This window comes from Rhodocaloribacter litoris (assembly GCF_011682235.2).
In the GTDB taxonomy this organism is placed as follows: Bacteria; Bacteroidota; Rhodothermia; order Rhodothermales; family ISCAR-4553; genus Rhodocaloribacter; species Rhodocaloribacter litoris.
Map to the genome: position 1 here is coordinate 2,215,793 of NZ_CP076718.1, position 114,441 is coordinate 2,330,233.

The 114,441-nt window shown below is 65.7% G+C and carries 95 protein-coding genes, 2 tRNA genes, 3 pseudogenes and 1 other annotated feature (1 of these 101 running past the window's edge); of the genes and pseudogenes, 28 read left to right on the forward strand and 72 right to left on the reverse strand.

The window, feature by feature from the left end; all coding sequences use genetic code 11:
* Window positions 1-111: 111 nt before the first annotated feature.
* Genes GQ464_RS09240 through mraZ form a run of 3 tightly spaced genes read right to left on the reverse strand, consistent with a single transcriptional unit; the run spans window position 112 to window position 1,805 of the window.
* Window positions 112-339 (reverse strand): hypothetical protein, encoded by a 228-nt coding sequence (locus GQ464_RS09240; protein WP_166978431.1) that lies wholly within the window; start codon window positions 337-339, stop codon window positions 112-114.
* A 22-nt stretch (window positions 340-361) separates the two neighbouring features.
* Complete coding sequence (rsmH, locus tag GQ464_RS09245; RefSeq protein WP_166978433.1) at window positions 362-1,360, reverse strand: 16S rRNA (cytosine(1402)-N(4))-methyltransferase RsmH; 999 nt, start codon at window positions 1,358-1,360, stop codon at window positions 362-364.
* A gap of 1 nt (window position 1,361) precedes the next feature.
* Window positions 1,362-1,805, reverse strand: a complete 444-nt coding sequence (gene mraZ, locus GQ464_RS09250; RefSeq protein WP_166978435.1) for a division/cell wall cluster transcriptional repressor MraZ — start codon at window positions 1,803-1,805, stop codon at window positions 1,362-1,364.
* A gap of 335 nt (window positions 1,806-2,140) precedes the next feature.
* Between mraZ and GQ464_RS09255 the strand changes: the two genes are divergently transcribed.
* Window positions 2,141-2,788, forward strand: a complete 648-nt coding sequence (locus tag GQ464_RS09255) for a LexA family protein (RefSeq protein ID WP_166978437.1) — start codon at window positions 2,141-2,143, stop codon at window positions 2,786-2,788.
* Window positions 2,789-2,799: 11 nt separating this feature from the next.
* Here GQ464_RS09255 and GQ464_RS09260 read toward each other — a convergent pair whose 3' ends face one another.
* From GQ464_RS09260 to GQ464_RS09335, 16 genes are all read right to left on the reverse strand, one after another.
* Window positions 2,800-4,500 (reverse strand): CTP synthase, encoded by a 1,701-nt coding sequence (locus GQ464_RS09260; protein WP_166978439.1) that lies wholly within the window; start codon window positions 4,498-4,500, stop codon window positions 2,800-2,802.
* A gap of 189 nt (window positions 4,501-4,689) precedes the next feature.
* Window positions 4,690-5,520: a class I SAM-dependent methyltransferase gene (locus tag GQ464_RS09265; protein WP_166978441.1), complete on the reverse strand. Its 831-nt coding sequence runs from the start codon at window positions 5,518-5,520 to the stop codon at window positions 4,690-4,692.
* Window positions 5,521-5,559: 39 nt separating this feature from the next.
* Entirely contained in the window at window positions 5,560-6,195 is a 636-nt protein-coding gene (locus GQ464_RS09270; protein WP_166978443.1) for a nucleotidyltransferase family protein, read from the reverse strand.
* 93 nt (window positions 6,196-6,288) lie between these two features.
* Window positions 6,289-7,446 carry a glycosyltransferase gene (locus GQ464_RS09275; protein WP_166978445.1) on the reverse strand — a complete coding sequence of 386 codons (1,158 nt, stop codon included), beginning with the start codon at window positions 7,444-7,446 and terminating at the stop codon, window positions 6,289-6,291.
* Entirely contained in the window at window positions 7,446-8,411 is a 966-nt protein-coding gene (locus tag GQ464_RS09280) for a glycosyltransferase family 2 protein (protein WP_166978447.1), read from the reverse strand. The genes GQ464_RS09275 and GQ464_RS09280 overlap by 1 nt, the downstream gene beginning before the upstream one ends.
* Window positions 8,412-8,463: 52 nt before the next feature.
* Window positions 8,464-12,120, reverse strand: a complete 3,657-nt coding sequence (locus GQ464_RS09285; protein WP_166978449.1) for a DNA gyrase subunit B — start codon at window positions 12,118-12,120, stop codon at window positions 8,464-8,466.
* Between the two features lie 144 nt (window positions 12,121-12,264).
* The gene (locus GQ464_RS09290) at window positions 12,265-12,774 is read right to left on the reverse strand and encodes a hypothetical protein (protein ID WP_166978451.1); all 510 of its coding nucleotides are present in this window, start codon (window positions 12,772-12,774) and stop codon (window positions 12,265-12,267) included.
* A 70-nt stretch (window positions 12,775-12,844) separates the two neighbouring features.
* Window positions 12,845-13,513 (reverse strand): CBS domain-containing protein, encoded by a 669-nt coding sequence (locus GQ464_RS09295; RefSeq protein WP_166978453.1) that lies wholly within the window; start codon window positions 13,511-13,513, stop codon window positions 12,845-12,847.
* A 208-nt stretch (window positions 13,514-13,721) separates the two neighbouring features.
* The gene (hflX, locus tag GQ464_RS09300; RefSeq protein WP_228350747.1) at window positions 13,722-15,092 is read right to left on the reverse strand and encodes a GTPase HflX; all 1,371 of its coding nucleotides are present in this window, start codon (window positions 15,090-15,092) and stop codon (window positions 13,722-13,724) included.
* 53 nt (window positions 15,093-15,145) lie between these two features.
* Complete coding sequence (locus tag GQ464_RS09305; protein WP_166978457.1) at window positions 15,146-15,706, reverse strand: hypothetical protein; 561 nt, start codon at window positions 15,704-15,706, stop codon at window positions 15,146-15,148.
* A gap of 73 nt (window positions 15,707-15,779) precedes the next feature.
* A complete protein-coding gene (locus GQ464_RS09310; RefSeq protein ID WP_166978459.1) occupies window positions 15,780-17,927 on the reverse strand; it encodes a BatA domain-containing protein in 2,148 nt (715 codons plus the stop codon).
* A gap of 138 nt (window positions 17,928-18,065) precedes the next feature.
* Window positions 18,066-18,647, reverse strand: a complete 582-nt coding sequence (locus tag GQ464_RS09315; protein WP_166978461.1) for a DUF2179 domain-containing protein — start codon at window positions 18,645-18,647, stop codon at window positions 18,066-18,068.
* A gap of 115 nt (window positions 18,648-18,762) precedes the next feature.
* On the reverse strand, window positions 18,763-20,244 hold the full coding sequence (locus GQ464_RS09320) for a PQQ-dependent sugar dehydrogenase (RefSeq protein ID WP_166978463.1): 1,482 nt from the start codon (window positions 20,242-20,244) through the stop codon (window positions 18,763-18,765).
* A 151-nt stretch (window positions 20,245-20,395) separates the two neighbouring features.
* Complete coding sequence (locus tag GQ464_RS09325; RefSeq protein ID WP_166978465.1) at window positions 20,396-22,174, reverse strand: hypothetical protein; 1,779 nt, start codon at window positions 22,172-22,174, stop codon at window positions 20,396-20,398.
* A gap of 150 nt (window positions 22,175-22,324) precedes the next feature.
* Window positions 22,325-22,978 (reverse strand): hypothetical protein, encoded by a 654-nt coding sequence (locus GQ464_RS09330; protein WP_166978467.1) that lies wholly within the window; start codon window positions 22,976-22,978, stop codon window positions 22,325-22,327.
* 40 nt (window positions 22,979-23,018) lie between these two features.
* Entirely contained in the window at window positions 23,019-24,137 is a 1,119-nt protein-coding gene (locus GQ464_RS09335; RefSeq protein ID WP_166978469.1) for a hypothetical protein, read from the reverse strand.
* 241 nt (window positions 24,138-24,378) lie between these two features.
* Here GQ464_RS09335 and GQ464_RS09340 point away from each other — a divergent pair, with 241 nt between their 5' ends.
* Together GQ464_RS09340 and GQ464_RS09345 are read left to right on the forward strand one after the other, a co-directional pair.
* Entirely contained in the window at window positions 24,379-24,927 is a 549-nt protein-coding gene (locus GQ464_RS09340) for an ECF-type sigma factor (protein WP_166978471.1), read from the forward strand.
* Window positions 24,928-24,944: 17 nt separating this feature from the next.
* Window positions 24,945-27,782: a serine/threonine-protein kinase gene (locus tag GQ464_RS09345; protein WP_166978473.1), complete on the forward strand. Its 2,838-nt coding sequence runs from the start codon at window positions 24,945-24,947 to the stop codon at window positions 27,780-27,782.
* 22 nt (window positions 27,783-27,804) lie between these two features.
* Here GQ464_RS09345 and GQ464_RS09350 read toward each other — a convergent pair whose 3' ends face one another.
* Entirely contained in the window at window positions 27,805-32,118 is a 4,314-nt protein-coding gene (locus GQ464_RS09350; protein ID WP_341481831.1) for a lipase/acyltransferase domain-containing protein, read from the reverse strand.
* Here GQ464_RS09350 and GQ464_RS09355 point away from each other — a divergent pair.
* A complete protein-coding gene (locus tag GQ464_RS09355; protein ID WP_228350749.1) occupies window positions 32,041-32,295 on the forward strand; it encodes a hypothetical protein in 255 nt (84 codons plus the stop codon). The genes GQ464_RS09350 and GQ464_RS09355 overlap by 78 nt on opposite strands.
* Window positions 32,296-32,782: 487 nt before the next feature.
* Window positions 32,783-35,653 (forward strand): excinuclease ABC subunit UvrA, encoded by a 2,871-nt coding sequence (uvrA, locus tag GQ464_RS09360; RefSeq protein ID WP_166978477.1) that lies wholly within the window; start codon window positions 32,783-32,785, stop codon window positions 35,651-35,653.
* Window positions 35,654-35,751: 98 nt separating this feature from the next.
* On the opposite strand, the gene GQ464_RS09365 is transcribed toward uvrA, so the two are convergent.
* Window positions 35,752-36,201 carry a nucleotidyltransferase domain-containing protein gene (locus GQ464_RS09365; protein ID WP_166978479.1) on the reverse strand — a complete coding sequence of 150 codons (450 nt, stop codon included), beginning with the start codon at window positions 36,199-36,201 and terminating at the stop codon, window positions 35,752-35,754.
* Window positions 36,202-36,365: 164 nt separating this feature from the next.
* On the opposite strand from GQ464_RS09365, the gene GQ464_RS09370 reads away from it, so the two are divergent.
* From GQ464_RS09370 to GQ464_RS09385, 4 genes and pseudogenes are all read left to right on the forward strand, one after another.
* Entirely contained in the window at window positions 36,366-36,512 is a 147-nt protein-coding gene (locus GQ464_RS09370) for a hypothetical protein (protein ID WP_166978481.1), read from the forward strand.
* 68 nt (window positions 36,513-36,580) lie between these two features.
* Window positions 36,581-36,796: a hypothetical protein gene (locus tag GQ464_RS09375; RefSeq protein WP_166978483.1), complete on the forward strand. Its 216-nt coding sequence runs from the start codon at window positions 36,581-36,583 to the stop codon at window positions 36,794-36,796.
* A 152-nt stretch (window positions 36,797-36,948) separates the two neighbouring features.
* Window positions 36,949-37,197: pseudogene (locus GQ464_RS09380) on the forward strand (DDE-type integrase/transposase/recombinase); the annotation flags it as partial.
* Window positions 37,198-37,272: 75 nt separating this feature from the next.
* A pseudogene (locus GQ464_RS09385) lies at window positions 37,273-38,028 on the forward strand (IS3 family transposase); the annotation flags it as partial.
* Window positions 37,516-37,632, forward strand: a sequence feature (AL1L pseudoknot). (Overlaps the previous pseudogene by 117 nt.)
* Window positions 38,029-38,164: 136 nt before the next feature.
* Here the strand turns inward: GQ464_RS09385 and GQ464_RS09390 are convergent.
* The 18 genes from GQ464_RS09390 to GQ464_RS09475 all read right to left on the reverse strand — a co-directional run bounded on the left by GQ464_RS09390 (window position 38,165) and on the right by GQ464_RS09475 (window position 51,956).
* Window positions 38,165-39,046, reverse strand: a complete 882-nt coding sequence (locus GQ464_RS09390; protein ID WP_228350157.1) for a class I SAM-dependent methyltransferase — start codon at window positions 39,044-39,046, stop codon at window positions 38,165-38,167.
* A gap of 160 nt (window positions 39,047-39,206) precedes the next feature.
* Entirely contained in the window at window positions 39,207-39,713 is a 507-nt protein-coding gene (locus GQ464_RS09395; protein WP_228350158.1) for a GNAT family N-acetyltransferase, read from the reverse strand.
* The gene (locus GQ464_RS09400) at window positions 39,710-40,567 is read right to left on the reverse strand and encodes a class I SAM-dependent methyltransferase (protein ID WP_166978491.1); all 858 of its coding nucleotides are present in this window, start codon (window positions 40,565-40,567) and stop codon (window positions 39,710-39,712) included. Before GQ464_RS09400 ends, GQ464_RS09395 begins: the two co-directional genes overlap by 4 nt.
* A 1-nt stretch (window position 40,568) precedes the next feature.
* Window positions 40,569-41,366 carry an SDR family NAD(P)-dependent oxidoreductase gene (locus GQ464_RS09405; protein WP_166978493.1) on the reverse strand — a complete coding sequence of 266 codons (798 nt, stop codon included), beginning with the start codon at window positions 41,364-41,366 and terminating at the stop codon, window positions 40,569-40,571.
* A 229-nt stretch (window positions 41,367-41,595) separates the two neighbouring features.
* A complete protein-coding gene (locus GQ464_RS09410) occupies window positions 41,596-41,955 on the reverse strand; it encodes a hypothetical protein (RefSeq protein ID WP_228350159.1) in 360 nt (119 codons plus the stop codon).
* 15 nt (window positions 41,956-41,970) lie between these two features.
* On the reverse strand, window positions 41,971-42,993 hold the full coding sequence (locus tag GQ464_RS19020) for a methyltransferase domain-containing protein (RefSeq protein ID WP_228350160.1): 1,023 nt from the start codon (window positions 42,991-42,993) through the stop codon (window positions 41,971-41,973).
* A 15-nt stretch (window positions 42,994-43,008) separates the two neighbouring features.
* On the reverse strand, window positions 43,009-43,902 hold the full coding sequence (locus tag GQ464_RS09420; RefSeq protein ID WP_228350161.1) for a heavy-metal-associated domain-containing protein: 894 nt from the start codon (window positions 43,900-43,902) through the stop codon (window positions 43,009-43,011).
* A 268-nt stretch (window positions 43,903-44,170) separates the two neighbouring features.
* Window positions 44,171-44,662, reverse strand: a complete 492-nt coding sequence (locus tag GQ464_RS09425; RefSeq protein ID WP_166978497.1) for a helix-turn-helix transcriptional regulator — start codon at window positions 44,660-44,662, stop codon at window positions 44,171-44,173.
* A 467-nt stretch (window positions 44,663-45,129) separates the two neighbouring features.
* Window positions 45,130-46,065 (reverse strand): bifunctional helix-turn-helix transcriptional regulator/GNAT family N-acetyltransferase, encoded by a 936-nt coding sequence (locus tag GQ464_RS09430; RefSeq protein ID WP_228350162.1) that lies wholly within the window; start codon window positions 46,063-46,065, stop codon window positions 45,130-45,132.
* A 455-nt stretch (window positions 46,066-46,520) separates the two neighbouring features.
* Window positions 46,521-47,363 carry a PhzF family phenazine biosynthesis protein gene (locus GQ464_RS09435; RefSeq protein ID WP_166981640.1) on the reverse strand — a complete coding sequence of 281 codons (843 nt, stop codon included), beginning with the start codon at window positions 47,361-47,363 and terminating at the stop codon, window positions 46,521-46,523.
* Window positions 47,364-47,445: 82 nt separating this feature from the next.
* Entirely contained in the window at window positions 47,446-47,604 is a 159-nt protein-coding gene (locus GQ464_RS09440; RefSeq protein WP_166981637.1) for a hypothetical protein, read from the reverse strand.
* A 51-nt stretch (window positions 47,605-47,655) separates the two neighbouring features.
* On the reverse strand, window positions 47,656-47,832 hold the full coding sequence (locus GQ464_RS09445; RefSeq protein WP_166981634.1) for a hypothetical protein: 177 nt from the start codon (window positions 47,830-47,832) through the stop codon (window positions 47,656-47,658).
* Between the two features lie 65 nt (window positions 47,833-47,897).
* Window positions 47,898-48,830 carry a zinc-binding dehydrogenase gene (locus tag GQ464_RS09450; RefSeq protein WP_228350163.1) on the reverse strand — a complete coding sequence of 311 codons (933 nt, stop codon included), beginning with the start codon at window positions 48,828-48,830 and terminating at the stop codon, window positions 47,898-47,900.
* A 97-nt stretch (window positions 48,831-48,927) separates the two neighbouring features.
* Window positions 48,928-49,338 (reverse strand): nuclear transport factor 2 family protein, encoded by a 411-nt coding sequence (locus GQ464_RS09455; protein WP_166981631.1) that lies wholly within the window; start codon window positions 49,336-49,338, stop codon window positions 48,928-48,930.
* On the reverse strand, window positions 49,335-49,934 hold the full coding sequence (locus tag GQ464_RS09460) for a GNAT family N-acetyltransferase (protein WP_166981628.1): 600 nt from the start codon (window positions 49,932-49,934) through the stop codon (window positions 49,335-49,337). Before GQ464_RS09460 ends, GQ464_RS09455 begins: the two co-directional genes overlap by 4 nt.
* Before the next feature lie 38 nt (window positions 49,935-49,972).
* Complete coding sequence (locus GQ464_RS09465) at window positions 49,973-50,317, reverse strand: hypothetical protein (RefSeq protein ID WP_166981625.1); 345 nt, start codon at window positions 50,315-50,317, stop codon at window positions 49,973-49,975.
* Window positions 50,318-50,355: 38 nt separating this feature from the next.
* Window positions 50,356-51,144 (reverse strand): ABC transporter permease, encoded by a 789-nt coding sequence (locus GQ464_RS09470; protein WP_228350164.1) that lies wholly within the window; start codon window positions 51,142-51,144, stop codon window positions 50,356-50,358.
* 20 nt (window positions 51,145-51,164) lie between these two features.
* Window positions 51,165-51,956: a pyridoxal phosphate-dependent decarboxylase family protein gene (locus tag GQ464_RS09475; protein ID WP_166981622.1), complete on the reverse strand. Its 792-nt coding sequence runs from the start codon at window positions 51,954-51,956 to the stop codon at window positions 51,165-51,167.
* Between the two features lie 68 nt (window positions 51,957-52,024).
* Here GQ464_RS09475 and GQ464_RS09480 point away from each other — a divergent pair, with 68 nt between their 5' ends.
* Together GQ464_RS09480 and GQ464_RS09485 are read left to right on the forward strand one after the other, a co-directional pair.
* Window positions 52,025-52,378, forward strand: a complete 354-nt coding sequence (locus tag GQ464_RS09480) for a helix-turn-helix domain-containing protein (protein WP_166982032.1) — start codon at window positions 52,025-52,027, stop codon at window positions 52,376-52,378.
* A gap of 41 nt (window positions 52,379-52,419) precedes the next feature.
* Window positions 52,420-52,977 carry a transposase gene (locus GQ464_RS09485; RefSeq protein ID WP_166982035.1) on the forward strand — a complete coding sequence of 186 codons (558 nt, stop codon included), beginning with the start codon at window positions 52,420-52,422 and terminating at the stop codon, window positions 52,975-52,977.
* 6 nt (window positions 52,978-52,983) lie between these two features.
* On the opposite strand, the gene GQ464_RS09490 is transcribed toward GQ464_RS09485, so the two are convergent.
* The 5 genes and pseudogenes from GQ464_RS09490 to GQ464_RS19205 form a co-directional block, all read right to left on the reverse strand.
* Window positions 52,984-53,667 (reverse strand): pyridoxal phosphate-dependent decarboxylase family protein, encoded by a 684-nt coding sequence (locus GQ464_RS09490; RefSeq protein ID WP_228350165.1) that lies wholly within the window; start codon window positions 53,665-53,667, stop codon window positions 52,984-52,986.
* Between the two features lie 8 nt (window positions 53,668-53,675).
* Window positions 53,676-54,590, reverse strand: a complete 915-nt coding sequence (locus tag GQ464_RS09495) for an ABC transporter ATP-binding protein (RefSeq protein WP_166979453.1) — start codon at window positions 54,588-54,590, stop codon at window positions 53,676-53,678.
* Window positions 54,591-54,776: 186 nt separating this feature from the next.
* Window positions 54,777-55,349 carry a DUF6226 family protein gene (locus GQ464_RS19200; RefSeq protein ID WP_423816149.1) on the reverse strand — a complete coding sequence of 191 codons (573 nt, stop codon included), beginning with the start codon at window positions 55,347-55,349 and terminating at the stop codon, window positions 54,777-54,779.
* A gap of 94 nt (window positions 55,350-55,443) precedes the next feature.
* Window positions 55,444-55,824: a DUF2269 family protein gene (locus tag GQ464_RS09500; RefSeq protein ID WP_166979451.1), complete on the reverse strand. Its 381-nt coding sequence runs from the start codon at window positions 55,822-55,824 to the stop codon at window positions 55,444-55,446.
* A gap of 52 nt (window positions 55,825-55,876) precedes the next feature.
* Window positions 55,877-55,969: pseudogene (locus tag GQ464_RS19205) on the reverse strand (Uma2 family endonuclease); the annotation flags it as partial.
* 344 nt (window positions 55,970-56,313) lie between these two features.
* On the opposite strand from GQ464_RS19205, the gene GQ464_RS09505 reads away from it, so the two are divergent.
* Both GQ464_RS09505 and GQ464_RS09510 read left to right on the forward strand, forming a co-directional pair.
* Window positions 56,314-57,543: a glycosyltransferase family 4 protein gene (locus GQ464_RS09505; RefSeq protein WP_166979449.1), complete on the forward strand. Its 1,230-nt coding sequence runs from the start codon at window positions 56,314-56,316 to the stop codon at window positions 57,541-57,543.
* A gap of 24 nt (window positions 57,544-57,567) precedes the next feature.
* Window positions 57,568-58,767: a glycosyltransferase family 4 protein gene (locus GQ464_RS09510; RefSeq protein WP_166979447.1), complete on the forward strand. Its 1,200-nt coding sequence runs from the start codon at window positions 57,568-57,570 to the stop codon at window positions 58,765-58,767.
* Here the strand turns inward: GQ464_RS09510 and GQ464_RS09515 are convergent, their stop codons facing one another.
* The 3 genes from GQ464_RS09515 to GQ464_RS09525 all read right to left on the reverse strand — a co-directional run bounded on the left by GQ464_RS09515 (window position 58,768) and on the right by GQ464_RS09525 (window position 63,228).
* The gene (locus GQ464_RS09515) at window positions 58,768-61,290 is read right to left on the reverse strand and encodes an efflux RND transporter permease subunit (protein WP_166979445.1); all 2,523 of its coding nucleotides are present in this window, start codon (window positions 61,288-61,290) and stop codon (window positions 58,768-58,770) included.
* 45 nt (window positions 61,291-61,335) lie between these two features.
* Window positions 61,336-62,073, reverse strand: a complete 738-nt coding sequence (locus GQ464_RS09520; protein WP_166979443.1) for a DUF3047 domain-containing protein — start codon at window positions 62,071-62,073, stop codon at window positions 61,336-61,338.
* A 111-nt stretch (window positions 62,074-62,184) separates the two neighbouring features.
* On the reverse strand, window positions 62,185-63,228 hold the full coding sequence (locus GQ464_RS09525; protein ID WP_166979441.1) for a hypothetical protein: 1,044 nt from the start codon (window positions 63,226-63,228) through the stop codon (window positions 62,185-62,187).
* 317 nt (window positions 63,229-63,545) lie between these two features.
* Here GQ464_RS09525 and GQ464_RS09530 point away from each other — a divergent pair, with 317 nt between their 5' ends.
* The 4 genes from GQ464_RS09530 (at window position 63,546) to GQ464_RS09545 (ending at window position 66,612) form a co-directional block, all read left to right on the forward strand.
* Window positions 63,546-63,989, forward strand: a complete 444-nt coding sequence (locus tag GQ464_RS09530) for a hypothetical protein (protein ID WP_228350765.1) — start codon at window positions 63,546-63,548, stop codon at window positions 63,987-63,989.
* A gap of 2 nt (window positions 63,990-63,991) precedes the next feature.
* Window positions 63,992-64,891, forward strand: a complete 900-nt coding sequence (locus tag GQ464_RS09535) for a hypothetical protein (RefSeq protein WP_228350166.1) — start codon at window positions 63,992-63,994, stop codon at window positions 64,889-64,891.
* Between the two features lie 27 nt (window positions 64,892-64,918).
* Window positions 64,919-66,079, forward strand: a complete 1,161-nt coding sequence (locus GQ464_RS09540) for a glycosyltransferase family 4 protein (protein ID WP_166979439.1) — start codon at window positions 64,919-64,921, stop codon at window positions 66,077-66,079.
* Window positions 66,080-66,201: 122 nt separating this feature from the next.
* The gene (locus GQ464_RS09545; RefSeq protein ID WP_166979436.1) at window positions 66,202-66,612 is read left to right on the forward strand and encodes a MaoC family dehydratase; all 411 of its coding nucleotides are present in this window, start codon (window positions 66,202-66,204) and stop codon (window positions 66,610-66,612) included.
* A gap of 82 nt (window positions 66,613-66,694) precedes the next feature.
* On the opposite strand, the gene GQ464_RS09550 is transcribed toward GQ464_RS09545, so the two are convergent.
* From GQ464_RS09550 to GQ464_RS09560, 3 genes are all read right to left on the reverse strand, one after another.
* The gene (locus GQ464_RS09550) at window positions 66,695-68,230 is read right to left on the reverse strand and encodes a M48 family metalloprotease (RefSeq protein ID WP_166979434.1); all 1,536 of its coding nucleotides are present in this window, start codon (window positions 68,228-68,230) and stop codon (window positions 66,695-66,697) included.
* A gap of 169 nt (window positions 68,231-68,399) precedes the next feature.
* On the reverse strand, window positions 68,400-69,545 hold the full coding sequence (recF, locus tag GQ464_RS09555; protein ID WP_166979432.1) for a DNA replication/repair protein RecF: 1,146 nt from the start codon (window positions 69,543-69,545) through the stop codon (window positions 68,400-68,402).
* 248 nt (window positions 69,546-69,793) lie between these two features.
* A complete protein-coding gene (locus tag GQ464_RS09560) occupies window positions 69,794-69,940 on the reverse strand; it encodes a hypothetical protein (protein WP_166979430.1) in 147 nt (48 codons plus the stop codon).
* Between the two features lie 70 nt (window positions 69,941-70,010).
* On the opposite strand from GQ464_RS09560, the gene GQ464_RS09565 reads away from it, so the two are divergent.
* Complete coding sequence (locus tag GQ464_RS09565; protein WP_166979428.1) at window positions 70,011-72,761, forward strand: CHAT domain-containing protein; 2,751 nt, start codon at window positions 70,011-70,013, stop codon at window positions 72,759-72,761.
* Window positions 72,739-73,674 (forward strand): N-acetylmuramic acid 6-phosphate etherase, encoded by a 936-nt coding sequence (murQ, locus tag GQ464_RS09570; RefSeq protein WP_166979426.1) that lies wholly within the window; start codon window positions 72,739-72,741, stop codon window positions 73,672-73,674. Before GQ464_RS09565 ends, murQ begins: the two co-directional genes overlap by 23 nt.
* Before the next feature lie 91 nt (window positions 73,675-73,765).
* Here murQ and GQ464_RS09575 read toward each other — a convergent pair whose 3' ends face one another.
* Window positions 73,766-74,968: an RNA-guided endonuclease InsQ/TnpB family protein gene (locus GQ464_RS09575; protein ID WP_166979424.1), complete on the reverse strand. Its 1,203-nt coding sequence runs from the start codon at window positions 74,966-74,968 to the stop codon at window positions 73,766-73,768.
* Between the two features lie 339 nt (window positions 74,969-75,307).
* Here GQ464_RS09575 and mfd point away from each other — a divergent pair, with 339 nt between their 5' ends.
* On the forward strand, window positions 75,308-78,685 hold the full coding sequence (mfd, locus tag GQ464_RS09580; protein ID WP_166979422.1) for a transcription-repair coupling factor: 3,378 nt from the start codon (window positions 75,308-75,310) through the stop codon (window positions 78,683-78,685).
* A 130-nt stretch (window positions 78,686-78,815) separates the two neighbouring features.
* Here mfd and GQ464_RS09585 read toward each other — a convergent pair whose 3' ends face one another.
* From GQ464_RS09585 to rpmH, 7 genes are all read right to left on the reverse strand, one after another.
* Window positions 78,816-79,814 carry a helix-turn-helix transcriptional regulator gene (locus tag GQ464_RS09585; RefSeq protein WP_166979420.1) on the reverse strand — a complete coding sequence of 333 codons (999 nt, stop codon included), beginning with the start codon at window positions 79,812-79,814 and terminating at the stop codon, window positions 78,816-78,818.
* A gap of 217 nt (window positions 79,815-80,031) precedes the next feature.
* On the reverse strand, window positions 80,032-80,679 hold the full coding sequence (locus tag GQ464_RS09590) for a 16S rRNA (guanine(527)-N(7))-methyltransferase RsmG (RefSeq protein WP_166979418.1): 648 nt from the start codon (window positions 80,677-80,679) through the stop codon (window positions 80,032-80,034).
* Window positions 80,680-81,076: 397 nt separating this feature from the next.
* A complete protein-coding gene (gene mnmG, locus GQ464_RS09595; RefSeq protein WP_166979416.1) occupies window positions 81,077-82,999 on the reverse strand; it encodes a tRNA uridine-5-carboxymethylaminomethyl(34) synthesis enzyme MnmG in 1,923 nt (640 codons plus the stop codon).
* Window positions 83,000-83,152: 153 nt separating this feature from the next.
* Window positions 83,153-84,544: a tRNA uridine-5-carboxymethylaminomethyl(34) synthesis GTPase MnmE gene (gene mnmE, locus GQ464_RS09600; RefSeq protein ID WP_166979414.1), complete on the reverse strand. Its 1,392-nt coding sequence runs from the start codon at window positions 84,542-84,544 to the stop codon at window positions 83,153-83,155.
* Between the two features lie 38 nt (window positions 84,545-84,582).
* Entirely contained in the window at window positions 84,583-86,397 is a 1,815-nt protein-coding gene (gene yidC / locus GQ464_RS09605) for a membrane protein insertase YidC (protein WP_166979412.1), read from the reverse strand.
* A 117-nt stretch (window positions 86,398-86,514) separates the two neighbouring features.
* A complete protein-coding gene (locus GQ464_RS09610; protein WP_166979410.1) occupies window positions 86,515-86,907 on the reverse strand; it encodes a ribonuclease P protein component in 393 nt (130 codons plus the stop codon).
* Window positions 86,908-86,948: 41 nt separating this feature from the next.
* Window positions 86,949-87,104 carry a 50S ribosomal protein L34 gene (gene rpmH / locus GQ464_RS09615; protein WP_166979408.1) on the reverse strand — a complete coding sequence of 52 codons (156 nt, stop codon included), beginning with the start codon at window positions 87,102-87,104 and terminating at the stop codon, window positions 86,949-86,951.
* Between the two features lie 190 nt (window positions 87,105-87,294).
* Here rpmH and GQ464_RS09620 point away from each other — a divergent pair.
* Window positions 87,295-87,370: transfer RNA gene (locus tag GQ464_RS09620), tRNA-Gly, on the forward strand.
* 32 nt (window positions 87,371-87,402) lie between these two features.
* Window positions 87,403-87,476: transfer RNA gene (locus tag GQ464_RS09625), tRNA-Val, on the forward strand.
* Between the two features lie 45 nt (window positions 87,477-87,521).
* Here GQ464_RS09625 and GQ464_RS09630 read toward each other — a convergent pair.
* Together GQ464_RS09630 and GQ464_RS19025 are read right to left on the reverse strand one after the other, a co-directional pair.
* Window positions 87,522-88,031, reverse strand: coding sequence for an aspartate carbamoyltransferase (locus GQ464_RS09630; RefSeq protein WP_166979406.1), 510 nt, complete (start codon window positions 88,029-88,031; stop codon window positions 87,522-87,524).
* Between the two features lie 209 nt (window positions 88,032-88,240).
* Entirely contained in the window at window positions 88,241-89,479 is a 1,239-nt protein-coding gene (locus tag GQ464_RS19025; RefSeq protein WP_228350167.1) for a T9SS type A sorting domain-containing protein, read from the reverse strand.
* A 357-nt stretch (window positions 89,480-89,836) separates the two neighbouring features.
* Here GQ464_RS19025 and GQ464_RS09640 point away from each other — a divergent pair, with 357 nt between their 5' ends.
* Window positions 89,837-91,051, forward strand: coding sequence for a PP2C family protein-serine/threonine phosphatase (locus GQ464_RS09640; RefSeq protein WP_166979404.1), 1,215 nt, complete (start codon window positions 89,837-89,839; stop codon window positions 91,049-91,051).
* On the opposite strand, the gene GQ464_RS09645 is transcribed toward GQ464_RS09640, so the two are convergent.
* From GQ464_RS09645 to GQ464_RS09660, 4 genes are all read right to left on the reverse strand, one after another.
* The gene (locus GQ464_RS09645) at window positions 90,996-93,452 is read right to left on the reverse strand and encodes a S9 family peptidase (RefSeq protein WP_228350168.1); all 2,457 of its coding nucleotides are present in this window, start codon (window positions 93,450-93,452) and stop codon (window positions 90,996-90,998) included. The two genes, GQ464_RS09640 and GQ464_RS09645, sit on opposite strands and share 56 nt — an antisense overlap.
* Window positions 93,453-94,087: 635 nt before the next feature.
* Window positions 94,088-94,363 (reverse strand): hypothetical protein, encoded by a 276-nt coding sequence (locus GQ464_RS09650; RefSeq protein ID WP_166981850.1) that lies wholly within the window; start codon window positions 94,361-94,363, stop codon window positions 94,088-94,090.
* 277 nt (window positions 94,364-94,640) lie between these two features.
* Window positions 94,641-96,353, reverse strand: a complete 1,713-nt coding sequence (locus GQ464_RS09655; RefSeq protein ID WP_166981853.1) for a dipeptidyl-peptidase 3 family protein — start codon at window positions 96,351-96,353, stop codon at window positions 94,641-94,643.
* 148 nt (window positions 96,354-96,501) lie between these two features.
* Window positions 96,502-97,524, reverse strand: a complete 1,023-nt coding sequence (locus GQ464_RS09660) for a hypothetical protein (RefSeq protein ID WP_228350169.1) — start codon at window positions 97,522-97,524, stop codon at window positions 96,502-96,504.
* 239 nt (window positions 97,525-97,763) lie between these two features.
* Between GQ464_RS09660 and GQ464_RS09665 the strand changes: the two genes are divergently transcribed.
* Window positions 97,764-99,791, forward strand: coding sequence for an alkaline phosphatase (locus tag GQ464_RS09665; RefSeq protein ID WP_228350170.1), 2,028 nt, complete (start codon window positions 97,764-97,766; stop codon window positions 99,789-99,791).
* Window positions 99,792-99,883: 92 nt separating this feature from the next.
* Here the strand turns inward: GQ464_RS09665 and GQ464_RS09670 are convergent, their stop codons facing one another.
* From GQ464_RS09670 to GQ464_RS09700, 7 genes are all read right to left on the reverse strand, one after another.
* Entirely contained in the window at window positions 99,884-101,452 is a 1,569-nt protein-coding gene (locus GQ464_RS09670; protein ID WP_166978995.1) for a DEAD/DEAH box helicase, read from the reverse strand.
* A gap of 102 nt (window positions 101,453-101,554) precedes the next feature.
* Window positions 101,555-102,304 carry a 3-oxoacyl-[acyl-carrier-protein] reductase gene (gene fabG, locus GQ464_RS09675; RefSeq protein ID WP_166978998.1) on the reverse strand — a complete coding sequence of 250 codons (750 nt, stop codon included), beginning with the start codon at window positions 102,302-102,304 and terminating at the stop codon, window positions 101,555-101,557.
* Window positions 102,305-102,829: 525 nt separating this feature from the next.
* Window positions 102,830-103,789, reverse strand: coding sequence for an ACP S-malonyltransferase (gene fabD, locus GQ464_RS09680; RefSeq protein WP_166979001.1), 960 nt, complete (start codon window positions 103,787-103,789; stop codon window positions 102,830-102,832).
* Window positions 103,790-103,955: 166 nt separating this feature from the next.
* Window positions 103,956-104,990, reverse strand: coding sequence for a beta-ketoacyl-ACP synthase III (locus GQ464_RS09685; RefSeq protein WP_166979004.1), 1,035 nt, complete (start codon window positions 104,988-104,990; stop codon window positions 103,956-103,958).
* Window positions 104,991-105,063: 73 nt separating this feature from the next.
* Complete coding sequence (gene plsX, locus GQ464_RS09690) at window positions 105,064-106,071, reverse strand: phosphate acyltransferase PlsX (RefSeq protein ID WP_166979007.1); 1,008 nt, start codon at window positions 106,069-106,071, stop codon at window positions 105,064-105,066.
* 188 nt (window positions 106,072-106,259) lie between these two features.
* Complete coding sequence (rpmF, locus tag GQ464_RS09695; RefSeq protein ID WP_166979010.1) at window positions 106,260-106,451, reverse strand: 50S ribosomal protein L32; 192 nt, start codon at window positions 106,449-106,451, stop codon at window positions 106,260-106,262.
* A gap of 50 nt (window positions 106,452-106,501) precedes the next feature.
* Window positions 106,502-106,996 (reverse strand): YceD family protein, encoded by a 495-nt coding sequence (locus GQ464_RS09700; RefSeq protein ID WP_166979013.1) that lies wholly within the window; start codon window positions 106,994-106,996, stop codon window positions 106,502-106,504.
* Window positions 106,997-107,820: 824 nt separating this feature from the next.
* Here GQ464_RS09700 and dnaA point away from each other — a divergent pair.
* Both dnaA and dnaN read left to right on the forward strand, forming a co-directional pair.
* Window positions 107,821-109,353: a chromosomal replication initiator protein DnaA gene (gene dnaA / locus GQ464_RS09705; protein ID WP_166979016.1), complete on the forward strand. Its 1,533-nt coding sequence runs from the start codon at window positions 107,821-107,823 to the stop codon at window positions 109,351-109,353.
* A gap of 83 nt (window positions 109,354-109,436) precedes the next feature.
* Complete coding sequence (gene dnaN, locus GQ464_RS09710; protein WP_166979019.1) at window positions 109,437-110,567, forward strand: DNA polymerase III subunit beta; 1,131 nt, start codon at window positions 109,437-109,439, stop codon at window positions 110,565-110,567.
* Between the two features lie 37 nt (window positions 110,568-110,604).
* Here the strand turns inward: dnaN and GQ464_RS09715 are convergent, their stop codons facing one another.
* Window positions 110,605-113,061 (reverse strand): DNA internalization-related competence protein ComEC/Rec2, encoded by a 2,457-nt coding sequence (locus GQ464_RS09715; protein WP_166979022.1) that lies wholly within the window; start codon window positions 113,059-113,061, stop codon window positions 110,605-110,607.
* 672 nt (window positions 113,062-113,733) lie between these two features.
* Here GQ464_RS09715 and nusB point away from each other — a divergent pair.
* The gene (gene nusB / locus GQ464_RS09720; RefSeq protein WP_166979025.1) at window positions 113,734-114,213 is read left to right on the forward strand and encodes a transcription antitermination factor NusB; all 480 of its coding nucleotides are present in this window, start codon (window positions 113,734-113,736) and stop codon (window positions 114,211-114,213) included.
* Window positions 114,214-114,252: 39 nt separating this feature from the next.
* Window positions 114,253-114,441 carry the 5' end (the start) of a metallophosphoesterase family protein gene (locus tag GQ464_RS09725; RefSeq protein ID WP_166979028.1) on the forward strand. Its footprint extends 465 nt past the window's final position, so only the first 189 of its 654 coding nucleotides appear in the window; its start codon is at window positions 114,253-114,255; its stop codon lies beyond the right edge, outside the window.

Consider the following 114,441-nt stretch of genomic DNA (forward strand, 5'->3'; position numbering starts at 1 on the left):
GGGCGGGGCCGCCGGCTTGCTCGCGGCCGGGCGCGCCCGCGTAAAGCGGGGCTTGCGCCGCCCGGCTCCGGTCTTCTTGGTTCTGGGAGTCGGCATGTTTCAAACGTCAGGTCAGGCGGCCAGGGAGGACCAGACCGGTTCGCCGTGCCGGACGGCCCGGCCGGTCGCGTCGAGCTTCAGCCCTTCGTCCCGGATCAGGGCAGCCAGCACCGGTGGCGGCAGCTCCCACTGCTGCGCTTCCCGCAGGAAGAGGGCTTCCAGGCTCGACCGGGACCGTCCCTCGAGCTCGTAGCCGAGCGAGGCGAGCCAGCGGCAGATGTCCGGGTCGGTGGTGAACATGGCGAAACGGGTTTGGGATGGATCAGGGGAAACCGGTGGGAGGGGCCTCGGGCCGGCGCTCGGCCAGGCGGAGGCGCGCACTCCGCGCCCGGGGGTTGGCGGCCCGCTCGGCGTCGCCGGGCAGAACCGGGTGACGCGTCAACTCCCGCCAGGGGGAAAGCAGGTTGCCGTAGAGGTCCCGGACCGGGCGCCCCTCCAGGTTGCCGTACCGGAGCATCCGCTTCACCCGCCGGTCTTCGAGCGAGTGGTAGCTGATGACGGCGAGGCGACCGCCGGGACGCAGCACCCGGGCCGCACCGGCCAGCAACCGTTCCAGGGCCTCCAGTTCGCCGTTGACGGCGATGCGGATGGCCTGGAAGACCCGGGCCAGGGTCTTCACCTCGTCCCGGGCCGGGGTGACGCGCCGCACGACGTCCGCCAGTGCCGTCGTCGTTGCCAGCGGCCGGGCCGCCACGATGGCCCGGGCGATATGCGCCGCCCGGGGCTCCTCGCCGTAGACCCGCAACACCCGGCGCAGCGCCTGCTCTTCCCAGGCGTTGACGACGTCGCTGGCCGTGTAGCCGGTGTGCGGGTTCATCCGCATGTCGAGCGGCCCCTCGGTCCGAAAGCTGAAGCCCCGTTCCGGCGTGTCGAACTGGTGCGAGGACACCCCCAGGTCCGCCAGCACGCCGTCCACGGGCCCCTGCCCGCCTTCGGCCAGCAGCGCTTCCAGCTCGGCGAAGTTGCCTTCGACGAGGTGCAGGCGCCCCCGCTCGATCTCGGCCGGCAGGCGCGCCCGGACGGCCGCCAGCGCCGCGGGATCCCGGTCGAGACCGATGACCCGCCCCCCGGGCGCAAGCACGTCGAGCAGGGCCGCCGTGTGCCCTCCGCCGCCGAGCGTGGCATCCACATACACCCCGTCCGGATCGGTCACGAGGCCCTCTACTACAGCCTTGCAAAGAACGGGCGCATGGTAGCCGGTGGCGTACCGCATCGGGTCCGCCGGCCCCCGTGCGTCGTCATGGTCTGGTTCAGCATGCATCTCATACCCCCATCACCTGCTCGGCCAGCGTCTCATACCGCTCGGCCTTGCTGTTGATGTAGGCGTCGAACAGCTCCGGATTCCAGATCTCGATATGATCGAGGGCGCCGATGATGAGCGCCTTGTCGGTGATCCGGGCATAGTCCATCAGGGTCTCCGGAATCCGGACGCGCCCCTGCCCGTCCAGCGTGACTTCCTCCGCCCACATGAGGATGATCCGCACGAAGTCACGCGACTCCCGCTGGTACAGGTTCAACTGCTCGAACTCATCCTCGATCGCCTCCCACTTGTCAAGCGGATACAGGAAGATGCACTGCTCGAAGCCACGGGTGATGGTGAAGGTGTTCTTGGCCTCCGGGTTCATGGCACTGCGCATCTTGGCCGGGATCGCGACGCGACCCTTGCTGTCGACCGAGTACGATGCCTGTCCTTTGAAGCGCGCCATGATCCCGCGGCCGGTCTTCCCTGCACCCACCGGCGTGGTTCAGAGCTGGGATTTTTCCCCACAATTCCCCACACCTCCCCCAAGGTACATCATGGATCCGAAAAGTCAAGGTTTTCGAGGCGTAAATAAGGATTTTTTCCCACAGAGACCCCCCGAACCCCTCCCTGCACACATCCCACACCCGCCCGAACATATCCACCAAAACAGAAAGGTGATATTATTTACACCTGTTCAAAATATGTCATACACATGTCTGAAATATGAAGTGAAAAAATATTCACCCCGCCGTATTTTGCCCCTGTCCTCCCCGCTGCACATATATCCGTCCTCCCTGTATGAAAGCCCGGCTCACGGAACGCCAGAACGAAACCTTCGAGTTCATCCGTGCCTACATGCGGCGGCACCGGAAGCCGCCGACCCTCCAGGAAATCGGCACGGCACTGGGCGTTCGCTCGGTCAACGCGGTCTCGAAGCTGGTGCGGGCCCTGGAGCAGAAAGGGTACCTGGAACGGGAGGCCCACGCCGCCCGGGGGCTCCGCCTGGTCGACATGGACGAGGACCCCTTCCGCCTGGACGACCCCGCGCCCAGCCTGCTCGTCGTCAGCCGCACCGCCAGCCATGCACCGGAGCGGTTACGCGAACGCCCGAGCGGCTTCCTCACGGTGGATCCCTACTTCCTGCGCGGCGTCCGGGAACCCGAGCACTGCCTCATCGCCCGCGCCGGGGACGACGGCATGAACGGCGACGGCATCCACAAGGGCGACTTTCTGATCGTCGAAGAGATGCGCTGGAAAGACCTGCGGAACGGCGAGGTGGCGGCCGTCCTCATCGAAGAAGCCCTCCACGCCCGCCGGTTCTTCTTCGCCAACGGACGGCTACACCTCCGCCCGGCCGACCGCAACTACACCGAGGAGACGTTTGCGCCGGACGACCCGCGCTGCCACGTCATCGGCCGCGTCATCGGGGTGATGCGGCGCCTCTGAACCCGGGCCCCTCAAACCTTCACGGAGGCGAGCTGGAGCACCTTCTCCCGGCGCGGGCGGCGGGGCGTCTTCACCATGTCCTTTTCCTTCGCGTACGCCACGCACGCCTCGACGAACGACAGGAAGAGCGGGTGGGGCCGCCCGACGACACTCTTGTACTCCGGGTGAAACTGCACCCCGATGAACCACCGCTTCTCCGGCAGCTCGATGATCTCGACCAGGTCGCGCGTCGGGTTGATCCCGGTGAAGTGCATGCCGTGCTCGAGCAGCTTGTAGCGGAGCACGTTGTTCAGCTCGTAGCGATGGCGGTGGCGCTCCTTTACATCGGCCACACCGTAGATGGCGCGGGCGCGCGAGCCGTCGATCACATAGCAGTCGTAGGCACCGAGCCGCATGGTGCCGCCCTTGTCGGCGATGCGTTTCTGCTCCTCCATCAGGTCGATGACCGGATAGGGCGTCTCCGGGTCGAACTCGGTCGAGTGGGCGTTTTCCCAGCGACAGACGTTGCGCGCAAACTCGATGACGGCGCACTGCATGCCCAGGCAGATGCCGAAGAAGGGCAGGTCGTTCTCCCGGGCGTAGCGGATGGCCCGGATCTTCCCCTCGATGCCGCGCTCGCCGAAGCCGGGTGCCACGAGCACCCCGGCCACGTCGCCCAGCACCTCGGCAACGTTCTCCTCGGTGAGGTCGTCCGAAAGGACGTACTTGACCTCCACCTGCACCTCGTGTTCGGCCCCGGCCAGCGTGAAGCTCTCGCTGATCGACTTGTAGGCATCCTGATGCGCGACGTACTTCCCGACGAGCGCGATGCGGACGGTTCCCTTCGGAGACTTGAGCCGGCGCAGAAACTCGATCCACCCCTCCATCCGGGGCTCGGTCAGCTCCCGGTCCGGTCCCAGGTCTTCGGCGATGCGGAGGCGTTCGATGACGATGTCGTCCAGGCCCTCCTCCTCCATCAGCAGCGGCACCTCGTAGATCGACTCGGCGTCGCGGGCGGTGATGACGGCGCGCGGCTCGACGTTACAGAAGAGCGCGATCTTGCGGCGGAGACCATCGTCGAGGGGACGATCGGCACGGCAGACGAGCACGTCCGGCTGAAGCCCGTAGGAAAGCAGCGTCTTGACCGAGTGCTGGGTGGGCTTGGTCTTCAGCTCGCCGGCGGCTTCGAGGAACGGCACCAGCGTCAGGTGTACGTTGAGCGTGTTGCGCACGCCGAGCTCGTAGCGGAGCTGCCGGATGGCTTCGAGGTAGGGCTGGCTCTCGATGTCACCCACGGTACCGCCGATCTCGGTGATGACCACGTCGTAGCGGCCCGTCTCGCCGAGTTTGAGCATCCAGGCCTTGATCTCGTCGATGATGTGGGGGACGACCTGCACGGTCTTGCCCAGGTAGGCCCCGGCCCGCTCCTTCGTGATGACCTCCAGATAGATCCGCCCGGTGGTGACGTTGTTGGCCTGGCTGGTGGGTTCCCCCAGAAACCGCTCGTAGTGGCCGAGGTCCAGGTCGGTTTCGGCCCCGTCGTCGGTGACGTACACCTCGCCGTGCTCGTACGGGTTCATCGTCCCGGGATCGACGTTGATGTACGGATCGAACTTCTGGATCGTCACCCGCAGGCCCCGGGCCTCGAGCAACCGCCCGAGCGAGGCACAGATGATCCCTTTCCCCAGCGAAGACGTGACGCCGCCGGTCACGAAGATGTACTTGGTCTGCACGGTCCCTACCGGTTTGTGTGAAAGCGAAGACCGCCGGATCCGTCTCGCCGCGACGGGGCGATTCCCACAGGCGGTGGGCACGAAAAACGTTCAGAGGTGCCCGCCTAAAATACGGCATTCCCGGATTGTATGGAAGGAACCGCGTGAAGGTTCACCGGACGGACCGTGAAAGTTTGCCGGAAAGCCCGTCTAGGCGGACGCCGCCGGCTTCCGGGCGAGGACGAGCAGCCCCGTGCCGGCCGCGTGCTCGCCGCGCAGGTCGAGGGCATGCAGGAGCATCCCCAGCGGCAACACGGGCAGGTAATAGAGGGGCAGCACCAGCGCAAAGAGCCAGCTTTTCCCGAGCAACAGCATCGGGTACTTGATCATCAGGCGCCAGGCCAGCGCCCCGGGCGGGCCGTACGTGTAGCGGGCGCGCACCGGCTCCAGCCCGGCTTCGCGCAACTTGGCGGCGAGCTCGTCGCGGTTGTAGCCGTCGCGGACGTGCTCCTCGATGAAGCCTTCTTCGCCGGCCGCGTGGACGTCAGAGCCGCCCAGGTCCGAGGGGGTGTTGATGAGCACGTGCCCGCCCGGCCGGAGTACCCGGGCGAAATGGCGGAAGACGGCGCGGTCGTCCTCGATGTGCTCCATCACATCCACCGAGAGGATGAGGTCGAAGGGCCCCTCGGCCTTCAGATCGGTGAGGTCCTCGCAGGCCAGCGTCACCCGGTCGGCACAGGGCGTTCGCGCGAAGAAGCGCCGGGCGTTTTCGAGGTAGTCGTGCTTGACGTCGACGGCCAGGACGCGGGCGTTGGGAAAGGTGCGGGCGATGAAATAGGCATACTGCCCGAAGCCGGTCCCGGCGTCGAGCACGTCGAGGCGGCGCGACGACGGGTAGGCCCCGAGCAACCGCTTCACCTCACGGCGCACGTACCACGACCGCAGGAAGAAGAGGTCGAGGAGACGGTAGAAGAGCTTCTGAAGCAGCGGCCGGCGGCTGAAGAACGCACCGAGCCGGTCCTTGACGGGATCGTATCGCATGGCCGGAAGATACGCCGGAACCGTCAAAACAACACCGGATCAGCGCGGGTAGGTGTCCAGGAGGGCCGCTGCCTGTGCGGCCTCCTCCGGCCGGTGGAGATCGAAGCAGCGGGCGGCGGGAAAACGACAGCCGTAGAGCCCGCTCCCGACCCGGCGGGACAGCACCCGCTCGACGGAAACCGTCTCGCCCGCCGGCAGGGTATCCAGAAAAGACGGCGCACACACGGCCACACCGGCGTACACCCAGGCCGCCTCCGCCGCCGGCGTGGCGTCGCGGAGTGCCGTCACCACGCCCTTTTCTCCCGTCTCCACGATGAGGAAACGCCCGGGCCGCGACGCCCGGACCAGCGCCAGCGTGACCGGGGCTTTCCGGAGAACATGGAACGCGACGAGCCAGTCCGGATCTCCCGTGAAAAACGTATCGCCCCGCCACACGATGAGCGGGGTACGGCGGGCGACCACCCGGACCGCCGCCCCAAGCGCCGCCGTCCCGTCTTCCGGCACGGCGTGCACCCCGCCGCTGTTCCAGCCGGGATGCCCTTCCGGAACACCGGCCAGCACGATCTCGGCGAACCCCCGTACCTGCAGGTAGTGCACGAGAGCGCCCGTCAGGGGCGTCCCTCCTGCGCACAGGACGACGACCGGCAGCTTCTCGCGCGGACGGGTTTCGTTCATGCCGCCTCGATGCGGGGACCTATCCCCTGTCGTACCAGCAAACCTTTCTCCCAGGCACTACGCACCCCGCCGGACGTTCCGCCTGATCGCCGTTCAACGTCCGGCGCCCGGCGAAATCAGCGCTTCGAGGGCTTCGAGGAGGGGCGTCCAGCCATATCTCTGCTTCTCGGTTCGGACACCCGCGACCAGCCGTTCGGACAGGTTCTCCCGGAAGAAGCGCAGGATCGCGCCGGCGAGGGCCCGCGGGTCGCCGGGCGGCACCACCAGGCCGGCCCGCCCGTGCGGCACCACCTCGGCCAGCCCGCCCACGTCGGTGACCACGACCGGCCGTTCGAAGTGGTAGGCGATCTGCACCACCCCGCTCTGCGTGGCAGAAACGTAGGGCTGCACCACCAGATCGGCCGCGGAGAAATAGGTCGCCACGGCGTCGTCCGGTATGTATTCGGCGTGCATCACCACACGGGTCTCGAGGCCGTGGGCGGCGATCTGCTCGCGGTACGGCGCCTCGTCCTCGTAGAACTCGCCGGCCACGACGAGCCGCACGTCGGGCAGCGTGCGGAGGACGTGGGGCAGGGCGTCGAGGAGAACGTGGAGCCCCTTGTACCGGCGCACGAAGCCGAAGAAGAGCACTACCGGCGCCTCGAGCGGAAGACCCAGCGCGGCCCGCGCCGCCGCCTTCGGCACGGGGGAGCCGAACCGGTCATAGACGGGGTGCACCACCTGCCGCACCGGCCCGCGCACCCCGAGAACGGCCAGGTCGCGCGTCACGGCATCGGAGAGGGTGACGTACCCGGCACAGGCCCGGAGGGCATAGCGGCCCAGCACCCGATCCCCCGGCCGTCGCTCGTGCGGCAGGGCGTTGTGCACGACCGCGACCGAAGGGATACCCCGCCGGCGCAGATACCGGACCACGGTGCCGAAAGCCGGGGCGAAGAACGGCATCCAGTACGCCAGCAGGACGGCGGCGGGACGGCGACGGGCGATGTACCGGGCCGTACGAAGCCAGCTCACCGGGTTGACGCTGTCCAGCAGCCGCACGGCCGGCACCGGGTCGGCCGGCCGTGCGGCCTCATACTGCGTCTTACCCGGAAAGAGCACCCGGGGATACTGGCGGGAGAACGTGACCGCCTCGACCGTGTGCCCGCGCGCCCGCAGCCCCCGGTACATCGCCTCCGTGAAGTGCGCGATGCCCCCCCGGAACGGATACACCGGCCCCAGTAACACGAGTCGTTTCCCGGCGGCCGTCGCCATCAGACCGCTTCCGCCTGTTCGTCCGGCAACAGGGCTTCCCGAATCTGGTAGGCCTCGGTGCGCTCCATGCGCGGGCGAACCAGTATTTCACCGATGAGCCCGGTCGTAAACATCTGCACGCCGACGAGGATGAGCAACACCCCGAGCAGCAACAGCGGCCGGTCGCCGATGTAGTTGCCGAAGATGAGCTTGTCGAGGGTGATCCAGAGGCTGACGAGGAACCCCCCGATGAAGGCCAGCGTGCCGAGCGTGCCGAAGAAATGCATCGGACGGGCGGCAAAGCGCGTCATGAACAGCACCGTGAGCAGGTCCAGAAAGCCCCGGATGAAGCGCTCGAGACCGAACTTCGTCCGCCCGTATTGCCGCGGATGATGGGCAACCGGCTTCTCGGTGATACGGTCGAAGCCCTCCCACTTCGCCAGGACCGGGATGTACCGGTGCAGTTCGCCGTAGATCCGCACGCTCTTGACCACCTCACGGCGGTAGGCCTTCAGCCCGCAGTTGAAGTCGTGGAGCGGGATGCCGGAGATAATGCGGGTGATGAAGTTGAAGAACCGGCTGGGGATGGTCTTGCTGAGCGGATCGCGCCGTTTTTTCTTCCAGCCGCTGACGAGGTCGTGCCCGCTTTCGAGGAGCTCGATCAGGGCCGGGATCTCCTCGGGATCGTCCTGCAGGTCGGCATCCAGCGTGACGACGTAGCGCCCGCGGGCCCGTTCGAAGCCGACGGCCAGCGCGGCCGACTTGCCGTAATTGCGCCGGAAGCGCAGCCCCAGGAAGCGGGGGTCGTCCTCATGCAGGCGTTCGATGACCTCCCACGAGCCGTCGGTCGAGCCGTCGTCGACGAGCCACACTTCGAAACGGTACCCGGCCCGCCCGCACACGTCCCGGAGGCGGCGGGCCAGCTCGGGCAGAGAAGCCGCCTCGTCCAGGACGGGGACGATGATGCTCAGTTCGGGGTTCTCCATGCGGCGGAAGGGCAGGCGGCGGACGATCCGGCGGGGCGCCCCCGCCTGCGGCTCAGGCGTCGATGGTGGCGTACTTGGCGTTGCGCTCGATGAACTTGCGGCGCGGCTCGACGGCGTCCCCCATGAGGGTGGAGAAGATCCGGTCGGCGGCCGCGGCGTCCTCGATCGTCACCTGCTGGAGCACGCGCGTCTCGGGGTCCATCGTCGTCTCCCAGAGCTGCTCCGGATTCATCTCCCCGAGACCCTTGTAGCGCTGGACGACGACCTTGCCGCGCCCCGCCTCGTTCATCTCGCGGACGATGGCCTGCATTTCCTCGTCGGTCCATGCATAGCGCTCGTCCTTGCCCTGCTTGACCTTGTAGAGCGGCGGCAGCGCCACATAGATGTGGCCCTGCTCCACGAGCGGGCGGAGCTGCCGGTAGAAGAACGTCAGCAGAAGCGTGCGAATGTGGGCCCCGTCCACGTCGGCATCCGTGTTGTGGCAGCAGAGGCCGCCGATGCCGGCGACGAAGTTTTCGTCCGCCTCCACGGAGAAGTCGTACACCTGCCCGTTGGTGGCTTCGACTTCGGTGATGGCCCGGATGGGCACCGCGATCAGATCGCCGCCGATCGGCTCGAACGAGCGGTTGACCGAAGGGTGGGGGCTGTCCAGCCGCGCTTCGATGGCGTCGCTGCCCGGCAAGCCGGCCCAGACCGGCTGCAGGCGTTCGAGATCCTCGCGGGCCGTCACCGTCACGGACCAGCACCGATGCCGGGTCTGGCACGGAGCGCCCCGGATCTCACGGACCACCCCGTCGGGATCCCGGCTCGAGAGGGACGCCACGACCCCCAGCGACGAGAGCAGGTACATCAGGCCGCTGGCCAGATCGCGGGAGACCGTGGAGAACGAGAGGCGCCCGCCCGTCACCGTCCCGTCGCCGAGAAGGTAGCCCCGCAGGAACGCCCTGCGCAACGGCTCGGACACGTTGAACACGAGATCGGGAATGGTTTTGGTCGCGGCGGTGGCGCCATCGAACCCGAAGACGTGTTGCCAGACGAGGGCCACCACACGGTTGACCAGCTTCATCTCTCCGGCACGTCCGTTGGGTTCGTACACGCGGGGGGGAAGCCCGAAGACCCGTTCGAGCGCCTGGCGCATCTCCGGCAGCACCTGCCGGTTCCGCTTACCGATGGTCCAGCGCACTCCGCCGCGCTCCGAGCAGGACCCTTCGGCCAGGTAGAAGCCGAGCAGGGTCATGAGGTCGGGCGTAACGGGGAGATAGCGGGGGATACCGTGCGTCTGGTAGTGTACGGGCGTCAGCATCACGTCGTCGCGCCCGTCGAACCAGTCCAGGTCGGAGGCATCGAGGTCGGCGAGGCACACGTAGGGCCGCACCCGGTTGGCCGGCGCGCCCCGGTACTGTTCGTCCCAGGTGCGGTCCAGCCGGCTCGGTCCCACCTCCACCTCCTCCATCACCGTCTCCACGTCGGCGCCGATCGCCGTGAGGTAGGCCTGCCAGTGGTCGAGCTGCGGGCGCGAGGTGCCGCGCTCCCAGGCGTAGAACGTCGCGGGCTGGCGGATGCCGATGGCTTCACAGAGATCCCGGTTCGTCCGCCCGGAAGCGCGCCGCAGGGCGGCCGTCCGGTGGCCCACCGCCTCGGGGACGCTCACCCGCGGGGCCGTCATGGCCGGCCGGTCTTCATACTCGGCCCGTACGCGTGCCCGGTACCATGCCTCAACGCCGGCGCCGCGCACCCATACCTGGCGAGCCGCCTCCGGCACCGCGTGCAGAAGCCGCAACAGGTCGAGGGCCTCCGGGGCCTGTGCCGGGAGCGCCAGCCGGCGCGGAGCCACCACCCGATCCCCGACGCGCAGGGCGTCGCCGCGCTTGAGCCGCACCGCGCCGTCCTCGTAGACGAACACGCTGTGGCTGGCCGTCACCCGCACGGAGCGCCCGTAGGCCGTCTCGACCTGAAAGAGCGGCTCGTCCACCGGGTGCCGGATCACGCTTTTGATGGGCCGGAAGCGCACCTCATGGGTGTCCACGTCGAAGCACAGGACGTCCCCCAGATCCTCGCCGGAGCGCTTGTCGTAACCGTCGCCCGCCGGGCCGGGCAGCGCCTCATCGATGAACGCGCCAATCTTGACCATGCGCACGCCCTGTGGGCCGCGCACGAAGACGTGTTCTTCGGCGTCCACGCTCATCAGGATGATCTTGTGGTAACGCAGGCCGGCGAGGTCGAAGTCTTCGGACGTAGTGGCCAGCCCGGTGCCGAGCGCCGTGACGATGTTTTTGATCTCCTCGTTGGCCAGCACCTTGTCCAGCCGGGCTTTTTCGACGTTGAGGATCTTGCCGCGCAGCGGGAGGATGGCCTGGAAATGCCGGTCGCGGGCCTGTTTGGCCGAGCCCCCGGCGGAATCCCCCTCCACCAGATAAAGCTCGCACACGGCCGGATCCCGGGAGGCGCAGTCGGCCAGCTTGCCGGGCAGGCCGCCGCTGCCGAAGGCACTCTTGCGCTGGACGAGCTCGCGGGCCTTCCGGGCGGCGGCGCGGGCCTGGGCCGCCAGCACCACCTTGTCGATGATCTTCTTCGCCTCCCGGGGATGATCTTCCAGCCAGATCTTCAGCTTCTCGCTCACGAGCGACTCGACGGCACCCTGCACCTCGGAGTTGCCGAGCTTGGTCTTCGTCTGCCCCTCGAACTGCGGCTCGGCCACCTTGACCGAGAGCACGGCCGTGAGCCCCTCGCGAAAGTCGTCGCCGGAGAGCTCGAACTTGACGTTCTTGAGCAGGTTGTTCTGCTCGGCGTACGTCTTGAGCGTGCGGGTGAGGGCCCGCCGGAAGCCCGAGATGTGCGTCCCCCCCTCGTGCGTGTTGATGTTGTTGACGAAGGAAAGCACGTTCTCGGTGTAGCCGGCATTGTACCGCATCGCCAGCTCGACGGGCACCTCGGCCTCCTCGTCGGCGATATAGATGGTTTCTTCGATGATGGGGGTGCGCGTCTCGTCGAGGTAGTCGACGAACTCGACGATACCGCCTTCGAAGTGGTACTCTTCGCGCCGGAGGTTCTCGTCTTCTTCGCGCCGGTCTTCGATGGCGATGTAGACGTTTCGGTTCAGATAGGCGAGCTCGCGCAGGCGTTCGGCCAGGGTGTCGAACCGGAACTCGGTGGTCTGGAAGATGGAGCCGTCGGGCCAGAACTGCACCTCGGTGCCCGTCTCCTCGCCGGGCTCGAGCGGGCGGATCTGCTCGACCTCGGTGATGGGATGCCCTTTCTGATAGCGCTGCCGCCACACGTAGCCGTCCCGCTTCACCGTGGCGATGAGTTCGGTGGAGAGGGCGTTGACGCACGAGACGCCGACACCGTGCAACCCGCCGGAGACCTTGTAGGTGTTCTTGTCGAACTTGCCGCCGGCGTGCAGGGTGGTCATGACGACCTCCAGGGCCGAGCGCCCTTCGGAGGGGTGGATGTCGACCGGGATCCCGCGCCCGTTGTCCCGCACGGTGACCGAGCCGTCCTCGTTGATGATGACCTCGATGCGGTTGCAGTAGCCGGCCAGGGCCTCGTCGATGGCGTTGTCGACGACTTCATAGACGAGGTGGTGCAGGCCCCGGATGCCCACATCGCCGATGTACATGGCCGGGCGTTTTCGCACCGCCTCCAGACCCTCCAACACCTGGATGCTCTGGGCACTATAGCCGTTGGTTCGCGCTTCGGATTGGCTCATAAAACGTTGCGTGATAGACAGGGGAATCGGTTCGACGGCGACGACGCTTTCCGGAGACGCGCCCTGCCGCAAGCCGATCTGGAACGCGCCAGAGGGGCCTCGTGTTCTTGGAAGAAGGGCTTTTTTGCGGGCGGCTCCGCGGCGTCACCCGCGCTCGGCGAGTTCGGCGCGCAACCGGGCCGTAAAGCGGAAGGCTTCGGGCAGGAAACCTGCCAGGGTGTCTTCGAACGGCGTGCCCGCCTCGAGCAGGGCCTCCGCCGACCGCTGCAGCACCCGGGCCCGCTCCACGAGTGTCTCGGACACGGCGGGGTACAGGCTCATCAGGCGCTGGTGCACGAGATGGAGGAGCCGGGCAAGCCGGCGCAGGGCCATCAGGTCCTCGAAACGGCGCACGAGCCCGGGCAGGCGGGGTTCGTCGGGGGCCGGCAGGCAGGCGAGGCGTCCCTGGAGTTGCAGAAGGATCGCATCCACCCCGCGGGCGGCATCCCACAGAAAAGGGCGGACGATCCCCGCCGCTTCCTGGGCCGCCGGATCTCGCCCGGCCCGCCGCTCGATCATGTCTTTCCAGACCTCGGCCGCCGTCGAAAAAGAAGCCAGGAGCACCATCGTTCTCAAGACGGCTGCATCGGCCGGAGACCGGTCTTCGGCGTCCATAGGCATACGGATCGTTCCCGGGGAAAGCGGTTGCCCTGCCGGCCGGATACCGCCGCACGGGCCGGCCATGTCAGACTTCCAGGTAGCGCATGAACTCCTGGATGCGGTAGAGGAAGTCCTCGTCGTCCTCGTCTTCGCCGAAGCTGGCCACGACGTGATAGCCCTGGTGCTCGAGCATGTGCCGGACCCGCGCGGCATCGGTGACGTTGAGCTTGACCGTCACCCGTCGCTTGCCGTCCGGATGGGCATTGGCCGGCTCCGTGGAGATGGACAGCACCCGGACGTCGTTCTGTTCGATCGTGTAGATGAGCTTCGAGAGGGCATAGTCCCGCGGCTCGATCTCGAGCGAGAGGATGGCCCCGGTCTCGTTGGTGGACAGCATCCGGGCGAACTGTTCGAAGAGGTCATGCCGCTGGACGAGCCCGACGTACCGGCCGGTGGCATCGGCCACCGGGAGGGCCGTCATGTCGTGCTCGATCATGAGCTTCGTGGCGTCGAAAATGTGGGTATCCGGGCGGGCCGCGACGGGCTCCGGCCCCATCATGGTGCCCAGCCGGACGTCGGGCCCGGCCGTCTCGAGAAGCTGATCTTCCGAAACCACACCAAGCAGCTTCCGCTCGTCATCGACCACGGGCAGATGACGTACCCGAAACTCCATCAGCAACCCCAGCGCAAACTCGACCGTGTCGGTCGGTTTCAGCGGCGGCGTCGCCTGGCTTATGAGATCAGCAATGTTCATGTTAGCAAGAGCAGGCAGGCATGTCGGCTCGTCAAAGTGGATGCATTGCTTTGCAGCCTCGGACTACCCTTTGTTTCATCAAGCATCGTGCCGTTTCTCGGAAGGGCTTCTGGGAGCGCCCGTCCACGGCATGCGCTCACCGGGATTTACAAAATGCATCGGCCAAGCGCAAGCACTTCTAAATGCCCCTGTCCCGAAAGGGGAAAATTTACAATCGGGAGGCGGCCCGGTGCGTGCCCGCCGGGAGGCCGGCGCCCTGCACGGCCGCTTCGGGCAGCGGGCGCAGGCCGGCGTAGGCCTCCAGCGCCGGCTTCAGATCGAGAAAAACGCGGGGGCTGGCGCGCAAATGGAGCCGGGCGACGGGCAGCACCTCCCTGCCGTCCTGTGCATACAGGTAGGCCTCGGACACCACGTCGGCGACCTGCCGGAGGTGGGCCAGCGTACGGGCTTCGGCCACCGGCACGTAGACCACCCGTTCGACGTAGTCGCGCTCGATCAACGCGAGCAGCTTCTGTTTGAGTTCCCCGAGCCCGATGCCCCGCAGCGCCGACACGAAGGCGCTCTCCGGGTATTCCTCGCGAAGGGCGCCGAGCAGGCCGTGCTCCCGGAGTGCGTCTATCTTATTGAACACCAGCAGCGCCGGTTTCTCATGCGCCCCCAGCTCCTTCAGGGTTGCCTGGACGACGCGGATCTGATCCTCGAAGCGCGGGTGGGTGGCATCGACGAGGTGCAACAGCACATCGCTCTCGCGCACTTCGTCGAGTGTGCTCTTGAAGCTTTCGATGAGCCGGTGGGGGAGTTTGCGGATGAAGCCCACCGTGTCGGAGAGGAGCACCTGTTTGTTCGGCGCCAGGGCCACCAGGCGCGTGGTGGCGTCGAGTGTGGCAAAGAGACGGTTCTCGGCCAGCACGCCGGCATCGGCCAGGGCATTCATCAGCGTGGACTTACCGGCATTGGTATAGCCCACGAGGGAGACGCGGGTGAAGGCCTCGCGGCGCTGGCGCTGGGTGGTCCGCTGCCGGTCGATCTCTTCGAGGCGGCGTCGGAGCGTGGCCATGCGATAGCCGATGAGGCGGCGGTCCGTCTCAATCTGCGTCTCACCCGGCCCCTTCGTGCCGATGCCCCCTTTCTGCCGGGAGAGGTGCGTCCACTGCCGGGTCAGTCGCGTGCGGAGGTAATCGAGCTGGGCCAGCTCCACCTGCGTCTTGGCCACGGCCGTCTGGGCACGGCTGGCAAAGATGTCGAGGATGAGGGCCGTGCGGTCGACGAGCTTGCACTGGAGGGCCCGCTCCAGGTTGCGGATCTGCACGGGCGAGAGGTCGTCGTCGAAGATGACCAGGTCGGTGCCCCGCTCGGCGACGAGGCGCCGCAGGACTTCGACCTTGCCCTTGCCCACATACGTGGCCGCGTTGATGCGGCTGAGCGACTGGGTGACGCGGTCGGTGACGTAGGCCCCGGCCGTATCGGCCAGCAGCTCGAGTTCGTCCAGCGAGTCCTCGGTCTCCCACCGGCTCTCCCCGGGTTTGATCACCCCCACGAGGATGGCGGACTCGCGCGTACGTTGCTGGGTTGAATACAATACTGCACCTGTTTGGTGAAACATCACACATGGCCCGGCCGCGGCTGCCGGGCCTAGCCTTCGAGGGCCTTCTTGCCGTAGGCCTGCTGTACACGGTACTCGATCCGGGCGTCGATCTTGGCCCGAACGATCCGGCGGAAGGCTTCCTGATGCGCATCCGGCACCGGCACCTCGAGCCGGCCGCGGCGCCCCCGTTCATCCACGTACAGGAAGACGAAGCAGCGCTTACCCCGGTCCTCCGCCTCGAAATAGTCGGCAATCTGGACCCAGGCGACGGCCCGGCGCGCCCGGCCAACCCCGCCGATCAGGCCGGCCTCGGTTACGAGAAAAGTCGATGCAAAGAAGACCCCCGTGAACCAGAAGATCCCTCCCACCAGATAGCCCGCAAAGATGCCGGGAGCGATGACGTGCCCCGTCAGGTCCGTATAGACCATGCTGCCGCCGACGAACGCCATGAAGCCGAGCGGCCACAGCGGCAGGCCCCAAAAACGCCCCGTGCGCCAGGCGAGCAGAACATGACGCACCCGGAGCCGGCTCATCACGTTGATGAGCATCAGCATCGACGTCACGCCGATGAAGCCGCAGAGAAGCAAGATGTGGAGGGTGGCAAACACGGCAGGGATTCCGCGTTTTGCGAAAGACGAAGACCCCGGAGGGCCGTCGTGGCACGGGAGAGACCCGTTCGGGTCAGGCCGGCACGGACTCGGGCCGCCATTGCCGCGCCACAAACATCTCGGCGACCAAAAATACCAACGCGAGCAGCAGGAAGACGTTCCAGAGTTCGACGCCGGTCCGCCCGGCCACGAGGGCTTCGGCGACGGCCTCCCGCCCGCCGGGCACGGCCAGTACCTGCACCCGGGTTCCGGTGTGCTCGGACAGCCGGGCGGCGGCCTCGCCGGGCGGCAGCCGTTGCAGGTCGGACTCCCGCGGGTCCAGGTTGAACGCCACGCGGCGCACCAGGGCCTCGCCGGCCCGGATGTCGTAGATACCCGGCTGGCGCACCGTGGCGTCGAGTTGCAGCAGGACGGCCCCGAAAAGGTTGCGTTGCTCGGGTGTGAACTCCTGCCCGTCTGGGCCCACGAGCCGCAACGCCACGTCTTCGGGTGCTCCGGCCAGCCGCAACGTACCCGGCCGGCCGACGGTCAGTTGCCCCGCGCCGGTGGTTTCCCCCGCCGAGAGATAATACATCGAACGGTAGAGCAGGGGAATGAACAGGCCACGCACCGGCAGGTCACTCCAGCGCGGATCCGGCGCGACGCCCAGCAGAAACGCCGCGCCCCGGCCGTGCCGCAGCTCCTGGAGAAACGGTACGCCGCTGGAAAGCCGGATGAGGGTCTGCTCGGTGGCGCTGCCGGGCACATAGTCCATCACGAAGTAAAACTCCGGGCTCTCGACCCGTCGCTCGCGGCGGAGGGCGGCCGGCTCGAAGACGCCCTCGAAAAGCGGATGCTCGAGGTCCACGCGGTCGAAGGTGGCCACGGGACGTCCGGGGCCGAGCTCGCCGCTGAAGCCGGTGAACCGGCCGCCGCCGAGACCGGCCAGCAGGGCGTTGTAGTCTTCGGCCCGGGCGCTGGCCCCCGGGAAGATCATCAGCCCGCCGCCGGCCTCGACGTACCGCACCAGCGCGGCGACCTCACCGCTCGAAAGGGTCCGGGGCCCGACCAGGATGACGGCATCGTAGACCCCGAGGCCGGTGGCGGCCAGAGCGCTCTCCGGAATGACCTCGGTCTGGAACGCCAGGCGTCCCGGTGCCAGCTCCGGTGAAAGCGCCAGCTCGATGTAGTCGGTCCGTTGCTCTTCGCCGCGTACGAGGAGCAGCCGCCGCCGTGCCGGCACGTGCAGCGTGAAGTGGCGGGCGTTGTCGTACTCGAAGGCGTCGTCCTCGATCTGCACGAGCCCGGCCAGCCAGCCGCGTTGCTGGGGGGTTACGGTGAAGGCGACGTCCGTGGCCGCGCCGGGTTCGAGGTCGACGGCCGCCTGCGCCACCCGCTCGCCTTCGAGGAAAACGCTGGCCACGTAGTCTTCGAGGCGCGACGTGCCGTAGTTGACCAGCGTGGCTTCGAGACGCACCGGCTGCCCGGCCTCCACGATACGGCTGACGACACGGACCTCCGTCACGGCGACGTTGGGATAGGCACGGGTGCCGACCGGCAGCAGGGCCACCCGGATCTCGGCCGGCCGCGTGACGCGGCCATCTGGCACCTCCGTCCCGGCCGAGTCGCCCAGCGTCGTCCGCTGTAAATCCGACAGAAGGTAGATCTCCCTGTTGAGCTGGGGCGCTCCGGCGAGGAGCCGGGCCGCGCGGTCCAGGGTGTGTGCCAGCGTGGCCGCGCCCGGATGCACCTCCACGCCGGCCAGTGCATCGAGGGCCGGCCCGGGATGCTGGTAGGCCACCGGGTCGGCCGGCGATGACTCCGCCGTCATCAGCAGCGTCACCTCGTCGCCGGGCGCCATTTGCTCGATGATACCGGCCGCCAGCGCCCGGGCCTGATCGAGGTAGCTGCCCTGCTCATCCCGCAGCGCCATCGAGAGCGAGTTGTCCAGCACGATGACCTGCGCCGTGGCGGCCCGCCCGCCGACCGTCCCCGCCAGGTCGCCCGTCAGCGTGGGACGGGCAAAGGCCAGCACGAGCGACGCAATGGCCAGCGTCCGCAGGGCCAGCAGCAACCACTGTTTGATCCGCACCCGCTGCATCGTCGTCTGCTGCAGCTCCTTCAGAAAGGCGAGTGAGCTGAAATCCACCCGCTTCGGACGGCGAAAGTTGAACAGGTGGATGATCAGCGGGATCGCCGCCGCTACCAGGCCGATCAAGAGCAGCGGGTTGAGGAACGTCATGGCACAGCACGAAGAAAAGGGGACGCCCGGAACCGGGCGGGATGCGGCATCTGCACACCGCGACGTGCTACTTGAGCGGGCCGCCGGCTGTTCCACGACCGTCCCTTGCCCGCATCCGCGTCCGGAACCGGCCCTCCCTCAGACGCGGGCCGGGAACGGCATCTTGCGCCCGCCGGGACGGACGTATCCGCCGATCATGGCGCTGGCATCATCGACACTGATGAAGACCTCCGGGTCGGCCTCCTGCAACCGCTGAATCACGGCGGCCGTCTCCCGGGCAGGCACCATGACGATGAGAATCTCGACGTTGCTGTCCCGTCCCCGCCCGGTCACCTCGGTGACGGCATACCCTGCGGCGCGCAGCCGTTCGGCGGCTTCCCGCCAGGCCGGAGGGCGGCCATCGACGCCCGGCCTGTCCCGAAAGATGGCCCGGATCACTTGCTGGCGCGGCACCAGGTGCTCCGCCAGCCAGACGCCCACGTAGTTCCCGGCCGCAAACCCGGCCGCATAACCGACCAGGTGGACCCACGAGTCGAGGTGTTCCAGCGCCTGGGCCACGGCCACCACCCAGACGAGCACCTCGAAGAACCCGATCAGGGCTGCGAGTCCACGACGCCCCCGTACGGCGACGATCATCCGGAACACCGCCAGGGAAACGTCGATGACCCGGAGGCAGAAGATCAGCAGGGCTCCTATCGGCGCAGCAAAGAGAGCATCCATGACGCGTTGACGGGAACTACGAAGCGATGCCGCTTCGACCCTGGCACGGGGCGCCGGTTCTGGCGACACCGTAGATTTTGCGCGAAGTCGGTCCGGGTCGAAGACGCCGGCGGGGCTATCGCACGAGCACCAGGCGCCGCGTCGCCACCGGGGTTCCGTCCACCACCAGCCGGTAGAGGTAGACGCCGCCGGGCAGCGGGCGTCCCGTCTCGTCGTGCCCGTCCCAGAGCACGGCATGCGGGCCGGGCCCCGGCCGCGACGAGACCAGCGTGCGCACCACCCGCCCGAGCAGATCGTAGACGGCCAGCTGCACCCGCCCCGGGCGATCCAGCGTGAACGGAATGGTCGTCTCCCCCCGAAACGGGTTCGGATAGCCGGCGCCCAGGTGCAGGGTTTGGCCGGGCAACGCCTCCCGCGCGGACGACATCACGGGCACGAAACGGTAGATCCGGCCATCGAAAGCACAGAGGTAGAGTTCTCCCTGCTCGTCCAGGCCGAAGGAGGCAATGCCAAGCGAGGTATCGAGCAGTTGCTCGCTGGTGGCCCGCGTGCCGTCGTAGGTGAGCGCCCATACCCGCCCGGAGATGAAGTCGGCGTAGACGTACTTGCCGGCGAGTTCCGGCACGGCGGCACCGCGGTAGACGTAGCCCCCGGTGATCGAAGCCCCGAGGCTGTGATCGTATTCCCAGACGGGCGGGATCAACCCCGTGTCGTCGCATCCGGAGGGGGGATTGAAGCAATGGGTGCCTTCCATCACGTTCCACCCGTAGTTGCCGCCTTTCTCCACGAGGTCGACCTCTTCCCAGGCGTTCTGCCCGACGTCGGCCAGCCAGAGCCGCCCGGTCGCCGGGTCGAAGCTGAAGCGCCAGGGATTGCGGAAGCCGTAGGCATAGAGCTCCTCCCGGAAGCCGGCCTGCCCCACGAAGGGGTTGTCGTCCGGGATGCCGTAGTTGCGTTCGGGGTCGGGGTGGTCCACATCCAGGCGCAGGAGGGCCCCGAGGAGGGTGGCCGGGTTCTGGCCGTGCCCGAGCGGATCGCCGGCGCTGCCGCCGTCGCCGAGGCCCACGTAGAGGTAGCCGTCCGGGCCGAAGGCGAGCTGGCCCGCGTTGTGGTTCGAAAAAGGCTGCTCCACCTCCAGGATGACCGTCTCGCTGGCCGGGTCGGCCCGGTCCGGGTCGTCCGGATCGACCGAGAAGCGGGCGATGACCGTGCGGCGCGGGTTGGTCGCCGTGTAGTTGACGAAGAAGAAGCCGTTCGTCGCAAAGTCCGGGTGGAAGGCCAGGCCGAGCAACCCTTCCTCGTTGCCGCTGTCGTTGACCCGATCCCGGATGTCGAGAAACGTCGCAGCCGAGGCCACACCGGTGCGGTTCTCGAAGACGCGGATCACCCCGGCCTGTTCGACGACGAAGAGCCGCCCGGAGCCGTCTCCCGCGTGCTGCAGGTCCACCGGCCGGGAGAAGGTCAGGTTCGGAAAGGCCACCTCCAGTTCGAGGTCACCGCCCTGCTCGACGGATTCCTCGGGGGGGGCCTGGCCGCACGCGGTGGCCGCCATCAGACAGCAGACCGGCAGGCTGAAGAGACGGGAGGCGTTTCGCATGGTCGAGCTCCGGAGCAAAGGATCGTACCGGACCACGTTCGCGGCCGGAAGTAGCCTTTTCACGGGACGGAGCGGGCTTCGTTCCGATGGGCCGGATACCCGGAAGACGGGCCCTACGACGGGCCGCGCCGAAGCCGGCTTCGGCGCGATGCTAGCCCCGCCTCAGCCCTCCGAGCAGGCCGTCGAGCAGGGTCGGGCGCCGGAACTGGCACCCGATCTGCCCGAAGATCAGCGTCAGGACGGCGATCAGGAAGCCGACGATCCCCCAGTCGATGACCGTTCCGATCAGGCAGGGCAGGCCGATCTCGAAGATCGACAGGATGCCAAAGATGACGGCGATCACCGTCAGGGCGATCTCGAGGAGGCTCAGCAGTTCGATGAGTTGCTGGAGCAGGCGGCAGCCGCCGGCAGCCGGGGCACAGCACAGGGCCCACAGGATGAGCAGGGCCGCCCCGGCCACGGCCAGCCCGATCCCGATGCCGGCCACGACGACGTTCGAGGCGCACGCTCCGCCAAAGACGAGCACCAGGCCGACGATCAGCAGGATCAGGCCGAGAATACGGATCAGCCCGCACCACGGCGCCGGTTGCGGCGGGGGTGTCTCGATGACTTCGTCTTGCTCGCCGGTGTCCGTCTCGTTCCCGTCGCCGGTGCCCGTCTCGTTCCCGTCACCGGTGTCCGTATCCGTCTCGTCTTCGTCGTCCTCCGCACAGGCCGCCACCGCGAACCCTTCCGTCGCCAGGTCGGTGCAGCCGTCGGGCCACGTGACGACGACGGCCACGGACGCCTGGTGGGTCGCAGCGGCATCCATGACGTGCGTCACCTGGTTTGCTTCGGTCGTGTAGGCGGCCTCGTCGGAGAACTCCCAGGCGAAGGAATCCGGCGCCTCCGGCCCGTCGGTCGTCGCCGTGACGGTCACGGTGCGGCGGCCGTCGACGCAGGGCCCTACCTCCACGCGCAGGCTCTGCACGCGGTAGGCCTCGCATCCGCCGGCGCACGGCGGGACGGACAGGGGCGGATCGAGCGGTACGGGATCGCAGTCGTCGAACGGCGGCGAGAAGACGACGCAGGGCGTATGGGCCACCGGCGGCAGTCCCGCCGCGGGCGCCTCGTACGCATGCGTGATCGGATCGTCGAGGTAGTCGTCGGACGCGACCGTCTCGCCCGGCCCGGCCATCACGGACGGGCTGTAGGTACCATCGCCGTAGTCGATGTAGGCCGCCGTCGTCTCGCTCCCGCCGGTGACGGTGAAGCGGAACGTGACCGCCAACCGGCCGTCGACGCATTCGTCGCCCACCTCGACGACCTCGATCGTAGCCGTGGGACACTCGGGAGGGCATGGATCGAACGGCCCCACGGTGAGGGGCGTCGCACCGGGGCACCCTTCCGGCAGGATGAACGCGAACGTGGAGGTGTACGGGCCGCCCGGCGGATACGACACGGTGCGCGTCATTTCGGCCGTGGTGAGCAGCGCCGCCTCGTCCTCGCCATTGCCGAAGTCCCACGAGTAGACCGTGTTCGGCGGCACCCCGCCGGCGGTCGCCTTCAGCGTCACCTCGATCAGTCCCCCCTTGCATCCCTCCACCGCCACCACCTCCAGCGTCACGGCGGGGCAGGGATCGCTCTCGCCCCGGCAGGGCAGCGGGCCGTTCCACTCGTCTTTCGGGCAGTCGCCCTCGGTGCACTCGGCGTGCACCTTGACGGCGTCGCCGCACCGGAGGCCGTCCACGGGATACGCCACGCCCTCGTGCAGGACGGCCGTCCACGTGCCGTCCGCCTCCACATCAGCCTCCACCGGCCCGAAGCCGTTGACCGTGACGGCCACCTTCGGGCAGTCTTCCGCCGTACCGCTGATCTCGACGCGCAGGGGATGGCTGGTGTCGCTCTCCCCAAGGATACCGGACACCCCGGTGATGATGATCTGGCACATGATCGTACCTCTCGCTGGTTGTGAGTGAAATCCTCATAGAGGCACGATCTGCCGTCACGGCATCCCCGTAGATGTTTTGTTTGTATTGGATCTGAACAGCCTGCCCGGTGCAGGGTACGCCCCGCCGGGAGGATCCGGTCCCGGCCGCCTTCAACGCAGGCTGCGGGTGATTACGGCAAAATAGTCCTCGGCCAGGGCCGCTTCCTCCACATCCTGTTGCAGGATGAGCGCCACCACCGCGTCGTGATGGGGAAACGCATACAGTTCGGTGCGAATCTGCTGCCCTCCCAGCCGGAAGGCCAGGACCCGGCCCCGGCGTGTCGTTCCCCCCACGGTGCGTTCCACGGAACGACCGTTTCCGTTCAAGAACTGCGCCTGGCGTGCCCGGTATTCGTTCTCGAAAGCCTCCAGCAGGTTACCCAGCACCTCCTCGGGCGTGTTGGAAGACGGGTAGATCTGTATCAGCACGAAAGGAGAAGCCGTCCCCTCGAGGGTCAGCGTGGTGATGCCGCCCTCGGTCTCGCGGCCGAGTTGCAGGGCAGCGGGGTAGTCGAAGGCGAGGCCGTCGCCGGCATAGTGGAGTACTTCCTTGCGCCGTAGCACCACCTCGACCTCCTCGCCGCCCGGGGTGACGACCGTGACCGGTTCGTCCAGCCGGATCTCGTAGACCTGCCCGCCCACGTGCAGTTCGAAGGCCTCGGTGGAGGCGAGCGGGTGCGGAGAGGCGGCCGGCCTGCCTTTTGCCCGGGCATACGCCCAGCAAACCAGCAACAAAAGGCCAAGCAGGAGCAGAAGCGTTTTCATCTTCATCGGGCGTTCGAGTCGGGTTGAAAACGAACAGGCGTCATTGCCGGTACCAGAGCTCCCGGGAACCGTCCGACAGGTAGAGCAGCAGCTTGTTGCCTTCGACGTAATACCGGGCGATGGAGACCCACTGGCCGATCTGGGGGGCGAAAATCTGGATGATTCGCCCCTGTGTGCGCCACTGGCCCGTCACCGTGTCGCCGGAAGATCCGGAATCGGCCCCCCAGGAGCCCCAGGGATTGGCCCCGCCGGCCATGACGCGGGCATTGCCTTGAGAGAACGTGCCGTCGGCACGGATCTCCATGAACACCTCGGAAACCAGGGAGGCATCCCCGCTGACCATGGTTTCGCTCTTGCGCCAGGTGCCGACGAGGGCCGGATCGCGCTCGTGGGGACCGGCCGCGCCCTCCGGCACGGAGGCTTCCGCTCCGGCCGTGCGGGTTCCTCGCTGAAACGTGAGGGTGCCCTGCTGGCCGGTCGTGGGGTCCAGCAGGCGGAGCGTGAGGACGTCGCCCTGGAGCGTCGCCTCGAAGTTCACCTGCCCGCCCGTCTGGCTGTCGGTCAGCGTGCCCTGTGCCCGGCTGCCGGCCATCGTTCCGGAGAGGGTATAGCCGTAGCCGCCGGCGTCCGCCTGCCCGGTGAGGCGGGTGCCTTCCTGCCGGAGCTCCAACCGCGTCGGCGTGCCGTTGACGTTCCCGGAGAACGTGCCGGCGAAACCTTCGTTCGCGGGCGGCGCATTTCCGCCGGCAGCGAGCGGGCCGCCGGCTCCAGGCAAGGGCCCCCCGCCGGCCTCCTTCTGGTAGACCGTCTCCTGGGCGGCCGCATAGGCGGGTTGCCCACCGGCGTCCAGCGGGATCAGCGTGACGTAAAGCTGCTGCCCCTCCGCAAAGGCCTCGATCATAGCCCGGCGACTGCCCTGCATCAACAGATAGCCGATGAGCTCCCCCTCGTCCACCCGGCCTTCGACCTGAAACGTGATCCCGTCATCTCCAACCAGCGTGCCCGTATACTGCCCGGAAGCAGCCCGCTGCAACGACAGGGTGATGGCCCCCCGGGAGGTGGGCACCGTGTACCGGCCCGAGAGGTCCTGGGCCCGCGAAGCATCGGCGAAGAACATGATCAGAAAGAGAAAGATCGTTCGGTGACTCAAGCGATACATGGTCCTGGCAGGTCCTGGGTGAGGGCAGCCCCGTGAAAAAAACGGTGTTTCTCCGTAGCTTTCGCCTCGATCACCACCGGCTTTAGCAGGTTCGTGAGGCTGCCGATTTCATCCGTCAAGTAAGTATAGTTCAAGAACATCAAAAATGGATCAGGTTATCTTGTCCTCGACGGATTCCGGGTGCTCCCGGCCGGCGCCGGGTGCGTCTCCTCCATCCATCCCCCGTTTGTCGCACAAGCGTATGGCCGAGTCGGTTACAGCGTTGTTGCAAGCCGCGCGAGAAGGAGATACGCGGGCCTTCGATGCGCTCTATGAAACGATCTATGAGGAGCTGCGTCGCCTGGCGCACCGGGTCCGCAGCGGCCGCGGCGACGTGACGCTGAGCACCACCGGGCTCGTGCATGAGGCCTACCTGCACCTGATCCCGTCGAAGGACCTGAACTGGCAGGACCGCACCCACTTCTTTCGCGTGGCGGCACGGGCCATGCGGCAGGTGCTCGTGCGGGAGGCCCGCCGGCGCAAGGCCCTCAAGCGCGGCGGCGGCGTCCTGACGGTCACCTTCGACGACCGGGTGCACGCCGCCGTCGACGAAGACGACCTGCTGATGCTGGACGAGGCGCTCTCCCGGCTCGAAGCGCTGGATACGCGGCAGGCCCGGGTGGTCGAATGCCGGTTCTTTGGCGGCCTGACCATCGAGGAGACGGCCGAGGCGCTGGGCGTCGGCACGGCGACCGTCAAGCGCGACTGGCGGGTGGCCCGTGCCTACCTCGTGCGGGCCCTCGCCAGCTGAACATACCCTCACATCCCATGACCCCGGAACGCTGGAAACAGGCCCAGGCCCTGTTCCTGGAGCTGGCCGACCTCCCGCCGGAGGAGCGGGCCCGGCGGCTGCACGAGCTGGCCGCGGCGGACCCGGCGCTGCACCGGGAGGTGGAAGCCCTGCTCGACGCGGACCGGCGCACCCTGCCCTGGCTCGACGCGCCGGCCTTCCCGGCGTGGGAACCGCCGCCCCTGCCCGAGCGCATCGGCCCGTACCGCCTCCTCGACGAGGTCGGCCGCGGCGGCATGGGGGTGGTCTACCGCGCCGAGCGGGCGGACGGCACCTACACGCAGGTGGTGGCCCTGAAAGTGGCAGCGACCGGCCTCGGCGACGCCGAGCTGGTCCGGCGCTTCCACCAGGAACGGCAGATCCTGGCCCGGCTCGAGCATCCCGGCATCGCGCGCCTGCTCAATGGCGGCACCCTCCCGGACGGCCGCCCCTACCTGGTCATGGAGTACGTCGACGGCGTCCCGCTGGACCGGTACTGCGACGCACGGCGGCTACCCGTGGCGGACCGCCTGCGCCTGTTCGAGCAGGTGCTCCGGGTCGTGCAGTACGCCCATCGCCACCTGGTCGTCCACCGCGACCTCAAGCCTGCCAACATCCTGGTGACCGAGGCCGGCGGGCAACCGCGGGTCAAGCTGCTCGACTTCGGGATCGCCCGCCTGCTGGAAGACGAGCCCGGCACGGCCATCACGCGCACCGTGCTCCACCGGATGACGCCGGTCTATGCCTCCCCCGAGCAGCTACGCGGCGAGCCGGTGACGACAGCCTCGGACCTCTACACGCTCGGCGTGATCCTCTACGAACTCCTCACCGGGCGCCGGCCGTTCGAGGGCCCGCCCGGGCTGCTCGTCTCCCATGTGCTCACGCAGGATCCCGTCCTGCCCTCGCGCGCCGTCACCCGCCCGGTCGATCCGCCGTCGGATGCGGCATCGGCGACCCTGGCAGACCGGTTCGGTGCCACACCGGCGCAGCTGGCCCGCCGCCTCCGGGGCGATCTGGACGCCATCGTCCTCAAGGCCCTGCAGAAAGACCCGGCCGACCGCTATGCCAGCGCCGACGCCTTCCTGAACGACCTCGAACGGCACCGCGCGCACCTGCCGGTCCTGGCCCGGCGGGCCACCGCCGGCTACCGGCTGCGCCGCTTCCTGCACCGTCACCGCACCGGCGCGGCCATGACGGCCGCCTTCGTCGCCCTCCTGCTCGTGGCCGCCGGTCTCTTCACGTGGCGGCTCGCGCAGGAACGCGACCGCGCCCGCCTGGAGGCCCAGAAAGCCCGGGCCGCGCTGGCCTTCGTGGAAGACCTGTTTGACGGCGCCGACCCGGACGCCACCGCCGGCGACACGCTCAATGCCTTCGACCTGCTGGCGCGCGGCGCCCGCCGGCTCGAACAGCCCGGTGCCCTTCCCCCCGCCGAGGCCGCCCAGACGACCCACACCCTCGGCGCCCTCTACCTGAAGCTGGGCGACTACGACGCGGCCGAGCGCTGGCTCACGGCGGCCCTCGACCGCTGGCACCGGCTCCCACGGGCCGAGGCCGATGCGGAGGCGGCCACGCTCGTGTCGCTCGGCCACCTGGCCACCCACCGCGGCCAGTATGCCCGCGCCGACTCGTTCTTCGCCGCCGCCCTCGCCCTGCCCGCCGGCACACCCGGCGACCGGGCCGGCCGGCTCGTCGAATACGGCGATGCGCTGGCCGAACGGCAGGACTACCGGCGGGCCGACTCGGTCCTCCACCGGGCACTCGCCCTCCTGCCCGGCACCGACCCGGCCAGTGAGGAACGTCGCGCCGACGCCTGGTTCGTCCTCGGCACCATCGCCATGAACGAGGCGGACTATGCCCGCGCCGAGAGCCTGTTCGCCCGCGTGCTGGCCTGGCGCAAGGCCCATCTCGGCCGGATGCACAACCGCACCCTCGACGTGCTCAACAACCTGGGCAACCTCTACGCCGACGAGTACCGCTACGAGGAGGCCGACTCGCTGCTCTCCGAGGTGCTGCGCCTGCGCACGGCGCTCCTCGGCCCCGAGCATCCCCTCACGGGCGAGGCCCTGAACAACCTGGGGCTCGTGGCCTTCGGGCTCGGCGACTACGACCGCGCCGACTCGCTCCTGCGCCGCTCCCTGGCCCTGGCCGAGCGGCACGCCGGCCCCATGCACCGGGACGTGGGCATGACGATGAACAACCTGGGCTGGGTGGCCCTGCGCCGCAACCGACCGCAGGAAGCCGAGGCCCTGTTCCGCCGGGCGCTGGCCATCATGGAAACGGCCTCGGGCCCCGTCAGCGCCGACGCCGCCCTGCTGCTGGGCAACATGGGCTTCGTGCTCCACCAGCAGGGCCGCCCGGCCGACGCCCTGCCCTTCTTCCGGCGCGCCGTCGACGTGCGGCGGCAGGTCCACGGCGACAGCAGCATGCACGTGGCCTGGCGCCTGTTCGCCCTGGGCGAGGCCCTGCGCGACCTCGGCCGCCTCGACGAAGCCGAAGCCGTCCACCGCGAGAGCGTCGCCCTGCGGCGGGCCCTCCGCCCCCCCGACCACTTCGACCTGGCCCGTGGCCTCGACGGCCTGGCCCGCGTCCTGGCCGACCGGGACCGGCACGACGAGGCGATCGACGCCTTCGAAGAGGCCCTGCCGATCTACCGCACCTATTACGAAGGCAACCTCCTGCACCCCACGCTCTGGGCCCTCCTGCGCAACCTGATCGCCAGTCTGAACGCCCGGGGTCAGTACGAACGCGCCGGCCAGCTCCTGGCCGAGCTGCGGGCGGCCCTCCCCCCCGGCGACCCACGCCACGAGGACCTCGCCCGGCTGCAGGTGGCCCGCTGAGCCACGAGGCCCGGCCCGCGCCTCACCGCAGCAGCGTCACAGCCCGCGTCGCACGGAACCGCTCGCCTTCCACACGAATCAGGTACAACCCGCCGGGCAAGCCTGAACCGTCGAAGCGGAACGTGTGTGTCTCGCCCCCCGCGAGGGGTCCCGCATGCAACAACGCCACCCGGCGACCGAGCACGTCGTAGACCGCCACCTGCACCCGCTGCGGGCGTGCCACCGCCAGCCGCAGCGTCGCCGCCTCACGGAACGGGTTCGGATAGGCCGCACTCAACACATAGACCCCCGGCACGCCAACCGTCACCTCAGCCTCGGTGCTGTAGGTAAACGTGCCGTCGACGTCGACCTGCTTGAGGCGGAAGCGATGCGTTCCGGGATCGAGCCCGGCGATGCGGTACGTGTAGGCGTGCGTCCCGGCCGTGGTGCCGTGCCCTTCGACGAAAGCAAGCGTCTGCCAGGTGTCGTGGAAGTGCTGAACTTCGAAGCCGGCGTTGTTCGTCTCGGAGGCAGTCGTCCAGCGGAGAAGGACGTCGGGACCGTCGGCGGTGGCGCTGAGGGCAACGAGTTCGACGGGTAATGCGGTGCCTTCCACCTGCATCCGTACGGGCACCGGCAGCGACGTCGCATAGTCGCCCTGGGTCAGCTGTACCGAGAGCGTCGTCTCGAAGACGCCTTCGCCCAGGCCCTGCGGGTCGAACGTGAGGGTCACCTCGGCCGGGACGGTCCCGCTCGCAGCCGAGAGGTGCAACCAGGGCGCCGCTTCCGAGAGCGCGAACTGCCAGCCGTCGGTGCCGGTGTCGGGCAGGCGCAACGTGCGCACGACCGGATCGCCCTCGAGCGGGACCGGCACGTCGAAGCCCGCGGGCTGGGGGATCGGCAGTGCGGGCACCGCGGCGCTCCCCGCCAGCAGGGCTGCCGGTGCCACCGTGGCCTCGAACGTCCCGTCGCCGTCGGCGTCGACCTGCCAGGGCTCGCCCTCGCCCGTACCGCCGGCCTGCAGGGTGAACACCAGGCGACCGCCCGGGGCCACCGTCTGGTCGGGAAAGAGCCGGTGCGCCACCGCGTCCATCGTCATGGCCTGGCGGTGGAGATAGACCCTGGCCGTAGAATCCGTCACCGTGACGGTGATGGTGTAGGCGCTGTCGGCCGGCAGCGTAAAGCCGGCCCCGAACCGGGAGGCGTTGAAGGCCACGCCGGGAATGCCGTATTCGATGGCGCCGGGCAGGGCCGGATCGCTCACCCCCGTCTTGCGGCCGGCGGCGTCCTCGATGAGCACCTGCACCGGCGCGGTCGCCTGCACATAGAAGGCTTCCCGGAGTGGTTCGGTGCTCGCCCGGGCGACGCGCTTGCCCGCAGCCGGCGGCTCCGGCACCCGGTAGCCGGACTGCAGGATCTGCACGATCCGGTCGAGCGCCTCGGGTCCACTACCATTCTCAGGCATACAGCCGGGCTCCACCAGCTTACCATGCGCGCAGGCGTAGTACTCGAACGCCTCGATCCAGCGGCTCTCATCCACCCCGGAAAAGTCGGTGTCGCCCACGCGAGGGTCATGGCCCAGCGTGGCACTCACCAGGGGCACGGTGCGGTCACCCAGCCCCCAGACCGGCACCAGCCGCTCCCGGTAGGCCCGGTGACGGTCCGTGTCGCCCGGCTCGGAGCGCACGGTCGCCCCGGCCGGGATGAACTCTGGCCCCGGCCCCATGAACCAGCCCGTCTCCGTCTCGCCGATCAGCAGGCCCACCTGTCGGAAAATCTGGGGTGGGCCGTCGTAGGTGCGCCAGTCGTCCACGAGGTCGTGTACAAACTCCTGCTGCTCATCCCAGAGGGCGGCGTTGCGCGCCAGCCCGAAGGGGATGCCGAGGTCGTCGGTCTTGGCGCGGGTCATGAAGTCGAACGTTGCGTCGTAGCCCCCCAGCGGCTCATTGTAGAGGTCGACCGTGCTGTAGCCGTGGGCATGGGAGAGCGACGACGGATCGACCGCCTCGTAGTAGGCCCGGCTAGGCAAGAGCCCGTAGGCCCCCGGGATGTTGCGGACCATCTGCACCATGTCGCCCCAGGCCACCTCCCAGTTCAAGCCAAAGACCAACTCCTCGTCCACCTCGAAGATGTAGCCACGGGTGTGGGCAGCCACGGCCTGCGTCGCGCCCAGGTAGGGCGTCCCGCTGGTGATCAGGCGGTGTACCCGGTTGCGGGCATGGCTGCTGTCGCGGCGCACATAGACGGAGGCGATCAGGCCGCCGTTGGAGTGTGCCACCAGGTCCACCTGGCAGGCACGGGCCCGCCCCTGGCCCGGCCCGGAGTCCGTCGTGATCTGGTCGACGAGCGTCCAGAGATGGTCGGCCAGTTCGTCCACGCTGCGCCGCCAGTCGTTCGGGAAGCGCCACTGGTCCAGCGTGGCCTCGTTCAGGTTCAACGGATGCCCCGGATAGCCGGCCGCCTCCAGGTGGTCGTGGATGGGCCCGTAAACCTTTCGAGCTGTCAGAACCGATTCGATCACCTCGTTGGCCACGAGGGGGTTCAGGCTCGTCCTCCCGTCATTCTGCATGGCGAGGGCCCCCATGCGCAGGTTCTTTTCGTCGCTGGTGGCCCACACAGGGGGCAGCCAGTAGTTTTCGCCATCCATGCGCAGCCAGGTGCCGCCGATGCCGGGTATGAAGATCACCGGCCGCCGCAGCTGGGTGGGCTCCGACGTGTTGCCCTCGGGATCGACCGCCACGAGCGAGACCTCCGTGCCGGGCGCCAGATCGACCGCGATGTGGAAGAGCCCCTCGGCGTCGGCCTCGCCGTGTGCCACCGGCGTGAGAACCCGCGGCCAGTAGCGCGAGAGCCCCGTACCGGTCGAGTCCGCCGTATAGACGATCACCGTGGCGCCCGGGACGGTCATCCCCTCCACCGCACCCTCGGTGAGCGCCAGCACCCGCGGCGACGGCATGGCGTCGTTGGGCCGGCCCGGCTCGGGGCCCGCCCAGTCGAAGCACGAAGGGCCGTCGTTGCCCAGGTCGAGCGGCAGGAACAGGATCTCGTCGTTCATGAAATCGGGGGGAACGTGCAGCCTGTTGCGCAGCACGCGCACCCGGCGGGTCGTCTCCCCTTCGACGTTCAGCCCGTCGTAGATGTGGTTGATGTGCGCCTCCTCCAGGCTCCCGAGGGTCACCTCCTCCGCGCCCCCGGACACGGTGATCCCGCCGAGGCCGTTCGGGCGATACGCCGTGCCGTCGAAGCCCAGGTAGGTGTTTTCGACCAGGTGCCCCCGGCCGCCCTCGAGGCGGATCCCGACGCCGTCGAAGCCGTAGAGGGCCAGCCCGCGGACGACCACGCTGTCGGCCCCGGCGACGACCAGCCCGTCGGCCAGGGTGCCGGCCGTCAGGCCGTCCACGTGCACCCGCCCGTCGCCGGGCTGCGTGGTGCCGTCGATGGTGAGGGAGTCGGTGATGGCCGGCAACGGCGCCGTGAGCGGGATGACCGGCGCCTCGCCGGAAGGCAGGTTGAAGTGGATGCACTGCCGCCCGGGCTGCGTGTTGGCCTCCTCGAGGGCGGCCCGGAGCGTACACTGCAGGCCCTCGGTGGCGAGGTCGGTGTCGCAGAGGCCATCCCCCGGGTCGGCGTCGGGCTCGTCGGAGGACGCGGTCACGGTGAGGACCGGACAGGCAGCAGGGAGCGGCCACGGCTCCAGCACCAGCCGCCGGGCTTCAGAGTACCCGCCGGTCAGAATGAGGCGGTTGTCTGTAAGGGTAAAGTCTCTGACCCCGAAGGCAAAGATGGTACTGAGCCAGTCGCTGAAGCCGTAGTGATGAACGATCAGGCTGTCCAGATCGAGCACGCCGGTCTCGGCGGTCCAGACCAGATTGCGGAAAGCTCCGGATTGGTTCTGTCCCCAGACGATGATGGTGGAGCCGTCCGGTGAGATACCAATACTACCAATACTAGAGGAGGAACCCGGCGTATTCAGCTGCACCATGCCAGTGGCCTCCGTCCAGCGAAAAGCCCGGTAGGTGCCGTCGGCAAGCTGAGACAGGCCGACCACCACGGAACCGTCATCCGACACGTCGGTGGCGACACTCTGATCGCCACCCAGCGTTCCCAGATCCTGCATCCCGGTAGAAGGGGTCCATACGAAGGCGTGTCTAGAAGAACCCGTGCCGCTAGACCCCACGACAACAGCCCCATCCGCCGAAACGGCGGTTGCTTCAGTCCAATATCTGCCCGGCAGGCTTCCCAGATCCTGCATGCCGGTAGCGGAAGACCATCGAAAGGCATGAAAATAATCATCATTTACGGAAGAAACCCCAACAACCCAGGAACCATCTGCGGAGACACCATATCCTCTGCTCATATCTCCATCCTGCGGACCACCCAGGGTGCCAAGGAACTGTACGCCTCCAGCAGCCGTCCAGCGAGCCGCTCGCTGCAAAGTCCATCCATCGATCTCTTCATATCCCCACCCGACGACCACCGACCCATCCGCAGATACACCAAAAACATCTTCGAGCGGATCAAAACCACTTCCTGAACTCAGGGCCTGCATTCCCGAAGCGACGGTCCAGCGAAAAGGAACGAACACCGTGTTGGAATCCCTGGCCGAACCGACCACCGTGGAGCCGTCGTGGGAGATCGCCGTCGGCTGGCTCCAGTCTCCACCGGGCAGGAAACCCAACCACTGGAACTCGTACGACTGGGCGCGGGCAGCCCACGGCAGGGCCAGCCCCAGCACCCAGAGCAGGAGAAGAAGCCGTTTCATGGTTCGCTCTGTCCGTATTGACCGAAGCTTATTGGTACTATAGGTCAAAGCCGGACGGAACGGATCGTCTCAGCGCAGGCGCACCTGCGTGCGGCTGCGGACGTGGTCGCCGGCGTGCAGGCGCGCCACGAGGCCAGCGGCCACGGCACGCCCCGCCGGACCCTCCCGGCATCCCTCGCTTTTTCGCAATCGGGGCGGCACATGCCTCGCACATGATCGTATACGTGCGACGGACTTTCCACAAACGTACCCGCCCGCGATGCCCGACACGCCCGCCGTCGAGACGCCCGCCGCCACCAACGGCGCCGACCTCCGCCAGATCGCCCGCCGCCACATCGTCATCCGGGGCGCCCGGCAGCACAACCTGAAGAACATCGACCTGGACCTGCCCAAGGGCAAACTGATCGTCTTCACCGGCCCGTCCGGCTCGGGCAAGAGCAGCCTGGCCTTCGACACCATCTACGCCGAGGGGCAGCGGCGCTACGTGGAGAGCCTTTCGGCCTACGCCCGGCAGTTCCTCGAACGGATGGACAAGCCGGACGCGGACCTCATCACGGGGCTGGCCCCGGCCATCGCCATCGAGCAGAAGACCACCTCGAAGAACCCGCGCTCAACGGTGGCGACGCAGACGGAGATCTACGACCACCTGCGCCTGCTCTTTGCCCGCATCGGCACGACGTACTCGCCCGTCAGCGGCGAACCCGTCACGAAGGACAGCCCCCGCTCGGTGGCCGAGACGCTCACCGACCGGCTGGACGACCGCACGCGCTTCTACCTGTGCTTCCCCCTGCCTGCCCACGGCAAAAGCCCGGTCCGGCAGGAGCTGGAGGTGCTGCGGCAGCGCGGCTTCTTCCGCCTGGTGGTGCTGCCCACCGAGAAGCAGGCCGAGAAGGGGGAGACGGAGTCGGTGCTGGACCTGAACGAGACGCCCCCGGAGAAGGTGCGCGTGGCCCGCGAGCGGCTGCTCGTGCTGGTGGACCGCCTGGCCGTCAGAAAGGGCGACGAGGCGACGCGCTCGCGCATCGCCGACTCGGTGGAGCAGGCCTTCCGCGAGGGCGGCGGGCGCTGCGTGGCCCTCGTGGCCCGCGGCGGCCCCCGCTTCGACTTCAGCACCTTCTTCGAGCGCGACGGGATGCGCTTCGAGGAGCCAACGCCCCACCTCTTCTCCTTCAACAGCCCCCTCGGCGCCTGCCCCACCTGCCAGGGCTTCGGCCGCGTCCCCGGCCTCGACGAGGACCTCATCATCCCCAACCCGGACCTCTCCATCCGGCAGGGCGCCATCGCCCCGTTCCGCACCGAGCAGTGGAACGCCTACTTCCGCGACCTCATCCGCATCGCCGCCCGCGAGCGCATCGACATCGACGCCCCCTACCACCGGCTCTCCGAGCGCGAAAAGGAGATCGTCTGGCATGGCAAGGACGACTATGCGGGCATCCTCGGCTTCTTCCGCTTCCTGGAGAAGCACAGCTACAAGATGCACTACCGCATCTACCACGCCCGCTTCCGGGGCTACTCGCGGTGCCCGGACTGCGAGGGGTTCCGGCTGCGCAAAGAGGCCCTCTACGTGAAGGTGGGCGGCCTGCACATCGGTGAGGTGTGCGAGCTGACGACGAAGGACGCGTGGGACTTCTTCGAGCACCTGACGCTGACGCCGCATCAGGAGGCCGTCGCCGGGCGGGTGCTCGAGGAGATCCGCAAGCGCCTCCGCTACCTGGTCGAGGTCGGGCTGGACTACCTCACGCTCGACCGCCTCTCGCAGACCCTCTCCGGCGGCGAGAGCCAGCGCATCAACCTGGCCACCTCGCTCGGCTCCTCGCTCGTGGGCTCGCTCTACGTGCTCGACGAGCCGTCGATCGGCCTGCACCCGCGCGACACGGACCGCCTCATCCGCATCCTCGAACACCTGCGCGACATCGGCAACACGGTCCTCGTCGTCGAGCACGAGGCAGCCATGATGCGCCGGGCCGACCAGATCGTGGACCTGGGGCCGGGCGCCGGACGCCTCGGCGGCGAGGTCGTCTTCCAGGGCACGTACGACGAACTCCTCCGCGACGCGCGTTCCCTCACCGGCGCCTACCTCTCCGGCCGCAAGTCCATCCCCGTGCCGGAACGACGCCGGCCGGTGGACCCGGACTACGCCCTCGTCCTCGAAGGCGCCCGCCAGCACAACCTGAAGCGGCTCGACGTGCGCTTCCCGCTGGGCGTGCTCTGCTGCGTCACCGGCGTCAGCGGCTCGGGCAAGTCCACCCTCGTGCACGACACCCTCTACCAGGCCCTGCGCCGCCTCAAGGGCCAGCACGACGGCCAGTCGAAGGTCGGGGCGCACGACGCCCTGCGCGGGCATCAATACGTCGACCAGGTGGAGATGGTGGACCAGAGCCCCATCGGGCAGACCCCGCGCTCCAACCCGGTCACCTACATCAAGGCGTTCGACGCCATCCGCAACCTGATGGCGGACACCCACCTGGCCCGCATCCGCGGCTACAAGCCCGGCTACTTCTCCTTCAACGTGCCCGGCGGCCGGTGCGAGGTGTGCCAGGGCGAGGGCTTCGTCCGCGTCGAGATGCAGTTTCTGGCCGACCTGTACCTGGAGTGCGAGGCGTGCAAGGGCAAACGCTACAAGCAGGATGTGCTCGAGGTCCGGTACCGGGGCAAGAACATCGACGACATCCTGAACATGACCGTCGATGAGGCCGTGGCGTTCTTCGAGGACGTGGGGCCGGTGGTGAACAAGCTGCAGGTGCTCCAGGACATCGGCCTCGGCTACCTGACGCTCGGGCAGCCGTCGAACACCCTCTCCGGCGGCGAGGCCCAGCGCATCAAGCTGGCCGCGCACCTGGGCAAGACGGCCAAAGACCGCACCCTGTTTCTCTTCGACGAGCCCACCACCGGCCTCCACTTCGACGACATCCGCAAGCTGCTGGCCGTCTTCCACCGCCTCGTCGACGCCGGGCACTCGGTGCTCATCGTGGAGCACAACCTGGACGTGATCAAGTGTGCCGACTGGGTGATCGACCTGGGGCCGGAAGGCGGGCGGCGCGGCGGCTTCGTCGTGGCCGAGGGCACCCCCGAGGACCTGGCCGCCCACCCCGAGAGCCACACCGGCCGCTTCCTCCGCGAGGTGCTGTAGCCGCACCGGCTGTGACCAGGCGCGGCTACAGCATCAGGGGGAGGCAACGTACCGTCAGGGTGAGGCAACGTAACGGTAGCGATTCTGCCTTCTCGATATCACGGAAGATGCTCCAGATCGTTCAAATCCTTATGCCGGCCGCTGGCCCGCTTATTCCGCTTCAAACACTCCAGACCGATGATCGAGACGTTAACCTCCCCAAGTTTATCCTCAACACGCTGCGCATAGCACGACCCGAATTCAACACCGCTCGCGCTCGTTAAAATCTCTACCCGCAGCGGTGGATGCCCCATACGTATGATCTGATCCTTTCGCTCGAACAGCTCTGGCTGCAACGCCGGCACATCGAACCCGAATGCTCGTAGTGCCCGGTAGATGCGTTGCGCATTCTCTTCAGAACGCTCGATCCAGATGTCAAGGTCACCTGTGGTTCGAGGGTAGCCGTGATAGGCCACCGCATAGCCCCCGACGATGAGATACTTTACCTCATGAGCGCGAAACAACCTCAACAGTTCGCTGAATTCGGTCGGAAGCTGGATCGTAGGCATAGTTGAGCTGGCGCATCTCTTCGAGCGCGGCGAGGCGTTCCCGGGGGGTCAAAGACAACCAGTAGGCACGGTCCTGTTCTTCAGCCTCCGCAAAAGACGTGACGGAGAAGGCCGATCTATCCAGCCTGGAACGTGCACCTGCCATGGGTCTGAAGGTGTTTGGGATGATTGCACGATGTAACGCCTCACCCACGCTTCCGCTCCCCGGGCAGGCTAACGAAGAACTCAGTCGCCCGCCGGAATACCAGCAGATCGAGCCGGCCGCCCACCCCGAGAGCCACACCGGCCGCTCCCTGCGCGAGGTGCTGTGAGCATCCCACGAACCCGGGAGGAGGCCGGGCGTATTTCCAGATCAGATGCAATCCAGCCTCCCGATTCCATGAAAGTCCGCGTCAACGACGACGGCGTCGTGATCCCGCGTCATCTCCTCGGCGACGCGGCCGAAGTCGAGATTCGCAAAGAGAACGGCATCGTGGTGGTGATCCCGCTGCCTGCCGATGATCCCATCCTGGGCCTGGGCAGCCGACCCGTCTCCTCCGACCTCCCCGACGCGTCTGCGGCGCACGACCGCTATCTATACGACGATGCCGGATGAAGCGACTGTTTCTGGATACGGGGTATCTTCTCGCGTTGGAACTGTCGGATGACCAGCACCATCACGCGGCACAACGTCACTGGCAAACCCTTCGAGACGATGACTTTCACCTCCTCACGACCTCATACGTGTTCGACGAGGTCGTGACCTTCCGTGGTCCCGATGAGCTCTGGGTGGCCGACATCACCTACGTCCCGACGGCTGCCGGCTTCCTGTATCTGTCCGTTGTACTCGATGCCTCCAGTCGCCGCATCGTCGGCTGGGCGATGGCCAGTCCCCTCCGGGTGGAGCTGGTACTGGCGGCCGAGGAGATGGCGCTGACTCAGCGCAAGCCCGAAGGCATCATTTATCCTTCGGGTCAGAGGTGCCAGTACACGTCGATTGAACCGCCCCGGGTTTGCAGGAGACTCCAGCATTTGAGAACCTGGAGTCATGAACAGAAAAAGTACGCCCCTGAGATCCGCGAGCGGGCCATTATGGCGATCGAAAATCGCCGGTATGGTGTTCGAGCACGAGCACCCCTCACAATGGGCGGCCATCGAGTCTATTGCCCGGAAGATCGGCTGCACGGCTGAGACGCTGCGCAAGTGGGTACGCCAGAAAGAGCGGGACGAGGGTCGCAGAGCCGGCATCACCACCGACGAGCGTGCCCGGCTCAAGAAACTCGAACGCGAGAAGCGCGAACTGCGCCGGGCCAACGAGATCCTTCGCAAGGCCTCGGCCTGTTTCGCCCAGGCGGAGCTCGACCGCCGACCGAGGTAATGGTGCGTTTCATTAACGAACACCGGGACGAGTACGGAGTCGAGCCGATCTGCGATGTACGGCCGATCGCTCCGTCGACCTACTACAGTCACAAGGCTCGAGCGGCCGGCCCGTCGCTGCGATCTGCCCGGGCCCAGCGAGACGAAGCGCTGCGCGTGGAGAGTCAGCGCGTGTGGGAGACGAACGCCCGCGTCTATGGCGTGCGCGAGCTCTGGCACCAGCTCAAACGAGCGGGCATCACGGTGGCACGATGTACGGTGGCCCGCCTGATGGACGAGATGGGGCTTCACGGGGTAGTTCGAGGCTGCCGCTTCAAGACGACCGTGTCCGCGGAGGCTACGGATCGGCCCCTGGACCTCGTAGAGCGCGACTTCTCAGCAGCGCGTCCCAATGAGCTCTGGGTCTCGGATCTGACCTATGTTGCCACCTGGCGCGGCTTCGTCTACGTGGCCTTCGTCATCGATGCCTTCTACTGTCCACGTAACCGGGGTAAGTCCAGTATTCCTTTGGCGATCTTGCCACCCAACGGCCTGCGCTTCACCTGCGCCGCGGAGCGCCAGCGCAGCGGCGTCAGATTCAAACGCTGGTTGAAGGGCACATTCACTCTCATTTCGCAGCCCAAAGATAAGCGACTGCACTGCGAGTGATCCCTTGTCCTGCTTCAGCCAGTGGACGCAGATAGGTGACAAAAGTCTCCCTTTCACCGGGCAATAATGCTTCTTGTACGGCCTCTTCAAGAGTGGGAATCTTAGGATTGCCGGCTGTACGTAACATAGTCTCCCAATTCACCTTTTCCTTTGGCTTGATCTCGATCTGCAATTCAAGGTGGACTTCTCGAAAGCCCACCTGCTCTGCAAAAGCGATCAGGTCTCGGTCATCAAAATCGAGCATAGGATCGCTATCGAGCGGTTGCAATTGCTGATATATGCCCTTCACTTTTTGGGCAATCTCTGCCACAGGAGTAACATCGTACCCCCAGAAGATGTGCGGTGGTTCAGGGAGACCAAACCGGTTGATAGGCTCAAATATGGACAATCTACCACCGGCTTTGAGAACACGGTGAAACTCGCAGAAAGCCTGTTGCTTATCTTTAACGTAGATGAGGACCGAGCGCGTCGTTACAACATCAACTGCCTCTCCCTGTATAGGGGATAAATCCTCAGCGGGAGCACATACGAATTGGCAACGGTCAAGAACGCCCATTTTTTGAGCAATGCTCTGGGCATGATCAAGTAGGTCTTGCGAAACATCCGAGAAGATCACGTGTACCGTGCTCGACCTTTTGAGCGCCCCAAAGGCAATCAGCCCGTCGCCACAACCGACATCCAACAGGGTTTCGCCATCTCTCAAGTTCGCGTGCTCGAGAACCTTATCACGCACCCGGTTCAGCTCCTCCATTGTGGCCTTCATACGCTCAGCGTCGCCGCCGAAGCGTCGCTGCAATAGCCACTCACACCATATGTCGCGCTGATCTTTTGTCATCTCCATCACGAACCCTCCGGTATCCATGATTCTGCTACCCAGCTACTGTGCTGTCAATCCTTCCGCATCCTGCACCACGTTCAGAGGATTGCTGGAAAACGGCTCCTCGCCATACATAAAAGACATCAACCAGGTGAAAACGACGATTCACCGGTCGCCTCCGTCCTCATGTTAAACGCATAGTCCGGTTCGGTTTGGACTCACTGCTCGGCAGTACTGCAAATCGCAGCACCGGCAGCATTCGCCCTTCTGGCCTCGACGGCACGCTTCCAACCGGAACGGCTCCCATCCTTCGATAGAATCCTTCGGCATGCGGATCGGCGACGATCTTCAAGGTTGATCCTCCGAGCTGCGCGATTATCCCTACCGCATGCTCAAATAGAACTCTCCCGATTCCCATCCCCATCGACTCCGGTTCCACCCAGATGTGATCCAATTCGTACTCTTCACCTTCACCGATGAGCGCATAAAAACCCACGACTTCGCCTTTGCTCACAGCGCAGTAGACGGGATGTGTCATGATGAATTCCGGCGTGACGGTCAGCTCATCGGCCCATAAACGCATCAACCGTTCATCGTATCCCCACGAGCCTTTGGCCGCAAAGGCAATCTCCGTCAACCGACGGGCTTCGTCCGAACGCGCAGGGCGGATCTCAATTTCCACCATCTTCATCGTTTATCTACCTCCTTCACGTTATTCGTCAGTTGCTGCCTCTTCTTACCAATAAACAGAAAATGATCGCTCTGACTGATCCCTTCGATAGTTCTACCGGTTCGTTCCACCAGATCGAGCCATGCTTCACGCTCATTGTCAGACAGATTGTTCAACTGCGACTGCCATACACTCGTGAACGATTCCACCCCGACCAAAGCGAGTTCTTCAAAGTAACCAGCCAGAAGCTCGCGAAATTCACTCACGGTCGTTAAATGTGCATACCCAAGCGGTGGGGCATGCTCCGGATCGAGCTTCCCATTCCGCAAATATTCCTCGTGAAATGCCTTGCGCCTGATGCTCTCTTCCGGCTTCTCCCGAAAGAGATCGCGCAAATACGCCAGGCGATTGATCCCCGCTGCAAACAGGACGCCTCCCACTTTCAGCACACGATACCCCTCCCTGACTGCTTGCCGCCGTTCGGACAGTTCCCGAAGATGATAGAGCGGTCCGAGCATCAGAACCGCATCGCAGCTTTCATCGCCAAGACAGCTCAGATCGGTCGCTGATGTCTGAACAACGGTTTTGACCTGATGCCCGAGCCCGGCCTGCTCCACGCGTTCACGCGCCGCCTCAAGCAACCGCACACTGACATCTATCAGATGAATGGTGCACCCCCTCTTTGCGAGAAAAGACGCATAGTGTCCGGCGCCGGCTCCAACATCGGCTACCACCGAAGTATTTGGGACATATCGCTCCAGATAGCGACAGGTGATGGCATATTCTACCGGGCAATATTCCTCCAGCCGTTCAAGCTCAAACTGAAATGCCCATCCATCGTAATGTTTAGCTACATTATGCTCTTCGCCTTTCATATTATCGAGCAAACGCAGTCAGTCCTCCATCTACGATGAAAGAGACGCCTGTGATGTAAGAAGCTGCATTGGAACATAGCCAGGTTGCCGCCTCTGCTGCTTCCTCGGGCATTCCCATGCGACCTAACGGGATACGTCCTTGCTCTCCGGCCCGAAGCTGTTCACGCTTTCGAGCATCTCCACCTGCGATACGTTCCAAAATTTGTTGGCGCATCTCCGTATCGAACGCACCGAGCACCAGCGCATTCACTCGAATGCCGTTCGCAGCATACTCAAGCGCTGCCGACTTCGTAAGCCCAAGGACCCCGGCCTTGGTTGCCGCGTAGAGCGCCGCACGCGGTATCCCGCCTAATCCATTTACGGAAGATGTGTTTAAAATCACACCTCCCTGTGGGTTCTGGCGCAGCATCTGGATGATTTCAGCTTTCATGCATAACCATACACCTTTAAGATTCACCGCCACCGCACGGTCGAACTCGACTTCTGTGTATTCGGCTGTGAGGCGTAACGTCTGGTTGGTTTCAGCGGCATTGTTAATCGCCACATCCAATCGACCAAACCGCATAACTGTCTCGGCTACAAGACGCTCGACCTCTTCGCCAATCGCGACATCACAAGGCACAAACATTGCCTTTCCACCCCGGCCTTCAATCTCTCTGACCACTGTTCTTCCCCGTTCCTCTCTGCGAGCAGCAATGGCTACACAGGCACCACGTTGTGCAAAAGCCATTGCCATTGCACGCCCCAGGCCTGAACTCCCGCCTGTAATCAGAACAACTTTGTTCTCGAACTCCAGCATACCAATATCCTTACACAAAAGAACAACTTGATAGCGATAAGTTTGCTGTTCAGCATGTTTTAACTATTTCCTCTTTTTCAGTTGTTCCGAATTTTACACGCATGTATTTTTTTCGCACCTTCTTCGCAGGAGAGCTTCAACCAGATTTGTCCAGTCCTTATTCCAAACATGCTTTATCCTGTCTTCTTGAGGGATAGTCTCTGGCATGCAGGCAAAAGCGGATGTACTATCATATTTTCCCTTTAATAAAATTAAATATACTGTCACACACTTGTTTCAGCTCGACATTTTGTTCCAGGCAAATTGAAATATGTCCTGCCTCAATCTCACTTATCAACTGATAGAAGTGCCCATAAGCCACAATCAAAAATCTGAGTCCGCCACAATCGATATTTCCACGCTGGCGAGCAAGGGTCAATAATGTTGGATTCACCCATAATTCTTCATACTTGTCGCTTTCTGAAGACGAGGCATTGGGTATGCACTGCCTCTGTCTCATGTGCAGCTCGTTTCCCTTATATATTGCCACATAACGAATGTCAGGGAACCGATTGAAAAGCTCATCTATCAGATTATTTGTGGTATTCATGTCCATGTCGTCTCCTTATACATCTACTCCATTGTCATCTCCAGTCGGGATAATAGTCGATGTTTCGACCATCAGGATAATACAACGTTCCGGAGCCCGGGTTCGGTGCACAACACCTTTGGGTACCACAAACCCCTGCCAAGGTCGCAATTCAACCGAATGCGTCTCCAGATCTATGATGAAGCGTCCCTCCAGAACGAAGAAAAATTCATCATCGTTGTCATGCTTGTGCCAGTGATACTCCCCCTGCACGATACCCAGACGCACCACAGAATCGTTCACCTGACACAAAGTCTGGTTATACCATCGGTCTTTGCATGCCTGAATCAGCGCAGGAAGGTCAATGACCGTCAGCGATGGATATTTTATATCCAAATAGGTTGCATAGGGATACGGTGTGGCTGCTTTTCTATCACGTTTCGTTCCTGTGGCGACAAAAACACTGATCGCTACTTCCTCGTATACACAGGGAGATTTCGTGCAGCAGTTTTCGTCTAAAGAATCTACACGTATATCTTCTAATCCTGCCTCAAAAAACCACCGCCGTATATCTTCGCGCCGAAAACCCAGCCAGCGATCGTGCTGTTCGGTGCGGAGAAACTCGTGGGAATGCTCATCGAGGTCGGTGATAACTACTTTTCCGCCAGGCTTCAAGATACGAGACATTTCCAGAATCGCTTTTGCCGGATGGTCCACATGATGCAGATACATGTTGGCAAAGACATAGTCCACGCTGGCGTCTTCAATGGGTAACTGTTCGGCATCGCCCAGTCGATAGTCGATCCCCTGCACCCCGGCAAATTTCTTTTGCATCTCGGAGAGCATGGCTTCGGATTGATCTACAGCTATCACGCGCAAACCATGGTGCACGAGCGCTTCCGTAATGAAACCCGTGCCCGCGCCGAGATCTGCAGCCAATGTGCCTGGCTGCACCTGAGCAATTGCTATGGCTTTTTCCCGGATCGCCTCCGAGAAGAAGCTTTGCCGTAACTTGTCCCATTCTGGAGCTACGTTGTCGAAATAGTTCTTGCTATTCATTGGTCAACTCTCTTGTCATTTACATTTCAAGGCATTTATTTCTTCCTGGAAGACCTTTACACCTGTGCTATCCAAGTATCTTCGGCCTAAGCTGATGAGTTCTTTTTCCGCCTGGCCCATCTCAAGAGATCCTTTCAAACAACGTGTAAAAAGACGGACGACTTCCTTTTTGAAATTCAGAACGTGCTCCTGTGGAAGCACCCGGCGTTTCACCAACTTATCTACAAAACGGCTTGCCAGCACTTCGCCTTCTTCATCTGTCAGGTGATGTACTTCTGCGGTACCATACCAGTCTGCAGGAGAGAAGTTTTTCTGCAATTTCTCACTATCTTCCTTATCCAAAGGAATCAGCGAGATGTTCTGCACCTGGGCTATGGCATCTGATCGCTGTTCGGGCGAAGACTGGTCGCTCCATCTTATTGCCAGGATTGTCCCGGTTCGATTGATCCGAACGTCTGCTACGGCCGGGTGACGAGCAAGTTGCTCAAGGATTGGCTTGGCTCGTGGACCACATCCGATTCCTGGCACTGCCGGACACGCCAACGGTACAGAAAAGAAGCCAGTTTGCTCTGCAAAAGCATTTACATTCATTTTCTCAACATAGTTTTCTACAACACGGTATCCAGCTTTTGCGATCTCATCTTTGATGTTACGTTCGTCAATCAGAGATATATCGTATAAGATCATAACTTTTCTTTCGGCAAAACTCGCCTTTACTGCACGGATGCCAGGCACTTTCTGAAGGGTGTGTTCCAGCGATCGGGCACAGGCATCACACGTCATCCCTTCAACGATAAGTTCCATGTTCTCGCTTTTCTTCGGATTGTCCACTTTCCTCAAAATCCAAATGGTGAATGCAAGCGACATGATAGCAAAACACGATGCGATAATAAGGGCTTTTCTGGGCATAATCATACCTCCTATGTTTTAGCGTTGGGTAATGTCATTGAGGCGCCGATGCCAGGAATAACGTAGTTGCACCCTTACATGGGTGCACTCCGCTACCCGCCAGTATACCCGGGCTGGAGGAACAAAAAGGCCAGGCCGCGTAACACTATGCAGCCAAACGCATCCTTACCCGCAGCTACACGGACAGGTTACCCTTCTCATCAGCGAATGCTATACAGCGCAAATATACAAACAGTGCATCCGAACGACTTTCGAAATATTGCTTTTCTTAGCTTAATCGAGACAACGCTTCCAGGGTTTTAGATTTCAGCTTGCGCGCTTGCGATGGAGTCACCCCGAAGCGCTTGCGGAAAGTTGTGATGAAGTGAGACAGGTTGTTGAAGCCCACATGGAAACAAATCTGGGTCACGGGATCTTTGGTATGTTGAAGCAACAGCAGAGCATGCTGCAATCGTGTTTCAAGGAGGTACCGATAGGGAGTCCACCCTGTTAGTTTGCGAAACACTCTTACAAAATGATATTCACTTAAACAAGCAGCTTTGGAAACATCAGTTAGCGAGATATTTTCTCTGAAATGTAAGTGAATATATTGTTTTGCCCGCTCAATCAATTCCAGAGAATGCACCGCGTCCTTCTGAGAAAGTACGAAGGTATGGCCTGAATTCTCATACAGGTTAGAAAAGAGTAATGATAGTAGCTGCACAAACAATACTTCGATCTTTAGAAGGCTTTCTCCGTTGGGCACAATCAGTTCATTCAAAAGATACTTTATGGTCTCTATGCGAGGATTCGACCTGCTTACAGGAATGGGAAAAAACGCGTCTTCGTTGCTCGAATGGTGGTCATTCGGAAAATAATCTTTGCGCCAGTACTCAGATCGGACGGAATCCAGAAGAGTACGATTCACATACAACATTAGACCATCATCTTTGCCACAAAAAGGATGGGAAGAGGTATAGATTGTTCCTGCATTGAGATGTAAGATCGACTGACTATATACATCCCAACTTGAATTGCCGAGATGATAGACAAAATGTCCATGGCGTACGAAATGAATTAAATATCCACGAACTACCACGGGAGAGGAATTTGTGCCAGCCTCTTCCAGACACTTACAATTGAATATCTCGACTAACGATGAAGAGAAAATTTTGTGTGTCACACATTGCTCCATAACTATCTTCCTATTTCGTGAATCGTACCTATTTAACATTTAATTCAAGGCATTCATTCATCGAACGTCAGCTCCCAGTACTCGCCCACGAGATCCTGGCCAAAGCTGTGGTGGGGTTCTTCTTTAAGCAAGCGGTAGCCTTCTCGTTCGTAGATGTGCCGCGCCGCCGTGAGCACGTTGTTGGTCCACAGCACAATCTTGCTGTAGCCGGCCTGTCGTGCGAATCGTGTGCATTCCTGTACCAGACGCCTGCCGATGCCCAGCCCGCGCGCTTTGGGCTCCACCAGCAGTAGCCGCAACTGGGCCGTCGTATCGGTCTTTTTCACGAGAAAGACCGAGCCTACGTTTTCGCCGTTCATCTCGGCGATCCAGCAGCGTTCGCGCGCCGGATCGAAGTTTTGAACGAATCGGGCGACGATCTCGGCAACCAGTGCTTCGAATTCTTCATTCCACCCGTATTCTTCGCGATAGAGCACGCCGTGGCGATGGACCACCCAACCCAGATCGCCGGAATAAGGAGGGCGCAAAATGTAGGACGCCCGATGCTCCGGAGGAGCACCGAGCAGGGTCTCGACGGTCTCCATGGCCTGCACCAGGCGTCGTTGCTCTTCGTCCGACAGCTTGCTCAACAACCGCTCGATGTCGCTCCGGGAGGCGGCATTCAGCCCGGCGAAGGCCTTTTGCCCTTTCTCGGTCAGGGAAACCAGGTATTGCCGGGCGTCGTGCTCGGATGGTCGTTTTTCGACGAAGCCCTGTCGCTTCAGCCTGCGCAAGATCCGGCTCATGTAGCCCGGGTCCATGCCCAGTTCCTGGCAAAGATGGCTCGCTGTCGTCTCCTCATGCTGGGCCAGTTCGTAGACCACGCGAGCTTCAGGCAGAGAAAAAGGACTCTGCAGAAAACTATCCTGTAGCAGTCCGAGCTGTCGGGTATAGAAACGGTTGAAGCGCCGGACCGTGTTGACACGCGCTGCAAGTGCCTCTGCATTCATGGCGCTCTCCTTGAGTTCGGCGATCTAATTGCTGACATTGTAAATAAACTTGTTGACTTTGTCAAGGAACATGGCTGTGGCCCCCGTGCGGGATGAGGATTAGTACCCGACCGTCCGCCAGCCGCACCCTGGCCCGGGCGATGAGCGCCGCTGACAGGCTGCCGGTCCAAGAGAAGGAACCGGTGGCAGGGTCGTAGATCTCCGCGCTCGAGAGAAACGTCCAGTTCGGTCCCTCGCCCCCGGAGATGAGCACTCGGCCTCCAGGAGGGGAACGGCTATGTGGCTCGCTCGCGCGGCGTTCAGCGGTCCTGTCCGAGCGAACGAGCCCGTCGCCGGGTCGAAGAGTTCTGTGGTTGCCAGGGTCGTGCCGCCCGCGATGAGCACCCTTCCATTTGGTAGCAGCGTGGCGGTGTGGCTATGGCGCCTGGTAACCATCGGCGGAAGCGGCCCGGCGCCTAAAGCAGGTACTCGCCGGCAAAGCACGTGGTCGTCTTGCCGCCGACCCAGACGGTGCCATCGCGATCTTGGTCGATGTAGACGCGACCGGCACGGCCGAGACGCGTGCCCTGGGAGGCGACGTATGGCGCCCTGGCGCGGCCGGAGGCGAGGAGCCACTGCGCGGCCGACGCGTTGAGGCTGCCCGTGACCGGATCCTCCACGATACCGCCCTTGTGGTCGCTGAAAAACGCGCGCAGCTCGAAGGCGACCGGGCTACCCGGCGGGTAGGGGCCGACCACGCCGATATCGACGCGGGTCGGGAACTGCCTGAGGGGCTCGAGTGCCAGCACCGCTTCCGCCGACTCGAGGAGGACGGCGACCCAACCAGGTCCGTTGTCGGCCCACTGGGCATCGACGAAACGTGACCGGTCGAGCTGGAGAACCGTCTCGATCGTTCGAAGCGTGGGCTCATCGACCGGCCCGCTGCGAACGAGCGGCGGCGCGGCGAACGCCAGGAGTCCCTCACGGCGGCGGACACGCACGAGCCCCGATCCGCACTCCTGGACGATCTCGTCGGCACTACGCGGCGTGCCGCCGGCTGCGAGCCAGGCGTGGCAGCTCCCCAGCGTCGGATGGCCGGCGAACGGCAGCTCTCGCTCCAACGTGAAGATGCGGACGCGGTAGTCCGCATCCCTGGTCGTCGGCTGCAAGAGGAAGGCTGTCTCCGAGAGGTTCAGCCAGCGGGCGATCCGCTGCATCTCCTGGGTAGTGAACCCCTCGGCATCGAGAATCACGACGAGCGGGTTACCGGACAATGGCCCATCATGGAAGACATCGATGAGTTGGAAAGGTCGACCCATTGTTCACCTCTTCAGTTCCAAGGATTCCTTGAGTCTCTGGGGCACGTGACGCTCCACGACACAGCACAAGCGAGAACCACAGCTACCCGCGGCGGCGAGCCCGCATCTCCTGCACCAGCTCCCAGCTCACCCCGCCGTCCTTCGACACCTCTCCCAGCCGGAGGAAGGAGTCCGGCGCGATCTCGGTGAACCGCCAGCGCTCGCAGTGGCCGTCGGCTGCAGGGAAGAGAACCTCCTGCACGATGTCGTCGCCGATCGGCCGGCCTGGATCGACGAACTCGCCGCTCGCCGGCTACATCCAGGCGATGTGCCGGGTATCGTCCTCCGGGTCGAAGCAGCGCAGCGTCGTGCCAGGTCGCCTCCACGTCCCAGGGGCCCACGAACTGGGGCCGTAGAGCATGGCTCTCTCGGCATAGCCGGAGAACGGGCCAGGAGCCGCCAGCAGGTCGAGGACCTCGCGAGACCTCATCCAGGAATTGCTTCCTTTACTGCTGATCCTCGTGTCCTGTTGGGGCGTATCCATTTCGATAGTCATTAGTCTTGAGTTTGCACGTCCATCACCGCCTTTCCCCGAATTTGCCGTGCCCGAAGTGCGGCGGTGGCCTCGTGGATCTGATCCCAGCGCCCCCGCCAGCCGATCGGAACCGGCAGGCTCCCTTCCGCCACGAACGCCACAAGGGTTGCCAGATCGGTCGCGACCGGCCCCTCGATGAGGAGCGATACGATCCGCTTGCCCGGTGCGACCGTGGCGTAAGGTTGGAACGTTGCCGGTTGACCCGAAGCCCAGCCGATGCTGACCAGGGTTCCGCCTGGCGCGAGAATATCCCAGGCCCGCACCATCTGAGGCCCACCGACGTTGTCGAGCACGATATCAACGGGCCCTGCCATGTCGCTAAGATCCACCACGATCTCAGAGGCGCCAAGGCTCCGGAGGCCTTCGCCGTGCTCGTCCGATCCGACCGCGGCAACGACCCTCGCGCCCGCTCGGGCGGCGAGAGCGACGGCGAACCTGCCGACACCGCCAGAGGCGCCGGTCACAAGCACCCGCCGCCCAAGGACCGACCCGGCAACCCTGAGCGCTCGCAGCGCAGCGATACCGGCCACGGGCAGAGCCGCCACCGAGGCAAGATCAACTGTGGGTGGCACTTCCGCAATGGCATCAACATCGACAGCCACGAATTCGGCGAAGGCGCCTGCGGCAAGGCCCACGACACGGGCCCGCACCGCAGGTCCCCTGCCATCGGGTGCCGGAGTGACGACGACGCCTGCCAGGTCCGAGCCGAGCACAGCCCCTGGGGCGATGCGTCCCGAGCGTGCATCGTTCAGGTCCCCTCGGTTCAGCGAGACGTGATGCACCTGCACAATGACCCGTCCCGGACTGGCCTCGGGCGCAGGGACCTCGGCGAAGGCAAAGCCATCCTCCGCCCCTGGGTCGACGATAATCGCCCGCATCGTATTCTTTTTCATTCCAGGTTCTCCATTGACATTTTATCCTGTTGAGTTGTATTCATTTCGAATTTCTTTTTACCTTGGTGATTAGTCTTCAAATAAATAGTTCTCATTTTTATATTAGCTTCAGATCTTTCATCCCCTCTTGCTCATCCTGATGGGTGATGAAAAGAATGATCTTTGGGTCAGTATCTGTTCTCTGGACAATGTAGGAAACATCGAATTGCACATACTTTTCCTCTTGTCTCCGAAAGACTGCTTCCCAGCGGACATCAACCAGAGAAAAGGCAACCGTAATGGGCTTTTCCTCCATGGAGACAATTCTCGCTCCGCTGAAGCCAACGCCTTTGTAAAAGGTTGCCATCTGCTCAGCCATCTGCGTGAATTGTGCCTTGCTGCCCGCAATTACTCCACGCGGTCCGGCAGACAGAAAACTATCAGCAAAGAGATCCGCCTGCCGGGCAACATCCAGCGCGGAGAACGCATGCTCATAGGTGATAAAAAGCTGTTGAATATCGCTGTTCATGTTTCATCTCCGTTCTTCTTTTCGGGCAAAGATACATAATTTGATGTTTCCAGAAACCACCGATTCCCTGTTTGTCGAAAACCTGCCTCTCTGAAAAGAGAAGAATGCCCGCGATGGGTGGAAGAGTTCCCTGCCGTGTCGAACGGATAGGCCTCGATGACCTGGGCTCCTTGTGCACGTGCGTACGCGATCGCCCCTTCCAGGAGCCGCTTCGCTACCCCTTTGCTCCGGTAGGTACGCAGAACGAAAAAGCAAAGAATCGTCCAGGTGGGCAGGTCTTGTGGCGTTACACGAGGCATGGTGCGCGAGCGATCCAGCCGTTTGTAGGTTTCGCGCGGGGCTACCGAACACCAGCCGATGGGTCTTTCACCATCGTAAGCAAGAACGCCAACCGGGATACCTTCGTGCACCAGGTTACACATGACTTCTTTCTTCTCAGCATTTGAAAGATGCTTTTGAGCTGACATGCGATAGAGGGTGCACCAGCAAAAGTGCGGTGCTCCGCGTGATTCAAACAGGGCGACAAAATCGCCCAGGTTCTCCGTAGTAACCGGCCGAACTGCAAATTCAGTTGTGCTATGTTGTTGCGTCATCATACGAATGCTTTTCCTCGACCGAAGATAAAACACCAATCTCATGTGTCACAAACAAACTGGCGAAGCTCCGCATGGATGAAATGTTTCACTCCTTCTTTGCCTGTTAGCTTCAACCACACTCTCCCACTTTCTGGTTCTACTTCCAGCACCAACCTGAAAAATGGACAACAGAGCATTTCCCGCGAGATGAACTCCGCTGCTTGCCGGAGTGTCAAAGCATTACTTGGCAACTCAAAGGCAAATCCATCGCTGAGCTCTTTCACTTGCTTAACCGAGTGAAACAATTGCTCTGTCACTGCTGAATGCCTGGATCTGTCTTCTTGAGGGATAGCATCCCACTTACAAGCAAACTCTGATGAATAATTGTTAGTTTGATCGTTCATAGTTTGACTCCTTTGTATTATTTCTTGATTCACATCCATCAAAATGATTGATCCGCCCATTCCCACCATAGGAATGTGCCAATCAAACCCATGCTGCTCACGGCCACCACGATTGCATAACTCACCAACCCAAGATTCGTATAGTCTGGCCCGGCAAGTCCTGCATACAATGCCGGCACGGACCAGGGGAAATAGGCCCCCCATCCCGCTGCGGCCACAAGTTGCGCTATCACGACAGCCAGTATCGTCGCGCCGAGCGGTGGCAAATAACCACGTCCCACACTGGCAACGAACGCAATCGGGGTAACAAGCGCGGTCGTTAACCCGGTAGTGTTGGCCAGGGTAAGTGTACCTTGCCCCAGTACCTCCACCGACCATGCCTCAAGGTCAATTGCAATGCCCACAACAAGCCCGATGAGATAAATGAAAGCTGTCAGGACAACGCACCACAGGACTACCACAATGAACTTAGCCAGCACGATTACAGAACGCGATGTGGGCAGTGCCAGCAGGTCTTTGACCGTCCTATCTGCATATTCTCTACCAAACACCCAGGCCCCTATGAACCCAAACACGATAATACCCCCGACCGCTACCGCCTGGGACAGGAAACCCAAATAAGTCGGCCAATCAGCAGCACCTGCCACGATCTGCGCTTTGGCGCTGATCAGCCCAAGGCGGCGCGCCAGATCGGGATCTTTCATTACCATCATGAAGAAGCCACCCGCAAAAGGGGCCAGGGCAAACCCCAAAGCGGTCAGCAACGGCACTTTCGAGCGACGGGTCTTGAGGAATTCGACCCAGAGAGCTTGAGACACATTTTGCATGATATGGTTTCCTGACCGATTCATATTGTCTCCTGGGCAAACCTATCTACAAGTTCAAACAATTGGTCAATAATTTCCTCCTCGAGGTATGGATTTAACAACACGGCACGCAACCAGTAATGCCCGCGATAGGTTGGCAAGGATAAAAACACATTGCCTTCGCGCAGTAAATATTCCTGTAAGTCGGTGTTCCATTGATCCCATCTAGCCTCGGGAATCCACGGAGGAACACCTCGGAAACATACGATATTCATTTCAGGACTGCTTGCCAGCTCTAAAAAGGGTCGTTTCCTGACCAGGCGGGTAAAGTACTCCGTTAATCGGTAACTCTCTTCGATGAGTTGCGCATACCCGCTCTTCCCGATATGGTACAGCGACAGCCACAATTTCAGGACATCAGCATGTCGTGTGCCCTGTACAGATATTTCTCCCAAATTAATGAAGCCTTCAGTATCACGCATATAAGGCGCCGACACACGGAAAGCGTTGGTGAGTGCTGACATATCCCGAAACAATACCATAGCGCATGTCTTAGCCACATAAAGCCATTTTTGCGGATTAAAGGTAATGGAGTCGGCATGTTCGATTCCTGCCAATCGAGAGCGCTGAGCCTCTGAAAAAATCAGCGCCCCACCATAAGCCGCGTCTACATGAAACCATAGGTCGTATTCGCGAGCGATAGCGTTAATGTCCTGTAGTGGGTCTATATTTCCCGTGGTGGTTGTTCCCGCAGTGGCAACCACACAAAAAGGCAATTTTCCTTGTTGTTGCGCATTTTCAATAGCGCGCTTTATAGCGCTACGCAGTAACATGGTCCGCAACAATTGTGGTTGCTTCAAGTTATTAGTAGCTCGTCTCCGCTCCGCTTGCTCCAGTGCTCATGAAAGCCCTCTCCCCTGATCTCAGAGAACGTATCGTGAAGGCCTACCTCAACGGGGAAGGCTCACAAAAACACATCGCCCAGCGCTTTTCCGTCTCTCAACGCACCGTCAGACGTCTGGTCAAACTCTACCGAAGCACCGGTTCGCTCTTACCCCGTACGCGCTTCAATGGCCGTAGCCCCATCCTCGGCCCACAAGACCGACAATGGCTGCTGCAACTGTTCAAGGAAAACCCGGATCTGACGCAGGAGCAACTGGCCCATCGCCTCACCGAAGCCGGACGTCCGGTCAGCCAACAGACCGTCAGCCGGGCCCTTAAGCGCCTGGGGATCACACGAAAAAAAAGACCTTGAGACCTTCCCAACAAGATCGTCCAGCGGTTCAAGCCGAGCGCATGGCTTTCAGGCAGCGTCTGTCCGAGATCGCCCCTGAGCGGATCAAGGTGGTCGATGAGAGCCGGGTGGAGGTGGGCATGCGGCTCCCCTACGGCTACAGTGTTCGCGGTGCGCGCTGCCATGAGCGCGCGCCGCTGCGCAGTCCGATTCGGCGTAGCTTGATCGGCTGGATGGGATTCGATGGGTCGGGGGTCGTGGCCACGCACGCAGGCACGGTGCGTGGGTGGACCTTTCGCGGGTTTGTGCGCCGGCACCTGGTCCCGTATCTGAGGCAGGGAGACGTCGTCATCTGGGACAATGCCACGATTCATGGTGTCGAGGGGATCAAGGACCTGATCGAGGCGGCCGGGGCGGAGGTATTGCCGCTGCCGCGTTATAGTCCGGATCTGAGCCCGATCGAGTTGGCCTGGAACAAAATCAAGCATGTGGTCAAACGCGCGCGTGCAGAGACGGCGCAGGCGTTGGAGGCGTCCGTGGAGCAGGGGGTGGCCGCGGTTAGGCCCTCCGATGCCGTGGGGTGGTTCAAACACTGTGGTTATTTGGGTCAAAGTCCCTGAGTAGCGCTATAACTCGCCTATCTCCATCTGGGAGTTGATGTTGGTCCTGATCGGAATGACAGCAGAAGTGCCCAGCCCGAGAAGCATGGCGGCTTTCTGAATAGATGTATGGGCTACATCCGAAGTAAACAGTATTGGAACAGATTGTAGCCCGGCCACTCCCTGTTTCAGCGCATTTAACTTCACATTACGGGCGACGGCGAGAGCTTGTAAATTGGCCAGCGTTCCTCCGCTAAGTATTACGCCGCCTGATTGCGAACCCAAACCGAATAAAGCCGCCAATTCTTTGGTGAGATAAGACTCTAAGAGCGACAATGATGGTGACATCTCAAAGCTTAACATGTTGTTATTGATCGCCACGGATATCATCTCGCCAAGGAAAGACATAGTGGTGGGCATGGAGTCCATATGTCCGATGAAGGCAGGATGCGCCGGGTTCATAGAGTAAGCCAAGATAGACTCAAGTTGAGCCAATAACATGTCCTCTGATATGGGCGATTCAGGAATACCCAGCAATTGAGGAAGCTGGGCCCCTTCAGGGAGTGGAGCACGATCACGCGCGTGTTGAAGGTGACACAAGATAAGGTTCAATACGCGTTGAGCTAATTCCTCAACGATCGTGCTGTTAATGCCGCTGGGATCGACAAAAGCTGATGAAGGGAGTTTTGATAGATTCATATCTTCTTCCAATACTTACTCTAATTTGAGACATCTTGACGAATAAGTCGCAGAAAATATTGCTCCAGATCTTCATCTTCGACCTTCAGCATCATCGGTGGATGCTGTGCCCGGACCAGGAGCGTGGCGATGTCGTCCGGCCGATCGATCGCGGATTGGTCGCAAACCGCAATGGTCTGATGGTCTAGCCGTTCTATAGAGAACCCGGCTGCACCCAGTACGGTCTGCGCTGCGAGTCCGTCGCGGGTTTGAACCAGCAGGCGACGTTTTCGCCGGCGCTCCAGCTCGGCAATATCCAATTCCTGGAGCAGGCGACCCTGGTGAATGATGCCAATGCGATCTGCCAGTCGCGAAACTTCGCCCAAGATGTGGCTCGACATAAACACTGTGACTCCTTGATTGCGGACCAGCTCGCGCAACAATTCCCGTATTTCGACAATCCCTGCCGGATCTAACCCATTGAACGGTTCATCCAGGATAAGTACTTCTGGTTGATGGATAAGCGCCTTGGCAAGTCCCACCCGCTGCAAATTCCCCAGCGATAGTGTACCCGCTCGCCTATCGGCGTAGGCGCTCAAACCCAGCTGCTCTATGATGCGATCAACTGCCTGCGGCTCAGTCCCAGGACGAAGGCGCTGCACGACCTCAAGATTTTCGCGTACGGTAAGCTCTGGATATGCCGTCGCTGTTTCCACCAGGTATCCAACCGACGCCCATGGTTTGGGGCCACCAATGCGAACTCTTGTGCCCAAAACCCTCACTTCGCCCGAAGTCGGCTTGACCATACCCAACAACATGCGAATGGTCGTAGTTTTGCCTGCTCCGTTGAGACCCAGAAATGCATAGATTTCCCCTTGCGACACGCGCAACGATACGCCATCAACCGCTGTCACCTTACCGTATCGTTTCACCAGATTCTGTGTTTCGATGACCATATTCTCCGCTTCTTTAGCAAATTCTTTTGCAAATATATCTATTAATTTGTAATACAGTGTTTGGCGCGCTTACGCTCGGGTTCGGCCGCTGAGCGTAGTGACGTCGTCTCCACCGTCGATTTAGCCGGCGGTCTATAGGCCGCTGGGCAGCGCCGGTTTGCTCAGAAGGTGGAGGCTCAGAGAAGTTCATCGTCGTGGCCAGGGCTTCCATTGGTAATCGTTGCGAGAGTTGGCAAGCATCTCGCGTGCCCGCTTCCGAGGGATTCTCACCCGGGCACTCTCTCGCCTTCCCACCTCCGACGCCCCCATTTCGGTCGTCTTCCAAGCGTCACCGCGGAGCAGCGGCACAGATAGCACCTCACGGAAGTGACCACGCGTGACATTCTCAACCAGCCACGAGAGTCGTTCTATCGCGGACTCAGCCGACTCGTCACACGCATCACAGCCGCAGCTGGGGATCGGTTCGGAATACCATTGCCCGGCTCGGACGACGAGTCCTGGGAACGTCGTGAAAGACACCAGGAGCCGAGCTCCATCAGCTGCACGAGGAGTCAGCTCAATGGAAGGCCGAGCCAATTCATGCGCCTTCAGCTCAGGATCGAGCTCGAAGCCTTCCCGGCGGTCTACGTCGAACATCGACTCCAATCGGTCGAGAAGCCTTTCCGCGAACTCGTGGAGTGGTGCGAAACGGCCCGGATTGGTCACTCGGGAATATGCCTCTGTCGGCGGACCCTCGGGACCCCATCGATTTTGGCTCATTGTTCCCCCCTGCTAACTGCTCAACGTTCCGGTTCAGCGGCGCGAAGCAAGCGAAGTCGTCCGCTGGATGCCAGGGTTGGGCGGCCTTGCGAATTCAGTAACGCTTGACTTCACGCCCATCCCATAACTTCGGTTTCACGACCATTAGGAAGACAATGAGTATCACCAGAACGGCCAGGACTACCCCAAGCATTGTCCCGCGACGTGCCAGAGCTTGATAGTTAGGCGAGTGGAACCCTTCGCTGTCCAGAAGCTGGATTTGACGTCGCAGCGTAGGGGTGTATCCCAACAAGCCGACCAACACGACGAGCACGTACAAGACCATGGCCGTAAGTAGCCAGGGTGTGGTCAGTGGCAACCGAACGACGAACACCATCAGGAGCCCAGTGACGAGCGGCAACCCATACGCCGGATTGGCAATGCGATCATCGAGCAGCTTGCCCCGCAGCGTGAAGGTTGCAGCGCACCTATCCAACACGACCCAAGGTAGACGGGGGCGATGCGAGCGGTGTCGAGATCCCCCCGCCGCCGGCGACCGCATAGTGCGGTCGCTTCACGCGGCGGTCAAAGTCCAAGCTCGCATCGGCCACCTCGACGAGCAGCACGTCCTCCGGCCGGGGTCATGGCGATGATCCTTCCGTTCCATGGTGTGCTCACGGTGCTGGTCGGACGAACGGGCGGGAGGCCCCTCCGGCTGTTTCACGCGGCAGGCCCCGGCCGCCTCGCCCCGATGAAGCCACAGCCGGCAGCGGGAACGGGGTTGTTACTTCTCCGCGCTGACCTGCGGCTATGTCAACCTCGACGGGTCTCATTTCCGTACGAACGGATCGGGCGCCCGGTGAATTCCTGCTGAAACCACCATCCGGCAGGGGGTTGCCCGGACCCACCGGGTAAACCTTCGCCGTGCCCTCCCGTTCAGGGGACGTTGCCAAGCAGGCCCGCAGCCATCATCCCCGATGCCACCATGGCCGTGACACCGGAACGTGCTCGCGCCGAAACGCCGCGACGCATCGCCCTCTTCACGGGTGCCTACAACCACATCGCGGACGGCGTCTCGCTGACGCTGAACCGGCTGGTCGCCTATCTCGAAGACCGGGATGTCGAAGTCGAGGTCTTCGCCCCGACGGTGGACCACCCGCCCATCCGGCACAACGGGACGCTCATCCCCGTGCCGTCGTTTGCCCTGCCCGGCCGGAGCGAGTATCGCGTCTCGCTGGGCCTCTCACGGACGGCCCGCCGGGCGTTGCGGCTCTTCAAACCCACCCTCTTCCACGTGGCCACCCCCGACTTTCTGGGCCTGCACGCCATGCGCATGGCGATGCTGTGGAAGACCCCCATCGTTTCGTCCTACCACACCCACTTCAGCTCCTACCTCTCGTATTACAACATCGAGTGGCTCGACCGGCCGATCTGGCTGTGGCTGCGGTGGTACTACGCACGGTGCGCACACCTCTACGTGCCCACCCCCACGATGATCGACGTGCTGAAGGCGCACGGCGTCCGGGCCAACTTCCGGCTCTGGCCGCGCGGCGTCGACACGGGCCGCTTCAACCCGCAACGCCGGGATCCGGGGTGGCGACGCACCCTCGGCATCGAGGACGACGAGGTGGTGGTGGCCTTCGTCGGCCGGCTCGTCCGCGAGAAGGGCACCGACATTTTTGCCGGGGTGATCAAGGGCTTGCGCCGGCGCGGCATCCCGCACCGGACCTTGATCGTGGGCGACGGCCCGGCCCGGCCCGAGCTGGCGGCCCGCCTGCCCGAGGCCGTCTTCACCGGCTTCCTGGCCGGCGAGGAGCTGGCCCGGGCCTATGCCTCCGCCGACGTGTTCGTCTTCCCCAGCGCCACCGAGACCTTCGGCAACGTGACGCTGGAGGCGATGGCCTCCGGCCTGCCGGCCGTCTGTGCCGACGCGCCCGGTTCGAACAGCCTCGTCGTCCACGGGGAGACCGGCTACCTGGCCCCCCCGGGTCGCACCGACGTCTTTCTGGAGTACGTGGTGAACCTGGTCGAGGACGCCGCCCTCCGCCGGCAGATGAGCCGGGCGGCGCTGCAGCGGGCCCGCACCTACGACTGGGACGCCGTCATGGCCCGGATGCTCACCTACTACGACGAGATCCTGAACCCGCCCGAGCCCGCCGATCGCTCCCCCCGGGCCGTCCGGCGACGCCTCCAAACGACGCATGGCAGCTTCTGAGCCGTGCCCGATCTCCGAACCAGCATGCCACAGAACACCCTGCGCCTGCTTTACGTCTCCCATTCGTTCCCGCCCGCCGGGCGACCGCTGGCCAACCTCGGCGGCATGCAACGCGTGGCCACGGAGCTCTTCGAAGCACTGCGCCGGCGCCCGGACCTGAAACTCTCGGCCCACCTGCTCCAGAGCTCCTGGACGATGCACTGGCTCCGGGGCCCCGCCTACATGATCCGCGGACACCGGCACATCCGCCGGCTCATCCAGCAACGCGCCATCGACGCCATCCTCTTTTCCTCGATCGTCACGCCGGCGCTCATGTGGCTGCCGAAGAAGCTGTTACGGGAAAGCGGGATCATCACCGCCGCCATCGTGCACGGGCGGGACGTGACGACGCCCATCGCCCCGTACCAGCATGCCGTCCGCCGGGCTTTTGACGTGCTCGACGCCGTGCTGCCGGTCAGCCGGGCCAGCGCCGGGGTCTGCCGCGAACGCGGCGTGCCGGACGAGAAGCTCCACGTCATCCCCAACGGCATCAACCTGAAGCGCTTCCGCCCGCTGGCCGACCGGGAAACGATGCGCCGCGAACTCGTCCGCACCTTCGGCCCGCTGCACGTGCCGCCGGATGACGGCCTGCTGCTCTGCAGCGTCGGCCGTCAGGTGCCGCGCAAGGGCTTCGCCTGGTTCGTCGAACACGTGATGCCGCTCCTGCCCGAAGACGTGCATTACTGGCTCGCCGGCGACGGCCCCGAGGCGGACAACATCCGGGCCGCCGTGGCCCGGCGCGGCCTCGAACACCGCGTGCGCCTGCTCGGGCGGGTCTCGGAAAAAGAGCTGGAGACGCTCTACCGCGGCGCCGACCTGTTCATCATGCCGAACGTCCCCATGCCGAACGACCTCGAAGGCTTCGGGGTGGTGATGCTCGAAGCCGCGCTCGGCGGCGGCCTCCCCACCATCGCCGCCCGGCTCGAAGGCATCCGGGACGTGATCAGCGAAGGGGTCAACGGGCACCTGATCGAAAGCGGGGACGCCTGGGGCTTCTCCGAAGCCGTCATGGCCTACTATCACAACCGCCCGGCCCTCGAAGCCGCCTCGCACCGGGCCGCTGCCTTCACCGCGGAGAACTTCTGCTGGTCCGCCATCGCCGAGCGCCACGTGACCACGCTGCGCACGCTGGTCACCGGCGTGCCGGCTCCCGCGCCGCTCGAAGCAACGGCCGCCCTCCTCTGATCAGCGCCCCACCCGGGCCCCGGTGGCCGGCTCCTCCGCCCGGTCTTCGAGCCACTGCAGCAGCGCCGGCAGAAACAGCAGTGCCGCCGCCAGGGTGGCTCCGATGCCGAGGACGGCCAGCTCGCCGATCGAGCGCAGCCCCGGGTGGAAGCTCAGCAGCGGCCCGGCAAAGCCCATCATCGTCGTGATGGACGCCATGGCCACGTGCTCCCCGCTCGAACGCAAAACCCGCCAGATCGAGCCGGGCCCCTCCTCCCGATACCGGTGGACGAGATGCACGCCCGCGTCATTGCCGATGCCGAGAATGGCCGGAAGCACTATGATATTGTAAAAATTCAACTTAAACCCAAAAATCTCCACCAGGAGGAGCATCCAGAGTACCCCTACGATCAGCGGCAGGAGGGCCAGGGCGGCCCAGCGGAGGGTGCCGAAGTTGAGCCACATCAGCAGCGCCACGATGACGAACGTAGCCGCCACCATGTAGGGGGCCTCGGCCTGCATGAGCCGGAGCATATCCGCCGCCACGAGCGAGGTGGAACCGGCATGATAGACCCGGCCGTCCTCGGTCCGCACGGTGCCTACATCGTCCGAGAAGGCGATGGAATTGCGCCCGTCGGCCAGGCCCACGGAGGGGTAGATGATGACGAAGTTGCCGATTTCGCCCGTCTTGGAACTGAAGCGTCTTTTGAGAAAGTCGGGTACCTGATCGAGCCCGATGGGGGTGCGGGTCTGGGCCGCACGGCGCAGGCGGGCCAGGTCGGGGTCGTCTTCTGCCTGCAGGAAGGGATCCTCCAGCAGGGCCCGGATCTCGGCGATGCGGTCCAGCCGGGCCTGCTGGGCCGCGGGCGTCATGGGGAAGCGGTCCTGCAGGCTCTCGACGCGTCCGATGGTGGGTGAGAGCGTATCCTGCGCCATCTTCTCCCGCAGGGCCGCTACCACCGCGGGGACCTCCTCCGGTGCGTCGGCGACGATATAGGCGGGGTTTCGATAGGGACTCGGCTCGTAGACCCGGCGGACGACGTCGCGGCGGGCGTTGTACTCGGTGTATTCGGGCTCCAGCTTGCCGAAGTCGTACTCGAAGCCCACGCGGGGCAGGAAGACGAGGGCCGCCACGACGGCGGCCAGGCTGGCCAGGACGATCCCCCGCGCCGCCGGGAAGCGCCGGGTTCCTCCTGCCGGGGCGCCGGCTCCATCCACGGTCGTTTCCAGGTTCAGCAGCCGCCGGCGCTCGAAGACGGCGATCAGCGCCGGCATCACCACGAGCATGGCCACGAGCGCCAGCACGATGCCCGTTCCGGAGATGAATCCGAACTCGCTGAACCCTTTGAAGTCGGCGACGACGAGCACATAGAGGCCCAGCGCCGTCGTCAGCGCACCGACGGTGATGGCCTGCCCGGTGCTGGTGAAGGTGATCTCGGCGGCCTCGCTCACGCCGTGGCCGTGGGCCCGTTCCTCCGTGTAGCGCGCGTAGAAGTGGATGCCGAAGTCGATGCCGAGGCCGAAGAGCACCAGCCCGAGCGTGGAGGTCATCAGGTTGAGCTTACCGAAGGCCAGGTACGCCACGCCGAACGTCCACGAGAGGCTCATCAGCAGCGGCACCCCGATGACGAGCGCCATCACCGGGGTACGGGCCAGCTCGGCTAGGAGGATACGCCCGGAGAACGTCTTGCCCGCCCGCGCCCGGTAACCTTTGTAGAAGAAATACAGCACCACGAGCAACAGCACCGCCGACACGCCAGCCCCGAACGATCGCGTCACGTCGCGCTCCAGGGTACGCACCTCGGTCAACTGCCGGTAGAGCCGTCCGGCCAGCGTCACCTTCATCTCGGGGTGGTAGGACGCCGGGTCCATCTCCCGGACGAGGCGTTCGAGATCCCGGTACATGTCTTCCAGGAACCCGATGTCCGTCTGGGCTCCGGTGGGGTAAAAGCGCAGCACCATCGTGGTGCTGTCGTCCGAGATCGGATACTCCTTCGCCACGATCTCGTTGTAGACGGCCCTGAGCTCGGCGGCCACGGTGTCCGGCTCCGCCTCGTCCTCTTCTTCGAGGTCGAAATAGAAGGGGTTGGCCTCCAGCTTCGCCTCCTCGACCTTTTCCCGGAGGTAGGTTTCGAGCCGGTCGAGTTCTTCCGGGGTGGCGAAGTAGAGGGCGTTGTTTTCGAGGAATGTGACGTCGTTCCGGTAATCGACGCGGCTGAAGTAGGGTTCGGGATAAGCTTCCCCTTTCAGGGCAAGGGCACGGGGAATGAAGGCTTCGGCGAAGGCCCGGTTGGCCTCGAAAGAGGGGCTTTCGATCGCGACCGCCGCCTCGCTCTCCGCCCCGACGGTTTCCTTCAGCCGTTCGAGCGCCTGCACGCTCGGGTAGTCCTCCGGCACCAGGTTGGCCAGGTCGGTGTCGATGCTGAGGTTGCGGGCGAAGAAGAGGCCGAGCGCCGACAAGCCCACGGCGAGGGCCAGGACGAAGCCGGCCCGCCGCACCACGATCCGAATGAAAGGTCGAAGCCGTTGAAAAAAGCGGTTCATCTTTCCTGCTTTTTAGCCGGATGCGCCCCGGCTCCTGCCCGGGATCTACCTGGCCGGCAGGAGCACGATGTCGTCAAAGTCCGCCTCGCCGACCGTGCCGGTGTTGTCCGAATCGCTCCAGAGCCGGATGGAGAGGGGGCGATCCGGGGGGTCCGTCCCGAAGAGGCGCCGGTAGTCGGCCACCACATCGCGCTCGATGGTGTGCCACGCTCCGATACCGTCGGCCCCGCTGGAGACGACGAGCACCTTGAGCTTGCCGTAGTCGACGACGGTGCCGACGGGGAGGGTGCTGCTGTAGGTGTACTTGATGCCTTCGGGCCGCCGGAGGAAAGCGACCCCGGTGATGCGAAAGTAGACGTAGAGGGCCACCCCGGTATCGTTGAACCGTTCGTCATCCTCGTGGGCGCCTTCGGGCAGGCGCAGGGCCCGCCAGCGCCAGCGCAGGCGGGGATGGGTGCGCAGGTCCCAGTCGAACCCCTCGGGCTCGTTCGCCATCGTCAGGTGAACCGCCTCGCCCTCGGTGTAGACCCGCAGCACCTTGTTCTGCCCCTCGTCGACGACGTAGAACCGCTCTTTGGGGCGCATGAAACGGGGCTCCAGCGGCATCAGCTTCCGGTCGTGCAGGTATTTCCACCGCACGGGCAGGGCCCCGTCCGCATAGCTCTCGAAATCGTCCAGCACGATCACATGGTCCATGCGCAGCGAGACACCGGCCTGGGCTTCGGCCGGCCGGGGCGGGAGCACGAACCCGAGGAGCAAAAGCAACGACAGAAAAAAGCGCATGGCGTATGAACAGGGTGCGTGACGACGGACGAGCCAGCCGGACCGGGCCCCGGCGACAGAAAGATCGGGTACAGCAAAACGAATACCAAAGGTCCACCGGTACGGGATCGTTCAGGCCGGCATGCGCCGTTCCGGCGCCCGGTCCTCCGGTGTGGCCGCCGGTCGCTTTCCCGACGGATCCCGCCGCGTCATCACCCGCACCACCCACTCGCCCACGGAGGCCCGGTCCACCTCCGGCGCCGCCTCCTCCTTCTTCAGCGAGAACAGCACGAACAGCCCGAAGCTGAGCAGCTTGTCGAGCGCGGTGATCACGCCCAGCATACTGAACATCGCCGCTTCGGGAACGCCCAGGCTGGTGGACAACTCGACGCCGACGCCCATGAAAACCAGGTTCTGGTTGGGCAGGAACGGGATCCGCGTCAGGATGATGGAGATGGCGGCGAAGGTGAACCAGGTCCCGAGCGGAACCGACGGCATGACGACGGCCCACTGCCCGATCTGGAGCACCTGACCGAGCACGAGCCGGCCACACTGCAGGGCGAAGATCACCAGGGCCGTCTTCGCCGCCATTGAGAAAAGGTACTTGCGAAAACGCAGCCCCACCGGCACCAGGAGCGCCATCAGGATGCCGGCCCCCATCCAGTAGCCCACGTCCTCATTCCGGAGCACATCGGTGAGGCGCAGGTGGCCGAGATACAGAAAAACCCCCAGCAGGCCCAGCGCAACGAGCGTCGAGGCGGCCGACGAGAGGATGTTGTTGTCCCGGATCGTCTTGGCCAGTTCCGCTTCGGGGAGGGCGACGTGCCGCCGGGCCCATGTGAAGAAGTACACCTCGCCCGCGTACCCCATCACTTCCTTGTTGTAGATCCGCTTCTTGACGAAGGCGGGAATGCTGCGCCAGCCCGCAAACGGCCAGGTGACCTTGTACATGACCACCTCGGCGAGCGGCAGCAGAAAGTAGAGCGCCAGGAAAAGCAGGTAGAAGAGCGGTTGCCGCGGGAGCGACGCCCAGATCGCCGCCCACCCGATATGAACCAGCTTGTACCCCAGGTAGCCCAGCATCCCGAGCCAGAACAGCCCTCGCAACGCCCGGAGCACCATCCGCCCCCGATCCGACGCCGCGAAACGATGCCAGTGTGTCACGATCGCCAGCATGCAGGCGTGTGGTTGTCGTCAAAAAAGATTGCGTCGCGCAACATACCGTCCGGCCCGGCGCGTACACCGTTTCGGTTGGCTTCCTACCGGGATCGTTCCCCGAAGATTCTCCCCGGCCATGAATCTTCGGAAGATAAGGACATACCGGCGACCCGGAGAAACCTTCCGGCCTGAAAACATCTTGTAACACCAGCCCCTTCTATTTCGACTTTACTGACGAGAAACGGCTATTACCCATGGAACACCCAACTGCCCAAGGAACGCGTAGGAGGCCCGCCTATCGCAGGGCCCTGCGTGCCTCGGCCGGCACCTTGCTGGTGTATGCCCTCCTGACCGCCACCCACCTGGGCGAGTTCTGGCCTTTCAGCATCTATCCGATGTTCTCCCGGGGCGGCCACCCGTGGGTGCGGGCCGTCGTGCGCGAGGTGCCCGCCGGCGGCGAGGGAATCTCCTGGCAGACGGTGCACACCCCCGAGGCCCTCCCGGGCCATCCTTTCCCGCTCGGCGAGACGGGTATCAACCAGAACGACATCGCCAATTTCGTCTCGAAGTCGGCCGTATGGGACGCACAGCGCATCCGCGGTATGCGCAAGCTGTTCCGGAGCACCCTGGACGAGGTTGGCCTGCTCATCTACCGCGTCGAGGGCCGGCTGCACGAACCGGACTCCGTGGCCGTCACCTATACGCCCTTCATCCTCCTGACGCCGGACTCGACCTACTTCAACCCTGGTCTGTCCCTTCCCACCTCCGACGCCCGATGACCATGAACCGGTTGCTCAAGAACCTTTTCGATTTCGAGCGCCCCGAAACCACGGGCGAACGGCTCTTCTATCGCCTTTTCGAACTGGCCGTGCTCTACTGGGTCCTGCATTTCGCCTGGGACTGGGGCTTCTACATCCAGCGGATCGGCGAGGTGGTGTTGCCGCTGGGCATCGCGCAGTACATCGACATCTCGTTCATGTTCGAGCACGGCGTCTCGCTTCTGAACGCGGGCGCCATCACGGTGGCCGCGGCGCTGGCGTTCTTCCGGCGGTGGCGCTACGGCTACCTGGCGGCCCTGCTCCTGCTGCACCTCCAGTACGTTTCCCGCTTCTGCCTGGGGGAGATCTCGCACGGCTCGAACATCATCGGCATGGTGCTGGTGGGCATGGCGCTGGCCCCGCTCTGCTTCGACGACCGGGACCGGCAGCGGCGTTTCGTCTTCGGCTTCAGCTATTTCTTCCTCGGCCTGGGCTACGTCTCGGCGGCCGTATGCAAGCTCGTCGCCTCGGGACCGGGCTGGGTGGACGGACGGCACCTGTGGATGTGGATCGCCGAGCGAACGGTGGACACCTTCTCCATCACCGGGGAGATCCATTACACCTGGGTGCAGGAACTGGCGCTGAGCGCCGTTCCCATCGCCACGCTGATCCTGACCTTCGGCCTGCTGGCGGAATTCTTCGCCTTTTTGATGTGGTTCAAGCGCACCCGCCCCTACATCATGACGCTGCTCCTCACGATGCACATCGGCATCCTGCTCTCGATGCAAATCAACTTCCCGGCGAACAACGTGATGCTCCTGCTGCTGGCCTACCCCTGGCATGCCTGGATCGACCGGGGGCTGGCCCACCTGGGAGCGACGGCCTTCGAGCGGATCCGGCGGGCCAGTTTGCGGTTTACCTGAGCCCCTTTCACGGCTCCAACCCGCCGTATGCGCCTGCTCCTCCTGACCCAGGACTTCCCACCGGACACCGGCGGCACGCAGACGTACGCCCTGGAACTGGCCCGCCGGCTGGCGCCCCGGTGCGACGACTTTGCCGTGCTGGCCCCGCACATTGCCGGCTGTGAGGCCACGGACGCACGACTTCCCTTTCCCGTCATCCGCGTCCGCGCCGGCTACGACAGCTTCGCGGTGAAGGCCCTCGGGGCCCTCCTCCACCACACCCGGCATCGTCCGGCCGACGCCACGTTACACGTGCAATGGGCGACGGCGGGCACGGGGCTCGCGGCCCGGCGGCTGGGGCACCTCCGGCGGGTATACGTGGCCGCGCACGGGCGGGAGCTGCTCTTCAACCCGCTGCCCCGGCCCTTCGGCGGCCTCTACGACCAGCTGCGCCGGGCCATCCTCCGCCGGGCCGATCACCTTTTCCCGGTCAGCCGGTACACGGGCGGGCTGCTGGCCGCGGCGGGGGTCCGCCCCGAACGCTGGACCGTCGTGCCCAATGGAACCGACCCGGACCGCTTCGTCCCCCTGGAGGCTACCCCCCTCCGCACGCGCCTCGGGCTGGAGCACCGTCCCACCCTGCTGACCGTCTGCCGGCTGGTACCGCGCAAGGGCGTCGACACGGTCCTGCAGGCGCTCCCGCAGGTGGTCGAGGCTGTGCCGGAGGTCGTCTACCTCATCGGCGGCGACGGGCCGGATCGCCCCCGGCTCGAAGGCCTTACCCGCGATCTCGGCGTGACCGACCACGTGCGCTTCTGTGGCCGGATTCCGGACGACGACCTGCCCCTCCTCTACAACGCCTGCGACGTCTTCGTGATGCCTTCCCGCCTCGACCCTCCCCACGTCGAGGGCTTCGGCCTCGTCTTCCTCGAAGCCGGCGCGTGCGGCAAACCCGTCGTCGGTGCCCGGACGGGCGGCATCCCCGACGCCGTCGCCGACGGGGAGACGGGCCTGCTCGTGCCGCCGGACGACCCCCCCACGCTGGCTGCCGCCCTGTGCCGGCTTCTGGCCGCCCCCGACTGGGCCCGGCACCTGGGCCGGCAGGGACGGCGGCGCGTCCTCGAAGCCTTCACCTGGGACCACGCCGCCGACCGCCTCTTCGCAACCCTCCGGCGGGACCTGGCGGCTTTTGCAAAAGCTCCGCTTTAGTTTTTCCGGCCCTCTTGCTTACCTTGCCGGACCGGACACGCCCACGTCCGCACAGACTCCAGACGATCCAGGCTGCGTTGAGCCGGGTCGCATGGCTCAACGCGACCCATCCACGGTTTTCCATGCCCCACACGTACGATTCCCTTCAGATCGGCGACTCGTTCTCGATCAACCGCGTCGTCACGGCCGAGGAGGTGCGCCTGTTCGCCGAACTCTCCGGCGACGACAACCCGATCCACGTCGATGAGGCCTATGCCCGGACCACCCGGTTCGGCAAACCGATCGTGCACGGCGTTTACCTGCTCGGCATCGTCTCGAAGGTGCTCGGGCGCGATTTCCCCGGACACGGCAGCGTAGCCGTCAACATCTCGTGCCGGTTCCTCCGGCCGGTGCACGTCGACTCCGAAATCACCGTCGAGGTGCGCGTGGCAGAAAAGATCGAAAAACACCGGCACGTCCGCATGCGCATCTTCGTCTACAGCGGCGGCAAAATGGCCCTCGGTGGCGAAGCCACCCTCATCCCCCCGGGATAGCCCCCTCCGGCGGCACGAAAGGGCGGGGACGCGGGCCTGCCCCGCTCGTTGAACGCACGCCGCAGCGCCCTCCACCACGCGGCTAGCGGACCAGCTTCAGCTTGCGCCCCGGCTCGACCGGCGTATTGCGCTCGACCTGGTTCAGGATCGCCATCCGTTCGACGTCCCATCCGCGCGGCAGGCGACCCGCTTCCGGGACGAAGGTATGGAACGGCGCCGCGCGGGAGGCCGTCTCCACGGCCAGGCGGACCGGCTGCACGTTCAGGATGCGCGGGTCGGTCAGCCGCGCGAAGCCCCGCATGGTCATGGTAAAGACGTCGGCGTAGGTTTCGTAGAGCGAGGCCAGGGTATAGCCCGTGAAGGCATAGACGTTGCCGCCGTACTCGATGAAATAGGCCAGCAGCCCCAGGTTCTGCCCGTCCTGTGTCCGGGCGCGGGCTTCCACGTAATAGGCCGGGTTGCCGCCGGCCGTGGACGGGCCCGAGTCGACGACCGTGATGCCTTCCTGGGCGGCAAAGCGACCGGCGGCATCGCGCGCCGTCTTCGCCTGCGCCTCGATGGTAAAGAGCATCAGGGCCTGCTGATCGGGGGCTACCAGGAGAACCCGGGCCGGCTCGTTGATCACCTGATAGTTCGGCGGCACGGGAAACTGGAAACGCAGGTCGGGGTGATAGAACAGCCCGTCCTCGACGAAGCCCTGGCGCGGATTGTCCCCGAGGACGATCCCGTCGATCCGGGCGAGAAAGGCATCGCGGCCGACTTCGGTCAGGTTGATACGGGCCTCCCATTCGGCAGCATACCGCAGTATCGTCTGCTCCCGTTCGCCGGGGTCGGGGTGGGTGGAGAGGAACGACGGCAGGCGCTGGTTGCTCTGTGCACTGAGACGCTCGAGGGTGCGGAAGAAGGCGGCCGCCTCCCCCACCTTGTATCCGGCCTTTGCCGCGTATTCCACGCCCACGTCGTCGGACTCCCGCTCGTCGTCGCGGCCGTAGCTGAGAAAAAGCAGCTGCAGGCCCGTGCTGCCGAGGTTGAGCACCTGCTCGGCCGTGTTGCCGCCGAAGATGCCCTGCCCGACGACGGCGCCGGTGATGAGGCCAAGCTGGAGCAGCGACTGCGAGGCCGCCCGCTTCGAGGCGTGCCGCCCGGCGACGTGCCCGATCTCGTGGCCGAGCACCACGGCCAGCTGGGCCTCGTTCTCCAGGTGCGCCAGCAGCCCCCGCGTCACGTAGACGTACCCGCCGGGCAGGGCGAAGGCGTTGACCACGGGACTGTCGAGCACGCGGAACGTGAAGGCCAGGTTGCGGAAGCGCGGCTCGGCGTTCTGGTGGCGGAGGTGACTGTGCGCCAGCACCTTTTCCCCGACGCGCCGCACGTACTCGGCCAGCGCCTCGTCCTCGTACAGCCCGAACTGCGCCACGATCTGCGGGTCCGCCTCCCGCCCGCTTTGGATCTCCTCCTCCCAGGTGTAGCCGTAGAGCCGCTTGTTGCCCGTGATCGGGTTCACGTCGCGCGTGGCGACGCAGCCGGCGACGAGGCCCGCCGCCATCACTACGACCAGAAAGGCCCGCAGCAGCGCGGGCGCGCGGCCTCCCGCCGGAGAGTGTTTCACGTGAAACATCGTCCTTTCCATCGTTAGTGCTTGATACCTTCCTGCGCGTTCTCCCGGCCGAACCTGTCAGGCCGTCTGACACGGCCCATAAACCACGGGCGGGCCGCCGCATCCTTTGGGGCATGATACGCAAGGCGGATCAACCCGCGCCACACACCGTGACGCCAGGCGGCCTTCCCTACGCCCCGGCCTCGCAGACGGCTCCCGCCTCCACGCGGATCAGCCGGTGCACGTCCTCGCCGAAGGGAACGATACCGTCAAACGGGTCGAGGCGGGCCGCCGTGATGAGACTCTGCCCGACGGCGCCCGACTGCAACAGGTGCAGAAACCCTTCGGCCCGCACGGGGTCGAGGTTGTCGAAAACGTCGTCGAGCAGGAGCAGGGGGGTCTCTTCGAGGCGATCCTGAAGGTAGAAGAACTGGGCGAGCTTGAGGGCCATGCCGAAGGTGCGGTGCTGGCCCTGCGAGGCGTAGCGCCGCACCTCGAGGCCGTTGAGGTAAAACACCAGCTCGTCGAGGTGGGGGCCGGCCAGGGTACGACCGCGTTGCTGCTCACGGCGGGCCAGCCGGGCCAGGCGCCGGCGGAAGACCTCTGCCACGGCCGCCTCGTCGGCTTCCGGATCGAGCCCGTCGAGCGAGACATAGGTGATGGTCGGGCGCTCGGCCACCGACTCGATCCGGGCGTAGGCCGCTTCCAGGAATGCGGCGAACTCGTGCATGAAGCGCAACCGCCCTGCAATGACCCGGCTGCCGAGCGTGACCAGCTCCTCGTCCCACGACGCCATCAGGGCCGGCGGCGGAGCGGCGCCCCGGCGGCGGGCCTCCGCGAGCAACACGTTGCGCTGTCGCAGCGCGCGGCGGTACTTGAGCAGGTCGTCCAGGTAAACGGGGCGGGCCTGGCTGAGGATGTTGTCCAGGAAGCGGCGGCGCTCGTCCGGGCCGCCGGCGGTGATCGCCTGGTCGAGCGGGGAGAAGACGACCACCGGCAGCATGCCCACCACCTGGGCCAGCCGCTCCAGCGGGGCCCCGTTGATGAAGAGCCGCTTCCCCTCCTCCGGCACATACACGAGCCGCGCCCGGAGGTGGGGCCGCTGCTCTCCCTCGAACGTTCCCTCCACCTCAAAGAACGGCGCCCCCTGCCGCAGCACATACCCGTCCTGCGACGCGATGAAACTCTTCGAGAGACACAGGTAGTGAACCGCCTCCAGGACGTTCGTCTTTCCCGCCCCGTTCGGCCCGACGAGCAGGTTCACCTTCGGAGCGAAGGTGAGGCGCGTCTCGGCATGGGCGCGGAAGGCATGCAAGCGAAGGTCGCGGAGGATCATGGGGACGGACGGGTTCGCGGCAATCCGGCAGGATGAACGCCCCCCGCCCGGTTTCGTTCAGATGGGCCGAATGGAGGCACGGAAACACGCGATGCAAGCGAGGCGGGATCGCGCGGGCCTCCTGCACCGCCCCCGGACCCGCTCCCAAGAAAAAAGCCCTGCACCCCTTTCGATGCAGGGCCCGCCGACCTAAATTCAGCTTGAAAGACGACCCTCCAGAACCGGGACACCGCGGATACGGTCCCCACTCAGCAGTTCGGATAGTCCGGATGATCGGGACCGCACGGCGGTGCGGGATCGTTGCCGTCTCCTCCATCGCCCCCGGCTTCACCGGCAAGCTCGTCTCCTTCCGGCTCCTCGTCGCTCATGGGCAGGTAAAAGCGCCACCTTTTCATGATGTCCTCCGGTGCTTACTTTAAATGGATGTGAACCTTACTGATAACGGACAGAAGATAGGAATCCCCCGTGATCCGCGTCAACCGCCTCCTGCCTCTCCTGCTCGTTTTTCTTTTTTCGGCGCTCGTGGCCGGTCAAGAGACCCGCGGGCAGAACGTCCCCCCCGATTGTGAGCCCCTCGTCCGGCGGGCCCGGGCGCTGTACCACCACCGCCACCTTCCCGACTCCCTCCACGCCCGGATCGAGGTGGCCCGGCGGGCCCGGGCCTGCCTGGGAACCCCCGATGCCGAGCAGGCCGGGTTCCTGTACCTCGACGAGATCGACGCCCTGGTGGGGCTGGGCCGCACCGGTGAAGCCCTGGCCCGGTACGGCGACTATCTCGACCGGTACGGCCCTCGGGCCGATTCCCTCTGGCTATGCGCGATGCATCACCGGCGCGGCTACCTGCACTATACCCTGGGACACTACGGACGCGCCCTTTCGGATTACGCCCGGGCGGTCACGTACGCCCCCCCGCTCGGCGTGCTCCGGCTGGCCTCTTTGAGCCTGGACCTGGGCGTCCTCCACGCGTTCGTGCGAGACTATGAGGCGGCCCGGCGCCTGTTCGAACAGGTCGATACGCTCACCCGCGCCCTCACACCGGCCGAGGTCTCCGACCCCGCCGCGTTGCGACGGTTGCGCGCCCACCTGCCGATCAGCCTTGCCGACCTCATGCTCACCCGGTACGTGCAAGAAGACACGGGCACGACCCGTGACCTGCAGGTGACGGTACAGCAATACGAGACGGCGGCCGCACAACTGGCGCCCCTCAACCTCCCGGACCGCCTGGCGCGGGTTCATCTCCAGCTCGCCGAGACACATGCCTACCTGGGCGACACCGTCACCGCCCGGCGGCACCTGGAGCAGGCAACCCGCCTGGCCGCGCCCCTGCACGACCCGGTCCTCGACCACCTCGTCGCCCATAAGACGGCCCTGGTTCACCTGGTGTTCGGAGAGGACGAGGCGGCAGAGGCAGCCCTCCGGCAGGCGCTGGTCCGGGCCGCCGAACTCCCGCCCTCGCACCGAACCGCCGCCACGCACAACCTGGCAGGCTTCCTGGCCGAGAAGCACGGCGATCGCTGGGGGGCCATCGCCCACTACGAGCGAGCCGCCGAACTCACCGAGATCCACCGGGCCGACCTGGGCACCACCGAACTGTCGCTGGCGGCATTTGCCGACTGGCAGGAACCGTACCGGGGGCTGGTGCGCGTCTATCTGGCGGCAGGACGGGTCGAGGAGGCGTTCATGGCGCTCGAACGCACGCGGGCCCGCCATCTCCTCGACGTCCGGGGCGAGATGGACGCCCTCCACACCGCCGACCCCGCCACCCGGGCGCGCTACGACAGCCTCACCGCCGTTATCACGAACCTGCGCACCGCCCTCCAGGGCACCCCTCCCGCCGCCCGGCGCCTCAACCTCCAGCACCGGCTGACCCTTGCCCAGTTCGAGCGCAGCGCCCTGCTGCCCGCCACCTCGCCCCTGACGCCGGCCGCACCCGAAGCGGTCCGCGAACGGCTCGCCAGGCAGAACCGCGTGCTGCTCTCCTACTTCATCGACAAAGAGGACCGGCTGCTCGGCCGGCATGCCCGCTCGGCGGTGTTCGTCCTGACGCCAGACACGCTCGTGGCCGTCCCCCTCGCCGTCTCCGAAGCCGAACTGCGCGCGCTGCTCGCCCGGGTCAGCCCTCTGCTTTCGGGCAGCACCGAGGTGAGCCTCAACCGGCTTCACTTCGACAACACCGTTCTGCACGAACTATACCGCGTGCTGTTCGCCCCGGCAGCCGCCTTCGTCCCGCCCGGCAGCCGCCTGACCGTCCTGCCGGACGGCCCGCTGTTCATGTTCCCGTTCGGCATGCTCGTCGAGGCCGAGGCCCCGCGCTATGCCTACCGGGAGGCCCCGTACCTGTTCAAGAAATACCCGATCTCGGTGGATGTGGCGGCCGCGCTGCTCCTGGAGGAACCGCCTCCGGGCGACCCGCCGGTGGAGGTGCTGGCGCTGGGCAAGACCCGGTACAACGAAGAGGCGATCCGGGCGTGGTTCCGCACGACGGGCCTCGCCGGCGAAACCCTGCCCAACCTGCCGGCCGTCCGTCGCGAGATCACCGCGCTGGGGCGGCTCTTCGCCCGCGCCCGCACCCTCCTCGACGAACAGGCCACCGAAACGGCCCTCTTCGAGCAGGACGTGCCGCCCCGCGTGCTGCACCTGGCCTCGCATGTCATCGTCCACCCGAAAACGCCGCTCTACAACGCGTTCTTCCTCTCGCCCGACCCCGCCGCGCCCGAATACGACGGGGTGGTCTACCTCTACGAGTTGCAGCGGCGCCCCTTCCGGGTACACCTGGTGACGTTGAGCGGATGCAGCACGGCCCGCGGCACCTACCAGCCGGGCGAGGGCATGGCAGGACTGCAGCAGACCTTCCGCGAACTGGGCGTCCCGAGTTCCGTCGCCACCCTCTGGCTGGCCGACGACGAGACGACGGCACGGCTGATGGAGACCTTCTACCGGTACCTTCGGGACGGGCTGCCCAAAGATGTGGCGCTCCAGCGGGCCCGCCTCGAATTCCTGGAGGAGGCCCCCCCGAGCAAGGCCAGCCCGTTCTTCTGGGCCGGCCCCGTGCTCTTCGGCAGCGTGGACCCGATCCCCCTGACGCCGCGCCGCCCGCCGGTCCTGCCCTGGCTTCTTCTGATCTTCGCGTGCGTGCTGCCCCTCTCGGCCTATATCTTCTGGCGTCGTCGTTCCACGAGCCGGAGGGTTACGGATGAGCACCTCTCCCCTGTTTGAGCAACTCAAGGCCCTGGCCACCGAACAGCGCAACCCGCATTCGCGCCACATCGACCTGGCGCCGGTGCGCGAGATCCTGGAAGTCATCAACACGGAAGACCATCTGGTACCGGTGGCCGTCCGCCGCGAGATCCCGTACATCGAACAGGCCGTACACCTGGTGGTGTCGGCTTTTCGCCGGGGCGGGCGGCTGCTCTACGTCGGGGCCGGCACCAGCGGCCGCCTGGGCGTGCTGGATGCCGCCGAGTGCCCGCCGACCTATGGTACGCCCCCCGAGATGGTGCAGGGACTCATCGCCGGCGGGCGGGAAGCCATGTTCCGCGCCCAGGAAGGGGCCGAGGACCGGGAGGAGGACGGCGCACGAGACCTCGAGGCGTTCGGCCTTCGGGCGGAGGACGTGGTCTGCGGGATCGCCGCCAGCCGCCGCACGCCGTATGTCGTCGGGGCCGTCCGGTACGCCCGGGGGCAGGGGTGCAAGACGCTTTTCGTCACCTGCACCCCCCGGTCCGAGTTCAACCTGGAGGTGGACGTGGCCATCTGCCCGGTCGTCGGTCCCGAGGTCGTCATGGGCTCGACACGGATGAAAAGCGGCACCGCGCAGAAGCTCGTGCTGAACATGATCACGACGGCCGCGATGGTACGGCTCGGCAAGGTCTATGAGAACATGATGGTGGACCTGCAGATGACCAACCTGAAGCTGGTCGAGCGTTCGAAACGCACCGTGATGATGGTCACGGGCGTGGACTACGCCGAGGCCGAACGGGTGCTGAAGGCGGCCGGCGGGCACGTCAAAACGGCCCTCGTGATGATCCTGGCCGGCGTCGACGCCCGCGAGGCCCGGCAGCGACTGGAACGGGCCGGTGGGTTCGTCCGCCCCGCCATCGCCGGCGAGGCCTATGATCCCGGGGCATGAAGACCCATGTTTCACGTGAAACACTCCCTGGCTGGCGGGCCAGTTGTTTCACTTGACACTCCCACGGCTCTGGGCACGTGGGATTCTTGCTTCATCGACAGTCGCCTTCGCTAACCGAGGTTAGCGCCGGTCTTACACCGTCTCCACAAGCATTGCCGAACGATCGTTCGGCTACGGTCTGCCCGACCGCCAGAATATTCTGTGCCGCGTTTATATCGCGGTCGTGCTCTGCCCCGCAGCGGGGGCATACCCATGCCCGCACACCCAGCGGGAGAGTCTCCATCGTGTAGTTACAACCCGAACACGTCTTGCTGCTCGGATACCAGCGGTCGATCTGCACAAAGCGTTTGCAGTACAACGTCGCCTTGTACTCCAGCATCCCGACGAACGCGCTCCAACCGGCATCGCTGATGGCCCGGGCGAGGCTGTGGTTCTTAACCATGCCCTTGACGCAGAGCGATTCGGTGTAGATCACGTCGTACCGCCGCACGAGCCGCGTCGAAAGCTGGTGCAAGAAATCCTGCCGCTGGTTCCTGACCTTCGCGTGCAGCTTCGCCACCTTCCGGCGCTGCTTGTGCCAGTTCCTGGAACCCTTCTGCTTGCGAGCGAGCCTTCGCTGCTCACGAGCAAGGCGATCCAGCGCACGCTTGAGGTGCTTTGGCCGTGTTACACGGCCCTTATTCCCGCTACGCCACCCATCCGACGTGACGACCACATCCTTCAAGCCGAGGTCGATACCAACGCTGCGCTTGGTTCTCGGGAGAGGTTGATAATTCACCTCGACGACGAACGAGATGTAGTACGTCCCATCGGGTTCTTGAACCACCGTCAGGCTCGACGGAGCGGATGGAAGCGGGCGGCTCCACCGGATCTTGAGTGGGGTGCTCATCCTGGCGAGCGTCACGACAGGCTGCCCCGGTACTCCGCTGTCTCTGAGCGAGAAGCCGCGCGTGGTGTACGTGGCGCTCTGCCGGTGCTTCTTCGCCTTGAAGCGCGGAAAGCGGGCAGTACCCCGGAAGAAAGCGGTGTAGGCTTTGTCGAGGTGCCGGAGTGCCTGCTGAAGCGGAACGCTGGAGACTTCATGAAGCCACGCATGATCAGGCTCCCGCTTCAGCGCCGTCAGCCGCTTGTCCGTCTCGGCGTAGCCGATCTTCTCGCCCCGCTCGCGGAAGGCATCGCGCTTCATTGCCAGCGCCCAGTTGTAGACGTACCGAACGCACCCGAACTGCCGGGCGAGCATCTGCCGCTGCCCGGCGTTGGGATAGAAGCGGTATCGGTAACGTAGGGTGGGCATGTGGGCGTTGAATCTTTACGAGACATTCAGTGTCGTTGCGAAAGTTCCTGCTCTCAGACAGGAAGTTGTGCTTTGAGTTGAGGCGCATTCCTCCCACGTTGGGCCGATTGGACGCGCTCCGCGTCCAGACGCGGCCTTTAAAGCCGTGGGCTTCCTGCGCTCGCCATCCTGCACCCTTTCACGTGAAACACTTCGCACGCAGCCCCCGGGGCGGTCGATGCGACGCGGATCGCAAATCCGGTCTCGACCCGCCGTATCCCGAAGAACCTCCCCGCGCCGGCAACGTTTCAGAGGCACCCGCGCCGTACCCCCGAAAAACGGGGTTACGGCCTTTCGTGCATGTACCTGCCCCCTGTCACCGTGTCGCTTCGCTTCCTCGCCGACCGCATCACCCCTGCGCCCCTGTTCGATACCGTCAGAGCCTGGCGCCGCACCGCCGGGAAGACGACGCTCCAGGTCCGCGGCCTCTCCGGCTCGCTGCCCGCCTTCCTCATCCATCACCTCCGCCACGAAGGCCCGCTCCTCTGCCTCCTCGACACGCCGGATGCAGCCGCCTACCTGCACAGCGACCTCCAGCAGATCCACGGAGATACCGAAGACCTCCTGCTCTTCCCCCCGACCGGCCACAAACCCTACGACGAGGAACAGATCACCGACCTGACGCCCCTGATCCAGCGAGCCGAGGTGCTGCAACGCCTCCTGGACGGCTTCACCGGCACGATCGTCACCAGCGTACCCGCCCTGGCCGAATTGATCCCGCCGCCCGACCTCCTCCGAGACGAGACGATCACGCTGGCGGTGGGGCAAACCCTCGACCTCGCCGGTCTCCTGGACCGCCTCGCCGAACAGGGCTTCGAACGGGTCGAGTTCGTCGAGCAACCGGGAGAGGTCGCCCTCCGCGGCGGAATCCTCGACGTCTTCCCCTTTGCCGGCGATTACCCGGTGCGGATCGAGTTCTTCGGCGACGAGATCGACTCGATCCGCGAGTTCGACGTGCGCACGCAACGCTCCATCAGCCGGCTGACCGCCACCCGCCTCGTCCCCAACCTGGAGACCCGCCCCCGGACGGACCGCCCCTTCACCGCCCTCCTGGACGCCCTGCCCCCCGCCACCGTCCTGGTCACCTTCGACGAAGCTCCGCTGCGGGAACACGCCGACACCCTCTTCGCCGAGGCCCGGCGGGCGCACGCCGCCGCCACGGAGCGCGCCCCTTCGCCGCCCCCGCCCCCGGAGACCCGCTACCTGAGCGGCGACCGCCTGGAACGGACCCTCCTTTCCTTCCCCCGGCTGATGCTGGGCTCCTTCACCGGCACACCCGCCGACGAGGTGCTCGCCTTCGAAGCCCACCCCCAGCCCGCCTTCAACAGCAACATGGGCCTCCTCCGGGAACGGCTGGCCGAGAATGCCGCCCGCGGCATGGAGACCATCATCCTGTGTGACAGCCGGGGACAGGAAGGACGGCTCCGCGAGCTGCTCGAAGACGTCCTCGAAACCGGACGGGTCACCCTCCGGGTCGAGTCGCTCCACGAAGGCTTCGAGATCCCCGCCCTCGGCCTGGCCGTCTACACGGATCATCAGATCTTCAACCGCTACCATCGCCCGACGGCCCGCCGCCAGAAGAAACGCTTCGGCGGGTTGAGCCTCCGCGAGTTGCAGAACCTGCAGCCCGGCGACTTCGTGGTTCACGTGGACTATGGCATCGGCAAATTCGCCGGGATGGAGCGCATCACCGTGCGCGGCCGGCAACAGGAATCCGTCCGTCTCCTCTACGAGGGCGGCGACGTGCTCTACGTCAACGTCAACGCGCTCTACAAGCTGAACAAGTACACCGGGAAGGAGGGACACCAGCCACGCCTGACCAAGCTCGGCTCCGGCCAGTGGGAACGGACGAAAGCCCGCACCAAGAAGCGCCTCAAGGACATCGCGCGGGATCTCATCCGGCTGTACGCGCAGCGCAAGGCCGCCCCCGGCCATGCCTTCCCGCCGGATACCGTCTGGCAACGCGAACTGGAAGCCTCGTTCCAGTACGAGGACACGCCGGACCAGGCCGCCGCCACCGAAGCCGTCAAGACCGACATGGAGGCCCCCACCCCCATGGACCGCCTCGTCTGCGGCGACGTGGGCTTCGGCAAAACCGAGATCGCCGTCCGCGCCGCCTTCAAGGCCGTCCAGGACGGCCGGCAGGTCGCCATCCTGGTGCCGACCACCATCCTGGCCGCCCAGCACTACGAAACGTTCAAAACACGCCTGGCCCCCTTCCCCGTCCACATCGACGTGCTCTCGCGCTTCCGCTCGCCGGCCGAGCAGAAAGCCACCCTGGAACGGCTCGCCCGGGGACAGGTGGACATCATCATCGGCACCCACCGGCTCATCTCGAAGGACGTCCGCTTCAAAGACCTGGGCCTGCTCATTATCGACGAGGAGCAACGCTTCGGCGTGGCTGTCAAGGAAAAACTCCGCCAGCTTCGCGTCAACGTCGATACGCTCACGCTGACGGCCACCCCCATCCCCCGGACACTTCAGTTCTCGCTCATGGGCGCGCGGGACCTCTCGATCATCGCCACCCCGCCCCCCAACCGCCAGCCCATCGTCACCGAAATCCACACCTTCGACAAAGACCTCATCCGCGACGCCATCCTCTACGAAACGAGCCGGGGCGGGCAGGTCTTCTTCATCCACAACCGGGTGCAGTCCATCGACGAGATCGCCGCCATGCTCCGCGCCATCGTGCCGAACGTGCGCATCCGGGTAGCCCACGGGCAGATGAAAGGCAGCGCCCTCGAACGGGTGATGATGGACTTCGTGGACCGCAAGTTCGACGTGCTCGTGAGCACCAACATCATCGAGAACGGGCTGGATATCTCGAACGCCAACACGATCCTCATCAACCACGCCGACCGCTTCGGGCTGGCCGAGCTGCACCAGCTGCGCGGGCGCGTGGGCCGCTCGGACCGGAAGGCGTTCTGCTACCTGCTCGTACCCTCCATCCACGGCCTCACACGCGAGGCCCGGCAGCGGCTGCAGGCCGTCGAAGAGTTCAGCGACCTTGGCAGCGGCTTCAGCCTCGCCATGCGCGACCTCGACATCCGCGGCGCGGGCAACCTCCTGGGCGCCGAACAGAGCGGCTTCATCGCCGACGTCGGCTTCGAAACGTATCACAAGATCCTCGACGAGGCCGTGCAGGAGCTGCAGAGCGAGGAGTTCGCCGACGTCTTCGAACGGCGCCCGGCCCCCCGGCCCGTCGAGACGACCCTCGACGTGGAAGCCGACGCCCTCATCCCGGAAACCTACCTCGCCAACAGCGTCGAGCGCCTGAACCTCTACCGCCGCATCAGCGAGGCCCCGGACGCCGACGCCCTCGCCGAGATCCGGGCCGAGATGGCCGACCGTTTCGGCCCGGTGCCCCCCGAGGTGGACAACCTGCTGCTGGCCGCCGAGATCAAGCGCCTGGCCGAACAGCTGCGCCTCCCCCGCCTGCTGTTCAAGAACGAGCGGCTCTTCCTCTACCTGCCGGCCCAGGACGAGGACCCCTACTTCTACGAGCATCTCTTCTACCCGCTGCTCGAACAGCTCAGCCGGCTCGACCACCGGTACGTGCTCAAGGACGAACGCGGCAAAAAGCTCCGGGCCATTATCCAGCAGGTGCCGGATCTGCCGGCGGCACGGGACCTGGTGGAGCGGCTCACCCGCACCGTCGGCGCCCCCGTGAACCCCTGAAAACGGCCCGCCTGTCCACAAAAGTGAACGCGAAAAACCGGCCTGTAGCGCGCGATCTCGGGGCCGGCCGGGTCCTGACCCGGAAAAAGGGGTGCGCGCGGCAGCGGGCCAATACGGCCGTCTGAGCCGGTCAGGCCTTTTCACCCGTTTCGGCGGTGCGGTAGCGTTCGGTCATGGCCTCGGCAAGCGCCAGGACCCGCTCCCGCAGCGGGGCCGGCTCGACGACGTACGCCTCGGCCCCGTAGCGCAGGAGCCACCCGGCCACATAGTCGAGATTTTCGAAATAGAACGTCACTTCGATTTCGTCGCCGCACGGTCGTTCCTCCTCGATGCGGGCCGGGATGGCCTGCCGGGCCCGCCGGTAGGCCCGCTTCGAGAAGCGAAGCGTGATGCGGCGGCTTGCCGTTCCGGCACCCCGCTCTTCGAGGTGCCGGGCCAGGTCGAACCCTTCCGGCCATTCGAAGCGCTCCATGAGCACATGCATCGAGCGGATACGGTCGAGCCGGAAGTTGCGGATGTCTTCCCGGAGATGATCGAAGGCAATCAGGTTCCAGTGATCGGTGTAGTAGACGAGGCCGAGGGGGTCGACGCGGCGACGGGTCAGTTCGTCACGGCTTTCGACGTAATACTCCATGATGACGGCGCGTTGCCGGGCCACGGCCTCGCTGAGCCGGTACCATCGCCCCTCTTCCTCCTCCTCCTGCTGCACGGCGTGGAGCCAGTACGGGTCGAGGACCGTCCGGTCCCGAAGGCGATCGATGTATTCGCGGATCTCCCGGGGCAGAACGGACCGGATCTTCAGGGCCACCGCGTCGGCGTCTTCCCGGAGGGAGGCGTCGGACTGCAGTTTCATGAACTCGGTGCCCACGAGCAGGGTGGCCGCCTCACGGGCCGTGAGCATCAGCGGGGGCAACTGGTAGCCTTCCAGAATTTCATACCCGCCCCCTTCGGCATAGGTCAGCGGCACCCCCGACTCGCTCAGCGCCCGCAGGTCCCGGAAGATCGTTCGACGACTCACCCCGAAGTGCTCGGCGAGGTCGCGCGAGGTCATGTTCGGGCGATTCTGCAACAGGAGAATCGTGGCAAAAAGGCGCTCGGTGCGGTTGACCCGTCGTTCGTCGTTGCTCATGGCGGCTCTTTCGGCGTGCCCGGTGGATATGTGTGCCTTCCCCGCTTTTCGTCCCCGAAAAGGGAAAATACGGGGTCGAAGATATGTGTGCCAAGCCCCGGGAAATAAAAGTGTGGGGGGTCGGGTATGCGGCCAACCACCGCCGCTGCGTACCCTCTCTGAAACGCGGATGACCGCCCTGCCGCCGCCGCGGCAAGCGCCCGTACCCGCGTGCTTGCTACCCGGTGACCGTCACGATGTACTTCCCGGCGAAAAAGGGGCGATCGAGTAGCGGCTCCAGCGAAAAGGTTTCCACCCGGACAGACGGAAAGGCCTGTTGCAATGTTTCGATCTCGCCGGAGAGATCGCCGCCTTTGAGGCAGACGAGTCCCGGTGCCCAGGCGGCAGGATCGGGCGCGGCCGGCAGGGGGACGCATACAGCCCGGTGCCAGCGCCACAGCGTGGCAAGCGGCGCCGTGGCCCGCGACACCGAATAGTGGGTCCGGCCGGGCCAGTGCTCGGCCCGGCCATGCCAGGGATGCAGGTTGGCCAGCCCCAGCCGGCGGGCCATAGCCTGCACCGCCTGTACCTTCTTCCCCACCGCATCGACGGCATGCACGGCAACGTCCGGAAAGCGGATCGCCAGCGGGATCGCCGGCAGCCCGCCGCCGGTGCCCCAGTCCACCATCACGCTACCCGGCGGAAAAGCGCGCCAGGCCAGGGCCAGCGCATGCAACACGTGCCGTTCCTCGAACGCCTCGATCGTTTCACGTGAAACCAGGTTTACCTTCCGGTTGAACGCACGCATCAACCGGCTGAACATCACCAGTTGCTCCCGCTGCGCGGCATTGAGGTCATCAAATGGATGCCACGAATTATGCACCATAAACGAACCCATAATTGGGCATATTCACAAAAACACTTCTCCGTACAGGACCGATCCCGAAAGCCTGTTTACCGGGCGTTTCACGTGAAACACATACCGCCATCCGAAACAGAAGTGACCTCGTCTGGCGGCTACCCCACCCGGCACATCGCTTTTTCGCGTGAAAAGCGCCAGTACGCGCTCTGTTCCGCCCTCCCGTACGCCACGAGAGGTCCGGAAACACCTGCCGGCCTCTTGCCACAGGCCACAATATATCGACCCGGCCATTTTGCGCCACCGCATCGGCACGTCACCCTTTCGACTCCAGTACGGCTCATGGAAAAGGGCCGCATTCCAAAATTATGAAAACGCATTTTAAAACATTAATAATGATATAAATTAAATCAAAAAATAGAGGCTATATCTGTGGCTCCCGGGCGACCTCCTGCCGGTGCGGCATCCCACCGTACCGCTTCAAAAGCACCATGAGCACGGAAATGTCGGCGGGGCTGACACCGCTGATGCGGGAGGCCTGTCCCAGGTTCTCGGGCTGGATCTTGCTCAGCTTCTCCCGCGCCTCCATCGTGATGTTCGTGACGGCGTGGTAGTCGAAGCCGGGCGGGATGGACCAGGCTTCGAGACGGCTCATCTTCTCGACCATCTCGCGCTCGCGCTCCAGGTAGCCCTCGTACTTGAGGTCGATCTCGACGAGCGTCTCGGTGGGCTCCAGCCCCGGGGCGGGGACGACGAGCTCGTCGCGGCGGCCCAGGTGGGCGATCAGCGCGGCCAGGTCGACCTCGGGGCGGAGGGCCAGCCGGACAAGCCGCTCCGGCTCGGTGAGGGGCGAGGTGCCGACGTGCTCCAGGTAGCCGTTGACCTCCTCAGGGCGAACGGTGGTGGCCTCGAGGGCGCGGCGCGTGGCCGCCAGCGCCTCCTTCTTCCGGAGCATCCGCTCGTAGCGCTCGCGCGAGGCGAGCCCCAGCCGGTAGCCGGTCTCGGTCAGGCGCAGGTCGGCGTTGTCCTGCCGCAGCAGGATGCGGTGCTCGGCCCGCGAGGTGAACATCCGGTAGGGCTCGTCGGTGCCCTTGGCCACCAGGTCGTCGATGAGCACGCCGATGTAGGCCTCGGAGCGCTTCAGCACGAGCGGGGCCTCGCCCCGGAGCCGCTGCACCGCGTTGATCCCGGCGATGAGCCCCTGCGCCGCCGCCTCCTCGTACCCGGTGGTGCCGTTGATCTGCCCGGCGAAGAACAGCCCTTCCACCCGCTTCGTCTCCAGGCTGTACCGCACCTGATACGGTGGGAAATAGTCGTATTCGATGGCATAGCCGGGGCGGAGCAGGTGCACCTTTTCGAGGCCGGGCACCCGGCGCAACGCCGCGAACTGCACCTCCTCGGGCAGGCTCGTCGAGAAGCCGTTGACGTACACCTCCTCGGTGTCCCAGCCCTCGGGTTCGAGGAAGATCTGGTGGCGCTCTTTCGCGGCGAAGCGGTCGATCTTGTCCTCGATGGAGGGACAGTAGCGAGGGCCGCGCCCCCGGATGCGCCCGGCAAACATGGGGCTGCGGTCGAAGCCGGTGCGGAGGAGGGCGTGCACCTCGGGGTTGGTGTAGGTGAGCCAGCAACTCCGCTGGCGGGCCGGCAGGGCGTCCGTCATGAACGAGAAGGGGCGGGGGTCGGGGTCGCCGGGCTGCTCCTCGAGAGCGGTGTAGTCGATGGTGCGGCCGTCGACGCGGGGGGGGGTGCCGGTCTTGAGGCGGCCGCTCTCGAAGCCGAGGCGTTCGAGGGAGGCGGTGAGGCCCGTCGAGGCGCGCTCGCCCATGCGGCCGCCGCCGTACTGCCGCTCGCCGATGTGGATGACGCCGTTCATGAACGTGCCGCTCGTCAGGATGACGGCGCGGGCGTGGAAGGTCTGGCCGAGTTGCGTCCGCACGCCGGCCACCCGCCCGTCCTCTACGAGCACGTCGGTGACCATGTCCGCCCGCATGAACAGGCCCGGGATGGCCTCGAGCTCCTGCCGGACGGCCTCGGCGTAGCGCAGGCGGTCGCACTGGGCGCGGGGGCTCCACACGGCCGGGCCCTTGCGGCGGTTGAGCATGCGGAACTGGAGGCCGGCGCGGTCGGTGACGCGGCCCATCAGCCCGCCCAGGGCGTCGATCTCGCGGGCGATCTGCCCCTTCCCGATGCCGCCGATGGCCGGGTTGCACGACATCTTCCCGATGGCCTCCAGGTTCATCGTGACGAGCAGCGTGCGCGCGCCCATCCGGGCCGCCGCCGCGGCCGCCTCGCTCCCGGCGTGCCCCCCGCCGACGACGATGACGTCATAGGTGAAATAATCGGTCATGGTATGGAAGATCTCGTGTTGCGGGTTCGCTTCGTTGCGCCGGCCATCGACGCGGAATACGCTTTTCTGCTTTTAACGCTTTGTGGCAAACAACGGCTGTCCTCCGCCCTTGATCCGCGAGGACCTGCGGCGAAAGGGACGCCTCGCCCGAGGTCACTTCCCGATACAGAAGCGGGAGAAGATCTGGTCGAGCACGTCTTCGGTGGTGACGGCACCGGTGATGGCGCCGAGCTCGTGGAGGGCCGTGCGGAGGTCGAGGGCGAGGGTGTCGCCGGAGGCGCCGGCATCGAAGGCCCGGCGTGCGGCGCGGACGGCGTCGAGGGCCCGGCGCAGGTGGGCACGGTGGCGCTGGTTCATGACCACGGGCGAGGCGTCGGCCCGGCTGAGGTCGTCGCCCACGGCGGCCACGAGGGCGTCGACGAGCGGCGCCAGGGCGGCGGCGTCCGACGTGGCGTCGCGGGCCGAGAGGGGCAGGAACGTGCCGTCCAGCCCTTCGGGCGGCCCGATCCGGCCCGGCACGAGGTCCCGCTTGTTGCCGACGACGAGCACCCGCAGCGCCGGCCGGGTGTGCCGGATCTCCCGCAGGAACGCCGCCTCTTCGGCGTCGAGGCCACGCGTCAGGTCGTAGACGTAGACGAGCACATCGCCGGCCTCGATGGAGCGGCGGGCGCGGCGCACCCCTTCGGCCTCGATGGCGTCGGCGGTCTGGCGCAGCCCGGCGGTGTCGACGAAGCGGAAGCGCAGCCCCCGGATCTCGGCCTCGGCCTCGATTTCGTCGCGGGTGGTGCCGGGCACATCGCTGACGATGGCCCGCTCCCGCCCCACGAGCGCGTTGAGCAGCGTCGATTTGCCCGCGTTCGGCCGCCCGCCGATGACCACCGTGACGCCGTCGCGCAGGAGCACCCCGAGCCGGTACGAGTCCAGCAGGCCGGAGAGCGTCGCCTCGCTCTCGTCCAGGAGGTGCAGGAGCCGCTCCCGGTCGGCAAACTCGACGTCCTCCTCGGCGAAGTCGAGCTCGAGTTCGACGTAGGCGCAGAGTTCGAGCAATTCCTCGCGGAGGCGAGCCAGGCCGGCCGAATAGCGTCCCTGCAGGTGGGCCAGCGAGACCCGGTGCGCCAGCGTGGAGCCGGCGTGGATGAGGTCGGCGACGGCCTCGGCCTGGGCCAGGTCGAGCTTGCCGTTGAGGAAGGCCCGCTGCGTGAACTCGCCCGGGGCGGCCATCCGGGCGCCGTGGGCCAGCAGGCTCTCCAGGATGAGCTGCGGGGCGAAGTCACCGCCGTGGCACGAGACCTCCACCACGTCCTCGCCCGTGGCCGAGTGCGGCGCCCGGAAGACGGTGACCACCACCTGGTCGATCTCCGCGCCGTCCGGCGCCAGCAGGTAACCCACGTGGGCCGTGTGCGAGGGCACGGCTGTCAGATCCTTCCCCCGGAAACACGCATTCACGACGGACACCGCTTCAGGCCCCGAGACGCGGAGGACGGCCAGGGCGGCGCGGCCCCGCGCCGTAGCCAGGGCGGCTATCGTGTCCTCGGCATGACGCATGGCGGGCGGAAAATCCTGAAAGCAATCCGTCACCCCGGTCAGGAGCGGATCTTCTTCCCGCCTTTCCCGGACCGGGCCTTGCCCCGCCGGCCCTTCCCCTTGCGCGTCACCGCCCGGGCGTCCTGCGGATCGCCCTTCCCGTTGGCGGCGGCCCCCGCTTCCTTTTCCTTCTCCAGCGAGCGGTTGATGAACTTCTGCTGGATGGCCGTGAGCACGTTGTAGCAGAGGTAGTAGAGGCTCAGCCCCGAAGACAGCCGGTTGAAGATGGCGAAGATCATCACGGGGAAGATATAGGTGAAGATCTTCATCTGGGGGTTGGTGGGCGTCGAGGACATCTGGATGCGCATCTGCACGATCATCGAGATGCCCATGAGCAGGGTAAAGCCGGCCACGAAGTCGCCGTAGAGCGGGATGGAGAAGGGCAGGTGGAGGATGGCGTCCGGCGCGGAGAGGTCGTGCGCCCAGAGGAAGCCCTTTTGCCGGATCTCGATGGCCTGCGGGAGGAACTGCCAGAGGGCGATGATGATCGGGTACTGCAACAGCATCGGGAGGCAGCCACCGAGCGGGTTGACGCCCGTCTCCTTGTACAGCTTCATCATCGCCTCCTGCTGCTTCTGCGGGTTGTCCGCATACTTCTCCTTGATGGCCTCCATCTTCGGCTGGAGCTCGCGCATCCGGGCCATGCTCCGGTAGGACGATTTCGTCAGCGGGTAGACGGCCAGCTTGACCAGGAGGGCCAGGACGATGATGACCAGGCCGTAGTTGGGCAGAACGCCGCCGAGCAGGGCGAAGAGCGGAATGAAGACGAACTTGGCCAGGGGCCGGGTCATCCACTCGAAGGCGTCCCAGCCGTAGTCCACCATGTCGTAGAGCCCGAGCCCGTAGTCGGCCAGGCGGAGGTACTCCATCGGGCCGATGTACAGGCGGAAGGCATCGGCCCCCGTCTCCGGAAACGGCATCAACAGGCTGACGGCGTAATCCTCACGGAGGGAAGGCGTTCCGGGTTCACCGAGGCGCTCGCCGAGGAGCTCGGCCCCGCGCGTGGTACCGTCGGGGATCACGACGGCGGTAAAGTAGGTGTTTTTGACGGCAACCCAGTCGACCTGCCCGCGCAGCGTGGCTTCCTGATACGCATCCGAGTTCAGGTCGATGTATTCCACCTCCCCGCCGCTGCGGGCATAGGCGCCGGCGCGCTGCGCTTCCTGCTCGGGATCGCCTTCCGTATGCGGGATGCCGCCGTCCCACATCAGCTCGTAGCCCAGGCTGGTCTCGAACGTGGCCGCGCCCTCCTGCTCGACGCTGAGCTGCACCTCGTATTCTTCCGGAACGAAGGTATAGGTCTGCGTAATCGCCCCCTCGCCCACGGTGGCCCGGAACGAGAGGGTGGCGGGTCCGTCGTGCACTTCCAGCCGGTCCCCCCCGATGCTCGGGGTGAAGAAGAAGTTGCGCGTGTCGACGACGCGGTTGTTCGGGGTGGTGAAGACCAGGGCCAGGGCACCGGTTTTCGTCGTGTCGATGAGCTGGACGGGGTCCTCGCTGCCGGCCTTGCGGTACTTCTTCAGCGTGAACGAGACGAGGGTGGCCCCCTTCGTGGAAAAGCGCGCCTCATAGAGGTCGGTCTCGACGGTGATGAAGCGCTCCTCCCCTTCGGTGGCGCCGGCGATCGTCGAGTCGACCGGCGGCGTGCGGCGGCGCGGCGGCGGTTCGTCCTCCACCGGCGGCGGCTCGACGGCAACCAGCGAATCCCCCGCGGCCGGCCCGGCGGGGGGAGGCGGCGGGGGCGTGAGCCACGTCAGCCACACGATCATGATCAGGGCGATGAGAACGGTGGCGATGACGACGTTACGATCCACGGTCGAGACTCCAGGTGGGAAAAGAGGGCTAAGACAAAGAGAATAGGCGGGTTAGAAAAGACGGGGACGGCGAAAGGTACGAGAGGTCCGGGGGGCTGTTCCGCGCTCATGGAAGTTTCATGCCGGCGGCGAGCCCGCTTCCAGCCGCATCACCAGTTTTCGCAGGGCCGCCGGCAGATCCCGGGGAACACGACGGCGGGCCGTGGCGGGGTCGCCCCGGTAGAGCACCATGAGCGTAAGGGTCTCGTCCCGTCGTGAAAAGAGGTCTATCAGGCCGGCCTGGTGCACCCGATAGACCTCTCGCAGGATTCGTTTGACCCGGTTCCGCACCACGGCCGGACGCGCGCCTCGCCCGGCCGAAAAGCCGACCTGCACCGGCACCGGCTGCCCCACCTCCCGGCGGTCGACCACACGGTACAGCAAGCGCACGCTTCCGACGGCGAGCGAACCGACGTCACCCCGGTTGCGGTCGAAGAGCGGTCGGATGAGACGCTGCCGTTTCAGGCGCATCGCACGGGGCAGGCGGCGGAACCGGTCACGCCCCGGCACGGCTACTTGCCACTCCGGGCATCGCTGACGGTCAGGCGCTTGCGTCCCTTGGCCCGGCGTCGCGCCAGCACCTGCCGGCCCTTTTTCGTCTTCATGCGCGCCCGGAACCCGTGCTTGTTGGCCCGCTTCCGGCGACTCGGCTGATACGTACGTTTCATGTCGTTCTCAACGGGATGGCTCTTCAGAAACAAGGGGGGATCTTACCGCCGACCAGAACCCCGGGTTCGGATCCCGCTTCCCCTTCATTCTCTTTTCGATAAAGGGCAGTCAAAATAAGGAACCCCGTGCAAAAATCAACGTGAACAGCTTGACTTTCATGCAAAGTCGATTTAAAATGCGGGTCCTTTCGCGGGAATAGCTCAGTTGGTAGAGCATCAGCTTCCCAAGCTGAGGGTCGCGGGTTCGAGTCCCGTTTCCCGCTCCACACCGGCCGCTTCGTGCGGCCAATTTGTTTTTGGGCGATTAGCTCAGCCGGTTAGAGCGCCTGCCTTACAAGCAGGAGGTCGCTGGTTCGAATCCAGCATCGCCCACCCGGAAACGCCCCGAAACCGGCCCCTGCAGCCTGTTTCCATCCTTCAATGCCCGCGGGCATGGCCGCCGTGGTCGCGGCGCTGCGCGGCGAACCATCGGTGGAGGGCCTGCACGAGCGCCGTGTCCGACGACGCGTACCGGATCCGCCCGCCGCCAGGCTCTTCCGCATACTGCACCCGCAGGCGGGCTGCCCCCGAAGCCAGCTCTTTCAGCCCCTGCATCTCCTCCCCGTGGATCCGTGCCGGCGCGCTGAAATCACCACGGGCAAACCGCGCAGCCTGCTCCCGGAGATGACGCCGGATGAGAACCACCTGCGCCTGATCCTGCGGATCCCGGACGATGACGCGCTGCACACCGCCCTCCTCCGTGGGCTCAAACACGTGGATCGTGCGGTCCAGGTCAAACGGCATCACTACGGCACCCCGGGCAGCCACCTCGGCCTGGCGGTGCACCAGACTCGTATCGGCATCATGGTGCGCCCGGTGGTTGCGTCCATCCGGGTTACACCCGGACACCAGCAACGCGGCGAGTACGAGGCTATAATGCAGGCGCATAAGATTCTCCCATGATGCAGCGAACGAACTACGCCCTCAAACGCGCGATCCCATGACAAGATCGCGCGTTGGCCTCACCGCTCAGGGGTCAGGCGGCGCGTGGCGACGGGAACCTGTCCCGTGCGCCGGTCGGTGACGGCTGGCACGTAGGCCCCCGGCTCCAGACGATCCGTCTTCCTGTCTTTACCCGCGGGGATCGCTCGCTTTCCTCACGGCACGCGCACGAACCGCCGCGCCCTCACCCCTTCCCGCGTTTCCAGCCGGTACACATACACCCCGCCCGGCAGGCTGGCGGCATGCCACCGGACCTCGTGCGTCCCGGCCGGGTAGACGCCCTCGGCCACCACCGCAACGCGCCGGCCCAGCACGTCGAAAACCGCCAGGCGCACCGGGGCGGTCTCGGGCAGGGCGAACCGAAACGTCGTCGCCGCGGAGAACGGGTTGGGATAGGCCGGCGCCAGCATGTAGCGATCCGGCAGGCCGGCCGCCTCCGTCGAAACCGCAGCGTCGTGCAGGTCGAGCCGCGGATCGACGCGCAGCGTGCGCGGCGGGGTGCAGGTATCGCTCACCTCCAGGAAGAAGAAGGAGCCGCCCTGCTCCGGCGCGCCGATCACCAGCCGCACCGACGTGGCCTCTTCCCCCGGAGCGCCGGTAAAGTCGAACCGCTCGAAGCCGCTGTTTTCCGAACCGGTGATCCCCCCCGAGCCGGCATAGTCGACCAGGGGATTGCCGGCCCCGTCCCGCACCTCCAGGAGGGCGATGTTCGAGGAAGTCGACAGATCCAGCGCGAAGGCAGCGAAGCCGGTGCCGGCCGTCATGGGCACCTCGGCACGGCCGCCGGAGAGCGGGTCGATGGTGCCGTCCCAGAAGGGCGCCGTGCCCGGATCCCGGCAGGGATCGACGAACGTCTGGCCCGTGTTGCAGGCCCCGAACGTGTTCGGCGCGGCCGCCTGCCAGGTGAAGTCCTCGTACACGGAACCCGACCCCGCCAGCTGCAGCGAATGCCCCACCGGCGTGCTGCCGCTCTCGGCCACGCCGATGTCCGTGCTCGTCATGCCGGCGGCCGGCCCGTCCACCGCTGTGAACGTGCCCTCATAGCTGAGAAACTGCACCACGACCCCGGCATCGTCGACGAGTGCCAGGCCATCGGGCGCACCGTTCTGAATGCCGTTGGTCGGATAGGAGAGCACCACCACACCGAAGCCGTCGCACACGTCCGGGATCGGGCCCGTGAGATTCGTCGTGGCGTACGCTTCACCATTGGCTCCATTGTACAGCACCAGGCTCCAGCCCGTCAGGTCGGTGCCGGCCGGTCCGGCGATCTCGACGGCCTCGCCGGTATCGGTGCCGTCGTTGTCATAGTGGAGTTCGTTGATGAAAACCGGGGTTTGCGCATGGACGGGCAACCATAGCAACCATACCAGAGCAGCAAGCAGTATCCTGAACATCACAACCTCCATGTTTGAGCGAGAGAGGAGAAACGATCATCGCCCACCGGTGCCCAAACATCACCCGAAACGCAGAAAGCCACAGGCTCCCTGAATCACATCACTTTAGCCGGCGGGCGAGGGGGTATTTCTGGCTGTTTTTCTTAATCTTTACACCCGAAACCAGAGACCCTCGGCTGCAATCCTTGCGACACGCTCTAACAGGATAAGACCCGGAAGACAACTCCTCAAGGGAAAAGGTAAAAAAGTGCTTCGGATTACCCGCCCTCGACACCGGGACGGGCTTTTGAAGGCCGGGCCTAACTTTTTCCCGGCCCGGTAGTACACACCCCGATGAGAAGATCCGTACGGCGGCCGATGTCCATGGACGAAACCCACACCTCCGCTTCGAACACCACCCGTTCCGGGGACCGGGGTGGTTCCCGGAAGAAGGAACCCGGTATCGGGCAGACATTGCTCGACGACCTTCGCAGTGGCGACCTCCGGCGCTCCCTCCGAGAAGACCTCCGGGAAACCTACCGGTTCTACCTCGACGACGCCCGGCGAGACGAGCTCTCGGCCATGGGGCAGGCCAAACGCTGGCTCGTAGCCACGTGGTGGCTGCTCAAGAGCATGTTCTTCAAACTCACGCCGGCCCGGCGGCTTTTCCTCGTGCTCAGCCTCTATTTCGTCGTCAACGGCAGCCTGAGGGATCCGACGCAGATCGTCGTGGGCTTCGTCGTCCTCTTCTTCATCCTGCTGCTCGAACTGAAGGACAAGCTCCTGGCACAGGACGAACTGGCCGCCGGCCGCGCCGTGCAGCTCGCGCTGATGCCGGACCGCAACCCGCGCGTCTCCGGCTGGGAAACCTGGCTCTTCACCCGGCCGGCCAACGACGTCGGCGGTGACCTGGTGGACTACCTCGAACGCCCCGACGGGCTCCTCGGCCTGGCGCTGGGCGACATCGCCGGGAAAGGGCTGCCGGCGGCGCTGCTCATGGCCCGCCTGCAGGCCACCCTGCGCGCCCTGGCCCCGGAGGCTCCCTCGCTCGCCAACCTGGGCACCACCCTGAACGACATCTTCTACCGGGACGGCCTCCGCAGCCGTTTCGCCTCGCTGGTCTACCTGGAGGTGACCCCGGAGACGGGCGCGGTGCGGCTGCTCAACGCCGGGCACCTACCCCCTCTTATCGTCCGCGCCGACGGGACGGTGGAGGAGGCCCCGCGCGGCGGCCCGGCCCTGGGGCTGATGCCGGGCGTCCGCTTCACCGAACAGCACCTGGACATGGCCCCCGGCGACCTGCTCGTGGTCTATTCGGACGGCGTCACGGAGGCCCGCAACGCCTACGGCTGGTTTTTCGAGGAAGACCGCCTGCACGCGATCCTGCCGCAGCTCCCCGGCCGGACGGCCGAAGACGCGGGCCGGCGCATCCTCTCGGCCGTCGAGCACTTCATCGGCGACGCCCGCCCGCACGACGATCTCTCGCTCGTGGTGCTCCGGCGTTGCCCGGAGGGAGCCCCTTCCCCCGACGACCTCCTCATCGCCCCGGCTTCGTCTCGTCGATCCCCCCCTCCCGGGGCGGGGCATGCTTGACCCACCGTTCCAGCCACCGGTCCGTCTCCCAGAGCATGTGCAGCACCGATTCCCGGGCGCGGTAGCCGTGGCTCTCGTGCGGCAGCATCACCAGGCGGGCCGTCTTGCCGAGCCCCTTCAGGGCATGGTAGAAGCGCTCGCTCTGGATCGGGAACGTGCCGGAGTTGTTGTCCGCCTCGCCGTGGATGAGCAGGATCGGCTCGTCGAGCTTGTCGGCGTTCATGAAGGGGGACATGCGGAAGTAGACCTCGGGGGCCTCCCAGAAGGTGCGTTCCTCGGCCTGGAAGCCGAACGGCGTCAGGGAGCGGTTGTAGGCCCCGCTGCGCGCGATGCCGGCACGGAACAGGTCCGAATGCACCAGCAGGTTGGCCGTCATGAAGGCGCCGTAGGAGTGCCCGCCGATGGCGACGCGCTCCGGATCGACGACACCCCGCCGCACCCCCTCGTCGATGACGGCCCGGGCGTTCATCACCAGTTGCTCGACGAAGGTGTCGTTCGGCTCCTGGTCGCCCTCACCCACGATGGGCATGGACGCATCGTCGAGCACGGCGTAGCCCCGCGTGACGAACGGCACGGCCCCCCAGTAGCTGACGTACTTGAACAGGTAGGGCGAGTCGGTGATCTGCCCGGCGGCGTCGGCGCTCTTGTACTCGCGCGGGTAGGCCCACACGAAGGCCGGCAGCGGCCCCTCCCGCTCGGGGTCGTAGCCGGCGGGCAGGTAGAGCGTGGCGGTGAGTTGCACCCCGTCGGCCCGCTCATACACGAGGAACTCCTTCTGGATGTCCATCAGCTCGGGGTACGGATGGGGGAAGGCCGTCAGCGCCGCCACCTCGCCGGTGGTGCGGTGGCGGACGAAGTAGTTCGGCGGCTCGGTGGGGCTCTGGCGGCGCGTCACGAGGCGCGTGCCGGCGTCGTCGAGCAGGGCCACGGGCTCCTCGAAGTAGGGTGCCTCGGAGCGGAAGAGCTCTTCGACGGCCCCCGTCTCCAGGTTCATCTTGCGGAGGAAGGGCCGCTCGCCCTCGGGCGAGGCGCCGTCGCCCGCCAGGAAGATCGCCGTGCCGCCGTCGGTCGTCTGGAGGACGTACGTGCCGGCGGCCGTGGGACGCATCAGGGGCCGGCCCGGGTCGTTGTACCGGTCCTCCGTCGAGTAGTCGAGCAGGAGGCGCGGGGGCGTGCCGGGATCGTCCGGGCGGACGAGGTAGACGCGCCGCGTGCGGGTGCGCCACCACGACTCCGACACGAGGGCGAACCCGTCCTCGCTCCACTGGATGCCGTCGTACCGCAGCGGTAGCGTGATGAGGGGCACGGGCTCGCCGTCGAACGGCGCTGCCAGCATGAAGACGCGGTCACGCTCGTCCGCCTCGGCGCGGGCGTCGCCGCCGTCGAGGGCTTCCGTCCAGACGACCGTGGCCGGCGCATCGGCCCGCCAGGCGACGTTCCGCATGCCCGTGGGCACCGACCCGAAGCCCGTGGGCACCTCCTCGGCGAGCGGCAGGTCGGCCAGCTCGGCCACCCGGTTGCCGTCGCGGTCCCACACCTCGACGCGACGGGGGAAGCGGTAGGCTGGCACCAGGTAGGAGAACGGCTCGTGGATCGTCTCGACGAGGAGGAAGCGGCCGTCCGGCGAGGGCGTCGCGTCGGCCACGAGGCCGGGGTCGCCGAGGGGCGTCACGGTGCCGTCGAGCCCCACCCGCAGCAGGCGGGTCGTCATGAAGTGGTCAAAGAGGGCCTCATCGTGCCGGTTCTGGAGAAGGTCCTGGTAGGTGCGCACGGGGGCCGCCTTGCCGATGTTTTCCTGAACGGTGGGGCCTTCGGGCGCCGGCGGCGGTTCGGGCGGCGCGCCCCGGTCGGGCGGCACGGCCCGCACCACGAGGGCGCGGCCGCCGGGCAGCCAGGCGTACGGCGTGCCGTAGTAGACGTTGTTCACGGCGAAGTCGCCCGCCCGCCGGGCCCGGCCGGTGGCGACGTCGGCCACGTACAGGTCGATGCGGTCGGGCCCGGTGACGGTGAAGGCCAGGTGCCGGCCGTCCGGCGCCCACGTCACGTCGGCGATGCGGGCGCCCTCGGGCAGGCCCGTCACCTCCGTCTCGCCGTCCGTGTCGAGGCGGCGCAGGACCAGCCGGTTGAAGTAGCCCGCCCGGCTCGGGCCGCTCGTGCGGGGGTTGATGCGCAACCCGGCCAGCCGCAGTTCGGGCTGGGCCAGTTCCTCGATGGAGGGCAGGCTGGGCCGGTGCATGAGCAACATCACGGCCCGGTCCGGGCTGAGGCTGACCGCCGGTGTGGGCGGTGCGTCGACCAGGCGGGCCAGCTCCTCGGGCGGCGTCTGATAGCGTTCCTGGGCGTACAGCTCCGGGGCCTGAAGAAACAGCCCCAGCATTAACAGCAAAAGCGGACGAAACATGGCACCACGGGGTTGGAGGCAGGGCAACGGGCACACGGCAGCGGCAGGCCGTCGACGGGAAATATACTGAGCCGCCCCCGGGGTTGCGCAAGCGCTTCCGGGCATTCCCCTCCCGGAGCCCGACCCGGCCTGCGGGGCGCTGGGAAAAATCCCCAGCTTCGACCGGGCAAAACGCCTATTTACCTGTGTTACGTCGCTGCGATATATTGGGGGCGCCCTGCAGTTGTAGGGTAAGGGGGTTTCAAGATGGGTGATCTCGGCGCTTAGGCGCCGCCGGCTCGCCCCCGGGCGGGCCGGCCCTGTCCGCACAGCAGGAGGTAGGTTATGTGGTCACCCGACCTGCAGGACCTCCCCTGTGCGGACAGGGCCAAAAACTTGCTGCTCGGCGGACAAGGCCGTGTTCGAGGAAGTGAGGGCGTACGAGCCTTTCGTTGTCCGCGGGCAGTCAACACACCTCGTTGTTGGGGTTGAGCACGGGGCGGCTTCCAGACCGGAAGTCGCCCCTTTTTCTTACCCCGGCCTCGCATCCCGTAACGACACGAAGGCACGAAGCCTTCTCGTCGCTTCGTGCCTTCGAAAGGAAAAGCGGGGTGGGCGGGCACGCCGGGACCGGCCGCACCGGCTCAACGGAAAACTCAGGAAAAGCCCGGAGGAGAGGGAGCATACCGGAGCGCAGGGCGATCCGGGCCGGGAGCGGGCGGGCGCGGTGCCATGTACATCCACGCGTAACCGGCCGGGTCCGGCCCCTCTTCCCTGGCCGCTGCCAGGGCCTCGCACGCCATGTGCAGCCAGTCACGGGCCTCGTCGTCGTGCAGCAGCAGATGGATCACCTCCCGGCGCTCTTCCTCGGAGAGCGTGCCGGAGATGAAGGCGGCCATCGTGTGATCGTCGAGCATGGTGGGCGTTGTCATAAGCACGACCTCAACTACTTCGTGAACGCAAGGCGGCGGGTCCGATCCGGACACCGGGCCTCCCCGGTATCGACCAACCCGCCCGCTTTCTTAAGCCGTGCCCGGCTCACGAAGATGATGCCACAGACGCCTTCGCCGAAAATTCGGCCGTTTTGACGGATCGTGCCCACCGCCGGGGACATTTTCGCCCGGCACGCGGCAAAGGCTGCCGCCCCGACGCGAAGCGGCGGCCCCCTTCGCGGAAGCCGCCGCCTGGTTACCCGAAGCGCCGGGGCGATCACTCGGCGGTGAGCGCCGCAATCCCCTGCTCGAAGACGATGTCGACCGGGATGCCGGCACCGGCCAGACGGTCGAGGTCGGCCTGCAGCTCCGGCCCGACCTGCGCGTACTTCGCGACGAACGCGGCCACGCCCGCATAGTCGCCGTCCCCCTGGAAGCGAAGGATCTTCTCCGAGAGGGCGTTCATGGCCTCGGTCATCTTGTCGAAGTGGACGCGGTAGGTGCCCGTGGCGGCGTCCCGTTCGAAGGCCCCCATCTCTTTGAAGAAGTTGAACCGGATCATGTTGGCGCGGCCGTGGGCGCTGGCGGCGCCGAAGCGCACCGAGCGGAAGATGCCGGCCAGGAACGTGACGTAATGGTCCATCAGGTCGGCGTCGAGCTCGCCGGCCTCTTTCAGCTTCGTGACCATGTAGAGCCCCAGGATGTCGGCTTTGCCCTCTTCGAGGGCCGAGGCGTGCTCGCGCAGGGCCTCCCGCACGGTACCCCGGCCGTCGAGGGTGTTCTTGATGCCCAGCCCGTGCGCTACCTCGTGGAACATGGTGTTGCCGAAGAAGGCGTCGAAGGTGACGTGGTCACGCTGGTCCTCGGCGATGAGGACGCCGGCGATGGGGAGGAGGATCTTGTCGAACTTGGCCCGCATGCTGTTTTTGAGCTGGAGCCGCCGCGTGCCCTTCTGGAGCTGTACCTCTTCGTCGTTGGGCAGGTTGATGGCGATGGTTTTGGAGCCTGCGTTGGCGTCGCCCGCGTAGTAGAGGGCGTCGTAGGCGTTCAGGTCGGAGTCGGTGCCGGGCGTCTCCTGCTTGTACTCGGGGGGCACGGGCAGCCCCTCCTGGAGCATCGGCAGGAGCTCGGCGTAGCGGGCCAGCCGCTCGCTCCATTCGCGATCCTTGACCAGGATGAAGGTCTCGGCAGCGGCCTTGTACCCGAAGAGCTGGTCCTCGTACGTCTCGATGGGGCCGATGACGACCTCGAGCGTGTTGTCCTTCATGTCCATCCAGGCCAGGTCGCTCGGCTGGTATTCGCTCGTCAGGAGGGCCTCGGCGCGGAGCTCGAGGTACCGCTTGAGGCCGGGCTCCTCGGCCAGCGCCGCGGCGGCCCGCAGCTTCTCAGCGGCCCGCTGCATGGGTGCGGCATAGGCCTCGTGGTAGGGCACGGCCCGCAGCCCGCCGTCCTCCCCGCGCACGACGACGGTGTACAGGCTCCGGAGAGTCGGGTCTTCGGCCGCCGCCGCCTCGAACTCCTCCTTCGTCATGTCGGCCGGGTAGAAGTTGGCGCCGGCGGGCTTGGGCCCCACGCCTTCGACGAACGGCGCGTTGTTGGCGAGCCGGTCCCACGGCCCGTAGTTGATCTCGGCGAAGCGTTTGAGCGCCGGGTCGTCGATGCGGGCCAGGAGTTCGTCTTTGTCGCCGTAGGCCTGCTGCCAGAAGATGGCGTCCATCTCGTGCGCGGCCTCGATGAGCAGCGGGATCATGCGGCACTCGGCTTCGGAGAGCACGCTCAGGTCGGTCGTCAGGCGGAAGGTGGTGTACTTGTCGAGCAGCGCCCGGGCCTCGGGGCTGCCCTGGTCGACGTCATACATGCCGGTGGGCTCAGGGATGTTTTGCGTGGCGAGGAAGTCGCGGCAGTCGAAGCCGTCCTCCGGGGCGGGGCGGTCGCAGGCCGCCAGCAGGAGCAGCAGGGCGGCACTGCAGACGACGGACAATCGGCGCATGGGGATCGCAGGAAAGGTGGGACGAACGCAGACGGGCTCCATACCCTTTGCCGGTTGGAGCCCCCGGTCAAGATACGAGATCCCGGGGAATGAAAGGCGGTGGATGCGCGTGGAAAGAGGGCGGCATCCCGGCGGGCGTGCCTGGAAGTCAGGGGACGTATGCGGCGATCGCCGCCGGAACGGGGGCCGGCAGGGGAAACACGCCGTCGCGGCGGGCGAGCCAGACGTGCCCGCCATCACGCAATAGCCGGGTGACCGGATGGGGCAAGGGCGGCAGGCCGGCGTGCTCGGGCGGCAGCCGCCGGGCCACCTCGGCCTCGGCGACCTGCAACTCGCGCAGGTTGTTGCCGTGTGCCCCGGCATGAGGCATCTCGCGCAGGTGAACGAGGCCGTCGTCGGTGGCCAGGATGAACCCCCCTCCGGGCAGGGCCTCAACGTCGTGGATGCGGTTGCCGCGTCGTCCCAGGTAGGTAAACTCGGCGGGATGATCTTCGTCTCCGGCCGGGAAGAAGGCGACGGCCTCGCTCATGACGACCCACAGGCCCGACGGCGTCGCCACGAGCCGTTCGACGATGTTGTCCGGCAGGCCGTGGTTGGCGGTGCCCTCCTCGGAGTAGACGAGCCAGCCGCGCCCCATGCGCCGGAACAGGCCGATGCCGGTGCCCACCCAGGCCGCACCGTCCGGCATGACGGCCAGCGCGTGGACCGGAGCCGCGGCCAGCGCCGGGCGCCAGGTCGTGTCCCGGCGCGTGAAGACGCCGAAGCGCTCCGTGCCCACCCAGAGCGCGTCTCCCGGGGACACGGCCAGCGCGGTGACGGCTGGCTGCGGATCGAGCGCGGGCAGGTGGAGCGTGTCGAGGGGAGCTTCTGGCGTGGTGAGCCGGTACAGGCCCCGGGCGGTGCCCAGCCACAGCGCACCGCCCGCATCGACGGCGGCGGCGCGCACGGGAGCCGGCAGCCGGCGCACCACCGGGGGCCGGCCGTCCCGCAGCCAGCGCACCTCGGCGCCGCCGCCCAGCACGAGGCCGTCCCGCCAGGCCACCAGCACCGCCGGGTCTTTCGGCAACGGGACGTCCAGGTGCCAGGCGGTGGGCACCGTCGTGCCGCATCCCGGCGCCGCCACCCCCAGTATCATCAAGACCAGCGCGTATACGATCGGTCGTACGGCCATGGCCTCACCTGCGTAAAAGTCCTGGTTGAGACTGAAAGCCTGAACGTTAGCATCCTGAGATCGGCGATGACAAGCCCGTCGATCAACATTAACGATCTGGTTACGGCAGGCTAACGATCATCTAACGAAGGGCTGATCCGACGGTAACGAAGAAGTCGCACGGAACAGGTAGGTTGCGGGTGCATCCGGCTCGGCCGGAAGACCCTTCTGTACCCTGAACCAACCGCTCCCTATCAGCCATGTCCCACACGCTACGCGCCCTGCTGTGGATGCTCGTCCTGATGCTCCCGCTGGCGGCATCCGCGCAGAAAAAGAATGTCATCCTGTTCATCGGCGACGGCCACGGCATCGCACCGCGGACGGCCACCCGCATGGCCCTCGGCCAGGGCCAGGACGGCAGCCGCTTCTCCGACGATCCGAATTTTCACCTGCTGGCCTCCGATCGGCTGCGCTACAACGCCATGGTGACCACCCACTCGCTCAACTCATGGATCACCGACTCGGCACCGGGAGCCTCCGTCTATGCCGTGGGGAAGGCGGGCAAAGTGGATAACGAGTACATCTCGCTCGATCCGGTGACCGGGGCCCCGCTGGAGACGATCCTGGAGGCCGCAAAGAAGGCCGGCTACGCCGTCGGGCTCGTCTCCACGACGCGCATCACCCATGCCACCCCGGCTGCCTTTGCCTCGCACGTCTGGAACCGGGATCTGGAGGATTACATCGCCGCGCAGTACCTCTCGGCCACGCAGGCGGAGTATGAGGCGATCTTCAACGCCGGGCCGGGCTACGATGCCGCCCGCGACTGGGTGCTGCCGGCACCGAAGGAGGGCGTTCACCTCGACGTGATCCTCGGCGGCGGCGCCCGCCACTTCCTGCCCCGTACCAACCCGAACGCCAATGGCAACGCCACGGTCGTCGACCGCGACGGCAACCCGATCACGGACGGGGCAGCGCCCGTCACCCTGAGCGGCCGCCGCAGCGACGAGGTGGACCTGGTCGAGATCGCCAAGACACGGGGCTTCCGCTACGTCAACAGCCGGGATGCCCTGCTGGCCGTGCTGGACGACCTCGATGCCTTCACCCCGGAGAACGACACCCGCCTGCTGGGGCTCTTCAGCAGCTCCCATCGCAGCTACGAGGCCGAGCGCCAGCTCCTCTTCCCGTGGGAGCCGGCCCTCTGGGAAATGACGCAGGTTGCCATCGAGGTGCTCAAGCGCAAGAGCGACAAGGGCTTTTTTCTCATCGTCGAGGGCGGCCGCATCGACCACCTCGAACATGCCAATGCCGGCGGCATCGGCTATGAAGGCAGCAACTACACGGTCGTCGCCGACAAAGAAGCTATCATCGCCGAGGACGTCTACGGCGGCGGCACCGACCGCCTGGCGGGTGTCTACGGCTCGGATTACATGATCAAAGAAGTACTGGACTTCGACTATGCCATCGGCGAGGGCCTCAACCTGATGAACGACGCCACAGCCGGGCAGACGCTCCTGATGACTACCTCCGATCACGAATGCGGCGGCTTCACGGTCGTCGGCCTCCACGATGCCGCCGACGCGCAGGGCAACGGCACGTTGGTGCGCACCTACGCCCGGCAACCGGAGAAAACCGACGGGCAGTTCACCCCGGTCCCGCAAAACATCGACCGGGGCGATGACGAGCTCGGCGGCTGGTTCCCCGAATACACGCTCGTCCCGTTTCAGGGTAAGATGTGGCCGGAGCCGAGCGGCCCGAACGCGCGCCGCATCGTCATCGCCTACGGGTCGAACCCGCTCGTCAATGGCAACGGCGGCACCATCGGCACCACGCCCGGCAACCACACGCCGCAGGACGTCTGGGTCGGCGCCGACGACAACGTGGGCGGCACCTATGCCGGCCGGATCACCGGACGCGGCCTGCTCGACAACACCGACCTCTTCCCCATCATGGCCGACTTCCTGAACGTGCAGACCTCGACCCGCATCGAGCAGGAATCGGATCTCCCGGGGCGCTTCGGTGCCGTGGAGGCGTTCCCGAACCCGTTCCAGGGCACGCTCCGCGTGGCGCTCGACGTGGCGGAGGCGCAGCCGGTGGACCTGGAGGTGTACAATGCCCTGGGCCAGCGCGTGCGGATCCTCGAACGCGGGAAGCGCCTGGCGCCGGGACGCCACGAGGTCGCCTGGGACGGCCGGGACGATGCGGGCCTGGCCGTGGCCTCCGGCCTCTATCTGATCGTGGCCCGCAGCGGCGACCAGATCACCTCACGGCAGGTCATCCGCCTCCGCTGAAGCGTCCGTCACGAAACACGAAAAAGGGGAGGGACCGGCTGCGGTTCCTCCCCTGCTTGTTTGCCGGGGCCGGGCGTGCCCGTTCGCCGGCTTCAGTCGCCGCGACCGCGTTTACGGCCGCCCCGGCGTTTGCCCCGGCCGCGCCGCTTCTTGCGCTCGGCCATCTCGGCGTCTTCGGCGTCGGCGGCCTCGCGGCGAGCCGCCTCCTCGGCCGTGATCTCGGGCTGTTCGGGGGCCCGGTGCATCAGCTCGTGGTAGAGGTCGTCCACCAGCATCGCCAGCAGCTCGGGCTCCTCCTCGGCCAGCTCCTCGACGAGGGGCACGAAGCGCTGGAGCCGCTCGCGCGCCAGGTTGGTCTTGTCCCGGTAGCGGTCCTCGAGCACCACGGTCATGCGCTCGGCCACACGGCGGGCAACGTCCTCCGGGCCCGGCAGCGGGCGCTTCTCGATGTCGATGGCGTACCGGTGCGCGATGGCCAGCAGCGTCCGTTCGTCCTCGAACGTGGTCAGCACGAGGGCCGTCCCCGTTTTGCCGGCGCGGGCCGTGCGCCCGGTACGGTGGATGTAGATCTCCTGGTCCTGCGGCACGTCGTAGATGATGACGTGGCTCAGGTCCGAGATGTCGATGCCGCGGGCGGCCACGTCGGTGGCGACGAGGAAGCGGAGCTGCCCTTTGCGGATGCGGTCCATGATGCGCTCACGGGCCCGTTGCGGCAGGTCGCCCGTCAGGCCGGCGGCGTCGTAGCCGTAGTTCGTCAGGAACTGGGCCAGGTACTCGACGTCCCGCTTCGTGTTGGCGAAGATGATGGCCGAGTCCGGGTTCTCCAGCTCGATCAGTCGCACGAGCGCCCGGTCCTTCTCCATCGGATCGACCTTGTAGTAGCGATGCTCGATGGCGTCGACGCTCTCATGGCCGGCGCTGAGCGAGAGAAAGCCGGGCTCGCGGAGGAACTCGCGGGCCAGGGCGCGCACCTTCGGCGGCATGGTGGCGCTGAACATGTACGACTGCCGGCGGGCGGGCAGGTAGCGTTTGAGCTGGCGCATGGCCGGGTAGAAGCCCATCGAAAGCATCTCGTCGGCCTCGTCGAGGATGAGCACCCGGAGGGCGTCCAGGCGGAAGGTGGCGCGCTCGAGGTGGTCGAGGATGCGGCCGGGCGTGCCGATGACGATCTGGGCGCCGTCCTGCAGGGCCCGGTTCTGCGGCCCGTACCGCACGCCGCCGTAGACGAGTGCGGCCGAGAGGCCTTCCGGCGCGTCCCCCCGCATCCGCACGAACTCCTCGTGGATCTGACGGGCCAGCTCGCGGGTGGGCGTCAGGATGAGGGCCTGCGCGGCGCGCTTCTCGGGGTCGAGCAGGGTAAAGAGGGGAAGGAGGAAGGCGCCGGTCTTGCCCGAGCCGGTACGCGACTGCACGATCAGGTCGCGGCCGTCGAGCATGTACGGGATGGCCTTCTCCTGGACGGGCATCAGCCGGTCCCAGCCGGCGTTCTCGACGGCGCGGCGCACCGCCGGCGGCAGCGTCTCGAGCGTGGCACCCGGCAGCGGCGGGTCGGGCTCGACGAGCGAGGCCTGCACCTTCGCCTGCCGGGCCGCCTCCTGGGCCCGGGTAGTCAGGTCGATGACACGGGTAAAGGGACTTCCCTGGTTCGGTTCTTCGGGCATAACGTCGTACGGGTTGAAAGAGCTATCTCGTCGTGTTCACGATCACCGGTCTGGATGCATCAACCCTTGAACGTTGCGGCCGGAAGCGCGATCCACGGGGGGTTACATGGCCAGGCCCCCGTCCACATGGAGGACGTGGCCGGTGATGTAGTCGGCGGCGGGGGCGGCGAGGAAGAGCACGGCGGCGGCCACCTCGTCGGGGCGGGCGGGGCGGCCGAGCGGGACGGCGCCGAGCATGGCCTCCCGGGCGGCCTCCGGAAGCTGTGCCGTCATGTCCGTGGCCACGTAGCCCGGCGCCACCACGTTGACCGTCACGCCGCGGCTGCCGAGCTCCTTCGCCAGGCTCTTCGAGAAGCCGATGATGCCGGCCTTCGAGGCGGCGTAGTTCGTCTGGCCCGGGTTGCCCATGACGCCGACGACGGACGAGATGTTGATGATCTTGCCGCCGCGCTGCTTCATCATGGGCCGGTAAGCGGCCTTGCAGAAGTTGAAGACGCTCTTGAGGTTCGTCTCGATGACGGCGTCCCAGTCCTCCTCTTTCATGCGGAGCATGAGGTTGTCCCGGGTGATGCCGGCGTTGTTGACGAGCACGTCGAGCGAGCCCCAGGCCTCGAGCACGCCGCGGACGGCGGCCTCGGCATGGGCCGCGTCGGCGGCGTCGCCCTGGAAGACGAGCACCTCGGTGCCCCGCGCTTCGAGTTCGGCTTTGAGGGCGTCGGCCTCGGCGGTGGAGGAGCGGTAGGTGAAGGCCACGCGGGCCCCGGCCCCGGCCAGCGCCTCGACGATGGCCCGGCCGATGCCGCGCGTTCCCCCGGTGACGAGCGCGTTCTTTCCGTTCAGGTTGAGTAACATATAGCGTTGGTCTATGCTATCGAAACTGTCGTTGTGCAGCGCGATGTAGCCGCACCCTTCACGGGTGCGCTCCCCTCTCCGCCGGCGCACCCGGGCTAAAGCCCGCGGCTACACGGTACGTTCGAGGAGCAATGTAGCCGCACCCTTCACGGGTGCGCCCCCCCTCTCCGCCGACGCGCCCGGGCTAAAGCCCGCGGCTACACGGTACGTTCGAGGAGCAATGTAGCCGCACCCTTCACGGGTGCGCTCCCCCTCTCCGCCGACGCGCCCGGGCTAAAGCCCGCGGCTACACGGTACGTTCGAGGAGCAATGTAGCCGCACCCTTCACGGGTGCGCTCCCCTCTCCGCCGGCGCACCCGGGCTAAAGCCCGCAGCTACCCGGTACGCTCGAGGAGCGATGTAGCCGCACCCTTCACGGGTGCGCTCCCCTCTCCGCCGGCACGCCCGGGCTAAAGCCCGCGGCTACACGGTGGGTCCGGTTCGCTAAGGGCAGCCATGCCCTCCATAACCATGACCTCCGCTATATCATGCACTAGAAACCGTGGTGAGGGTGTCCAGCTCGTCCGCCGTGCCGGCGGTGGCTGCTTCGACGTCGCGGCCCAGGGTGCGGCGCACGAGGCCCGTCAGCACGTTGCCGGCGCCGACCTCCACGAAGCGCGTGGCGCCGTCGGCCTGCATGCGGCGGAGCGTCTGGGCCCAGCGTACGGGCGCGGTGAGCTGTTCGAGCAGGCGTTGCCGGATCGCCTCGGGGTCGGTCGTCGGGGCCGCGGTCACGTTCAGGTAGACCGGGCAGCGGGGCGTCCGGATGGCGAGCCGGGTCAGCCCCTCGGCCAGCCCGTCGCGGGCATGGGACATCAGGGGCGAGTGGAAGGCCCCGCTGACGGGCAGCAGCACGGCCCGCCGGGCACCCCGCGCCTTCGCCTCTTCGATGGCCCGCTCGACGGCCGCGACATCGCCGGAGATGACCACCTGCCCGGGCGCGTTGTAGTTGGCCGCGCAGACGACCTCGTCGCCCTCGCTGGCCGCCGCGCAGACCGCCTCGACGGCCTCGTCGTCCATCCCGAGCAGCGCCGCCATCGTGCCCGGCCGGTGCGTGCCGGCCTCGGCCATGAGACGACCGCGCAGGCGCACGAGGCGCAGCCCGTCCTCGAAGGCGATGGCCCCGGCGGCGGCCAGGGCGCTGTACTCGCCGAGGCTGTGCCCGGCCGTCATGTCGGGGCGGTGGCCCCGTGCTTCCAGCACGGCCATCGCGGCCAGGCTGTGCACGTAGAGGGCCGGCTGCGTCACGTCGGTCTGTTTGAGGGCCTCGGCCTCGGCCTCCGGGTCGCCGCCCGCGCCGAACATCCGCCCGGAGAGCGGGAAGCCCAGCAGGTCGTCGGCGGCTTCGAAGACGGCCCGCGCCTCGGGGAAGCGGTCGTACAGGTCCCGCCCCATCCCGACGAACTGCGAGCCCTGGCCGGGGAAAAGGTATGCGGTCGTGGTCATAGGTAGGATCGGGGTTTCAGCACGTCATGATTCCGGAAGCGGGCGCCCCGGCCCGTTTCGCACAAGCCGTCACGCAGCGCCGGAACGCGGACGAGCCGGCACGGAGGCCCACTTCTTCAACCCGCAGGGGGCATCCCGTGCGGTGTCGCCCCGGCGCGTCTCGCCGTCAGGCGCTTTCGGCGACCTCGGCCGTGGCGGTGCGGGCCACGGTGTCACCGTCGTAGGCCCACTTCACGTAGGCGGCGCCCCAGGTGAAGCCGCCCCCGAAGGCCGCCAGCACCAGGTTGTCCCCCCGGCGGAGGTCCTGCTCCCAGTCGTGGAGGCAGAGCGGGATGGTGGCGGCGGTCGTGTTGCCGTAGCGCTCGATGTTGAGCATCACCTTGTCCATGCCGATGCCCATGCGGCGGGCGGTGGCGTCGATGATGCGGAGGTTGGCCTGGTGCGGGACGAGAAAGCGGACGTCGTCGCCGGTGAGGCCGTTGCGCTCCATGATCTCGGCCGAGACGTCGGCCATGCCCGCGACGGCGTAGCGGAAGACGTGGCGTCCCTCCTGGTGGAGGAAGTGCATCTTCTTGTCGACCGTCTCGTGCGTGGGCGGGTTGAGGCTGCCGCCGCCCTTCATGCACAGCAGGTCCCACTGCGAGCCGTCGACGCGCTCGATGGAGTCGATCAGGCCGTAGCCTTCGGTGTCGGGTTCGAGCAGGACGGCCCCGGCGGCGTCGCCGAAGAGGACGCAGGTGGTCCGGTCGGTATAGTCGGTGATGGTGCTCATCTTGTCGGCCCCGATGACGAGCACCTTTTCGTGCTTGCCGCTTTCGATGAAGCGGGCGCCGGTGGAGAGGGCGAAGAGGAAACCGCTGCAGGCGGCCGAGAGGTCGAAGCCCCAGGCGTTCTTCGCGCCGATGGCGGCCTGGACCAGGCAGGCGGTGGCGGGAAAGAACATGTCCGGGGTGACGGTGGCCACGATGATCGCGTCGATCTCCTCGGGCTCGATGCCCCGCTTGCGGAGCAGGTCCCGGGCGGCTTCGGCGGCCATGTAGGAGGTGGCCTTGTCCTTGTCCCAGAGGATGCGCCGCTCCCGGATGCCGGTGCGGGTCCGGATCCACTCGTCCGAGGTGTCGACCATTTTTTCGAGGTCCGCGTTCGTCAGGCGATCTTCCGGAAGGAAATGCCCGACGGCGGTGATGGCTGCGCGTATCATAAGCACTTCTGGATGGCGGTGGTAGCGCCGCGCGGGCCGCGCCACGCGGCCCGCGTGCGGCGGCAAAGCGGGTTCAGCCGCCAAGGGCGGCAGCGATGGCGCCGGCGACGTCCTGCCGGGCCACCTCGGCGCCGGTGAGGATCATGCGCTCGACGGCCCGGGCCGAGGAGCCGCCGTGACCGATGAGCACGTGCCCGTTGACCCCGAGCAGGGGGACGCCCCCGAACTCCTGATAGTCGAAATGGCGCAGGGCCCCCCGCAGCACGCGGGCCACCAGGGCCTGCTCCTCGGAGGCGAGCCCCAGGCGCTGCATCTCCTGCCCGATCATCTGCGGCAGAATCGTGGCCACACTCTCGCCCAGCTTGAGGATGATGTTGCCCACAAAGCCGTCACACACGACGACGTCGGCGGGATACTGCAGCAGATCGCGCCCCTCGACGTTTCCCTTGAAACGCAGGCCCGGCGTCTCGGCGAAGAGCCGGTGGGTTTCCTTCGCCTGCTCGTTGCCCTTGCCCGGCTCCTCCCCGATGTTCAGGAGCGCCACCGTGGGGTGCTCCCGTTTGAGGATGCGCTCGGCATAGATCGCCCCCATCAGTCCGAACTGCACCAGGTGCTCGGGCTTGCAGTCGACGTTGCTACCCACGTCGAGCACGACCGTGGGCTTCTGGTGGGAATTGGGGAAAAAAGCGGGCAGCGCCGGGCGTGCCACCCCGGGTACCCGGCCCAGGATGAAGAGCGCCGCCGCCATCACGGCCCCGGTGTTGCCGGCGCTGACGAAGACGTCGGCCTGCCCGGCCTTGAGCGCCCCCAGGCCGAGATGGATCGACGAGCGGGGTTTGCCCTTGAGCGCCGCCGTCGGCGCCTCGTGCATCTCGATGACCTCCGGCGCCTCGATCAGGCACAGCGGCAGGTCGGCCGCATCCCCGTACGCTTCGAGTTGCCGGCGCAGGCGGCCGGACGGCCCGAAGAGCAGCACCTCGACGTCGCCCGCGGCGTCGCGGGCCGCCGCCACCGCCCCTTCGACGACCACGTCCGGGGCCCGGTCTCCTCCCATTGCATCAACAGCAACGCGAATGCCCATGGCTCACGTGTTGACTAAGCGAAAGGCCTGACGGCATCGCTCCGGCCGCACCTCCACCGGAGACGACATTCGGTCAAGATACAAAGCCGGGCATGCAAGAAAAAGAAACACGCTCCGCGCGCCACGGCCATCCCGAACGGCACCGCGGCGACCAGAGCGTGTAGCGTGGAATAATGCAGGAGGATACGTCAAACGATCTCCGGGCGTTCGACCACCTGACGCCCACGGTAATAACCGCAGGAAGGACAGGCACGGTGCATCACCTTCGTGTCACCGCAGTTGGGGCATTCCATCAGCTGCGGCTCGCGGAGCCGGTTGTAATAGTTGGCCCGGCGGGCCCGCGTACGCGCCTTCGAATGCTTGCGTTTGGGATTGGCCATGGGTATTCCTCAAAAGGTTGTAGACAACGGGAAAACGACGGGCTACGAGGCTACCCCTCGTTCACTTCATCGCCGGGACGCAACCGGCGCAGCGCCTCCCAGCGCGGATCGACCCCGCCCTCGTCTCCGAAGCGGAGCGGCAACGCCACCTCTTCCGCGCCCGGGGCGACCTTCCGCACCGGCACGGCCAGCATCAGCGTGTCCCGCACCACATCGGTCAGGTCAATCTCCTGATCCGACGGCAAGAGCGGGCGCACGTCGTCATGCGCCGGTTCGAGCTCGGCCACGAGCGCGGGAGCGGCATACAACACCGTATAGCGCCCCTCGATCGGGCGATCGAACAGCACCAGCGTCCGGTCACATTCCAGCGTGGCGATGGCCTCGGCCTTCAGGCGCACCAGGACCCGCCCCGGCTGCACGTCGAGCCGGAGGGCGACGGCAATGTCCCGAAAGACCGCCGCATCCAGGTCAAGGGCCTCGGCGGACGGCCGCACGTCGAGCCGGTGAGATCCCGGCTTCAGGCTGGCAACGTCGATCCGCAACATGGCGCAGGCAAGAGGGTCTTCGCACGGCACAAAAAAAGCAGGCTACCCGGCCGATGGTAGCCCTGCCCCCATGAAACACGGGGGTCAACCAAGTTAGAAAAGAGAGGTTTCCTTTTCAACCGGAGGAAACCCAACCTTTTACCGAAAAGTGCGTGAAGGAAGGCTCCTCGCCCCCAAAGTTCTTCTGTGAAATCGCCGCCGATGTGCTTGACGTTGTAGCCCGCGTTGGTTACCATGCTACCGCGTTGCGAGGCAGGCAGCCCTCCTGCTGTACACCCACAGCTACTTCCCCGGAAGCCGGATCCCAGGACCGGTTTTTTTCGCTTTCGCTCGCCCGCTGAACCACCGCGACGTTTCGTGCCTCCGGCTCCCGTCTCACGACGGGCTTCGACGCCCCGGGCATACCCCGACCCGATCCGGACCGACTGACATTTCCATCGCCGGCCGCCGTGCGTGTGGATAATTTGTTGACAACCACACCGCCCGGGGGACCGGCCCTCGCGGACGGGCCCGGGAGCCGAAGAAGGGAGTCGCCGTGGCACCATAGCGTCGCGAACGTGCTGCTTTCAAGTTCTTTAAAATCAAGTTTCTACCGGCACCACTGCGCCCTGTTGATAACCTGTGAACGGCTGTGGATAAATCGGGTCGTCGCAATGGGATCACCGGGGTGGTTGTGCCGGTGTGTTGATAACGGGTGAATATGTTGCGGGCCGGTGTACGTCAGGGCCGGATGCGGCGGGCTGCCTTCGCGATGCCTTACACGATACGATGTACCTGACCGGACCCTCCGGGTGTCCGGTTCATGCGCAGGCAGGTTCACAAGCATGGAGCACAGCCCCGAGTCGGTCTGGAAACAATGTCTCGACATCATCCGGGACAACATCAGCAGGCAAAGTTTCAAAACATGGTTCGAACCGCTGAAGGCCGTTCGCCTGGAGCAGGACGGCGAGCTGATCAAACTCACCGTGCAGCTGCCCAGCCAGTTCTACTACGAATGGCTGGAGGAGCACTACTTTGCGCTGCTAAGGAAGACGATCACGAAGGTACTGGGGCCGCAGGGCCGGCTGTTCTATGACATCGTGATCGAGAAGGATGACGCCGAGGGCGGCTACGAGGGCGCGTCCGTGCAACTGCCCTCGCGCAGTCCGGCCAACGAGCCGCCCCCGGTGGCGAGCGGGGTGGACCGGCCGCCGCCGGAGAGCGGGGCGGAGCCGGCGACGCCGACCTCCGAACCGCCGGCCCCGTCCCGGTTCGGCCCGGGCGGGCTCCCGCCGGCCCCGATCACGAACCCCTTCGTCATCCCGGGCATCCGCAAGGCGGACGTCGACAGCCGGCTCAACGCCCACTACACGTTCGAGCGTTTCATCGAGGGGGACTGTAACCGCCTGGCCCGCAGCGCGGCGCTGGCCATCGCCCAGCAGCCCGGCGCCACCAGCTTCAACCCGTTCCTCGTCTATGGCGGGGTCGGCCTGGGCAAGACGCACCTCATCCAGGCCATCGGCAACTACATCAAAGCCAACCGCCGCACCGAAACCGTCCTTTACGTCTCCAGCGAGCGCTTCACGACGGAGTTCGTCCAGGCCATCCAGCACAACCGCGCCAGCGACTTCTCCCTCTTCTACCGGCAAATCGACCTGCTCATCATCGACGACGTCCAGTTCTTCGGCGGCAAGGAGAAAACGCAGGAGGAGTTCTTCCACATCTTCAACGCCCTGCATCAGAGCGGCAAGCAGATCGTCCTCTCGGCCGACCGCCCCCCGCGTGACATCCAGGGCATCGAGGAGCGCCTGCTCTCCCGCTTCCAGTGGGGCCTCTCGGCGGACCTGCAGCCCCCCGAGCTGGAAACCCGCATCGCCATCCTGCGCCGCAAGGCGGAAGACGAGGGCGTCACCCTCCCCGACGAGATCATCGAGTTCGTCGCTCACCACATCAAGAGCAACATCCGCGAACTCGAAGGAGCGCTGATCCGCCTGATCGCCCAGACGGCACTCCACCGCCGGGAACTCGACCTGTCGCTGGCCAAAGAGATCCTGCGGGACCTGATCAAAGAAAGCCGGATCAGCCTTTCCATCGAGCAGATCCAGCGCATCGTGTGCGAGTACTTCAACATCCCCGAAGACCTCGTCCGGGCCAAGACGCGCAAGCGGGAGGTGGTGCAGGCCCGGCAGGTGGCCATGTACTTCAGCAAGCAACTGACGCAGCATTCCCTCAAAACGATCGGACTCCACTTCGGCGGACGCGACCACTCGACCGTGATCCATGCCTGCCAGAGCGTGACGAACCAGATCGAAACCGATCCCAAGTTCCGGGAAATCATCGAAGAGATCGCCCACAAGCTCGAACTCCACAGCCGGTAGCGCCCCCCGGCCCGGAGTGGATTTATCCCGCCGGATTTTCGTATTTTTCCGGGCCTCCGTTTCACGATGATTGCCGACGAACCATGAAGTTCACCGCATCGAGTGCCGACCTGCTCAAGGCGCTGACGACCGTCAGCGGCGCCGTTCCTTCGAAGAGCACCCTGCCCATCCTCGAATGCATCCTGTTCGAGCGGGACGGCGATACCCTGCAGCTCAGTGCCACGGACCTGGAGATCTCCATTGTGCAGCGGCTGGCCGTGCCTTTCGAGAGCAACGGCACGACGGCAAGCAACCGCATCGCCGTGCCGGCCCGGCGCCTGCTCGACACCCTCCGCGCCCTGCCCGACCTGCCGATCCGGTTCTCGACCGACGACGACTTCAACGTCACGCTGCGCACCGACCAGGGCCTCTACAAGATGGTCGGGCACGACGGGGCCGACTACCCGGCCCTTCCCGAGCTCTCGGGCAACGTCCGCATCGAGACCGACGGGAAGCTGTTGCGGCGTGCCATCCAGAAGACCCACTTTGCCGTCAGCAAGGACGCCCTGCGGCCGGCCATGATGGGCATCTACTTCCAGATCGGCCCCGAGGAAGGGCGGGCCGTCGCCACGGATGGGCACCGCCTGGTGAAACTGACCCTGGCCGAGATGACCAGCCCCGTGCCGGTGTCGTTCATCGTGCCGGAGAAGGCGATGACGCTGGCGGCCCGCATCGCCACGGACGAGGCCTGCACGATCATCGTGGACGAGGGGTATGCCGGATTCGACTTCGGGGAGGCCCGCGTCCTGGCCCGCCTCATCGACGAGACGTACCCGAACTACGAGGCCGTCATCCCCGTGGAAAACGACCGGCTGCTGGTCGCCGGCCGCGATGCGATGCTGGCGGCGGTCAAACGGGTGGGCCTCTACTCCTCCAGCATGACCAACCAGATTCGCCTCTCCCTCAAGGCCGATCAGGTGGAGATCTCGGCCGAGGACATCGAACGGGCCAGCGAGGCCCGGGAAACCGTCCTGTGCGAGTACGACGGGGAGGAGATGGTCATCGGCTTCAATGCCCAGTACCTGACGGAGGTGCTGAACAACGTCGATGCCGAAGAGGTGCGGTTCGAGTTCAGCTCGCCGAACCGGGCCGGCGTCGTCACGCCCCGGGAACAACACGAGGGGGAGGATATGATGATGCTCATCATGCCGGTGATGCTGAACACCTACGCCTGAGCACCGCGTGCCGTGGGCGGCGGCACGCCCGGCCCCCCTACCACCGCACGCGGCGGACCTGCCGGCCATCGCTGCGGAGCCAGAGTGCCCCGTGCGCGCCCGTGACCCATACGCGGGCGCCGTGTGCCTCCCATCGCCGGACGACCTCCGGGTCGGGAAAACCAAACCGGTTGCGGTGCCCTGCGCTGACGACCGCGAGGGGGGATCCGCCCCCGGCCGTGACGGCTGCGACGAACGCCGGGATGCTGCTGGTGGCGGAGCCGTGGTGCCCCACCTTGACCACGTCGCTCCGGAGGAGAGGGCCGTAGTGCCGGATCAGGCGTGCCTCCGCGCCGGCCTCCGCATCCCCCATGAACAGCACGGTGGTGGCCCCATAGACGAGGCGCAGGACGAGGGAGGCCTCGTTCGCCTCGTCGCCGTCCGCCGGCGGACGTGCCGGGGCGAGCACCTGTAGCCGGACGGACGGGTCGAGCCGCAGGGTGTCGCCGGCGTGGAGGGCGCGGTGGGGCACGCGCAGGCTGTCGAGCAGGTGGTGGGCCTCCTCGTACAGGGCGGAAGGGTGAAGATCCCCGTTGTGGAGAACCCGGCCGACGGGCACGGACCGCAGCAGCGCCGGCAGTCCCCCCAGGTGGTCGCTGTGCGGATGCGAGACGACGACGGCATCCAGCCGGCGAATGCCGTAGCGGCGCAGGTGCGGCAGGAGCGTTGCCAGGCCCTGGTCGGTATAGGCGTTCCGCACCCCGGCGTCGACGAGCAGGTGCCGCCCGTTCGGCAGCGTGATCAGCGCGGCGTCCCCCTGCCCCACGTCGAAGAAGAGCACGTCCAGCGCCGGCCGGCGGAGGGCTTCCGTCCACACACTCACCGCGACGCAGGCCCCGGCGAGGACGGCAAGGCGCCACCGCGTGCGCGGGCGGGGCCACTGGGCCAGCATGACGAGTGCGACGCCCATCGCCAGCAGGAGCCACGGATCGTCCACGTACCCCCGCACGCTCATCCGGCCCAGGTAGGCCACCCCCGCATCGGCGGTCCGAAGCAGCAGTGTGGCGAAACCGCCGGCGGCCGCCCCGAAGAGCGAGGCAAGCGCCGGGAACCCCCCGAAGACCACCATCAGCAGCCCCGCCAGCAGCGTGGCCGCCGTGAGCGGGATGGCGGCGAGGTTGAGGACGAGCCCGGCAAACGACGCGTGGCCGAAGTGATGGAGCAGCACCGGCATCGTGGCCAGCGTCGCCGCCAGCGACACGAGCACGAACGACGCCGTCCGGCGCCAGGCCGCCCGCCCGAGCCAGGCCGCCGGCAGGGCCCGTTGCAGCACCGGGCAGAGCGTGACGATCCCCGCGACGGCGGCAAAGGAAAGCTGGAAGCCGACGTCGAAGAGCCAGCGCGGCCGGAAAAGCAGCATGACGAAGGCAGCCACCCCCAGGGCGTTCAGGGTGGGCGCGTTGCGCTGGAAAACGTTGAGCCCGATGAGAACCGCCGCCATGGTCACGGCCCGCACGGCCGAAGCGGGGGCACCGGTGAGCACCACATAGGCGACCAGGAGCGCCAGCGTGAGACCGGCCCGCACGTGCTCGACGGCCCGCCACGCGAGACGCCCCCGGGAGAGCCGCATCAGCAACGGGCGCAGGAGGCCGTAGAAGACGAATCCCACCAGCAGTACGTGCAGCCCCGAGACCGCCAGCACGTGCATCAGCCCGGTTTCGGCGAAGCGGGTGCGTGTGCCCGGCTCGATCCCGGTGCGGTCCCCCAGCAACAGGGCGAGCAGCACGGCCCGGGCCGGCGTGCCGGGCACGTGCCGGTCGACCTGGGCCCGGATGAAGGCGCGGGCGGTCATCGTGATACGCAGCGGGAGCGTGCGGTCCCGGCCGAGGATGGTCACCGCGCCCGGGTCCTCCACCAGCAGCCGTGCGACATAGCCCCGCCTGCCGAGGTAGGCGCCGTAGTCGAAGTCCGCCGGGTTGCGGCGGCGGGGCAGCGGTTCGAGGCGTCCCTGGAGGCGGAGGAGGTCGCCCCATGCCGGAGCGGGAAGGGGTTGGCCCGGCACCTGCTGCAGGAGCACCACGTGCAGGCGTCCCGCGGCCGGGATCGTGCCGGTAGCCCGGTGCTCCCGTTGTACCTCGAAGGCGAACTGCACGCCGTAGGCACGGGAAACGGGCTCGCCGGCCACCCGCCCCTCGACGACGACGGGCACCGGTGCGTGCGGTAGCCGGGCAGCGAGGTGGTGGGGCGGATGCACGTCCTCATAGGCCCGCAGGGTGGCACCCAGCAGGAGCAGCGCAAAGGCCGTCGCCGCATACAGGGCCGCCGGCGCCGGAGAGACGAGCCGGCGACGGGGACGGGCCAGCACCAGCAGCGGCACCACGGCCGGCGACAGGGCCATCCAGCCCCACGGGCCCACGTCCGGACATGCCTCGGCCAGCAACACGCCGGCGGCCAGGCAGCCCGCCGCCAGCGCCGCCGGGTACGCACGCCACCGTATGCGCGAGTCCGGAGTCATCGGCCGTCCGTTGAAGCAACCGGCACGTCATTCTTTAACTGATGTTGCGCAGTAAGCGTCGAAGCCGCCACGTTTCTCCCCTTGCGCTTCGTGACAACCCCCCCGACCAGTTGACAGGGGTAGGTTTTCATATAGCGTTGGTCCATGCTGTTGAAGGCGCCGTTGTACAGCGCGATGTAGCCGCACCCTTCACGGGTGCGCCCCCCTCTCCGCCGGCACGCCCGGGCTAAAGCCCGCGACTACAGGAAACAACCCTGTAGCCGCACCCTTCACGGGTGCGCCCCCCCTCTCCGCCGGCACGCCCGGGCTAACGGGACGCGCAACGCGTCCAGATCCGCGGCTACACGTGGGCCGTTCGCTAAGGGCAACCATGCCCTCAATAACCATGACCTCCGCTATAGTCCTGCCGTCGCACCGGTCTCCACTGCGTAACATCATTCTTTAAAACACAGAAACATGGGGCGTATAACCTCCGGCGCGGGCCGGCGATGCAAAAGGCCCGCCGGCTGTGAAGCGGGCCAGGCCGGGATCCTGTTAAAGCTCTGCAAATACGCCGGTCCCGTTTGGATTCGAAAGGGCCGTGCGGTATCCTTCCCGGTCTCCTTTCGTTAAAGGGATTTTCGAACCGGACGCGAGCGAGCCGTTCTTTCAAACTAGGATACCGGAACCGCCATGACCACCAGAAGGGAAGTGCGAGAGCGCGTCATGCAGGCCCTCTATGCGTTCGAGCTGGGCGGCGGCGATGCCGCGCACATCATCCGCACGCTGCTCAAGCCCCAGCTGGCCGAGGACGAGGCCGGGTTGCGGTTTGCCGAAACCCTTTTCCTGCGCGTCCTCGACCGGCGCGAGGAGGCCGACGCCATCATCGCCACGCACACGGAGAACTGGGATCTCTCGCGTATCGCCCTCATCGACCGGCTGCTGCTGCGCATGGCCATCACCGAGATGCTCGCGTTCGAGGACATCCCGCCGAAGGTCTCCATCAACGAGGCCATCGAGGTGGCCAAGCGCTACAGCACCGAGAAAAGCGGCAAGTTCATCAACGGTATTCTGGATGCCGTCCTGCTGGACCTTCAGAAGAACGGACGGCTCAAGAAATCCGGCCGGGGCCTGATCGGGATGGAGACGCTGCGCGACCGCGTGGCGTCGTAGCCGCTCTCCCGGGCTTCAAATACCCGCCTAGTACACTGGATGGGCCTGATCGCTATCGGAGACATACACGGGTGTGCCCACACCCTCGACCTGCTGCTGGAACGCCTGGCCCCCACCTCCGACGACCACCTGGTCTTCATCGGGGACTACGTCGACCGTGGACCGGATGCGCGCGGCGTCATCGACCGGCTGCTGGCCCTTCGGGAAACCCACTCCTGCACGTTCCTG

What these genes read in the sequence shown, in the direction of transcription:
- GQ464_RS09240 (WP_166978431.1), bottom strand. Translation starts at nt 339, where the DNA reads ATGTTCACCACCGACCCGGACATCTGCCGCTGGCTCGCCTCGCTCGGC.
- rsmH (WP_166978433.1), bottom strand. Translation starts at nt 1,360, where the DNA reads ATGCATGCTGAACCAGACCATGACGACGCACGGGGGCCGGCGGACCCG.
- mraZ (WP_166978435.1), bottom strand. Translation starts at nt 1,805, where the DNA reads ATGGCGCGCTTCAAAGGACAGGCATCGTACTCGGTCGACAGCAAGGGT.
- GQ464_RS09255 (WP_166978437.1), top strand. Translation starts at nt 2,141, where the DNA reads ATGAAAGCCCGGCTCACGGAACGCCAGAACGAAACCTTCGAGTTCATC.
- GQ464_RS09265 (WP_166978441.1), bottom strand. Translation starts at nt 5,520, where the DNA reads ATGCGATACGATCCCGTCAAGGACCGGCTCGGTGCGTTCTTCAGCCGC.
- GQ464_RS09270 (WP_166978443.1), bottom strand. Translation starts at nt 6,195, where the DNA reads ATGAACGAAACCCGTCCGCGCGAGAAGCTGCCGGTCGTCGTCCTGTGC.
- GQ464_RS09275 (WP_166978445.1), bottom strand. Translation starts at nt 7,446, where the DNA reads ATGGCGACGGCCGCCGGGAAACGACTCGTGTTACTGGGGCCGGTGTAT.
- GQ464_RS09280 (WP_166978447.1), bottom strand. Translation starts at nt 8,411, where the DNA reads ATGGAGAACCCCGAACTGAGCATCATCGTCCCCGTCCTGGACGAGGCG.
- GQ464_RS09285 (WP_166978449.1), bottom strand. Translation starts at nt 12,120, where the DNA reads ATGAGCCAATCCGAAGCGCGAACCAACGGCTATAGTGCCCAGAGCATC.
- GQ464_RS09290 (WP_166978451.1), bottom strand. Translation starts at nt 12,774, where the DNA reads ATGGACGCCGAAGACCGGTCTCCGGCCGATGCAGCCGTCTTGAGAACG.
- GQ464_RS09295 (WP_166978453.1), bottom strand. Translation starts at nt 13,513, where the DNA reads ATGAACATTGCTGATCTCATAAGCCAGGCGACGCCGCCGCTGAAACCG.
- GQ464_RS09310 (WP_166978459.1), bottom strand. Translation starts at nt 17,927, where the DNA reads ATGACGTTCCTCAACCCGCTGCTCTTGATCGGCCTGGTAGCGGCGGCG.
- GQ464_RS09315 (WP_166978461.1), bottom strand. Translation starts at nt 18,647, where the DNA reads ATGGATGCTCTCTTTGCTGCGCCGATAGGAGCCCTGCTGATCTTCTGC.
- GQ464_RS09320 (WP_166978463.1), bottom strand. Translation starts at nt 20,244, where the DNA reads ATGCGAAACGCCTCCCGTCTCTTCAGCCTGCCGGTCTGCTGTCTGATG.
- GQ464_RS09325 (WP_166978465.1), bottom strand. Translation starts at nt 22,174, where the DNA reads ATGTGCCAGATCATCATCACCGGGGTGTCCGGTATCCTTGGGGAGAGC.
- GQ464_RS09330 (WP_166978467.1), bottom strand. Translation starts at nt 22,978, where the DNA reads ATGAAAACGCTTCTGCTCCTGCTTGGCCTTTTGTTGCTGGTTTGCTGG.
- GQ464_RS09335 (WP_166978469.1), bottom strand. Translation starts at nt 24,137, where the DNA reads ATGTATCGCTTGAGTCACCGAACGATCTTTCTCTTTCTGATCATGTTC.
- GQ464_RS09340 (WP_166978471.1), top strand. Translation starts at nt 24,379, where the DNA reads ATGGCCGAGTCGGTTACAGCGTTGTTGCAAGCCGCGCGAGAAGGAGAT.
- GQ464_RS09345 (WP_166978473.1), top strand. Translation starts at nt 24,945, where the DNA reads ATGACCCCGGAACGCTGGAAACAGGCCCAGGCCCTGTTCCTGGAGCTG.
- GQ464_RS09355 (WP_228350749.1), top strand. Translation starts at nt 32,041, where the DNA reads ATGAAAATAATCATCATTTACGGAAGAAACCCCAACAACCCAGGAACC.
- GQ464_RS09350 (WP_341481831.1), bottom strand. Translation starts at nt 32,118, where the DNA reads ATGAGCAGAGGATATGGTGTCTCCGCAGATGGTTCCTGGGTTGTTGGG.
- uvrA (WP_166978477.1), top strand. Translation starts at nt 32,783, where the DNA reads ATGCCCGACACGCCCGCCGTCGAGACGCCCGCCGCCACCAACGGCGCC.
- GQ464_RS09365 (WP_166978479.1), bottom strand. Translation starts at nt 36,201, where the DNA reads ATGCCTACGATCCAGCTTCCGACCGAATTCAGCGAACTGTTGAGGTTG.
- GQ464_RS09370 (WP_166978481.1), top strand. Translation starts at nt 36,366, where the DNA reads ATGATTGCACGATGTAACGCCTCACCCACGCTTCCGCTCCCCGGGCAG.
- GQ464_RS09375 (WP_166978483.1), top strand. Translation starts at nt 36,581, where the DNA reads ATGAAAGTCCGCGTCAACGACGACGGCGTCGTGATCCCGCGTCATCTC.
- GQ464_RS09390 (WP_228350157.1), bottom strand. Translation starts at nt 39,046, where the DNA reads ATGGAGATGACAAAAGATCAGCGCGACATATGGTGTGAGTGGCTATTG.
- GQ464_RS09395 (WP_228350158.1), bottom strand. Translation starts at nt 39,713, where the DNA reads ATGAAGATGGTGGAAATTGAGATCCGCCCTGCGCGTTCGGACGAAGCC.
- GQ464_RS09400 (WP_166978491.1), bottom strand. Translation starts at nt 40,567, where the DNA reads ATGAAAGGCGAAGAGCATAATGTAGCTAAACATTACGATGGATGGGCA.
- GQ464_RS09405 (WP_166978493.1), bottom strand. Translation starts at nt 41,366, where the DNA reads ATGCTGGAGTTCGAGAACAAAGTTGTTCTGATTACAGGCGGGAGTTCA.
- GQ464_RS09410 (WP_228350159.1), bottom strand. Translation starts at nt 41,955, where the DNA reads ATGAATACCACAAATAATCTGATAGATGAGCTTTTCAATCGGTTCCCT.
- GQ464_RS19020 (WP_228350160.1), bottom strand. Translation starts at nt 42,993, where the DNA reads ATGAATAGCAAGAACTATTTCGACAACGTAGCTCCAGAATGGGACAAG.
- GQ464_RS09420 (WP_228350161.1), bottom strand. Translation starts at nt 43,902, where the DNA reads ATGCCCAGAAAAGCCCTTATTATCGCATCGTGTTTTGCTATCATGTCG.
- GQ464_RS09430 (WP_228350162.1), bottom strand. Translation starts at nt 46,065, where the DNA reads ATGAATGCAGAGGCACTTGCAGCGCGTGTCAACACGGTCCGGCGCTTC.
- GQ464_RS09435 (WP_166981640.1), bottom strand. Translation starts at nt 47,363, where the DNA reads ATGGGTCGACCTTTCCAACTCATCGATGTCTTCCATGATGGGCCATTG.
- GQ464_RS09445 (WP_166981634.1), bottom strand. Translation starts at nt 47,832, where the DNA reads ATGAGGTCTCGCGAGGTCCTCGACCTGCTGGCGGCTCCTGGCCCGTTC.
- GQ464_RS09450 (WP_228350163.1), bottom strand. Translation starts at nt 48,830, where the DNA reads ATGAAAAAGAATACGATGCGGGCGATTATCGTCGACCCAGGGGCGGAG.
- GQ464_RS09455 (WP_166981631.1), bottom strand. Translation starts at nt 49,338, where the DNA reads ATGAACAGCGATATTCAACAGCTTTTTATCACCTATGAGCATGCGTTC.
- GQ464_RS09460 (WP_166981628.1), bottom strand. Translation starts at nt 49,934, where the DNA reads ATGATGACGCAACAACATAGCACAACTGAATTTGCAGTTCGGCCGGTT.
- GQ464_RS09465 (WP_166981625.1), bottom strand. Translation starts at nt 50,317, where the DNA reads ATGAACGATCAAACTAACAATTATTCATCAGAGTTTGCTTGTAAGTGG.
- GQ464_RS09470 (WP_228350164.1), bottom strand. Translation starts at nt 51,144, where the DNA reads ATGCAAAATGTGTCTCAAGCTCTCTGGGTCGAATTCCTCAAGACCCGT.
- GQ464_RS09475 (WP_166981622.1), bottom strand. Translation starts at nt 51,956, where the DNA reads ATGTTACTGCGTAGCGCTATAAAGCGCGCTATTGAAAATGCGCAACAA.
- GQ464_RS09480 (WP_166982032.1), top strand. Translation starts at nt 52,025, where the DNA reads ATGAAAGCCCTCTCCCCTGATCTCAGAGAACGTATCGTGAAGGCCTAC.
- GQ464_RS09485 (WP_166982035.1), top strand. Translation starts at nt 52,420, where the DNA reads ATGGCTTTCAGGCAGCGTCTGTCCGAGATCGCCCCTGAGCGGATCAAG.
- GQ464_RS09495 (WP_166979453.1), bottom strand. Translation starts at nt 54,590, where the DNA reads ATGGTCATCGAAACACAGAATCTGGTGAAACGATACGGTAAGGTGACA.
- GQ464_RS19200 (WP_423816149.1), bottom strand. Translation starts at nt 55,349, where the DNA reads ATGAGCCAAAATCGATGGGGTCCCGAGGGTCCGCCGACAGAGGCATAT.
- GQ464_RS09505 (WP_166979449.1), top strand. Translation starts at nt 56,314, where the DNA reads ATGGCCGTGACACCGGAACGTGCTCGCGCCGAAACGCCGCGACGCATC.
- GQ464_RS09510 (WP_166979447.1), top strand. Translation starts at nt 57,568, where the DNA reads ATGCCACAGAACACCCTGCGCCTGCTTTACGTCTCCCATTCGTTCCCG.
- GQ464_RS09515 (WP_166979445.1), bottom strand. Translation starts at nt 61,290, where the DNA reads ATGAACCGCTTTTTTCAACGGCTTCGACCTTTCATTCGGATCGTGGTG.
- GQ464_RS09520 (WP_166979443.1), bottom strand. Translation starts at nt 62,073, where the DNA reads ATGCGCTTTTTTCTGTCGTTGCTTTTGCTCCTCGGGTTCGTGCTCCCG.
- GQ464_RS09525 (WP_166979441.1), bottom strand. Translation starts at nt 63,228, where the DNA reads ATGCTGGCGATCGTGACACACTGGCATCGTTTCGCGGCGTCGGATCGG.
- GQ464_RS09535 (WP_228350166.1), top strand. Translation starts at nt 63,992, where the DNA reads ATGAACCGGTTGCTCAAGAACCTTTTCGATTTCGAGCGCCCCGAAACC.
- GQ464_RS09540 (WP_166979439.1), top strand. Translation starts at nt 64,919, where the DNA reads ATGCGCCTGCTCCTCCTGACCCAGGACTTCCCACCGGACACCGGCGGC.
- GQ464_RS09545 (WP_166979436.1), top strand. Translation starts at nt 66,202, where the DNA reads ATGCCCCACACGTACGATTCCCTTCAGATCGGCGACTCGTTCTCGATC.
- GQ464_RS09550 (WP_166979434.1), bottom strand. Translation starts at nt 68,230, where the DNA reads ATGTTTCACGTGAAACACTCTCCGGCGGGAGGCCGCGCGCCCGCGCTG.
- recF (WP_166979432.1), bottom strand. Translation starts at nt 69,545, where the DNA reads ATGATCCTCCGCGACCTTCGCTTGCATGCCTTCCGCGCCCATGCCGAG.
- GQ464_RS09560 (WP_166979430.1), bottom strand. Translation starts at nt 69,940, where the DNA reads ATGAAAAGGTGGCGCTTTTACCTGCCCATGAGCGACGAGGAGCCGGAA.
- murQ (WP_166979426.1), top strand. Translation starts at nt 72,739, where the DNA reads ATGAGCACCTCTCCCCTGTTTGAGCAACTCAAGGCCCTGGCCACCGAA.
- GQ464_RS09575 (WP_166979424.1), bottom strand. Translation starts at nt 74,968, where the DNA reads ATGCCCACCCTACGTTACCGATACCGCTTCTATCCCAACGCCGGGCAG.
- mfd (WP_166979422.1), top strand. Translation starts at nt 75,308, where the DNA reads ATGTACCTGCCCCCTGTCACCGTGTCGCTTCGCTTCCTCGCCGACCGC.
- GQ464_RS09585 (WP_166979420.1), bottom strand. Translation starts at nt 79,814, where the DNA reads ATGAGCAACGACGAACGACGGGTCAACCGCACCGAGCGCCTTTTTGCC.
- GQ464_RS09590 (WP_166979418.1), bottom strand. Translation starts at nt 80,679, where the DNA reads ATGGTGCATAATTCGTGGCATCCATTTGATGACCTCAATGCCGCGCAG.
- mnmG (WP_166979416.1), bottom strand. Translation starts at nt 82,999, where the DNA reads ATGACCGATTATTTCACCTATGACGTCATCGTCGTCGGCGGGGGGCAC.
- mnmE (WP_166979414.1), bottom strand. Translation starts at nt 84,544, where the DNA reads ATGCGTCATGCCGAGGACACGATAGCCGCCCTGGCTACGGCGCGGGGC.
- GQ464_RS09610 (WP_166979410.1), bottom strand. Translation starts at nt 86,907, where the DNA reads ATGCGCCTGAAACGGCAGCGTCTCATCCGACCGCTCTTCGACCGCAAC.
- rpmH (WP_166979408.1), bottom strand. Translation starts at nt 87,104, where the DNA reads ATGAAACGTACGTATCAGCCGAGTCGCCGGAAGCGGGCCAACAAGCAC.
- GQ464_RS09630 (WP_166979406.1), bottom strand. Translation starts at nt 88,031, where the DNA reads ATGCGCCTGCATTATAGCCTCGTACTCGCCGCGTTGCTGGTGTCCGGG.
- GQ464_RS19025 (WP_228350167.1), bottom strand. Translation starts at nt 89,479, where the DNA reads ATGTTCAGGATACTGCTTGCTGCTCTGGTATGGTTGCTATGGTTGCCC.
- GQ464_RS09640 (WP_166979404.1), top strand. Translation starts at nt 89,837, where the DNA reads ATGTCCATGGACGAAACCCACACCTCCGCTTCGAACACCACCCGTTCC.
- GQ464_RS09645 (WP_228350168.1), bottom strand. Translation starts at nt 93,452, where the DNA reads ATGTTTCGTCCGCTTTTGCTGTTAATGCTGGGGCTGTTTCTTCAGGCC.
- GQ464_RS09650 (WP_166981850.1), bottom strand. Translation starts at nt 94,363, where the DNA reads ATGACAACGCCCACCATGCTCGACGATCACACGATGGCCGCCTTCATC.
- GQ464_RS09655 (WP_166981853.1), bottom strand. Translation starts at nt 96,353, where the DNA reads ATGCGCCGATTGTCCGTCGTCTGCAGTGCCGCCCTGCTGCTCCTGCTG.
- GQ464_RS09660 (WP_228350169.1), bottom strand. Translation starts at nt 97,524, where the DNA reads ATGGCCGTACGACCGATCGTATACGCGCTGGTCTTGATGATACTGGGG.
- GQ464_RS09665 (WP_228350170.1), top strand. Translation starts at nt 97,764, where the DNA reads ATGTCCCACACGCTACGCGCCCTGCTGTGGATGCTCGTCCTGATGCTC.
- GQ464_RS09670 (WP_166978995.1), bottom strand. Translation starts at nt 101,452, where the DNA reads ATGCCCGAAGAACCGAACCAGGGAAGTCCCTTTACCCGTGTCATCGAC.
- fabG (WP_166978998.1), bottom strand. Translation starts at nt 102,304, where the DNA reads ATGTTACTCAACCTGAACGGAAAGAACGCGCTCGTCACCGGGGGAACG.
- fabD (WP_166979001.1), bottom strand. Translation starts at nt 103,789, where the DNA reads ATGACCACGACCGCATACCTTTTCCCCGGCCAGGGCTCGCAGTTCGTC.
- GQ464_RS09685 (WP_166979004.1), bottom strand. Translation starts at nt 104,990, where the DNA reads ATGATACGCGCAGCCATCACCGCCGTCGGGCATTTCCTTCCGGAAGAT.
- plsX (WP_166979007.1), bottom strand. Translation starts at nt 106,071, where the DNA reads ATGGGCATTCGCGTTGCTGTTGATGCAATGGGAGGAGACCGGGCCCCG.
- rpmF (WP_166979010.1), bottom strand. Translation starts at nt 106,451, where the DNA reads ATGGCCAATCCCAAACGCAAGCATTCGAAGGCGCGTACGCGGGCCCGC.
- GQ464_RS09700 (WP_166979013.1), bottom strand. Translation starts at nt 106,996, where the DNA reads ATGTTGCGGATCGACGTTGCCAGCCTGAAGCCGGGATCTCACCGGCTC.
- dnaA (WP_166979016.1), top strand. Translation starts at nt 107,821, where the DNA reads ATGGAGCACAGCCCCGAGTCGGTCTGGAAACAATGTCTCGACATCATC.
- dnaN (WP_166979019.1), top strand. Translation starts at nt 109,437, where the DNA reads ATGAAGTTCACCGCATCGAGTGCCGACCTGCTCAAGGCGCTGACGACC.
- GQ464_RS09715 (WP_166979022.1), bottom strand. Translation starts at nt 113,061, where the DNA reads ATGACTCCGGACTCGCGCATACGGTGGCGTGCGTACCCGGCGGCGCTG.
- nusB (WP_166979025.1), top strand. Translation starts at nt 113,734, where the DNA reads ATGACCACCAGAAGGGAAGTGCGAGAGCGCGTCATGCAGGCCCTCTAT.